This window comes from Streptomyces sp. NPDC033165 (assembly GCF_055577965.1).
Genome location: NZ_JBVIPK010000003.1, coordinates 615,894 through 729,549 on the forward strand (window position 1 = coordinate 615,894; position 113,656 = coordinate 729,549).

General features: G+C 70.4%; 103 protein-coding genes, 3 tRNA genes and 3 pseudogenes (1 of these 109 running past the window's edge). 55 read left to right on the forward strand and 54 right to left on the reverse strand.

The features are described from left to right. Positions 1-141: 141 nt before the first annotated feature. From ACZ5WC_RS10665 to rpmH, 8 genes are all read right to left on the reverse strand, one after another. Positions 142-1,233, reverse strand: coding sequence for a ParB/RepB/Spo0J family partition protein (locus ACZ5WC_RS10665; protein ID WP_468540433.1), 1,092 nt, complete (start codon positions 1,231-1,233; stop codon positions 142-144). After that, entirely contained in the window at positions 1,230-2,306 is a 1,077-nt protein-coding gene (locus tag ACZ5WC_RS10670; protein WP_096630052.1) for a ParA family protein, read from the reverse strand. The genes ACZ5WC_RS10665 and ACZ5WC_RS10670 overlap by 4 nt, the downstream gene beginning before the upstream one ends. A 326-nt stretch (positions 2,307-2,632) precedes the next feature. Then, a complete protein-coding gene (rsmG, locus tag ACZ5WC_RS10675) occupies positions 2,633-3,349 on the reverse strand; it encodes a 16S rRNA (guanine(527)-N(7))-methyltransferase RsmG (RefSeq protein ID WP_468540434.1) in 717 nt (238 codons plus the stop codon). Positions 3,350-3,458: 109 nt separating this feature from the next. Next, on the reverse strand, positions 3,459-3,971 hold the full coding sequence (locus ACZ5WC_RS10680; protein WP_096630055.1) for a Jag family protein: 513 nt from the start codon (positions 3,969-3,971) through the stop codon (positions 3,459-3,461). Positions 3,972-3,985: 14 nt separating this feature from the next. Then, positions 3,986-5,245, reverse strand: a complete 1,260-nt coding sequence (gene yidC / locus ACZ5WC_RS10685; RefSeq protein WP_468540435.1) for a membrane protein insertase YidC — start codon at positions 5,243-5,245, stop codon at positions 3,986-3,988. A 3-nt stretch (positions 5,246-5,248) separates the two neighbouring features. After that, positions 5,249-5,608: a membrane protein insertion efficiency factor YidD gene (yidD, locus tag ACZ5WC_RS10690; RefSeq protein WP_096630058.1), complete on the reverse strand. Its 360-nt coding sequence runs from the start codon at positions 5,606-5,608 to the stop codon at positions 5,249-5,251. Further along, the gene (rnpA, locus tag ACZ5WC_RS10695) at positions 5,605-5,976 is read right to left on the reverse strand and encodes a ribonuclease P protein component (protein ID WP_096630060.1); all 372 of its coding nucleotides are present in this window, start codon (positions 5,974-5,976) and stop codon (positions 5,605-5,607) included. Before rnpA ends, yidD begins: the two co-directional genes overlap by 4 nt. Before the next feature lie 19 nt (positions 5,977-5,995). Then, positions 5,996-6,133, reverse strand: a complete 138-nt coding sequence (rpmH, locus tag ACZ5WC_RS10700; protein ID WP_003967884.1) for a 50S ribosomal protein L34 — start codon at positions 6,131-6,133, stop codon at positions 5,996-5,998. Between the two features lie 381 nt (positions 6,134-6,514). On the opposite strand from rpmH, the gene dnaA reads away from it, so the two are divergent. From dnaA to ACZ5WC_RS10745, 9 genes are all read left to right on the forward strand, one after another. After that, positions 6,515-8,434 carry a chromosomal replication initiator protein DnaA gene (dnaA, locus tag ACZ5WC_RS10705; protein WP_468540436.1) on the forward strand — a complete coding sequence of 640 codons (1,920 nt, stop codon included), beginning with the start codon at positions 6,515-6,517 and terminating at the stop codon, positions 8,432-8,434. Between the two features lie 918 nt (positions 8,435-9,352). Beyond that, a complete protein-coding gene (gene dnaN, locus ACZ5WC_RS10710; protein ID WP_468540437.1) occupies positions 9,353-10,483 on the forward strand; it encodes a DNA polymerase III subunit beta in 1,131 nt (376 codons plus the stop codon). A gap of 131 nt (positions 10,484-10,614) precedes the next feature. After that, positions 10,615-11,499, forward strand: coding sequence for a phosphogluconate dehydrogenase (NAD(+)-dependent, decarboxylating) (gene gnd / locus ACZ5WC_RS10715; protein ID WP_468540438.1), 885 nt, complete (start codon positions 10,615-10,617; stop codon positions 11,497-11,499). 64 nt (positions 11,500-11,563) lie between these two features. Further along, positions 11,564-12,694, forward strand: coding sequence for a DNA replication/repair protein RecF (gene recF, locus ACZ5WC_RS10720; RefSeq protein ID WP_311120494.1), 1,131 nt, complete (start codon positions 11,564-11,566; stop codon positions 12,692-12,694). Positions 12,695-12,813: 119 nt separating this feature from the next. Continuing rightward, on the forward strand, positions 12,814-13,317 hold the full coding sequence (locus ACZ5WC_RS10725) for a DciA family protein (protein WP_096630104.1): 504 nt from the start codon (positions 12,814-12,816) through the stop codon (positions 13,315-13,317). A gap of 398 nt (positions 13,318-13,715) precedes the next feature. Further along, the gene (gyrB, locus tag ACZ5WC_RS10730; protein WP_468540439.1) at positions 13,716-15,788 is read left to right on the forward strand and encodes a DNA topoisomerase (ATP-hydrolyzing) subunit B; all 2,073 of its coding nucleotides are present in this window, start codon (positions 13,716-13,718) and stop codon (positions 15,786-15,788) included. Between the two features lie 47 nt (positions 15,789-15,835). Next, positions 15,836-18,478 (forward strand): DNA gyrase subunit A, encoded by a 2,643-nt coding sequence (gene gyrA, locus ACZ5WC_RS10735; protein ID WP_468540440.1) that lies wholly within the window; start codon positions 15,836-15,838, stop codon positions 18,476-18,478. Between the two features lie 93 nt (positions 18,479-18,571). Further along, positions 18,572-19,150 (forward strand): DUF3566 domain-containing protein, encoded by a 579-nt coding sequence (locus ACZ5WC_RS10740; RefSeq protein ID WP_468540441.1) that lies wholly within the window; start codon positions 18,572-18,574, stop codon positions 19,148-19,150. Between the two features lie 71 nt (positions 19,151-19,221). Continuing rightward, a tRNA-Ile gene (locus ACZ5WC_RS10745) sits at positions 19,222-19,295 on the forward strand. A gap of 53 nt (positions 19,296-19,348) precedes the next feature. Here ACZ5WC_RS10745 and ACZ5WC_RS10750 read toward each other — a convergent pair. Together ACZ5WC_RS10750 and ACZ5WC_RS10755 are read right to left on the reverse strand one after the other, a co-directional pair. Continuing rightward, positions 19,349-20,041, reverse strand: coding sequence for a hypothetical protein (locus ACZ5WC_RS10750; protein WP_468540442.1), 693 nt, complete (start codon positions 20,039-20,041; stop codon positions 19,349-19,351). A gap of 169 nt (positions 20,042-20,210) precedes the next feature. Next, a complete protein-coding gene (locus tag ACZ5WC_RS10755) occupies positions 20,211-20,597 on the reverse strand; it encodes a DUF6344 domain-containing protein (protein ID WP_468540443.1) in 387 nt (128 codons plus the stop codon). A gap of 290 nt (positions 20,598-20,887) precedes the next feature. On the opposite strand from ACZ5WC_RS10755, the gene ACZ5WC_RS10760 reads away from it, so the two are divergent. Then, positions 20,888-21,022, forward strand: coding sequence for a DLW-39 family protein (locus ACZ5WC_RS10760; RefSeq protein WP_003958712.1), 135 nt, complete (start codon positions 20,888-20,890; stop codon positions 21,020-21,022). A gap of 260 nt (positions 21,023-21,282) precedes the next feature. Then, positions 21,283-22,608, forward strand: a complete 1,326-nt coding sequence (locus ACZ5WC_RS10765; RefSeq protein WP_468540444.1) for a hypothetical protein — start codon at positions 21,283-21,285, stop codon at positions 22,606-22,608. Positions 22,609-22,642: 34 nt separating this feature from the next. On the opposite strand, the gene ACZ5WC_RS10770 is transcribed toward ACZ5WC_RS10765, so the two are convergent. Together ACZ5WC_RS10770 and ACZ5WC_RS10775 are read right to left on the reverse strand one after the other, a co-directional pair. Beyond that, entirely contained in the window at positions 22,643-24,094 is a 1,452-nt protein-coding gene (locus ACZ5WC_RS10770) for a serine/threonine protein kinase (RefSeq protein WP_468540445.1), read from the reverse strand. A gap of 125 nt (positions 24,095-24,219) precedes the next feature. After that, positions 24,220-24,768: a helix-turn-helix domain-containing protein gene (locus ACZ5WC_RS10775; protein ID WP_468540446.1), complete on the reverse strand. Its 549-nt coding sequence runs from the start codon at positions 24,766-24,768 to the stop codon at positions 24,220-24,222. Positions 24,769-24,947: 179 nt separating this feature from the next. Here ACZ5WC_RS10775 and ACZ5WC_RS10780 point away from each other — a divergent pair. Then, a tRNA-Ala gene (locus ACZ5WC_RS10780) sits at positions 24,948-25,020 on the forward strand. Here ACZ5WC_RS10780 and ACZ5WC_RS10785 read toward each other — a convergent pair. Both ACZ5WC_RS10785 and ACZ5WC_RS10790 read right to left on the reverse strand, forming a co-directional pair. Then, a complete protein-coding gene (locus ACZ5WC_RS10785; RefSeq protein WP_468540447.1) occupies positions 25,011-25,436 on the reverse strand; it encodes a hypothetical protein in 426 nt (141 codons plus the stop codon). The two genes, ACZ5WC_RS10780 and ACZ5WC_RS10785, sit on opposite strands and share 10 nt — an antisense overlap. Then, a complete protein-coding gene (locus ACZ5WC_RS10790) occupies positions 25,394-25,753 on the reverse strand; it encodes a sucrase ferredoxin (protein ID WP_468540448.1) in 360 nt (119 codons plus the stop codon). Before ACZ5WC_RS10790 ends, ACZ5WC_RS10785 begins: the two co-directional genes overlap by 43 nt. Positions 25,754-27,247: 1,494 nt before the next feature. Between ACZ5WC_RS10790 and ACZ5WC_RS10795 the strand changes: the two genes are divergently transcribed. Then, the gene (locus ACZ5WC_RS10795) at positions 27,248-28,015 is read left to right on the forward strand and encodes a bestrophin-like domain (protein ID WP_468540449.1); all 768 of its coding nucleotides are present in this window, start codon (positions 27,248-27,250) and stop codon (positions 28,013-28,015) included. A 64-nt stretch (positions 28,016-28,079) separates the two neighbouring features. On the opposite strand, the gene ACZ5WC_RS10800 is transcribed toward ACZ5WC_RS10795, so the two are convergent. Together ACZ5WC_RS10800 and ACZ5WC_RS10805 are read right to left on the reverse strand one after the other, a co-directional pair. Further along, positions 28,080-28,346 (reverse strand): hypothetical protein, encoded by a 267-nt coding sequence (locus tag ACZ5WC_RS10800; RefSeq protein ID WP_468540561.1) that lies wholly within the window; start codon positions 28,344-28,346, stop codon positions 28,080-28,082. Between the two features lie 134 nt (positions 28,347-28,480). Then, positions 28,481-28,603 (reverse strand): annotated as a pseudogene (locus ACZ5WC_RS10805) (transposase); the annotation flags it as partial. 161 nt (positions 28,604-28,764) lie between these two features. Here ACZ5WC_RS10805 and ACZ5WC_RS10810 point away from each other — a divergent pair. Beyond that, the gene (locus tag ACZ5WC_RS10810; RefSeq protein WP_468540450.1) at positions 28,765-29,271 is read left to right on the forward strand and encodes an FBP domain-containing protein; all 507 of its coding nucleotides are present in this window, start codon (positions 28,765-28,767) and stop codon (positions 29,269-29,271) included. A 379-nt stretch (positions 29,272-29,650) separates the two neighbouring features. Then, positions 29,651-30,235 (forward strand): TerD family protein, encoded by a 585-nt coding sequence (locus ACZ5WC_RS10815; RefSeq protein WP_468540451.1) that lies wholly within the window; start codon positions 29,651-29,653, stop codon positions 30,233-30,235. A gap of 96 nt (positions 30,236-30,331) precedes the next feature. Here the strand turns inward: ACZ5WC_RS10815 and ACZ5WC_RS10820 are convergent, their stop codons facing one another. Further along, the gene (locus ACZ5WC_RS10820) at positions 30,332-31,051 is read right to left on the reverse strand and encodes a DUF5324 family protein (protein WP_468540452.1); all 720 of its coding nucleotides are present in this window, start codon (positions 31,049-31,051) and stop codon (positions 30,332-30,334) included. 281 nt (positions 31,052-31,332) lie between these two features. On the opposite strand from ACZ5WC_RS10820, the gene ACZ5WC_RS10825 reads away from it, so the two are divergent. Continuing rightward, entirely contained in the window at positions 31,333-31,860 is a 528-nt protein-coding gene (locus ACZ5WC_RS10825; RefSeq protein WP_468540453.1) for a peptidylprolyl isomerase, read from the forward strand. A 146-nt stretch (positions 31,861-32,006) separates the two neighbouring features. Continuing rightward, positions 32,007-32,912 carry a rhomboid family intramembrane serine protease gene (locus tag ACZ5WC_RS10830; protein WP_468540454.1) on the forward strand — a complete coding sequence of 302 codons (906 nt, stop codon included), beginning with the start codon at positions 32,007-32,009 and terminating at the stop codon, positions 32,910-32,912. Positions 32,913-33,326: 414 nt separating this feature from the next. Here ACZ5WC_RS10830 and crgA read toward each other — a convergent pair whose 3' ends face one another. Then, the gene (gene crgA / locus ACZ5WC_RS10835; RefSeq protein ID WP_032776522.1) at positions 33,327-33,581 is read right to left on the reverse strand and encodes a cell division protein CrgA; all 255 of its coding nucleotides are present in this window, start codon (positions 33,579-33,581) and stop codon (positions 33,327-33,329) included. A gap of 141 nt (positions 33,582-33,722) precedes the next feature. On the opposite strand from crgA, the gene ACZ5WC_RS10840 reads away from it, so the two are divergent. The 6 genes from ACZ5WC_RS10840 (at position 33,723) to ACZ5WC_RS10865 (ending at position 38,514) form a co-directional block, all read left to right on the forward strand. Further along, positions 33,723-34,490, forward strand: coding sequence for a DUF881 domain-containing protein (locus ACZ5WC_RS10840; protein WP_468540455.1), 768 nt, complete (start codon positions 33,723-33,725; stop codon positions 34,488-34,490). Positions 34,491-34,533: 43 nt separating this feature from the next. Beyond that, positions 34,534-35,262, forward strand: coding sequence for a class E sortase (locus ACZ5WC_RS10845; protein WP_468540553.1), 729 nt, complete (start codon positions 34,534-34,536; stop codon positions 35,260-35,262). A 141-nt stretch (positions 35,263-35,403) separates the two neighbouring features. Continuing rightward, positions 35,404-35,592 (forward strand): hypothetical protein, encoded by a 189-nt coding sequence (locus ACZ5WC_RS10850; RefSeq protein ID WP_096630101.1) that lies wholly within the window; start codon positions 35,404-35,406, stop codon positions 35,590-35,592. After that, positions 35,589-36,227, forward strand: coding sequence for an aminodeoxychorismate/anthranilate synthase component II (locus ACZ5WC_RS10855; protein WP_096630103.1), 639 nt, complete (start codon positions 35,589-35,591; stop codon positions 36,225-36,227). The genes ACZ5WC_RS10850 and ACZ5WC_RS10855 overlap by 4 nt, the downstream gene beginning before the upstream one ends. Before the next feature lie 161 nt (positions 36,228-36,388). After that, a complete protein-coding gene (locus tag ACZ5WC_RS10860) occupies positions 36,389-37,759 on the forward strand; it encodes a class E sortase (RefSeq protein WP_468540554.1) in 1,371 nt (456 codons plus the stop codon). A 26-nt stretch (positions 37,760-37,785) separates the two neighbouring features. After that, a complete protein-coding gene (locus ACZ5WC_RS10865) occupies positions 37,786-38,514 on the forward strand; it encodes a class E sortase (RefSeq protein WP_468540456.1) in 729 nt (242 codons plus the stop codon). 121 nt (positions 38,515-38,635) lie between these two features. Here the strand turns inward: ACZ5WC_RS10865 and pknB are convergent, their stop codons facing one another. From pknB to ACZ5WC_RS10895, 6 genes are all read right to left on the reverse strand, one after another. After that, the gene (pknB, locus tag ACZ5WC_RS10870; protein WP_468540457.1) at positions 38,636-40,612 is read right to left on the reverse strand and encodes a Stk1 family PASTA domain-containing Ser/Thr kinase; all 1,977 of its coding nucleotides are present in this window, start codon (positions 40,610-40,612) and stop codon (positions 38,636-38,638) included. A 172-nt stretch (positions 40,613-40,784) separates the two neighbouring features. Beyond that, positions 40,785-42,242 (reverse strand): peptidoglycan D,D-transpeptidase FtsI family protein, encoded by a 1,458-nt coding sequence (locus tag ACZ5WC_RS10875; protein ID WP_096633011.1) that lies wholly within the window; start codon positions 42,240-42,242, stop codon positions 40,785-40,787. Then, positions 42,239-43,639: an FtsW/RodA/SpoVE family cell cycle protein gene (locus ACZ5WC_RS10880; RefSeq protein ID WP_468540458.1), complete on the reverse strand. Its 1,401-nt coding sequence runs from the start codon at positions 43,637-43,639 to the stop codon at positions 42,239-42,241. The genes ACZ5WC_RS10875 and ACZ5WC_RS10880 overlap by 4 nt, the downstream gene beginning before the upstream one ends. Positions 43,640-43,661: 22 nt before the next feature. Then, entirely contained in the window at positions 43,662-45,161 is a 1,500-nt protein-coding gene (locus tag ACZ5WC_RS10885) for a Stp1/IreP family PP2C-type Ser/Thr phosphatase (RefSeq protein WP_468540555.1), read from the reverse strand. Between the two features lie 135 nt (positions 45,162-45,296). Continuing rightward, complete coding sequence (locus ACZ5WC_RS10890; protein WP_096633008.1) at positions 45,297-45,815, reverse strand: FHA domain-containing protein FhaB/FipA; 519 nt, start codon at positions 45,813-45,815, stop codon at positions 45,297-45,299. A 10-nt stretch (positions 45,816-45,825) separates the two neighbouring features. Continuing rightward, positions 45,826-46,689 carry an FhaA domain-containing protein gene (locus ACZ5WC_RS10895; protein WP_468540459.1) on the reverse strand — a complete coding sequence of 288 codons (864 nt, stop codon included), beginning with the start codon at positions 46,687-46,689 and terminating at the stop codon, positions 45,826-45,828. Between the two features lie 317 nt (positions 46,690-47,006). Here ACZ5WC_RS10895 and ACZ5WC_RS10900 point away from each other — a divergent pair. Beyond that, a tRNA-Leu gene (locus ACZ5WC_RS10900) sits at positions 47,007-47,089 on the forward strand. Positions 47,090-47,381: 292 nt separating this feature from the next. Further along, the gene (locus tag ACZ5WC_RS10905; protein ID WP_468540460.1) at positions 47,382-48,173 is read left to right on the forward strand and encodes a ScbR family autoregulator-binding transcription factor; all 792 of its coding nucleotides are present in this window, start codon (positions 47,382-47,384) and stop codon (positions 48,171-48,173) included. Between the two features lie 220 nt (positions 48,174-48,393). On the opposite strand, the pseudogene ACZ5WC_RS10910 reads toward ACZ5WC_RS10905, so the two are convergent. After that, positions 48,394-48,994: pseudogene (locus ACZ5WC_RS10910) on the reverse strand (NAD(P)H-dependent oxidoreductase); the annotation flags it as partial. On the opposite strand from ACZ5WC_RS10910, the pseudogene ACZ5WC_RS10915 reads away from it, so the two are divergent. From ACZ5WC_RS10915 to ACZ5WC_RS10935, 5 genes and pseudogenes are all read left to right on the forward strand, one after another. Further along, positions 48,974-49,375 (forward strand): annotated as a pseudogene (locus ACZ5WC_RS10915) (winged helix-turn-helix transcriptional regulator). The pseudogenes ACZ5WC_RS10910 and ACZ5WC_RS10915 overlap by 21 nt on opposite strands. 58 nt (positions 49,376-49,433) lie before the next feature. Further along, positions 49,434-50,540: an ABC-2 transporter permease gene (locus ACZ5WC_RS10920; RefSeq protein ID WP_468540461.1), complete on the forward strand. Its 1,107-nt coding sequence runs from the start codon at positions 49,434-49,436 to the stop codon at positions 50,538-50,540. A 418-nt stretch (positions 50,541-50,958) separates the two neighbouring features. Then, entirely contained in the window at positions 50,959-52,257 is a 1,299-nt protein-coding gene (locus ACZ5WC_RS10925; protein WP_468540556.1) for a DUF2252 domain-containing protein, read from the forward strand. A gap of 135 nt (positions 52,258-52,392) precedes the next feature. Then, positions 52,393-53,325, forward strand: a complete 933-nt coding sequence (locus tag ACZ5WC_RS10930; RefSeq protein WP_468540462.1) for a J domain-containing protein — start codon at positions 52,393-52,395, stop codon at positions 53,323-53,325. Between the two features lie 46 nt (positions 53,326-53,371). Beyond that, the gene (locus ACZ5WC_RS10935; protein WP_468540463.1) at positions 53,372-53,716 is read left to right on the forward strand and encodes a rhodanese-like domain-containing protein; all 345 of its coding nucleotides are present in this window, start codon (positions 53,372-53,374) and stop codon (positions 53,714-53,716) included. 25 nt (positions 53,717-53,741) lie between these two features. Here ACZ5WC_RS10935 and ACZ5WC_RS10940 read toward each other — a convergent pair whose 3' ends face one another. From ACZ5WC_RS10940 to paaA, 6 genes are all read right to left on the reverse strand, one after another. Beyond that, positions 53,742-54,899, reverse strand: a complete 1,158-nt coding sequence (locus ACZ5WC_RS10940) for an acyl-CoA dehydrogenase family protein (protein ID WP_468540464.1) — start codon at positions 54,897-54,899, stop codon at positions 53,742-53,744. Between the two features lie 95 nt (positions 54,900-54,994). Next, positions 54,995-56,053 (reverse strand): 2Fe-2S iron-sulfur cluster-binding protein, encoded by a 1,059-nt coding sequence (locus ACZ5WC_RS10945; RefSeq protein WP_468540465.1) that lies wholly within the window; start codon positions 56,051-56,053, stop codon positions 54,995-54,997. Next, positions 56,054-56,551, reverse strand: coding sequence for a 1,2-phenylacetyl-CoA epoxidase subunit PaaD (gene paaD / locus ACZ5WC_RS10950; protein ID WP_468540466.1), 498 nt, complete (start codon positions 56,549-56,551; stop codon positions 56,054-56,056). It abuts the gene before it with no gap. Beyond that, positions 56,545-57,333, reverse strand: a complete 789-nt coding sequence (paaC, locus tag ACZ5WC_RS10955) for a 1,2-phenylacetyl-CoA epoxidase subunit PaaC (RefSeq protein WP_468540467.1) — start codon at positions 57,331-57,333, stop codon at positions 56,545-56,547. Before paaC ends, paaD begins: the two co-directional genes overlap by 7 nt. Next, positions 57,330-57,620 (reverse strand): 1,2-phenylacetyl-CoA epoxidase subunit PaaB, encoded by a 291-nt coding sequence (gene paaB / locus ACZ5WC_RS10960; RefSeq protein WP_382726010.1) that lies wholly within the window; start codon positions 57,618-57,620, stop codon positions 57,330-57,332. Before paaB ends, paaC begins: the two co-directional genes overlap by 4 nt. Beyond that, on the reverse strand, positions 57,617-58,726 hold the full coding sequence (paaA, locus tag ACZ5WC_RS10965; RefSeq protein ID WP_468540468.1) for a 1,2-phenylacetyl-CoA epoxidase subunit PaaA: 1,110 nt from the start codon (positions 58,724-58,726) through the stop codon (positions 57,617-57,619). Before paaA ends, paaB begins: the two co-directional genes overlap by 4 nt. A 115-nt stretch (positions 58,727-58,841) precedes the next feature. Between paaA and ACZ5WC_RS10970 the strand changes: the two genes are divergently transcribed. From ACZ5WC_RS10970 to ACZ5WC_RS10980, 3 genes are read left to right on the forward strand one after another with little or no spacing between them, the layout of a single operon-like run. Beyond that, positions 58,842-59,546, forward strand: a complete 705-nt coding sequence (locus tag ACZ5WC_RS10970; RefSeq protein WP_468540469.1) for a DUF5819 family protein — start codon at positions 58,842-58,844, stop codon at positions 59,544-59,546. Further along, positions 59,543-60,931, forward strand: a complete 1,389-nt coding sequence (locus ACZ5WC_RS10975; RefSeq protein ID WP_468540470.1) for an HTTM domain-containing protein — start codon at positions 59,543-59,545, stop codon at positions 60,929-60,931. The genes ACZ5WC_RS10970 and ACZ5WC_RS10975 overlap by 4 nt, the downstream gene beginning before the upstream one ends. After that, complete coding sequence (locus tag ACZ5WC_RS10980; RefSeq protein WP_468540471.1) at positions 60,928-61,653, forward strand: TrmH family RNA methyltransferase; 726 nt, start codon at positions 60,928-60,930, stop codon at positions 61,651-61,653. The genes ACZ5WC_RS10975 and ACZ5WC_RS10980 overlap by 4 nt, the downstream gene beginning before the upstream one ends. Here the strand turns inward: ACZ5WC_RS10980 and paaN are convergent, their stop codons facing one another. Next, positions 61,654-63,354: a phenylacetic acid degradation protein PaaN gene (gene paaN, locus ACZ5WC_RS10985; protein WP_468540472.1), complete on the reverse strand. Its 1,701-nt coding sequence runs from the start codon at positions 63,352-63,354 to the stop codon at positions 61,654-61,656. A gap of 123 nt (positions 63,355-63,477) precedes the next feature. Between paaN and ACZ5WC_RS10990 the strand changes: the two genes are divergently transcribed. Next, entirely contained in the window at positions 63,478-64,074 is a 597-nt protein-coding gene (locus ACZ5WC_RS10990) for a TetR/AcrR family transcriptional regulator (RefSeq protein WP_468540473.1), read from the forward strand. Positions 64,075-64,179: 105 nt separating this feature from the next. Here the strand turns inward: ACZ5WC_RS10990 and ACZ5WC_RS10995 are convergent, their stop codons facing one another. Further along, the gene (locus ACZ5WC_RS10995; protein ID WP_468540474.1) at positions 64,180-64,749 is read right to left on the reverse strand and encodes an Lrp/AsnC family transcriptional regulator; all 570 of its coding nucleotides are present in this window, start codon (positions 64,747-64,749) and stop codon (positions 64,180-64,182) included. A 231-nt stretch (positions 64,750-64,980) separates the two neighbouring features. On the opposite strand from ACZ5WC_RS10995, the gene pdhA (ACZ5WC_RS11000) reads away from it, so the two are divergent. The 7 genes from pdhA (ACZ5WC_RS11000) to ACZ5WC_RS11030 all read left to right on the forward strand — a co-directional run bounded on the left by pdhA (ACZ5WC_RS11000) (position 64,981) and on the right by ACZ5WC_RS11030 (position 73,757). After that, complete coding sequence (gene pdhA / locus ACZ5WC_RS11000; protein ID WP_468540475.1) at positions 64,981-66,141, forward strand: pyruvate dehydrogenase (acetyl-transferring) E1 component subunit alpha; 1,161 nt, start codon at positions 64,981-64,983, stop codon at positions 66,139-66,141. After that, on the forward strand, positions 66,138-67,169 hold the full coding sequence (locus ACZ5WC_RS11005) for an alpha-ketoacid dehydrogenase subunit beta (protein WP_468540476.1): 1,032 nt from the start codon (positions 66,138-66,140) through the stop codon (positions 67,167-67,169). Before pdhA (ACZ5WC_RS11000) ends, ACZ5WC_RS11005 begins: the two co-directional genes overlap by 4 nt. Further along, positions 67,169-68,782: a dihydrolipoamide acetyltransferase family protein gene (locus tag ACZ5WC_RS11010; protein ID WP_468540477.1), complete on the forward strand. Its 1,614-nt coding sequence runs from the start codon at positions 67,169-67,171 to the stop codon at positions 68,780-68,782. Before ACZ5WC_RS11005 ends, ACZ5WC_RS11010 begins: the two co-directional genes overlap by 1 nt. 91 nt (positions 68,783-68,873) lie before the next feature. After that, a complete protein-coding gene (locus tag ACZ5WC_RS11015) occupies positions 68,874-69,764 on the forward strand; it encodes an NTP transferase domain-containing protein (RefSeq protein ID WP_468540478.1) in 891 nt (296 codons plus the stop codon). Next, entirely contained in the window at positions 69,761-71,545 is a 1,785-nt protein-coding gene (locus ACZ5WC_RS11020) for a molybdopterin molybdotransferase MoeA (protein WP_468540479.1), read from the forward strand. The genes ACZ5WC_RS11015 and ACZ5WC_RS11020 overlap by 4 nt, the downstream gene beginning before the upstream one ends. After that, positions 71,503-72,645, forward strand: a complete 1,143-nt coding sequence (locus ACZ5WC_RS11025; RefSeq protein WP_468540480.1) for a potassium channel family protein — start codon at positions 71,503-71,505, stop codon at positions 72,643-72,645. The genes ACZ5WC_RS11020 and ACZ5WC_RS11025 overlap by 43 nt, the downstream gene beginning before the upstream one ends. 107 nt (positions 72,646-72,752) lie before the next feature. Further along, positions 72,753-73,757 (forward strand): NAD(P)H-quinone oxidoreductase, encoded by a 1,005-nt coding sequence (locus tag ACZ5WC_RS11030; protein WP_468540481.1) that lies wholly within the window; start codon positions 72,753-72,755, stop codon positions 73,755-73,757. A 192-nt stretch (positions 73,758-73,949) separates the two neighbouring features. On the opposite strand, the gene ACZ5WC_RS11035 is transcribed toward ACZ5WC_RS11030, so the two are convergent. From ACZ5WC_RS11035 to ACZ5WC_RS11055, 5 genes are all read right to left on the reverse strand, one after another. Further along, positions 73,950-74,498 carry a bacterial proteasome activator family protein gene (locus ACZ5WC_RS11035; RefSeq protein ID WP_468540482.1) on the reverse strand — a complete coding sequence of 183 codons (549 nt, stop codon included), beginning with the start codon at positions 74,496-74,498 and terminating at the stop codon, positions 73,950-73,952. 117 nt (positions 74,499-74,615) lie between these two features. Beyond that, on the reverse strand, positions 74,616-77,474 hold the full coding sequence (locus ACZ5WC_RS11040; protein WP_468540483.1) for an FtsX-like permease family protein: 2,859 nt from the start codon (positions 77,472-77,474) through the stop codon (positions 74,616-74,618). Next, positions 77,471-78,253, reverse strand: coding sequence for an ABC transporter ATP-binding protein (locus ACZ5WC_RS11045; RefSeq protein WP_468540484.1), 783 nt, complete (start codon positions 78,251-78,253; stop codon positions 77,471-77,473). Before ACZ5WC_RS11045 ends, ACZ5WC_RS11040 begins: the two co-directional genes overlap by 4 nt. Positions 78,254-78,434: 181 nt before the next feature. Further along, on the reverse strand, positions 78,435-79,058 hold the full coding sequence (locus tag ACZ5WC_RS11050) for a PadR family transcriptional regulator (RefSeq protein ID WP_468540485.1): 624 nt from the start codon (positions 79,056-79,058) through the stop codon (positions 78,435-78,437). A gap of 70 nt (positions 79,059-79,128) precedes the next feature. Next, positions 79,129-79,461: a hypothetical protein gene (locus ACZ5WC_RS11055; protein WP_468540486.1), complete on the reverse strand. Its 333-nt coding sequence runs from the start codon at positions 79,459-79,461 to the stop codon at positions 79,129-79,131. A 302-nt stretch (positions 79,462-79,763) separates the two neighbouring features. Between ACZ5WC_RS11055 and ACZ5WC_RS11060 the strand changes: the two genes are divergently transcribed. Then, complete coding sequence (locus ACZ5WC_RS11060) at positions 79,764-80,027, forward strand: hypothetical protein (RefSeq protein ID WP_468540487.1); 264 nt, start codon at positions 79,764-79,766, stop codon at positions 80,025-80,027. Between the two features lie 173 nt (positions 80,028-80,200). Here ACZ5WC_RS11060 and ACZ5WC_RS11065 read toward each other — a convergent pair whose 3' ends face one another. Next, the gene (locus ACZ5WC_RS11065; protein ID WP_468540488.1) at positions 80,201-81,868 is read right to left on the reverse strand and encodes a protein kinase domain-containing protein; all 1,668 of its coding nucleotides are present in this window, start codon (positions 81,866-81,868) and stop codon (positions 80,201-80,203) included. 314 nt (positions 81,869-82,182) lie between these two features. On the opposite strand from ACZ5WC_RS11065, the gene ACZ5WC_RS11070 reads away from it, so the two are divergent. Continuing rightward, positions 82,183-83,784, forward strand: coding sequence for a protein kinase domain-containing protein (locus ACZ5WC_RS11070; protein ID WP_468540489.1), 1,602 nt, complete (start codon positions 82,183-82,185; stop codon positions 83,782-83,784). 146 nt (positions 83,785-83,930) lie between these two features. Here the strand turns inward: ACZ5WC_RS11070 and ACZ5WC_RS11075 are convergent, their stop codons facing one another. The 3 genes from ACZ5WC_RS11075 to ACZ5WC_RS11085 all read right to left on the reverse strand — a co-directional run bounded on the left by ACZ5WC_RS11075 (position 83,931) and on the right by ACZ5WC_RS11085 (position 86,372). Next, the gene (locus tag ACZ5WC_RS11075; RefSeq protein WP_468540557.1) at positions 83,931-84,962 is read right to left on the reverse strand and encodes a phosphotransferase; all 1,032 of its coding nucleotides are present in this window, start codon (positions 84,960-84,962) and stop codon (positions 83,931-83,933) included. A gap of 147 nt (positions 84,963-85,109) precedes the next feature. Then, positions 85,110-85,562 (reverse strand): pyridoxamine 5'-phosphate oxidase family protein, encoded by a 453-nt coding sequence (locus tag ACZ5WC_RS11080; protein WP_468540490.1) that lies wholly within the window; start codon positions 85,560-85,562, stop codon positions 85,110-85,112. A 150-nt stretch (positions 85,563-85,712) separates the two neighbouring features. Continuing rightward, complete coding sequence (locus tag ACZ5WC_RS11085) at positions 85,713-86,372, reverse strand: response regulator (protein ID WP_468540491.1); 660 nt, start codon at positions 86,370-86,372, stop codon at positions 85,713-85,715. 349 nt (positions 86,373-86,721) lie between these two features. Between ACZ5WC_RS11085 and pdhA (ACZ5WC_RS11090) the strand changes: the two genes are divergently transcribed. From pdhA (ACZ5WC_RS11090) to ACZ5WC_RS11100, 3 genes are read left to right on the forward strand one after another with little or no spacing between them, the layout of a single operon-like run. Continuing rightward, positions 86,722-87,882 carry a pyruvate dehydrogenase (acetyl-transferring) E1 component subunit alpha gene (gene pdhA, locus ACZ5WC_RS11090; RefSeq protein ID WP_468540492.1) on the forward strand — a complete coding sequence of 387 codons (1,161 nt, stop codon included), beginning with the start codon at positions 86,722-86,724 and terminating at the stop codon, positions 87,880-87,882. 2 nt (positions 87,883-87,884) lie between these two features. Beyond that, complete coding sequence (locus tag ACZ5WC_RS11095) at positions 87,885-88,865, forward strand: alpha-ketoacid dehydrogenase subunit beta (RefSeq protein WP_096628834.1); 981 nt, start codon at positions 87,885-87,887, stop codon at positions 88,863-88,865. Between the two features lie 10 nt (positions 88,866-88,875). Further along, positions 88,876-90,315: a dihydrolipoamide acetyltransferase family protein gene (locus tag ACZ5WC_RS11100; RefSeq protein WP_468540493.1), complete on the forward strand. Its 1,440-nt coding sequence runs from the start codon at positions 88,876-88,878 to the stop codon at positions 90,313-90,315. 55 nt (positions 90,316-90,370) lie between these two features. Here the strand turns inward: ACZ5WC_RS11100 and ACZ5WC_RS11105 are convergent, their stop codons facing one another. Continuing rightward, positions 90,371-90,799 (reverse strand): ATP-binding protein, encoded by a 429-nt coding sequence (locus tag ACZ5WC_RS11105; RefSeq protein WP_468540494.1) that lies wholly within the window; start codon positions 90,797-90,799, stop codon positions 90,371-90,373. A 212-nt stretch (positions 90,800-91,011) separates the two neighbouring features. On the opposite strand from ACZ5WC_RS11105, the gene ACZ5WC_RS11110 reads away from it, so the two are divergent. Then, the gene (locus tag ACZ5WC_RS11110; RefSeq protein WP_468540495.1) at positions 91,012-91,890 is read left to right on the forward strand and encodes a helix-turn-helix domain-containing protein; all 879 of its coding nucleotides are present in this window, start codon (positions 91,012-91,014) and stop codon (positions 91,888-91,890) included. 2 nt (positions 91,891-91,892) lie between these two features. Then, the gene (locus ACZ5WC_RS11115; protein ID WP_468540496.1) at positions 91,893-92,078 is read left to right on the forward strand and encodes a DUF397 domain-containing protein; all 186 of its coding nucleotides are present in this window, start codon (positions 91,893-91,895) and stop codon (positions 92,076-92,078) included. Between the two features lie 88 nt (positions 92,079-92,166). On the opposite strand, the gene ACZ5WC_RS11120 is transcribed toward ACZ5WC_RS11115, so the two are convergent. From ACZ5WC_RS11120 to ACZ5WC_RS11130, 3 genes are all read right to left on the reverse strand, one after another. Further along, positions 92,167-93,066, reverse strand: coding sequence for a D-alanyl-D-alanine carboxypeptidase family protein (locus ACZ5WC_RS11120; protein WP_468540497.1), 900 nt, complete (start codon positions 93,064-93,066; stop codon positions 92,167-92,169). 85 nt (positions 93,067-93,151) lie between these two features. Further along, positions 93,152-93,826 carry a cation efflux transmembrane domain-containing protein gene (locus tag ACZ5WC_RS11125; protein WP_468540558.1) on the reverse strand — a complete coding sequence of 225 codons (675 nt, stop codon included), beginning with the start codon at positions 93,824-93,826 and terminating at the stop codon, positions 93,152-93,154. Next, positions 93,826-94,161, reverse strand: a complete 336-nt coding sequence (locus ACZ5WC_RS11130; protein WP_468540498.1) for an ArsR/SmtB family transcription factor — start codon at positions 94,159-94,161, stop codon at positions 93,826-93,828. The genes ACZ5WC_RS11125 and ACZ5WC_RS11130 overlap by 1 nt, the downstream gene beginning before the upstream one ends. A 123-nt stretch (positions 94,162-94,284) precedes the next feature. On the opposite strand from ACZ5WC_RS11130, the gene ACZ5WC_RS11135 reads away from it, so the two are divergent. Both ACZ5WC_RS11135 and ACZ5WC_RS11140 read left to right on the forward strand, forming a co-directional pair. Continuing rightward, a complete protein-coding gene (locus ACZ5WC_RS11135) occupies positions 94,285-94,968 on the forward strand; it encodes a GntR family transcriptional regulator (protein ID WP_468540499.1) in 684 nt (227 codons plus the stop codon). Beyond that, positions 94,965-96,272 carry an MFS transporter gene (locus ACZ5WC_RS11140; RefSeq protein WP_468540500.1) on the forward strand — a complete coding sequence of 436 codons (1,308 nt, stop codon included), beginning with the start codon at positions 94,965-94,967 and terminating at the stop codon, positions 96,270-96,272. The genes ACZ5WC_RS11135 and ACZ5WC_RS11140 overlap by 4 nt, the downstream gene beginning before the upstream one ends. 33 nt (positions 96,273-96,305) lie before the next feature. On the opposite strand, the gene ACZ5WC_RS11145 is transcribed toward ACZ5WC_RS11140, so the two are convergent. Then, the gene (locus ACZ5WC_RS11145; RefSeq protein ID WP_468540501.1) at positions 96,306-97,130 is read right to left on the reverse strand and encodes a maleylpyruvate isomerase family mycothiol-dependent enzyme; all 825 of its coding nucleotides are present in this window, start codon (positions 97,128-97,130) and stop codon (positions 96,306-96,308) included. A 199-nt stretch (positions 97,131-97,329) separates the two neighbouring features. Here ACZ5WC_RS11145 and ACZ5WC_RS11150 point away from each other — a divergent pair, with 199 nt between their 5' ends. Then, a complete protein-coding gene (locus ACZ5WC_RS11150) occupies positions 97,330-98,124 on the forward strand; it encodes a carbon-nitrogen family hydrolase (RefSeq protein ID WP_468540502.1) in 795 nt (264 codons plus the stop codon). Between the two features lie 65 nt (positions 98,125-98,189). Here ACZ5WC_RS11150 and ACZ5WC_RS11155 read toward each other — a convergent pair whose 3' ends face one another. Next, entirely contained in the window at positions 98,190-98,681 is a 492-nt protein-coding gene (locus ACZ5WC_RS11155; RefSeq protein ID WP_468540503.1) for an LURP-one-related/scramblase family protein, read from the reverse strand. A gap of 64 nt (positions 98,682-98,745) precedes the next feature. Between ACZ5WC_RS11155 and ACZ5WC_RS11160 the strand changes: the two genes are divergently transcribed. After that, entirely contained in the window at positions 98,746-100,563 is a 1,818-nt protein-coding gene (locus tag ACZ5WC_RS11160; RefSeq protein WP_468540504.1) for an NHL domain-containing thioredoxin family protein, read from the forward strand. 46 nt (positions 100,564-100,609) lie between these two features. Here ACZ5WC_RS11160 and ACZ5WC_RS11165 read toward each other — a convergent pair whose 3' ends face one another. The 5 genes from ACZ5WC_RS11165 to ACZ5WC_RS11185 all read right to left on the reverse strand — a co-directional run bounded on the left by ACZ5WC_RS11165 (position 100,610) and on the right by ACZ5WC_RS11185 (position 108,595). Next, on the reverse strand, positions 100,610-101,335 hold the full coding sequence (locus tag ACZ5WC_RS11165; RefSeq protein WP_468540505.1) for a DUF4232 domain-containing protein: 726 nt from the start codon (positions 101,333-101,335) through the stop codon (positions 100,610-100,612). Positions 101,336-101,569: 234 nt separating this feature from the next. Continuing rightward, positions 101,570-104,512, reverse strand: a complete 2,943-nt coding sequence (locus ACZ5WC_RS11170; RefSeq protein ID WP_468540506.1) for an AfsR/SARP family transcriptional regulator — start codon at positions 104,510-104,512, stop codon at positions 101,570-101,572. A gap of 132 nt (positions 104,513-104,644) precedes the next feature. Then, positions 104,645-105,943 carry a M18 family aminopeptidase gene (locus ACZ5WC_RS11175; RefSeq protein ID WP_468540507.1) on the reverse strand — a complete coding sequence of 433 codons (1,299 nt, stop codon included), beginning with the start codon at positions 105,941-105,943 and terminating at the stop codon, positions 104,645-104,647. An 87-nt stretch (positions 105,944-106,030) separates the two neighbouring features. After that, positions 106,031-106,657: a Uma2 family endonuclease gene (locus tag ACZ5WC_RS11180; protein ID WP_468540508.1), complete on the reverse strand. Its 627-nt coding sequence runs from the start codon at positions 106,655-106,657 to the stop codon at positions 106,031-106,033. A 111-nt stretch (positions 106,658-106,768) separates the two neighbouring features. Continuing rightward, entirely contained in the window at positions 106,769-108,595 is a 1,827-nt protein-coding gene (locus ACZ5WC_RS11185; protein WP_096628810.1) for an acyl-CoA dehydrogenase, read from the reverse strand. A 184-nt stretch (positions 108,596-108,779) separates the two neighbouring features. Between ACZ5WC_RS11185 and ACZ5WC_RS11190 the strand changes: the two genes are divergently transcribed. From ACZ5WC_RS11190 to ACZ5WC_RS11200, 3 genes are all read left to right on the forward strand, one after another. Next, the gene (locus ACZ5WC_RS11190) at positions 108,780-109,229 is read left to right on the forward strand and encodes an SseB family protein (protein ID WP_468540509.1); all 450 of its coding nucleotides are present in this window, start codon (positions 108,780-108,782) and stop codon (positions 109,227-109,229) included. 208 nt (positions 109,230-109,437) lie between these two features. Beyond that, entirely contained in the window at positions 109,438-110,394 is a 957-nt protein-coding gene (locus tag ACZ5WC_RS11195; RefSeq protein ID WP_468540510.1) for a pirin family protein, read from the forward strand. A gap of 65 nt (positions 110,395-110,459) precedes the next feature. Continuing rightward, positions 110,460-111,569: an AI-2E family transporter gene (locus ACZ5WC_RS11200; RefSeq protein WP_468540511.1), complete on the forward strand. Its 1,110-nt coding sequence runs from the start codon at positions 110,460-110,462 to the stop codon at positions 111,567-111,569. A gap of 10 nt (positions 111,570-111,579) precedes the next feature. Here ACZ5WC_RS11200 and ACZ5WC_RS11205 read toward each other — a convergent pair whose 3' ends face one another. After that, a protein-coding gene (locus ACZ5WC_RS11205) for an ATP-binding SpoIIE family protein phosphatase (RefSeq protein WP_468540512.1) crosses the window boundary here: on the reverse strand, positions 111,580-113,656 show its 3' portion. 44 nt of this gene lie beyond the right edge of the window; the window shows 2,077 of its 2,121 coding nt (coding positions 45-2,121); its start codon lies beyond the right edge, outside the window; its stop codon occupies positions 111,580-111,582.

The window sequence follows — 113,656 nt, forward strand, 5'->3', positions numbered from 1 at the left end:
ACCCCCCCCCCCCCCCCCCCCCCCCCCCCCCACCCTCCTCTCACCCACAACACCCCCCCCCCCCCCCTCCCTCTCTCCCCCCTCTCCCCCCCCCCCCCCCCCCCCCCCCCCCCCCCCCCGCCCTTCGGGGAGCCCGTCGGCTCAGCCCTCGTCGCCCTCCTCGGACGCCTCGGCGAGCCGGTTCTCCAGCACCCGGCCCTCGCCCGGGGCAAGGCTGCCGAGAATCCGGTCCAGATCCTCCATCGAGGCGAACTCGACGACGATCTTGCCCTTCTTCTGGCCCAGATCGACCTTCACCCGGGTCTCGAAACGGTCGGACAGCCGGGTCGCCAGGTCGCTCAGCGCGGGGGACAGCCGCCCACCGGCCCGGGGGCCCTTGGGCTTCGGCGAGCTCGCGGGCCGCGAGCCCATGAGCGTCACGATCTCCTCGACCGCGCGCACCGAGAGACCCTCGGCGACGATGCGGTGCGCAAGGCGGTCCTGCTCCTCGGAGTCGTCCACGGACAGCAGTGCACGGGCATGGCCGGCCGAGAGGACACCTGCGGCGACCCGGCGCTGCACCGGCGGCGAGAGCCGCAGGAGCCGCAGCGTGTTGGAGACCTGGGGGCGGGACCTGCCGATCCGGTCTGCCAGCTGGTCATGCGTGCATTTGAAGTCCTTGAGCAGCTGGTCGTACGCGGCTGCTTCCTCCAGCGGGTTCAGCTGAGCCCGGTGAAGGTTCTCCAGCAGCGCGTCCAGCAGCAGCTTCTCGTCGTCCGTGGCACGGACGATGGTGGGAATCCGCTCCAGCCCCGCTTCGCGGCAGGCCCTCCACCGACGCTCACCCATGATGAGCTCGTAGCGGTCCGGGCCGACCTTGCGTACGACGACCGGCTGGAGCAGGCCGACCTCCTTCACGGAGGTGACCAGCTCGGCGAGCGCGTCCTCGTCGAAGACCTCACGGGGCTGGCGGGGGTTCGGCGTGATCGACCCGATCGGCAGCTCGGCGAAGTAGGCACCGGACGTCGACGCGTCCTGCTCTGAGTGGTCCTCGGGTGCGGAGGCGGGCTCCGGCACCACGGGGGCGGACGGCAGCGCGGTCACCTTTGCGGCGGCCACCCCACGCTCTGACGTCAGAATCGACCCGGCGCCGGACGACGGCGAGCCGCCGGGCGCCGACACCTGCTTCTCCTGGGGTGCGGCCGGGATCAGTGCACCGAGTCCACGCCCCAGCCCTCTACGACGCTCACTCACTGGATGCCCTCCGAAACGTTCTGCTGGCTGTTCTGACTGCCCGGATGGGCGTGCTGGGCCTCGTAGTGCACCCCGACGCCCCGCAGGGCGATCTCCCGGGCGGCTTCGAGGTAGGAGAGCGAGCCGCTGGACCCGGGGTCATAGGTCAGCACGGTCTGCCCGTAGCTCGGGGCCTCCGAGATGCGCACCGACCGCGGGATGCTCGTCCGCAGCACCTCCTTGCCGAAGTGGGTGCGAACCTCTTCGGCGACCTGCGAGGCGAGCCGTGTCCGGCCGTCGTACATCGTCAGCAGGATCGTCGAGACATGCAGCTCGGGGTTGAGATGCCCCCGCACCAGATCGACGTTCCGCAGGAGCTGCCCCAGGCCTTCCAGTGCGTAGTACTCGCACTGGATGGGGATCAGCACTTCGGCCCCGGCCACCAGCGCATTGACCGTCAGCAGGCCGAGCGAGGGCGGGCAGTCGATGAGGATGTAGTCCAGCGGCTGCTCGTAGGCCTGAATGGCCCGCTGAAGCCGACTCTCCCGTGCCACGAGCGACACCAGCTCGATCTCCGCACCGGCGAGATCGATGGTGGCGGGGGCACAGAAGAGGCCTTCGACGTCCGGAACGGGCTGGACCACCTCGGAGAGTGGGCGGCTGTCCACCAGAACGTCGTAGATCGAGGGGACATCGGCATGGTGGTCGATGCCCAGAGCCGTGGAGGCGTTGCCCTGCGGGTCGAGGTCGACCACCAGAACACGCGCACCGTGCAGGGCCAGGGAGGCAGCAAGGTTGACCGTCGTGGTCGTCTTGCCGACCCCGCCCTTCTGGTTGGCCACCACCATGACACGGGTGCGGTCAGGGCGGGGCAGCCCTTCGCCGGCGCGGCCGAGGGCCTCGACCGCCAGCTGAGCGGCACGGCCGATGGGTGTGTCGTCCATCGGCGGCGGTGTTTCACGTGAAACACCCTCCCCCGCGGACTCGGTTCGGGGACCGGGGACCGGGTCGGTCATCGGTCCCGCGATGTTGGCGTCGGACCGCAAGGATTCACTCTCCTCGACTTCAGGCTCGCAATGCACAGAGCCTGCCATGCTTTCGGGGTCGTGAACCAGCGAGGCCCGCTGTTCTGTGGACGAATCCGTGGGTGTGGACAACTTGGCCACTCGTCCGGGCTTGCGGTCGCGCGGTGTGGCAGCCGCACGACCGCGGTCGATGATTCCCTGGAGCAGAGAGCGACGTTTCACGTGAAACACGATGCCCCCGCCGGGCAACTACCTGGCTACGACACTCCGCACGGGGTACATATGGCTGCTATCCCGGCATAGCACTGCCAAACGGCACAAGAAGCGAAAAGATCCGCATACCGGCCGACCATGCGGAGACCATCGACCGGACAGTGACTCCCCCGGGACGTCCGTCAGCGGCGCCTGCGCGTACGTCCCGTCCTGGCCGCCTTGGCCCTCTTTGCGGCGAACCTCACACCACCCGGGCTCTCGCCCACCACCACACGGACCACCGTGGAGAGCGGATCGACCACGCCCTCACCGACCTGGAGCACCTCGGTCTCCACCACACCGAGCTTGCTCAGCGCGGCCCTGGCACCGCTGATCTCCTCCTCGGCCGTGTCGCCCTTGAGCGCGAGCATCTCACCGTACGGCTTCAGCAGAGGCACCCCCCAGCCCGCCAGCCGGTCCAGCGGTGCCACGGCGCGCGCGGTCACGACATGAACCGGCTGAAGCGTCCCGAGGACCTCCTCGGCCCGGCCGCGTACGACCGTGACATGGTCCAGGCCGAGCAGCTCGACGACCTCCTGGAGGAAGTTCGTCCGCCGGAGCAGAGGCTCCAGCAGGGTGATCTTGAGGTCGGGGCGCACCAGCGCCAGCGGGATACCGGGCAGGCCCGCACCCGAGCCCACATCGCAGACGGTGACGCCTTCCGGCACGACCTCGGAGAGCACCGCGCAGTTCAGCAGGTGGCGCTCCCACAGCCGCGGCACCTCGCGCGGGCCGATCAGGCCACGCTGGACTCCGGCGTCCGCGAGAAGCTCCGCGTACCGGACAGCCTCCGGGAAGAGCTCTCCGAATACCGCCTGCGCCTCTTCAGGTGCCTGGGGGAGCTCTGCTGCCTCCGTCACGGGGACCGTCCTTCCATACCGCACTAGCGCACTGTGGGTGGCTGACTATCAGGCTGACAAAGATCGGCCCCGCCTGCGAACAGACGGGGCCGACAGTACAAGGATCCGGTCAGGCCGGGAGAACGACGACGAAGCGCTGCGGCTCCTCGCCCTCCGACTCGCTCCGGAGACCGGCGGCGGCGATCGCGTCGTGCACGACCTTGCGCTCGAACGGGGTCATCGGGTCCAGCTTCACCGGCTTGCCCGAGTTCTTGACCTCGTCCGCGGCCTTGGCACCCAACTCGGCGAGGATCTCGCGCTTCTTCGCACGGAATCCGCCGATGTCCAGCATCAGACGGCTGCGGTCGCCGGTCTCCCGGTGAACGGCCAGTCGCGTCAGCTCCTGGAGCGCCTCAAGGACCTCCCCGTCCCGGCCCACGAGCTTCTGCAGGTCGCGTGCCGAGTCGCTGATGATCGACACCGCGGCCCGGTCCGCCTCGACGTCCATGTCGATGTCGCCGTCGAGGTCGGCGATGTCGAGCAGTCCTTCGAGGTAGTCGGCCGCGATCTCGCCCTCCTGCTCCAGGCGGGTCAGGGTGTCGCTGCCCTCAGCGGCGGCCGTGGAGGTGGTGCCTTCCGTCACGGATGGACTCCTTCTTACTTCTTGGACGGGTGCTTGGGCCGCTGCGGGCCCTTGCGCTGTCCGGACTTGGCTTGGCGTGAGGAGCCGGAGGCGGGCTTGCCCGGGGACTTCGGCTTGTCGTCCTGCGATGCGTCCTGCTTCTGGAGCGAGGTCTTGGAGCCTGCGGTCTCACGCTCGGTGTCCTTGGCTCCGCCCGCCATGGCGGCCGTCTGGCGCTTCGCCTTGGTCTGGCGCTTGGGCTGCTGACGCTTGTGCGCGGTGCCCTCGGCCTCGGCGGCGGCGGTGTCGCTCTTCAGCACGGTGCCGTCCTCCTGGGCCGCGAGACCCAGCTTGGCCAGACCGGTGATGAACTTGCGCTCGATGTCGTTGCGGTCGGGACCCTTGGCGACGATCGCCTTGACCATCTTGCGCCGGGTCCGTCCGCGTACCTGCCCGTGAGAGGTCACGCTCTTCAGCACCCGCTGGAGGTAGGCGTCCTGCGCCTTGCTGCCCGGAGTCGGGTTCTGGTTGATCACGTACATCTGCTGACCCATGGTCCAGACGTTGGTGGTCAGCCAGTAGACGAGGACACCGACAGGGAAGTTGATGCCCATCACGGCGAAGATGACCGGGAAGATGTACATCAGCATCTTCTGCTGCTGCATGTACGGGGTCTTCACCGTCAGGTCGACGTTCTTCGTCATCAGCTGGCGCTGGGTGAAGAACTGCGACGCCGACATCAGCACGATCATCAGCGCGGTGACGACGCGGACGTCCGTCAGGGAGGCGTTGAGCGAGGCGACCTTCTCGGCGCTGTCCGTGAACTTCGCGGCCAGCGGGGCGCCGAAGATGTGGGCCTGACGCGCGCTGTCGAGCAGGTCCTGGTTGATCGCGCCGATCTTCTTGCCCGAGGCGATGGACGACAGCACGTGGTACAGGGCGAAGAAGAACGGGGACTGCGCCAGGATGGGAAGGCACGAGGAGAGCGGGTTGGTGCCCGTCTCCTTGTACAGCTTCATCATCTCTTCGGACTGACGCTGCTTGTCGTTCTTGTAGCGCTCCTGGATCGCCTTCATCTTCGGCTGGAGCACCTGCATATTGCGGGTCGACTTGATCTGCTTCACGAAGAGCGGGATCAGGCAGATCCGGATCAGGACCACCAGGGACACGATCGACAGGCCCCAGGCCCACCCGGAGTCATCGCCGAACAGCGCTCCGTAAACCTTGTGGAACTGGACGATGATCCACGAGACGGGCGTGGTGATAAAGCTGAACAGACTGGCAATCGTGTCCACTAATCAGGCTCCTTGAGCATTGGGCGAGGTCTCTGCGGCCGGGCTCGGAGGTTCGGAGACCGACCCCCCGGACGGCACATCAGCGGCGGGCTCCCCGCCCTTGTCGCCGCGCAGGGCATTGCGCAGCAGCTCGTGCCACCGCGGACGCTTGCGTGGCGGGACATGATCCACACCGCCGGGCGACCACGGATTGCACCGCAGGATGCGCCAAGCGGTCAGCGCTGTTCCCTTGATGGCACCGTGCCTGTCGATCGACGTATATCCATAGTGGGAACACGACGGGTAATAGCGGCAGACAGGCCCGAGGAGTGGACTGATCGTCCACTGGTACAGCTTGATGAGAGCAAGCAGCGGGTACTTCATCGCGCGCCCCCTCCCAGCAGCCGCTGCAGCGCGGCATCCAGGTCTCGGGCCAGCTGTGCATGGTCGGCGTCGCCCGAACCGGGCAGCGCCCGTACGACAACAAGGCTACCGGGGGGCAGCTGCGCCAGCCGGTCGCGGACCAGGTGGCGAAGCTTCCGCTTCACCGCGGTGCGGACGACGGCTCCGCCCACGGCCTTGCTGACAACGAAACCCGCACGTGGTGGGGGAACAGTCTCCCCCGTCACGTGCGGGTCCGTTTCACCGCTGCGTAGATGGACGACGAGCAGCGGACGCCCGGCTCGACGTCCTCGTCGTACCGCGGTCGCGAAGTCCTCGCGCCGCCTCAGCCGATTCTCGGTAGGCAGCACGGCATGGACCTGTAAGCGATCAGGCGGACAGGCTGCTGCGGCCCTTGCCACGGCGGTTCGCGAGAATCGCGCGGCCGGCACGGGTACGCATGCGCAGACGGAAGCCGTGGGTCTTGGCGCGACGACGGTTGTTCGGCTGGAAGGTGCGCTTGCTCACTCGGGGGCTCCAGAAAAGATTCGTGTCTTGGCGGGACATCGCCTGGCTGTCACCGTGCGCCCACGAGGAACTCGCGTAAACGCCTTAGTGCACCGCTTCACAATCACAGATCGTGATCTTTGCCCATCGGAGGCAGGCGGCAGCAGCCATCGACAACTCGACCTGGTCACGGTACGCGCGGCTACGCCATCCGGTCAAACCGGCTCCGCGCGACCCCCCATTGTGCACAGCCTGTGGACAACAACTTGAACCGCGCGGGTCGGCCTGACTACCGTGGCTGAACTCCGGTTCTTTTCCTTCCCGACTGCCGGGCCTCACCCGACCCGACCCATCCCGTCCCGAGAACCACACATTCGTGGGACATGCGAGAGAGCGTGCCTTGTGGCTGACGTACCTGCCGATCTTGCCGCAGTGTGGCCGCGAGTGCTGGAACAACTCCTCGGGGAGGGCCAGCAGGGCATCGAGCCGAAGGACAAGCAGTGGATCGAGCGCTGCCAGCCGCTGGCACTCGTCGCCGACACCGCACTGCTGGCCGTCCCCAATGAATGGGGCAAGCACGTCCTGGAGGGCCGGCTCGCGCCGCTCCTCAGCGAGGCGCTGACCCGCGAGTGCGGCCGCCCCATCCGGATCGCGATCACCGTCGACGACTCCGCGGGTGACCCCCCCGCCCCGTCGGCGCCCCCGATGCACCAGTCGCACGCCCCTCACCAGGGCCAGCAGGGTCACCGCTACCCGGGCCAGCCGCGCGACGACTCCCAGCACAACGACGCGTACGACGGCGGATACGGCCACCGCCCTTCCGACGACGGCATGCCGACGGCCCGCCCGGCCTACCCCGACTACCAGCAGCAGCGCCCCGAGCCCGGCGCCTGGCCGCGCACCCAGGAGGACCTCTCCTGGCAGCAGCCGCGGCACGGCGGGTATCAGGACCGCGAGCAGCCCGCGGCCGAGTCCTACCGCGAAACCGATGCGTACCAGGAGAACGCGGGGTACCAGGAGAACCAGCCGTACCGCGAGAGCGAGCAGTACCGCGACCAGCCCGGCGAGCAGTGGCGCGAGCCCTACGGCACCGGGCGCCCCCAGCAGCCGCAGCACGACTACCGCTCACAGCCGCCCGAGCACCTGGGCTACGAGCAGCAGCGCCCCGACCGGCAGGACCAGCAGCAGCACCGCCAGGGCGGCCCGGGGCCCGGGCCCGGGCGGGCCGGTGGCTCGGTCCCCGGCCCGATGGGCGCGCAGCCGGCCCCCGCGCCGGGCCCCGGCGAGCCGCACGCCCGGCTGAACCCGAAGTACCTCTTCGACACCTTCGTCATCGGCGCGTCGAACCGGTTCGCGCACGCCGCGGCCGTCGCCGTCGCCGAGGCTCCCGCGAAGGCGTACAACCCCCTCTTCATCTACGGGGAGTCGGGGCTCGGCAAGACCCACCTGCTGCACGCCATCGGGCACTACGCGCGGAGCCTCTACCCGGGCACCCGGGTGCGGTACGTGAGCTCGGAGGAGTTCACCAACGAGTTCATCAACTCGATCCGCGACGGGAAGGGCGACACCTTCCGCAAGCGCTACCGCGACGTGGACATCCTGCTGGTCGACGACATCCAGTTCCTGGCGAGCAAGGAGTCGACGCAGGAGGAGTTCTTCCACACCTTCAATACGCTGCACAACGCGAACAAGCAGATCGTGCTCTCCTCCGACCGGCCGCCCAAGCAGCTGGTGACGTTGGAGGACCGGCTGCGCAACCGCTTCGAGTGGGGTCTGACCACCGACGTCCAGCCCCCCGAGCTGGAGACCCGGATCGCGATCCTCCGTAAGAAGGCGGTGCAGGAGCAGCTCAACGCCCCGCCGGAGGTCCTGGAGTTCATCGCCTCGCGGATCTCGCGGAACATCCGTGAGCTGGAGGGCGCCCTGATCCGGGTGACGGCCTTCGCCTCCCTCAACCGGCAGCCGGTGGACCTCGGGCTGACCGAGATCGTGCTCAAGGACCTGATCCCGGGCGGCGAGGAGTCGGCGCCGGAGATCACCGCACCGGCCATCATGGCGGCGACCGCGGACTACTTCGGCCTCACGGTCGACGACCTCTGCGGGTCCTCCCGCAGCCGGGTCCTGGTGACGGCACGCCAGATCGCCATGTACCTGTGCCGGGAGCTGACGGACCTCTCGCTGCCGAAGATCGGCGCGCAGTTCGGCGGCCGCGACCACACGACGGTGATGCACGCGGACCGGAAGATCCGGGCGCTGATGGCGGAGCGACGCTCCATCTACAACCAGGTCACCGAGCTCACCAACCGCATCAAGAACGGCTGACTCCAGCCTCTCAGGTCCCTCGCACAGGCCCCTGTCAAGTCCCTCACAGGGGCTTACGGCGCGCTCGAAGGGCGCCTCGCAACGACTCCCACGGTCCACGCGAGGCGCCCTTCGCCGTTCCCGGGAGTTCACGCAAGACCGGCTCTGTTCGAATCCGGGCTGCTCAGAGGCCCTTCTCCACAGATGTGCCAGGAATCTTCCGTCCACAGCCTGGGGACCAGGAAGTTGTCCATATTGCGTCCACAGGGTGCGCTGCCGATACTCCATCAGGCCAGGTCACATGGTTGGGGATTTGTGGCCAACCGTGATCCACAGCCTGTGGACAGAATCTTCGTCCACAGAGAGCCCTCAAGGTTGTCCACCGGCGGCCCACAGGATGGCTGCTGTTGTCCCCAGCTTCCGCCGGCTTCTCCACACCTCTGTCCACTGTTCGGCAACGCAACACCCGCTCTCACCTCACGGAGTGAAAGGCGTCACACCAAGGGGCTCGGTTGGGCTGTGGGGAACCTGGGTAAAGCTGGGGACAGGTCTGGGGAGAAGTGGCCCCCTCCTGTGCATCGGGTGTGCAGAACTTTCGCCCGTCCACAGAAAGCCCCGGTTGTCCACGGGTGCCACCCACAGGGCCGGTGGACAAAAAACCGTCGCTGACCTGCGCAAACGACGTTATCCACGGTATCCACAAGGCCTACTACTACTACCACCCAGAGTTAGCCAGGAATCCGCTTCGAAGTGGGGCCTGTGTACAACTCGACCGTCGACCGCCTCGAAGCTCTTGGCCCGACTTGACCCCGAGCAGCAACGAGTGTCGGTGCCGTACGTCAGACTGGACCCCGGAGCCTCCCCAGCCCTCGGCAGGGAGCTCCGGTCCAGACGACGAAGGCCAGCAGGGCGAGCGAGCAACAGCAGGAGGCGGTTCCGGTGAAGATCCGGGTGGAGCGCGATGTACTCGCGGAGGCGGTGGCCTGGGTGGCCCGCAGCCTCCCGGCCCGTCCGCCGGCGCCCGTTCTCGCGGGCCTTCTGCTGAAGGCCGAGGACGGATCCCTCTCCTTCTCCAGCTTCGACTACGAGGTCTCCGCCAAGGTCTCCGTGGACGCCGAGATCGACGAGGACGGCACGGTGCTCGTCTCCGGCCGACTGCTCGCCGACATCTGCCGCGCCCTGCCCAACCGCCCGGTGGAGATCTCCACCGACGGTGTGCGGGCCACGGTGGTCTGCGGCTCCTCGCGCTTCACCCTCCACACACTGCCTGTGGAGGAATACCCGGCGCTGCCGCAGATGCCGACCGCCACGGGCACGGTCCCCGGTGAGGTCTTCGCCTCGGCCGCCGCCCAGGTCGCCATCGCCGCGGGCCGCGACGACACGCTGCCGGTGCTGACCGGCGTGCGTATCGAGATCGAGGGCGACACCGTCACCCTCGCCTCCACCGACCGCTACCGCTTCGCGGTCCGTGAGTTCCTGTGGAAGCCGGAGAACCCGGACGCCTCGGCCGTGGCCCTGGTGCCCGCCAAGACGCTCCTGGACACCGCCAAGGCGCTCACCAGCGGTGACACGGTCACCCTGGCGCTCTCCGGCTCCGGTGCCGGCGAGGGCCTGATCGGCTTCGAGGGCGCGGGCCGCCGCACGACCACCCGGCTGCTTGAGGGCGACCTGCCGAAGTACCGCACGCTCTTCCCGACCGAGTTCAACTCGGTCGCGGTGATCGAGACGGCTCCCTTCGTCGAGGCCGTCAAGCGTGTGGCCCTGGTCGCCGAGCGGAACACTCCCGTACGGCTCAGCTTCGAGCAGGGCGTCCTGATCCTGGAGGCCGGTTCCAGCGACGACGCACAGGCTGTGGAGAGGGTCGACGCGGTGCTGGAGGGCGATGACATCTCGATCGCCTTCAACCCGACGTTCCTGCTGGACGGTCTGAGCGCGATCGACTCGCCGGTCGCCCAGCTCTCGTTCACCACGTCCACCAAGCCCGCCCTGCTGAGCGGCCGCCCGGCGGTCGACGCCGAGGCGGACGACGCGTACAAGTACCTGATCATGCCGGTGCGCCTCTCCGGCTGACGCCTCCACGGCGGTTTCGGTGGGCCCGTTCGGCGCGGAGCGGGCCCACCGTGCTGTCCCCGGCCGGGCGTAGGCTCGGTCCTGGGCGGAGAACGCCCGACGCTATCGCCACGACGCTTAAGGAATCTCTGATGGAGCTCGGTCTCGTCGGCCTCGGCAAGATGGGCGGCAACATGCGCGAGCGCATCCGCCGCGCAGGCCACACCGTCATCGGTTACGACCGCAACCCGGATGTCGCCGATGTCCACAGTCTCGAAGAGCTTGTGGGCAAGCTGAAGGGCCCGCGGGTCGTGTGGGTGATGGTTCCGGCCGGTGCCGCGACCCAGTCCACGATCGACGAGCTGGCCGAGCTGCTCTCGCCCGGCGACGTCGTCGTCGACGGCGGGAACTCGCGCTGGACCGACGACGAGAAGCACGCGGTCGAGCTGGGCATCAAGGGCATCGGCTTCGTCGACTGCGGTGTCTCCGGCGGCGTCTGGGGCCTGGAGAACGGCTACGCGCTGATGTACGGCGGCGACGCCGAGAACGTCGCGAAGGTCCAGCCGATCTTCGACGCGCTCAAGCCCGAGGGGGACTTCGGCTCGGTCCACGCGGGCAAGGTCGGTGCGGGCCACTTCGCGAAGATGGTCCACAACGGCATCGAGTACGCCATGATGCAGGCCTACGCCGAGGGCTGGGAGCTGCTGGAGAAGGTCGACTCCGTCACCGATGTGCGCGAGGTCTTCCGGTCCTGGCAGGAGGGCACGGTCATCCGTTCCTGGCTGCTCGACCTCGCGGTCAACGCGCTCGACGACGACGAGCACCTGGACAAGCTCCGGGGCTTCGCCGCCGACTCGGGAGAGGGACGCTGGACGGTGGAGGCCGCGATCGACAACGCGGTGCCGCTGCCCGCGATCACGGCCTCGCTGTTCGCGCGGTTCGCCTCGCGCCAGGACGACTCGCCGCAGATGAAGATGATCGCCGCGCTGCGCAACCAGTTCGGCGGCCACGCGGTCGAGTCCAAGCCCGAGAACTGATCGGAACGCCGGCCGCGCGCCGGCGTCGCACCACTGGGAAGCACGTCGGGAGAGGTCGGCCACCATGCACGTCACGCACCTCTCGCTGGCCGACTTCCGCTCGTACGCCCGGGTCGAGGTCCCTCTCGACCCGGGCGTCACCGCGTTCGTGGGCGCCAACGGGCAGGGCAAGACGAATCTCGTCGAGGCCGTCGGCTATCTGGCGACCCTCGGCAGCCACCGGGTCTCCTCGGACGCGCCGCTGGTGCGCATGGGCGCCGAGCGGGCTGTGATCCGGGCGGCGGTGACCCAGGGCGAGCGCTCGCAGCTGATCGAGCTGGAGCTGAACCCGGGGCGCGCCAACCGGGCCCGCATCAACAGGTCCTCGCAGGTCAGACCGCGTGACGTGCTGGGGATCGTCCGTACGGTGCTGTTCGCGCCGGAGGATCTGGCCCTGGTCAAGGGCGACCCCGGGGAGCGGCGGCGGTTCCTGGACGAGCTGATCACCGCGCGCTCGCCCCGGATGGCCGGGGTCCGCTCCGACTACGAGCGGGTCCTCAAGCAGCGCAACACGCTGCTGAAGTCCGCCGCGATGGCCCGTCGGCACGGCGGCCGGTCCATGGACCTGTCGACGCTCGACGTCTGGGACCAGCACCTGGGCCGGGTCGGCGCCGAGCTGCTGGCGCAGCGTCTGGACCTGATCGCCACGCTCCAGCCCCTGGCCGACAAGGCCTACGGGGACGTCGCGCCGGGCGGTGGCCCCGTAGCGCTGGAGTACCGCAGTTCGGTGGGCGAGGACGTCGGGCCCGAGCGCGGCCGCGATGAGCTGTACGAGCAGCTGATCGCCGCGCTCGCCGGGGTGCGGAAGCAGGAGATCGAGCGCGGGGTGACGCTGGTCGGCCCGCACCGCGACGACCTGGTGCTCGGCCTGCGCTCCATGCCCGCGAAGGGCTATGCGAGCCATGGTGAGTCCTGGAGCTACGCGCTGGCGCTGCGCCTTGCCTCGTACGAGCTGCTGCGCGCCGAGGGCAATGAGCCGGTGCTGGTGCTGGACGACGTGTTCGCCGAGCTGGACGCCCGCCGCCGGGAGCGGCTGGCGGAGCTGGTGGCTCCGGGTGAGCAGGTGCTGGTGACGGCTGCGGTGGCCGAGGATGTGCCGGGTGTGCTGGCCGGGGCGCGGTACGCGGTGTCCGCGGGTGAGGTGGAGCGGGTATGACGGGTCCTCGAAGCGGGGCGGAGCCCTCGGGCCCCGGCGGCGACCGGGCCCGTACGGACGGGGCCGCCGCAGGTGCGTCCCCGGACGCGGCGGCCTCCGGGGGGCCGAAGCCGCCCGAGGTGGCCGGGGTCGATCTGGCCCGGGTCGCGTTGCGCGCGGCGAAGGAGCAGGCGAAGGCGCGGGGTGCGGCGGCGCAGCAGAAGAAGCAGGCCCGGCGGGGCGGCGGGCTGCGGTCGGGGGCCCGGTCGGACGGGCGGGATCCGCAGCCGCTGGGGTCCGCGATCAACCGCCTGATCACCGAGCGGGGCTGGGAGACGCCCGCGGCGGTGGGCGGGGTGATGGGGCGGTGGCCGCAGATCGTCGGTGACGATCTGGCGAAGCACTGCGTTCCGCTGCGGTACGACGAGGCGCCGGAGGCCCGGGTGCTGACCGTGAGCTGTGACTCGACGGCGTGGGCGACGCAGTTGCGGCTGCTGGCTCCGCAGCTGGTGGCGCGGCTGAACGCGGATCTGGGGCAGGGCACCGTACGGATGATCAAGGTGGTCGGGCCCGGGGGGCCGGAGCGCCGGTTCGGGCCGCTGCGGGCGCCCGGCAGCAAGGGGCCCGGCGATACCTACGGGTGATCCGGTCCCCGTGCTCCGGGTTAGGTCATCGCTTGGCGGCCCGGCAACCCTGAGCTGCACTTTTGGCGTAAAATTGTCGTGTACCGGGCGAGCTGGGGGTCGAGAGAGCCATGGTTCGTACGGGGGGAAACCGGACAGGGCTGCATGAGCGTCCCTCACCGTAGTGAGAGGTTGACAGGCCGAAGCGCTCAACGCCCGTCAGAGCCTCTTGGAGCCCCTTCCCGGATATGGGGAGTCGTCAGCCGCTCATTCAGGGCGGCACATGCGGACTCAGGTACCGGCAAACCCCCATTCATGTCAGCGCTACCGGTAGACTGGTGGGTAATCCCGCGCTGAGGCGGGAGTCGTCGATACAAGCCGAACGACGCAGCCGCTCCCGCCTGTCCGGAGAACGGCCTGTGCTGTGCCAGAAAGGGCGCTTCGTGGCCGATTCCGGCAACCCCAACGAGAACATTCCGTCGACAGCCGGTGAGTCGGGCGAGGCAACTGCCGTCGCGTACGACGCCAGCGCGATCACCGTGCTGGAAGGGCTGGACGCGGTCCGCAAGCGACCTGGCATGTACATCGGCTCGACCGGTGAGCGCGGCCTGCACCACCTCGTGCAGGAGGTCGTCGACAACTCGGTCGACGAGGCGATGGCGGGCCACGCGGACACCATCGACGTCACGATCCTCCCCGACGGCGGGGTGCGCGTGATCGACAACGGCCGCGGTATCCCGGTCGACATCGTGCCGTCCGAAGGGAAGCCGGCCGTCGAGGTCGTGCTGACCGTGCTGCACGCGGGCGGCAAGTTCGGCGGCGGCGGCTACGCCGTCTCCGGCGGTCTGCACGGCGTCGGCGTCTCCGTCGTCAACGCCCTGTCCACCCGGGTCTCCGTCGAGGTCAAGCGTGACGGCTACCGCTGGACGCAGGACTACAAGCTCGGCGTTCCGACCGCCCCGCTGGCCAAACACGAGGCCACCGACGAGTCCGGTACGACGGTCACCTTCTGGGCCGACGGGGACATCTTCGAGACCACCGAGTACAGCTTCGAGACCCTCTCGCGCCGCTTCCAGGAGATGGCGTTCCTCAACAAGGGCCTCACCCTCAAGCTGACCGACGAGCGGGAGTCGGCGAAGGCGACGGCGGGCGCGGACAGCGCGGAGGCCGTCGAGGTTCCCGAGGAGGAGACGACCCGTTCGGTCACGTACCACTACGAGAACGGCATCGTCGACTTCGTCAAGTACCTCAACTCCCGCAAGGGCGACGTCATTCACCAGTCGGTGATCGACATCGAGGCCGAGGACAAGGACCGTCTCCTCTCGGCCGAGATCGCCATGCAGTGGAACACGCAGTACACCGAGGGGGTCTACTCCTTCGCCAACGCGATCCACACGCATGAGGGCGGTACGCACGAGGAGGGCTTCCGTGCGGCGCTGACCTCCCTGGTCAACCGGTACGCGCGCGAGAAGAAGCTGTTGCGCGAGAAGGACGACAACCTCACCGGCGAGGACGTGCGCGAGGGTCTCACCGCGATCATCTCGGTGAAGCTGGGCGAGCCGCAGTTCGAGGGCCAGACGAAGACCAAGCTGGGCAACACGGAGGCCAAGACCTTCGTGCAGAAGGTCGTCCACGAGCAGCTGACGGACTGGTTCGACCGGAACCCGAACGAGGCCGCCGACATCATCCGCAAGGGCATCGCCGCCTCGACCGCCCGGGTGGCGGCCCGCAAGGCCCGCGACCTGACGCGGCGCAAGGGGCTCCTGGAGAGCGCCTCGCTGCCCGGCAAGCTGAGCGACTGCCAGTCGAACGACCCCACCAAGTGCGAGATCTTCATCGTCGAGGGTGACTCTGCCGGCGGTTCGGCGAAGTCCGGCCGCAACCCGATGTACCAGGCGATCCTGCCCATCCGAGGCAAGATCCTGAACGTCGAGAAGGCGCGGATCGACAAGATCCTCCAGAACACCGAGGTCCAGGCGCTGATCTCGGCGTTCGGCACCGGGGTCCACGAGGACTTCGACATCGAGAAGCTCCGCTATCACAAGATCATTCTGATGGCGGACGCCGACGTCGACGGCCAGCACATCAACACCCTGCTGCTGACCTTCCTGTTCCGCTTCATGCGGCCGTTGGTGGAGGCGGGGCACGTCTACCTCTCGCGTCCGCCGCTCTACAAGATCAAGTGGGGCCGGGACGACTTCGAGTACGCGTACTCGGACCGTGAGCGCGACGCCCTGGTCGAGCTCGGCAAGCAGAACGGCAAGCGGATCAAGGAAGACTCGATCCAGCGCTTCAAGGGCCTCGGCGAGATGAACGCCGAAGAGCTGCGCGTCACGACCATGGACGTCGACCACCGGGTCCTCGGCCAGGTCACGCTGGACGACGCGGCGCAGGCCGACGACCTGTTCTCGGTGCTCATGGGTGAGGACGTCGAGGCGCGGCGCTCGTTCATCCAGCGCAATGCCAAGGACGTCCGCTTCCTCGACATCTGAGTCGGCCGTACCAGCGACGCCGCAGCTCGAAAGGACTTTGACCAGCAATGGCCGACGAGAACACCCCCGTGACACCTGAACCCGTGATGCCGGAAGAGGAAGCCGCGATCCCCGGTGTGGGCATGCGCGTAGAGCCCGTCGGGCTTGAGACGGAGATGCAGCGCTCCTACCTCGACTACGCGATGTCCGTCATCGTCTCGCGTGCGCTGCCCGACGTACGGGACGGCCTCAAGCCCGTCCACCGCCGGGTGCTGTACGCGATGTACGACGGCGGCTACCGCCCCGAGAAGGGCTTCTACAAGTGCGCCCGTGTCGTCGGTGACGTCATGGGTACGTACCACCCGCACGGCGACTCCTCCATCTACGACGCCCTGGTGCGCCTCGCGCAGCACTGGTCGATGCGCATGCCGCTGGTGGACTCCAACGGCAACTTCGGTTCCCCGGGCAACGACCCGGCCGCGGCCATGCGGTACACCGAGTGCAAGATGATGCCGCTGTCCATGGAGATGGTCCGGGACATCGACGAGGAGACCGTCGACTTCCAGGACAACTACGACGGCCGCAACCAGGAGCCGACGGTCCTGCCGGCGCGGTTCCCGAACCTGCTGGTCAACGGCTCCGCGGGCATCGCGGTCGGCATGGCGACCAACATCCCGCCGCACAACCTGCGCGAGGTCGCCGCCGGCGCCCAGTGGTACCTGGAGCACCCCGAGGCCTCCCACGAGGAGCTGCTCGACGCGCTGATGGAGCGCATCAAGGGCCCCGACTTCCCGACCGGCGCGCTCGTCGTGGGCCGCAAGGGCATCGAGGAGGCCTACCGCACCGGCCGCGGCTCCATCACGATGCGCGCGGTCGTGGCGGTCGAGGAGATCCAGGGCCGCCAGTGCCTGGTCGTCACGGAGCTTCCGTACCAGACCAACCCCGACAACCTCGCGCAGAAGATCGCCGACCTGGTCAAGGACGGCAAGGTCGGCGGGATCGCGGACGTCCGGGACGAGACCTCCTCGCGCACCGGCCAGCGCCTGGTCGTCGTGCTCAAGCGGGACGCGGTCGCCAAGGTCGTCCTGAACAACCTGTACAAGCACACCGACCTCCAGACGAACTTCGGCGCGAACATGCTGGCGCTCGTCGACGGGGTGCCGCGCACGCTGTCGATCGACGCGTTCATCCGCCACTGGGTGACGCACCAGATCGAGGTCATCGTCCGGCGGACGAAGTTCCGGCTGCGCAAGGCCGAGGAGCGGGCGCACATCCTGCGCGGCCTCCTCAAGGCGCTGGACGCCATCGACGAGGTCATCGCCCTCATCCGGCGCAGCAACACGGTGGAGATCGCGCGCGAGGGCCTGATGGGCCTGCTGGAGATCGACGAGCTCCAGGCGAACGCGATCCTGGAGATGCAGCTGCGCCGACTGGCCGCGCTGGAGCACCAGAAGATCACCGCCGAGCACGACGAGCTCCAGGCGAAGATCAACGAGTACAACGAGATCCTCGCCTCGCCCGCCAAGCAGCGCGCGATCGTGAGCGAGGAACTGGCGGCGATCGTCGAGAAGTTCGGCGATGACCGGCGCTCCAAGCTGGTGCCCTTCGACGGTGACATGTCCATCGAGGACCTGATCGCCGAGGAGGACATCGTCGTCACGATCTCCCGCAGCGGTTATGTGAAGCGCACGAAGACGGACGACTACCGCTCGCAGAAGCGCGGCGGCAAGGGCGTGCGCGGGACGAAGCTCAAGGAAGACGACATCGTCGACCACTTCTTCGTCTCCACGACGCACCACTGGCTGCTCTTCTTCACCAACAAGGGCCGGGTCTACCGGGCCAAGGCCTACGAGCTCCCGGACGCCGGCCGGGACGCGCGCGGGCAGCACGTCGCCAACCTGCTGGCCTTCCAGCCGGACGAGAAGATCGCCCAGATCCTGGCGATCCGCGACTACGAGGCCGCGCCGTACCTGATCCTGGCCACGAAGGGCGGCCTGGTGAAGAAGACCGCGCTCAAGGACTACGACTCGCCCCGCTCGGGCGGTGTCATCGCGATCAACCTGCGCGAGACCCCGGACGGCAGCGACGACGAGCTGATCGGCGCCGAGCTGGTGTCGGCCGAGGACGACCTGCTGCTCATCAGCAGGAAGGCCCAGTCGATCCGGTTCACCGCGACGGACGACGCGCTGCGCCCGATGGGCCGAGCGACCTCGGGCGTCAAGGGGATGAGTTTCCGTGAGGGCGACGAGCTTCTCTCGATGAATGTCGTCCGGCCCGGTACGTTCGTGTTCACCGCCACCGACGGCGGGTACGCGAAGCGGACCCCCGTCGACGAGTACCGCGTCCAGGGCCGCGGCGGCCTCGGCATCAAGGCTGCCAAGATCGTGGAGGACCGGGGCTCGCTCGTCGGTGCGCTGGTGGTCGAGGAGACCGACGAGATCCTCGCCATCACGCTCGGCGGTGGTGTGATTCGTACGCGAGTCAATGAAGTCAGGGAGACGGGCCGTGACACCATGGGCGTCCAACTGATCAATCTGGGCAAGCGCGACGCCGTCGTCGGTATCGCGCGCAACGCCGAGGCCGGTCGTGAGGCGGAAGAGGTCGATGGGGCCGATGATGCCGAGGGCGAGACGGCCGAGGTCCACGCCGCGAGCGTGGCAGAGGGCACTGTCGAGGGCACGGAGCCTTCGACCGGGGAGCACGAGGAGTAGAGCGTGAGTGGAGCCACGGGCGCCGGTTCGGCCGCTTCCGGAGCTGGAGCGAACGGTGCCCGTGGCCCTGCCACGGACTCCCAAGGGGGCACTGTGACGGATACACGAGGGCCTCAGCCCCAGTACGAGGGTTACGCGACCGGGCCGCTGCCCGGCGAGCGTGAGCCCGCGCCGGGGCCGTCGGGGCCGTACCACCCGCCGCAGGCGTACCAGTCGCCCGACGGTGGCACCCAAGGTGGCGGCACGCTGGCCGGCGCCCAGGCGACGCGCAAGCCCCGCACGGGCGCGCGGACCACTCCGCGTACCCGCAAGGCCCGTCTGCGGGTGGCCAAGGCCGACCCGTGGTCGGTGATGAAGGTCAGCTTCCTGCTGTCGATCGCGCTGGGCATCTGCACGGTGGTGGCGGCGGCGATCCTGTGGATGGTCATGGACGCGATGGGCGTCTTCTCCACCGTGGGCGGCACGATCAGCGAGGCCACCGGCTCGAACGAGAGCAACGGCTTCGACCTCCAGTCGTTCCTGTCGCTGCCGCGGGTGCTCATCTTCACCTCGGTCATCGCCGTGATCGATGTGGTGCTGGCCACCGCGCTGGCGACGCTGGGCGCCTTCATCTACAACCTGTCGGCGGGCTTCGTGGGCGGTGTCGAGCTCACGCTGGCCGAGGACGAGTAGCGCGCCGGGTATCGATTTTGGGACTGGCCCCGACGTGCGCTAATCTTCAGAAGTCAGCGCAGCAGCGCGGCGGGGCTATAGCTCAGTTGGTTAGAGCGCATCCCTGATAAGGATGAGGCCACAGGTTCAAATCCTGTTAGCCCCACAGAACGAAGGCCCCTCACCGGAGACGGTGGGGGGCCTTTCGCGTGGGCGGGGTCAGCGCTGGTCGGGGGGCTGGAGCTGGATCAGGTAGCCGGGTTCCGGGTCGAAGAGCTTCAGCCATCTGGCGGCCGCGAACCAGAGAGTGGTGGGCTCGTCGGCGGCGGGGATCTGGAAGACGGCGTTCACCGGGCCCTTGCTTGCCGGGTTGAGACCGAACGACGGCCGGGGCTCCCCCTGGTCGTACCAGTATTCTTCGTAGGCACGCGTGAGCTGGGCGTCGCTCCGGGTCTGGCTGTACGCGGTGTCGTCCACGTTGAGGGTGACCGTGTCGTCGGCGGTCCATCTGGCCTCGCCCTTGCCCACGTTGAGCACCTCCATGCCGACCACGCAGAACTGCTTCCCGTCCTCGGGCGTCGGGGGTGCTGTCGGTGCGCTCAGGGAGTCGTGCGCCAGGACCTTCGGGTCCAGCGGTTCGCCGCAGGTGACGTCCTCGACGGTGATCTCGAACTCGTCGGGCCGGGCCTCATTGGCGGAGTCGATGGTCAGCTTGAACGGTTCGCCGATGCGGGACGTGCCGAGGACCTCCGCGCCCGGCGGGGCGCCGCCGTCCGGGCTGCTGGTCGCCGCCGCCGGTACGGCGCTGCCGGGACTCGACCCCGTACCGAGGGAGGCTGCCCCGCAGGCCGGGAGCGCGAGGAGCGCGATGGCGGCGCCGAGGGCCGCGAAGGTACTGCCACGAGAGCTCATCGAACGGTCCTTTCGGCGGTACGCCGGACCTCTCCATGGTCGTCCGGTCCGCCGGGGACCGCTCGTCGGCGGACCGGAGGCGTACGAAAGGGGCCCCGGGGCACGCGAGAAGGCCCCCGGCCGGTGTGAAACCGGACCAGGGGCCCCGGAGTGCGGTGGCGGGCCGGGATCAGGGGGGTGGCACCGGGGACTCGCCTTCCGGGGCTGTGCGGTGGGAGCCGGCCGGGCCGGTCGTGCCGGCGGTGTTCGCGGCGTCGGGCGACAGGTGGCGGGTGGCCGGGGAGGAGCCGTGGGCCTCGGCCCGGATGCGCTGCTTCATCGTGGGCGGCAGGGCCCGGTCACGCGGAAGGGTCCATCGCACCGAGGGAGCGAGTGGAGTTGCCGCGGTGGCACCCGTGTGCTCGTGGGCCGTGGTGCTCGGCTGCGCGGCGGCGTTCGCGGCGTTCGCGGCGTTCGCGGTGCTTGCCGTGGCGGTGGCGAGGCCCAGCGACGCCAGGAGGGCGAAGAAGGCGGTGACGAAGGCGGTCCAGATGTTCTTGGGCTGGAAGGTGCTCATGGCCCCTCGCTTTCGGACGGTCCGGTTGCTGACTTCTCCGATCATGTGGATCCGGGCCGCGTTTCCGGGGAGCGACGCCCGCACTGCGCCGATCTTCGGATTAACACCACTCGTATGGTGCAACCGGGGTGGACAGGTCCTCGTGCGCGGTCGGAAAGGGGTCCGGGAGGTCGTCCGGGGCGCCGGAGACGGGCTGCTTTCGGGTTCCGGGGAGGTCACCGATCGGTATCGGCCGGTGTGTATAGTCGGCGGCAGAAGGCCCCTATTCCAAGGAAAGACGAGGTCGCGCGGTGAAGAAGCTTCTCCTGGTCGCACTGGCCGCCATCGGCGGGCTCCTCGTGTACCGCCAGATCCAGGCGGATCGCGCCGAGCAGGATCTGTGGACGGAGGCGACCGACTCCGTGCCCGCAGGTTCGGGTGTGTGAGACGGCACAGTCTGTTACGGGCCCCGGTCGCTGAAGCGGCCGGGGCTTCGTGCTGTCCGGGGCCGGTCGTGCCGCTGAGGCCCGAGCCCTTGGGTTCGCCGAAGCGAATTGTTGGGTTGCTTGGGCAAAGTGGTCGGGGTGGGTGAGGGACAATCCGGCTGCGGCCGGAGACAGCGGCGGTGCGGACGCGGCAGGATGGACCGGCATCGCGGCCGAGCGGTCGAGGGGTGCCGGTGGGTGCGGACGACGAGGGGAAGCGCGTGAACAGGCAGCGCAGCAGGGGGCGGGTGGCGGCCGCGGCACTCGCGGCGATGTGCGCGGTGGCGGTGCTCCCGGGCCAGGCGCACGCTGCCGGCCCCGGGAAGTACGCGTTCGACCCCGACGCGAAGAACGTGCAGGGCGCGGAGACCAACGTCGAGGCGTCCACGCTGGACGAGGGCGTCTCGTACCGCAGCACGATCGAGCCCGGCCAGAAGCTCTACTACCGGGTCACGCTGGACGACGTCTCCACCGCCTATGTCTCGGCGGTCGCGGTGCCGGGCGACAGCGGCGCGGTCGCCCACGGCGACGGCATCACCATCAGTCTCCGGGACCTCGACGACTCCCGGTGCAGCTCGGAGCGGGCGAACTTCGGCTCGGGCGGGTACGCGCGCCCCATCACCGCGTACGCCTACCGGACGCCCAAGGAGGGCGGCACCACCTGCCAGGAGGGCGGGCAGTACGACGTCCTCGTCGAGCGCGAGAGCAAGGAGACGTCCAGCCCGGCGGCCTGGGACCTGGAGCTGCGCTTCCTTCAGGAGCCGCGCCTCAAGAGCGGTGCCTCCACGCCGACCGAGGCCCCGTCGGGCTTCCCCTCGGCGACGCCCGAACCCCTCGCAGGGCAGCCGCAGGAACGGTCCGGCGGGGCGGGTTACTCCGAGGCCACCGGCCTGGAGACCGGCCGGTGGAAGGACTCCGTCGCCCCGGGGGAGACCCGCTTCTACCGGGTGCCGGTGGACTGGGGCCAGCAGATCCACACCACCGCCCGGCTCGCCAACAGCCCGAACGGCAAGACGGACTTCGTGGGCAACGCGCTCACCCTGTCGCTCGACAACCCGGCCCAGGGCCATGTCGCCGACACCTCCCTCTCCTACTCCGGAAGGCCCGCCTCCACGTCGCTGAAGCCGCTGCCACCGGTGTCCTACCGCAACCGGTTCGCCTCCTCGACGCAGGTCAACACCATGCGCTTCGCGGGCTGGTACTACCTGTCGGTGAGCCTGAGCCCGAAGCTGAAGGAGAGCTACGGCAGCGAGCCGATCCGGCTGGAGCTGGCGGTCCAGGTGAAGAACGAGGCCGAGAAGTCCCCGTACGAGGGGGATGCCGGGGTCTTCGGCGTCACCGAGCGGGACAAGGACACCGCCCGGAAGGGCCAGAACCAGCAGCAGGCAGCGAAGAGCGGCACGATGCAGGTGGTCGCGGCGGCCGGCATCGGTACGGGCGCCGTGCTGGTGCTCGGTCTCGGCGTCTGGACGCTGCTGGCCCGTCGCCGTGCGGCCGGGGCTCCCGTGGCGGCCGGGCACCGACCGCCGCCGCAGCAGGGCTGGTAGCCGCAGCTCGGGCCGATGGCGGCCGGGCAGGGCCTCAGACCTGGGTCAGGGCCCAGATGCCGACCGCGAAGCAGATCAGCGCCACCACCAGCACCGGGACCGCGACCTTCGGGGGTGGTCCCGGACGCGTTGCCCGTACGGGAGCGTGGGGTACGGCGTGCTGCGCCGGGGGGCTCGGGACATGCGGGTTCGGCTGCGGGCCCGGCTGAGGCTGCTGGGGCGTCAGCTGGGCGGTGTAGGCGCGGGTGGCCCCGGGGTCGTGCGGGACGCCGGCGGCCGTCACCTGCGAGGTGTCCTGCGCACCGACGGCGTACGGGGGCGGCGCCGGCACCGGCCCGGACGGCTGCTGCTGGAACGCGGCCTGGGGCTGGGCCTGTTGCCGGGGCGGCGGGGCCAGGTGGAAGCTGCCCGTCTCCGACATCGACACGGGCGGGGCGGTGTGCGGCGGCTGGGGGGAGGGCTGTGCGGCGGGCTGTGAACCGGTCTGGGGTGCGCCGGTCTGCTGCGGGCCGGTCTGCTGTGCCGCCGCGTCAGGCTGTGCGACGGGCGGTTCTGCGGTGGGCGGCCCGGCGGTTGAACCGGCGGGCGGTTCTGCCGTGGGCGCGGTCACCGGGCCGTCGGGGCCGAATCCTGTCGGCAACGGGCCGATCTGGTCGAACACCTCCACCGGCTCGTCGTCCGGGCCCGCCTCGGGCAGCATCTCGACCGCCGCGGTCAGCGCCTTGCGGGCGCCCGTCGCGGTCCGGAAGCGGGCGTGCGGGTCGGGCTGGAGCAGACCGGCGAGCACCTGCCACAGCGGTTCGGGGATGCCCTCGGGGGCGCTCGGGGTGCCGTGGGCGGTGAAGCGCTCGACCAGTGCCTGCGAGTCCGGCTTCTGCCCCTGGAGGAGGTAGAGCGCGACCAGGCCGACCGCGAAGAGATCCGCCGGGAAGTCGGGCTCGGCGCCCGTCATCTGCTCGGGGGCGAAGTAACCCGGCGTCCCGACCACGTAATTGGTCTCGGTCAGCCGGGGCTCGCCCTTGCGCATCGAGATGCCGAAGTCGGAGAGCCGCAGATGCGGGCGGCCCGTTCCGGTCGCCTCCATCAGGATGTTGGCGGGCTTGATGTCGCGGTGGATGACGCCTTCCGCGTGCACCGTGGACAGCCCGGACAGCAGCTGGTCCAGAAGGAGGCAGACGAAGCGGGGCGGCAGCGGGCCGTAGTCGCCGATGACGTGGGCGAGCGAACCGCCGCTCACCAGGTCCATGGTGAACAGGACCTTGTCGTCGTCGGCGGCCCAGCTGGCCGGGGCGAGCACATGGGGGTGCTCGATGCGCAGCGCCTGTTCGCGGACGAAGCGCAGCAGCGTGTGCGCGTCGCTCTGCTGGAGCACCTTGGCCGCCACGTACCTGCGGCGCCGGTGGTCCCAGGCCCGCCAGACGGCACCGACCCCACCACGTCCGATCGGATCGATCAGCTCGTACCGACCGGCGAAGACCTCACCCATTGCGCTGCGCCCGCTCCCCGTCCCTGTTGCGGTACCAGGGCGCTGCGCTGTGCGCGGGCCCTGGCTCCGTCCTCGTTCGTCGCTCCGTCGTCGCTACACCGTCGCTACGTCGTGCTCCGGAGCTGCTAGCTCTGGTGCCCTTCGTAGTGTGCGACAGCCTCCGCGGTGCGCCCCGCGCCGTACACCCTGAGGAACTCTGCCAGCTCCGGATGGGTCGGGGCGAGGGCGTCCGCGGCATCGATGATGTCGCCGGCCGCCGCGACGGACCTCAGCAGGGACTGGATCTCGCGCACCACGCGGCGGACGGTGGGAGCGCCGCCGGTGGAGCTGGTCTGGCCGGTTCCGGTGAGGACCGATCCGCCCTGCGACTTCTTGATCTCCTCCATCCGGTCGGTCGCCTCGCCCGCACTGACGCTGCCGTCGGCCACCTGGCTCGCCAGCTCCTGAAGGGCCTGGACGCGCTGGACCACGGCGGGGTTTCCGATCTTGGCCCGCTGGCCGCTCATCAGCTGGGAGAGCATCGGAGCGGACAGCCCGAGAACCGCGGCCAGCCGGGCCTGATTCAGGCCGAGATCATCGATCAGCCGACGGAAGAGCGCCCCCAACGGCTCTCCGTACCAACTGCGTTGAAGGTCTCTGGCTCTTGCCGTCGCCTCTTGCTGCGCTGCGTCCATGGCGTCTCCCCTTCGCTGCGGCTTCGCTGCTGCGAACCTCGTCGTGCATCTTACGGAGAGTGGTCGTTCATCGGGAGTCCCTATCCTTTTGGAGGAATGCGGGGGGTACCCGGTACTCTGGTCCGCGACGGTAGCCTTGGCGCGGATGTGCTGGGCGTTGCCCTCGTTCGTTGTGGCCCGGGGCCTTAGCTCAGTTGGTAGAGCGCTGCCTTTGCAAGGCAGATGTCAGGAGTTCGAATCTCCTAGGCTCCACTTCTAGAAATCCCCCTTGACCTGCGGAAACGTGGGTCAAGGGGGATTTTTTTGTGCTGACGTGTCAGCACGGGTGGGAGTGGGCCGACGGTGTCGGGGGGGCTGAGGGAAGCGGTGCAGCGCTGGATTTCTCCGGCGGTGCGGTCGCAGCCGATCAGGACCGGCTGCGGGCCCAGGGGGCGGGGTTCGGCGGTGTGGTGGCGGGTGGTGCCGGAGCGGGGGTCGTGGGCCGTGAGGCGGTAGTGGGTGTCGGCGGTCGGGTGGAGGCTCAGGTGGTGGGCGGGCCAGTCCCATCCGTACGTACGGAAGAGCTCGCGTTCGAGGACCTGCTCGCCGGGGTGGGGAAGGCAGGCCCGGCCTCGGTAGAGGTCCATCAGATCGGCGGGGTCGCCGGTGCGGTTGACCCGTTGGTCCATGCGGGCCTGGGTGAGGTTGCCCCAGCCGTGGCCTTCCGGGAAGTCGACCAGGGTGGGGCGAAGCGGTGGCCCCCGAAGCTGCCGATGCGCCGCACCCGTACCGTCCCCGTGCTGCCGTGGGTCCGGCGGAGCTGCCGCAAGAACGGGTAGCCGAGCGTGCCGCAGCAGGCGTCGACCGAGGCGTGGGTGCGGACGACCAGGTCGCGGTGCGGGGGCGGGTGGCGGAACTGGGCGAAGGGAGTGAGGGCGGCAGGTCGAGTGCGGCACGATGGATGACCGACGAGACCCCCGAGCGACGTGATGGAGACGTCAGGCATCTTGAACAACAGCCCGGGGCCTCAGTCGTTGCGCTTCCCGCTCCATCAGCCGATCGATGGCCGACTCGAAGATGCTCGCTCCGCCGCCGGAGGAACGGCCGATGCCGCCCGTGTGGCGAATTCATGATTCGTCCCCTTGATCACACAATGATTGCGTGAGATTCGGTCGCAAGCTATCTGGTGTCACACGGGCGACGGTGTTGTCCGGCGTCGCGGTGTGCCTGCTCGGTTCGGTGCCAATGGGAGGTACGGACAGGGACGCACTCAAAATTGCTGTTTCCACCAACAGTGTCACCACTCCCGGAGTTCAGGTCCGGGAGCGGCAGCAGTTGATTCGCGTATACCAACTACGGAATCTGGCGGAATACGGGCTTCGGAATGTCAAGGTGCGCGATGCCCAGGTAGCCGGTGGGATCGTTCGGTGTCCCCGGGTTTCCCTGAAGCCGCTGGGCACGATGACGTGCCGCGCGACGATTGTCGCCCTGGCGGGCCGTCACATCGGTCAGGTCACGGCAACGGGCGTCGCGGCAAGGAAGGAGTACGGCCGCGCCCAGGCCGCCACCTCTGCGGGGTACAACGCCCACTCCGCCGCGTTGACCCTGCGCCGTTCCGCGTCGCAGAAACGTCTTTTCTACCGTCTGGCGTACAGCGGCCCCGCTGTACTGGAGAACCTGCGACTACGGGACCCACTGTTGCGCGGGGCCGGTCCGCTGAAGTGCTCTTCGGGTGCGGGCCTGCCCAGCCGCTTGCCGACTGGTGGGAGTGTCGAGTGCTGGGCCGCGGCTCCGGACCGTCCTGGCCGTCATGCCTCCGTGGCGCGGGCATCCGGTACCACGGCAGACCGGGCGGTTTCCACGGCGGGCTCGTTGCTGCCCCCTCTCGCGCTCGCTGCGGAGGCGGCGGCAGGCTACTCCGTGCCCAGCCCGCCCGCCGCGACACGTCCGGACGGGCAGCCCCGGCCCGGGGCCTCTCCCCGCGCCACACCCTCGGCGACACGTCCGGACGGGCAGCCGCGGCCCGGGGCCTCTCCCCGCGCCACACCCTCTCTCGTCACACCCCTTCCGGCCGCCCCGCCACTGGCCATGGCGGCCCCCGGGCCTGGGCCTGGCGGTGCCTATCTCCTGAGCGGGGCACTTTCCCCGGGCCCTTGGGCGCCAGCTGCCGTATCCGGAGCGGCTGCTGCCGAGGCAGGGGGGACCGGCGAGTTCCTCGCGCCGCCGTCCCTCATCGAGCCCGGACAGCGACTGCCACCGGGAGTACCCCCTGACGGGCCGGTTCCCGCCGACCGCCCCGTCGCCACGCCGACCGCCTCCCCCGCCACACTCCCGCAGGGCGCAGCCCAGTCCGCTTTGCCATCCCCGCCGACCGGTGGCGGACTCGTGAATTCTGTGGACTGGGCAATCATGGCCTTCATGATGATCATCATTCCCGCAGTCCTGATGGCAATGACTCTCGACTCACGCAGTTCGAAATCCCAGAAGAAAGAGAACTGAAATGCTCGGCGCGGGTCTCTTGTGCGCTTTTCTCGGTGCGGCAACAGCATGCGGACTGACGTGGGCGCTGTCCCGCAGTGAGTCCTCCAGGAGGGCGCATCTGGAGGCTCCCGCACTGAGTTTCGTGGGAAGCGCGACACTGGCTTTGTTCGTCCTGACGGCGGCTTTCCTGGTGGCGAGTTCCTGGCAGCAGCGCAACTCCGCCGGCGACCACACGTATCAGGAGGCCAGGAGTCTGGAGGCGGCCTATGCCGATTCCCGCGGGCTGCCGGTGGAGGTCCGTTCACAGACTCGTGAGCAACTGAGGGTGTACACAAGGGAGGTGGCTGGGCCTGAATGGTCTCTCATGAGGAATCGGGAGATGAGTCAGCGGGCTGCCGGCACGCTCGACGAGGCGCGCCTGCTGGTTGCGCACGCGCAGACAGCGGACGATGAGCAGAGAAAGGCGAAAGAAGTGGTCAGGACCGAGCTGGACAACGTGGCCGTGGCCCGGAACCAGCGGTCCAGTGACATGAGGTGGGAGGTCCCGGAACCGATCTTCTACGCTTTGATCTCCACGGCCGTGCTGGTCGTCCTGTTCCCCGCATTGGTCGGTATCAACGCCGGCCCGCGGCACATGCTGGTGATGGTTCTCCTCGGCACTGTCCTGGGATTCGCCGTGTACTTGGTGGCGGGCCTCCGGCACTCCTTCGCCCCGCCTCTCGGTATCGAGCCGGACGCCTTCCGCCAGGCACTGGCACGGTTCGGCCAGCTCGACGCGGCCGGATAGTTCGTGCGGGTGTGAACGTCGGAAACTCTTGGCCGGCTACCTGGCCTTGGAGCTCGTAACGCGATCATGATCGATGCTTCTTGGGCCGTCGCCGGCAGATGTGGCGGGAGGTCAGGGAGGCTGAGGGGTCGTGTAGTTCGGTGCGACGTTCCCAGCGAACGGCGAGGGGCTGGAACTGATGGAGGAGAGCGAAGATCTGCTCGACGACGTAGCGGAGCTTGCCCATGCCCTGGATGTTCGGGGCACCTCTGCGGGAGATGACCGGCGGGGTCCGGCGCTTACGCAGTTCGCGACGGTTGGAGTTGGAGTCGTAGCCCCTGTCGCCGAACAAAGCCTTGGGACGCCGTCGCGGGCGGCCGGGGCGTCCGGCGACGGACCGGTGTCGGCGCCCCCTTTTTTCGCGCGGTCGCCCGAGCTCCAGAGGCAGCAGTTGCCAGGCGATGTCGTTGTGCAGCACGTACAGGGTCGCAGCATGTGCAGGATGCCCTGGAGGCACGCACGGTCCGGCGCCTGCCGTGGCCCTGGCGACCGCTCGGGCCAGGGCGGCAGAAGAGGCTCGATCAGACTCCACAAGTCGTCGTCCACGATCCACGGCCGGGTAGTCACACCATCCCGAACGGCCGAATCGTCACACCGGTCACGGCCGACCAGTGCTCCTCAGCAAGATCGTGTCACGAGCTCTTCGGGCTCGGCGGTCTCCCTCTAAAATCGTGCGTTCTCCCTCGGCGCCTCCGATATATTTACTGACCATGGACCCATTGAGTGAAAAAGTCATCCGGAATTCCTTTGTGAACTGCACCAAGGGGGAGGCGTCCCGGCTGCGTCTGCCGCTCGGTTTCGGCGAACTCATCTGGGAAGACCTGGACTTCCTCGGCTGGGTCGATCCTGGCGCGCTGCTGCGGTCGCACATCGTCATGCCGGGCCCCGACAGTCCGCGCGCCATCACCCTGCGCGTTTCCAGTGCCGACCGGAAGGGCGTGGTGAAGTCCAGCATGTGTCAGATATGCCTGACGCCGCATTCATCGTCCGGTGTCAACCTCTTTGTCGCGCCGCTGGCCGGCCCATCCGGACGGCAGGGCAATACCGTGGGCATCTATATGTGCGCGGACCTGGCCTGTTCCTTGTACATGCGCGGGAAGCGGCAGCCCAAACTGCGTTTCAGGCAGTACGAGGAATCGCTCACCCTGGACGAGCGCATCGCGCGCGCGATGGACAACCTCAACAAATTCGCGGACAAGGTGGCGGGGATCGCCTGAGAGCCAGGCCGGACCGAATACGTCGAACGCTCCTGCCTCGTGCTGATTCCACGGGGCGGGGCGGGCCACGCCGAAGTCCTGCGTCCACCCGTCGGGCACCCCCGAGTACGTCGAACGGGTCGCGCGCATGCGCGCGGAGGTCCGCACCCTCGTCGGCCAGTTCATCCGACCAGACGATCGCCAAGCGCATGGGCATGTCCGTACGCACCCGCCGCCGCCACGTCGCTGAGATCATGGAGCGCCTCGGTGCCGATAGCCGCTTCCAGGCGGGCTGCCCGCTGCGCACCGGACGGACGTCTTCACCATCCCCGAAGCCCCGCAGGGCGGAGCACCAGGCACACTTCATCCGTAAACAGTCGAGCCACCAAAGGACTCAGGCATGATCACGCTGAAGAAGGAAGACGGCCCGGCGGATCTGGGCGGGGTGACCCATCTGTCCATCGGGGTGTCCTGGGACCCGACCGTCGGGAGCAGCGGCGGGCTGATGGGGAAGATCCGGCAGAAGGCCGGGACGGACCTCGACCTGATCGCCATCGCGATGCAGGGCGAGGACCCCGTACGGCTGGCCGGTCTGGACTCTCTGGACCCGCTGGGCAACGGCTCGCTCGTGCACAGTGGTGACAACCAGACCGGGCACGGGGACGGCGACGACGAGACGGTGACCGTCGAGTTCGCGCGGGTGCCGTCGAACATCACGGCCATCGTGTTCATCGCCGCCGCGTACAAGAAGCGCAGCGCCTTCAAGAACGCGCGCAACATCAGCTTCAAGGTGTACGACGCGACGGGCGGCAGCACGCAGCAGGTCGCCGACATCTGGCCGAGCATGCTCACCCAGGACAACGGCTGCGCGGTGGCCAAGGCGATCCGGGACGGCGCGGGCTGGAAGCTCCAGGTGATCAACGAGACCGGGAAGATCAAGCAGGGGGACGAGCAGGCCCTGATGCGCTTCGCCGTGAGCAAGTAGAGCGCGCGCGAGTAGCCGGGAAGACGGACGAACGCGGCTGCGGAACCGCCGGGGCGGTTCCGCAGCCGCGTTCGTGCTTTCTCGGGGCCTTCGCCGTCAGGGCCGGTCGTCCGGGCCGGGGTTGTCCCCGTTGCCCGCCTCGGCCTCGGCCTGCTTGGCGCGGACCTCGGGGTCGAGGTCCGCCCGGTCGCTGCCGTCGACCGAGCTGAGCGGTGAACGCTCGTCGCCGACCTCGGTGGGGGCGGGCGGCTCGACCAGCCAGTCCGGGTTGGCCTGCTTGTCCCACCAGCGCCAGGCGGCGTAGGCGCCGCCCGCGAGAACGCCCAGCACCAGGAAGCCCTTCGCGGCCCGGCCCGCCTTGGCCCGCCGCTGGTGCTTCCTGGCCAGCTTCTGGATCTCCTTGGCCGTCACCTGCGTACGCAGTGCCGCCAGGGCCGCCGCGCTGCGGGCGGAGGCCTGCTCGGCCACGGGCTGGGCCACGGCGCGGGCGTGCTCGACGCGCGGCACCGTGTAATCGGCGGCGCTCCGTGCGGCCTTCCTGGTCGAGGCCGCCGCACGCTGCGCGGCCTCGTCGACCCGGGGCGGCACATGGCTCCGGGCCTGTTCGATGCGCGGTGCGAGATGGGAGTCGTACTGGACACGGGCCTGCTCGGCCGCCTTGGTCACCTTGGGTGCGAGTCGCACGCGGGTCTCGTGCGCGTAGTGGGTCGCCTGCTCCTTGGCCGTGCCGGCGTAGGGCGCCACCACTTCCGCGGCGTGCCGCGCGCTGCACTTCGCCGAGTCGGTTGCGGCGCGCACGCTGTCGATGCGGGTCACGGGATCCTCCTCCTTGGTGGCGGGTAGGTACTCCGCCTGTCCGCCCAGTTCGAAATCATGCCTGCCACGGCCATGACCGGCATGCGGGACGGGCATCCGGGTCATGATCGCCATTTGGGGTCATAACGGTGTATCCGAAGTGTGCCGACGACAATGCCACGGTTCGCTCCTGAACGCGCCGTTTCGCCCGGCATCCGGCCGTACATTTCCCGGTCCGTGGGAGGATCGGCGGACGTCGGCGGAGGATGCGGACGTCAGTGAAGGATGAGGGAAGGCGGATCGTGGCCGAGCAGCTTTACGCCACTCTGAAGACCAATCAGGGCGATATCGAGATCCGGCTCCTGCCGAACCACGCCCCCAAGACCGTCAGGAACTTCGTCGAGCTGGCCACCGGGCAGCGCGAGTGGGTCAACCCCGAGACCGGCGAGACGACCACGGACCGGCTGTACGACGGTACGGTCTTCCACCGCGTCATCAGCGGGTTCATGATCCAGGGCGGAGACCCCCTGGGCAACGGCACGGGCGGTCCGGGCTACAAGTTCGCCGACGAGTTCCACCCCGAGCTGGGCTTCACCCAGCCGTATCTGCTGGCCATGGCCAACGCGGGGCCGGGGACGAACGGCTCGCAGTTCTTCCTGACGGTGTCGCCCACCGCCTGGCTGACCGGCAAGCACACCATCTTCGGCGAGGTGGCCGACGACGCGAGCCGCCGGGTCGTCGACGCCATCGCGGCCACCCCGACCAACCCGCGCACCGACCGCCCCCTGAAGGACGTGGTGATCGAGTCGGTGGTCGTCGAGACCCGCTGACGCCCGTCGGCCGCCCCGCAGCCCGCCGCTGACAGCGGCCGGGAACCAACCGCCCCGCCCGTCCGTAGATGTTCATAGCGGGCCGACGGGGCGGTCGTGTCCGCGCCGCCGGAAGACACGAGGACCTGAGAGGCAGGCCAGGAGCGATGGACCAGCAGCCGCCGCCAGACCGTGACGCCTCGGCGGGCGGCGTGCCGACGCCGACCTGCTATCGGCACCCGGGCCGCGAGACGGGGATCAGCTGCACGCGCTGTGAGCGGCCGATCTGTACCGAGTGCATGGTCAGCGCCTCGGTCGGCTTCCAGTGTCCCGACTGCGTACGCCAGGGTTCCGGCACCGGCCACCACCCGGCGGCGAGCCGTCCGCGCACCCTGGCGGGCGGGACCGTGGCCGCCGATCCGCGGCTGGTCACCAAGATCCTGCTCGGCATCAATGTGGCTGTCTTCGTCCTGGTCGCCGCAGCCGGTCCCACCCTGCTCAACGATCTGACGCTGCTCGGGCGGGCCTGGGACCCCACTCCGCCGCCGGGGTCCATCGAGGGCGTCGCCGAGGGCCAGTGGTATCGGCTGGTGACCTCGATGTTCCTGCACCAGGAGGTGTGGCACATCGGCTTCAACATGCTGGGGCTGTGGTGGCTCGGCGGACAGCTGGAGGCCGCGCTCGGCCGGTCCCGCTATCTCGCGCTCTATCTGCTGTCCGGCCTCGCGGGCAGCGCGCTGACCTATCTGATCGCCGCGCCGAACCAGGGGTCGCTCGGCGCCTCCGGCGCGGTCTACGGCCTGTTCGGCGCCACCGCGGTCCTGATGCGCCGGATGAACTACGACATGCGCCCGGTGCTGGTGCTGCTCGCGCTGAACCTGGTCTTCACCTTCACCTGGGGCGGTATCGCCTGGGAGGCGCACGTGGGCGGTCTGGTGGCGGGCGTCGCCATCGCTCTCGGCATGGTGCACGCCCCGCGCGAGCACCGCACGCTGGTGCAGGCCGGCACCTGTGCGCTGGTCCTGTTCGTCACCCTCGGGATCGTCGCGGCCAGGACGATCGCGCTCACCTGAGCGGAATGGGGCTCTTCACCCCCAGGGTGACCGAAGTTGTCCACAGTGTGCGCGAAATCTTGCGTGGGGCAAGAGGAACATCTGTGCCCCTTGTCGCTGACCTGGGTTTTCTCTCCTGATCCATGGACTGCAGCCTCCCTCGATGAGGGAGGCTGCAGTCACACCGGCGTCAACTTGAGTGGAGGTTATCCACAGATCGTCTGACCTTTTCCCCCGGCTGTGGATAACTCTGTGGGTAACTCAGGGCAAGGCTTGCGCGGACGAGTGCCGCACGGGTATCGGCGGAGCCGCGCAGGTACCAGCGGTGCCTGCGCAGGAAGGAGCCATGCTGGTACTGGCGGCGCCGTGCAGGGAGAACGGTGCAGGCACCAGCGGCTCCGCGCGGGAATCAGCGGAGCTGACCGGGGGGCCGCTCTACTTCCACTGCGTCGACACGGCGAAGCCACCGGCGATGAAGCCGAAGCCGACCACGATGTTCCAGTTGCCCAGGGCGTCGATCGGCAGATCGCCTTCGGTCACGTAGAACACCACGATCCAGGCCAGTCCGATGAGGAACAGGGCCAGCATCACCGGAGCCACCCAGCTGCGGTTGGTCAGCTTTATGGCCGTTGCCTGCTTCGCCGGGGGCGGCGTGAAGTCGGCCTTCTTGCGGATACGTGACTTCGGCACGAGGGACTCTCCTGTCGATGCGCTGCGTGACCGCGCAGGGATCTGTGGCGGGCGCCGGGGGCGGGTGCCAGGGGGAATGCTGCCTCCCCCGAGCGTCCGTTAGCGTAGTGCTTCCCTGGCGCCTGATGAGATAAGGGTACGTTGAGCAATTCTGCCGACTCCCCCGAAGGCCCGGCCCGGCACACCTCCGCGTGGGCGGCCCGGGGACTCACCGCTGCGGTTTTCGCCCTGGCCGGACTCATCTTCGTCACCAGCGCCAACGCCGCCAAGGGCACCGATCTGCGCAGCGACTCCTCCCTGCTCAAGCTCTCCGACCTGATCAGGGAGCGCAGTGAGAAGAACGCCGAGCTGAACGAGTCGACGGCGGCCGTGCGCTCGGACATCGAGGCCCTCGCCCAGCGTGACGACGGCTCCACCAAGGCCGAGGACGCCAAGCTGAAGGCCCTGGAGGAGGCGGCGGGCACCACCGAGATCACCGGCGACTCCGTCAGCGTGACCCTCGACGACGCGCCCCCCGACGCCACCGCCAACCCGGGCTACCCCGAGCCGCAGCCCAATGACCTGGTCATCCACCAGCAGGACCTGCAAGCCGTGGTGAACGCGCTGTGGCAGGGCGGGGCCCGGGGAATCCAGGTGATGGACCAGCGGCTCATCTCCACCAGCGCGGTGCGCTGCGTCGGCAACACCCTGATTCTCCAGGGCCGCGTCTACTCCCCGCCGTACAAGGTCACCGCGATCGGTGACCCGGGCAGGCTCAAGCGGGCGCTCAACGACTCCACCGCGATCCAGAACTACCAGCTGTATGTGAAGGCGTACGGGCTGGGCTGGAAAGTCGACGAGAACGAGGCGGTGACTCTTCCCGGCTACTCGGGCACAGTGGATCTCCACTACGCGAAGCCTGCGGAGTGAACCCGAGCTGATCCCCCGGGGAGGCCGTCCGGTGTCGTTACGACTGTCGGTGCGACTCGTCGTCAGAACCTTCAGCGAACTGTGCATCACCGTGGGCTCGCTGATCGTGCTCTTCGTCGCCTACATCCTGTTCTGGACCGGGGTGAAGGCGGCCGACGCCGCCGAGGGCGAGATCGACAGCCTGCACAGCCAGTGGGCCCGGCAGCCGGTGACGCCCGCCCCGCCGCCCGCCTTCACCGGCCCCGCCCCCTCCGCCTCCGACTCCGCCGAGCCCTCCCCCTCGGCCGCCCCGGCCCCGTACCGCGCCGGAAAGCCCTTCGCGACCATGCACATCCCCCGCTTCGGCTCCGGCTGGGAGTGGCCTGTGCTGGAGAACACGGAGGCCAGGACCTTGCAGAAGGGGCTCGGGCACTACAGCGGAACCGCCCGCCCCGGCGATACGGGCAACTTCGCGGTGGCCGGGCACCGGCGGACGTACGGCGACCCCTTCAAGGACTTCCCGAAGCTGCGCCCCGGGGACGCGGTGATCGTCAACGACGGCGCGACCTGGTTCACGTACCGCATCGCGAAGGAGCCGTACCGGACCGTGCCCACCGACACGGCGGTCGTCGACCCCGTGCCGCGCGGCTCCGGCTTCGAGGAGCCCGGCCGCTATCTGACACTCACCACCTGTGAGCCCGAGTGGGGCAGCAGCCACCGGCTGATCGCCTGGGCCCATCTGGACGCGACCCGGCCGGTGGGAGAGGGGAAGCCGCCGGGCCTCACCGGCTGACCCGCGTCCGACCCGTGCCCGCCTCGCGCCCGACCTGTGTCCGACCCGCGCCCGACCACGTCCGACTCGTGGTTTTCCACAGCTGCCCCCCGCTCCGGCCGCGGCACTCTAGTCTGGTGCGGTACCGAATGGAGGGGTCGAATGTACGGCTGGATCTGGCGGCATCTGCCGGGCAACGCATGGGTGCGGAGCATCATCTCGCTCGTGCTGGTTCTGGCGGTCGTCTACGCCCTGTTCCAGTACGTCTTCCCGTGGGCGGAACCGCTGCTTCCGTTCGGTGATGTGACCGTCGACGGCGAGAGCGCCGGTGGAGCAGGAGCCGGCCAGTGAGCGCACGCATCCTCGTCGTGGACAACTACGACAGCTTCGTCTTCAACCTCGTCCAGTACCTCTACCAGCTCGGCGCCGAGTGCGAGGTCCTGCGCAACGACGAAGTGACCACCGCCCATGCCCAGGACGGTTTCGACGGGGTCCTGCTCTCGCCGGGCCCCGGCACGCCCGAGCAGGCCGGCGTCTGCGTCGAGATGGTCCGGCACTGTGCGGACACCGGCGTTCCGGTCTTCGGCGTCTGTCTGGGGATGCAGTCGATGGCGGTCGCGTACGGCGGTGTCGTCGACCGGGCCCCCGAGCTGCTGCACGGCAAGACCTCCCCGGTGACCCACGAGGGCAAGGGCGTCTTCGCCGGGCTTCCCTCCCCCTTCACCGCGACCCGCTACCACTCGCTCGCCGCCGAACCGGCCGCGCTGCCACCGGAGCTGGAGGTCACGGCCCGCACGGCGGACGGCATCATCATGGGGCTGCGCCACCGCGACCGGGCCGTGGAGGGTGTGCAGTTCCACCCCGAGTCGGTGCTCACCGAGCACGGCCATCTGATGCTCGCCAACTGGCTGGAGCAGTGCGGCGACCAGGGGGCCGTCGCGCGGTCGGCGGGGCTCGCGCCGGTGGTGGGCAAGGCCGCCGCGTGACCCCGGGCCGCCCCGAGGACGCCGGCCAGGAGGGCGGCCCGTACGCGCAGGGGGCGTACGAGGCCGACGGCGGGTTCGTGGCGGCGGTGGGCGGCCTCACGGATCCGCTGAACGACCCCCTCCCGGGGCGGCACGCCTCGCCGTGGTTCCGGGCGGACAACATCCCGGGCGCCCAGGCCGGACCGGACGAGCCTGTTCCCGGCTCCCCGGCACCCGAGGCCCAGCAGAGGGCCTACCAGGACCTCCAGCAGCCCCAGGGAGCGCCGGACGAGTGGTACGACCCCGAGGGCTACCAACGGGACTGGTACGGCCCCCAGCGGCCGCCTGAGCCCGAAGCGGGTTCCGTGCCGGGCGCGGGTTCTGCGGCGGGTGCGGGCGCTGTGCCGGGAGCGGCTTTCGCGCCGGACCCGGTCCCCGTGCTCGACGCGACCTCCGTGCTCGCCCCGGTCCCCGACGCGGCTCACCCGGCCTCCGTGCCCGCCCCCGGACCGGTGTCGCGCCCCGACGAGACGATGGAGTTCCGGACGGCGGCTTCCCGGCGAATAGCGTCGCCCGAGGAGCAGGGAGGGCGGGCCCTCGCCCCGGGCCCGGACAGGGACTTGGGCCCGGACCCGGCCGCCGAGCCCCGTACAGATTCCCGTACAGAGCCCCGTACCGAGGTCCTCAGCCGCATCTCGGACGGGCCCGCCTCTGCGCCTGCCCCCACCCCCGTCCCCGGCGGGCGGGCCGAGCGGCGCAGGGCGGCCAAGGGGCGCGGCCGCCGGCGCCCGGGACCGGCCGCTCCACCGGCCACGGCGTCCGCCGTGCCCACCGCGCCGATGTCGCGGGTGGAGGCGCGGCGTGCGGCGCGGGCGGCGAAGGACAGCCCGGCGGTGGTCGCCAGCCGGGTGGTCGGCGAGCTGTTCATCTCCCTCGGCGTGCTGATGCTGCTCTTCGTCACCTATCAGCTCTGGTGGACCAACATCCGGGCCGAGCAGATCGCGGGCCGTGAGACGGACAAGATCCAGGACGAGTGGGCCAACGGCGAGCGCAAGCCGGGGGTGTTCGCCCCCGGACAGGGTTTCGCGATCATGCACATCCCGAAGCTGGACGTCGTCGTCCCGATCGCCGAGGGCATCGACAAGGAGAAGGTCCTCGACCGGGGGATGGTCGGCCACTACGGCGAGGGCAAGCTGAAGACGGCGATGCCCGAGGACAAGCTGGGCAACTTCGCAGTGGCCGGGCACCGCAACACCCACGGTGAACCGTTCCGCTACATCAACAAGCTCAGCCCCGGCGACCCGATCGTGGTCGAGACGCGCGACGCGTACTACACGTACGAGATGTCCAGCATCCTGCCGCAGACCTCGCCGTCCAACATCTCGGTGATCGAACCGGTGCCGGTGGGTTCCGGGTTCACCGAGCCGGACCGGTACATCACGCTGACGACCTGCACACCGGAGTTCACGAGTACCTACCGGCTGATCGTCTGGGGCAAGATGGTCGACGAACGGCCGCGCAGCGAAGGGAAGCCCAACGCGCTCGTGGGCTGAACCATCATCACGACAGGGGCGGTGCGGTGGCAGCGAGGACCGAGCACGACGAGCGGACGGACGCGTCCGCGCGCCCGGCGCGCAAGCCCTCCCGGCACCCCGTCGCGACGGCCGTCAGCCTCTTCGGCGAGCTGCTGATCACCGCGGGCCTGGTGCTCGCGCTCTTCGTCGCGTACTCCCTGTGGTGGACCAACGTCCTCGCCGACCGCGAGGCCGACCGGCAGGGCGACACGGTCCGCAGCCGCTGGGCGGACGGCCCGGGTGACCTGGACACCAAGGACGGGATCGGCTTCCTGCACGTACCCGCCATGAAGAACGGCGAGGTGCTGGTCAAGAAGGGCACCGACCCCAAGACCCTGAACAACGGCATCGCGGGCTACTACACCGACCCGGTCGAATCCGCGCTCCCCTGGGACGACGAGGGCAACTTCACGCTGGCCGCGCACCGCGACGGGCACGGCGCCAAGTTCCACAACATCCACAAACTGAAGAACGGTGATCCGGTCGTCTTCGAGACCAAGGACACCTGGTACATCTACAAGGTCTACAAGACGCTCCCCGAGACCTCGAAGTTCAACGTCGACGTCATCCAGCCGGTCCCGGAGGAGTCGGGCGTCAAGGAGCCGGGCCGCTACATCACGCTGACGACCTGCACACCGGTCTACACCTCGAAGTACCGGTACATCGTGTGGGGCGAGCTGGAGCGTACAGAGAAGGTCGACAAGGAACGCACAAAGCCGGTGGAGCTGCTCTAGTCTCCGCAGCCCCTGCGTAAGCCTCTACGTAACCGCCTGTACGTACGGGGAAGGCCCCGGTCACCGCAATGGTGACCGGGGCCTTCCCCGTACGTATGCCGGGATGGGCGTCGGGGGTGGGTCAGTCGCCCCGGCCTCCGAAGAGACCGCCCCCGCGGCCCTCGACGGTGACGAGGGTGACGGTGCTGCCCTTCTCCGCCTGGCTGTTGGGTGCCGGCTGGCTGGTGATCACCCGGGCGTCCGGCTTGTCGACCGAGCCCGGGGAGAGCTGGACCACGAAGCCGAGCCCTTCGAGCTGGCCCTTGACGTCCTGGTACGACTTGTTGCCGATGTCACCGGGGATCTGGACCTGCTCCGGCTCCGCCGGGCCCTTGGAGACCTTCAGGACGATCTGCACGTCCTTGGCCTGCTTGCTCGGGCCCGCGGGCGTCTGCTCGACCACCTCGCCGGCCGGCTTCTCCGAGTCCACGTCGGCCCGTGAGACGTTGGTGAACCCGAGCTGGTTGAGCTGGGCGACTGCGGCGTCGTACTGCCGGGTGCGCACGTCGGGCATCGGATCGGTCGTCTGCTTGGCCACAGTGATGGTGATCTCGGCCCCGTCCTCGGCCTTCTCGCCGCCCTTGGGGTCCTGCCTGATCACGGTTCCCTCGGTCTCTTCGGACTCCTCCGTGGTGACGTTGACCGTGAAGCCCTTCTCCTCCAGGACGTCGCGGGCTCCGTCCTCGGACTTCTCCAGGACGTTGGGGACCTCGATCTTCGGTGCGCCGGTGGACACGACGACGGTGACGGTGCCGTCCTTGTCCATCATCACGCCGCTCGTGGGGTCCTGCGAGCAGATCTCGCCCTTCTCCTGTTCCTCGCAGGGCTCCTCCGCGCCGACGGTGATCTTGACGCCGGCGTTGTCCGCGAGTCTCTCCGCCTCCTCGACCGTGGAGCCCACCAGGTTCGGCGCTTTGAGCTGGCCGTCGTCGCTGGTGGGGGAGAAGACGACCCGACCGATCAGGATCGCGCCGATCAGCACCAGGATGCCCGCGACGACCAGCAGGATCGTCGAGGTGTTGCTCTTCTTCTGCTGGCGCCGGCGTCCGGACCGGTCGTCGTAGCCGTAACCGCCGTCGTCCGGGTTGACCGGCGGCAGCATCGAGGTCTGCCCGCTGTTCGGGTCGGCCGGGCGCAGGGCGGTGGTGGGCTGGTCGGCGCTGTAGCCGTCGTAGCTCCCGTATCCCGCAGCGCCCATCGCCGCCGTGGCCGCGACCGGCTGGCCGTCGAGGCAGGCCTCGATGTCGGCCCGCATCTCGTCGGCGGACTGGTAGCGGTAGTCCGGGTCCTTGGTCAGCGCCTTGAGGACGATCGCGTCCATCTCGGGCGTGATCTCGGGGTCGAAGTTGCTCGGCGGCTGCGGCTCCTCCCGCACGTGCTGGTAGGCCACCGCGACGGGAGAGTCCCCGACGAACGGGGGCCGCACCGCGAGGAGCTCGTACAGCAGGCAGCCGGTGGAATACAGGTCGGAGCGGGCGTCGACCTGCTCGCCCTTGGCCTGCTCCGGGGAGAGGTACTGGGCGGTGCCGATGACGGCGGCGGTCTGCGTCATCGTCATCCCGGAGTCGCCCATGGCACGGGCGATGCCGAAGTCCATGACCTTGACCTGGCCGGTGCGCGTCAGCATGACGTTCGCGGGCTTGATGTCGCGGTGGACGATCTGGGCCCGGTGCGAGTATTCGAGGGCCTGGAGGATGCCGACCGTCATCTCCAGCGTGCGCTCGGGGAGCAGCCTGCGACCGGAGTGCAGCAGCTCTCTCAGCGTCGACCCGTCGACGTACTCCATCACGATGTACGGGATGGAGACCCCGTCGACGTAGTCCTCGCCGGTGTCGTACACGGCGACGATCGCGGGGTGGTTGAGCGAGGCGGCCGACTGGGCCTCACGGCGGAACCGGGCCTGGAAGGACGGGTCACGGGCCAGATCGGCCCGGAGCGTCTTCACCGCTACGGTGCGGCCGAGCCGGGTGTCGTGCGCGAGGTAGACCTCGGCCATGCCACCACGGCCGAGCACCGAGCCCAGCTCGTACCGGCCGCCGAGGCGACGCGGCTCTTCCATAACTGTTCCAGCCCTCTCCGTCAGTCCCGACCGCACCCGTGTGTGGTCCGCGGCGGTGCGCTGTTCGCGCATACGCTACCGGGCACCGGTGATGTGATCAGCCCGCACCCGTCAGCCGATATCCGACCGGTATGCGATGTCCGGTATGGATGGACGGCCGCCGTGACGGGTCTCACTTCTTGCTGTCGATGACCGCCTTCATCACGTCCTTCGCGATCGGGGCGGCCAGCCCGCCACCGGAGATGTCGTCCCGGTTGGCGTTGCCGTCCTCGACCACGACGGCGACGGCGACCGGGGAGCCGTTGTCGGTCTTCGCGTACGAGATGAACCAGGCGTACGGCTTCTCGCTGTTGTTCAGACCGTGCTGTGCGGTACCGGTCTTGCCGCCCACTGTGACGCCGGGGATCTGCGCGTTGGTTCCCGTGCCGTCGTTGACGACGGTCTCCATCATCTGCTGGACCTTCTGGGCGTTCTCACCGGAGAGCGCGCGGCTGAGCTCTTCGGGCTCGTGGGTGTAGACCGGGTCCAGGTTGGGCGCCTGACGCTCGGCGACCATGTACGGATCCATCAGCTTGCCGTCGTTGGCGATGGCCGCGGCCACCATGGCCATCTGGAGCGGGGTGGTGCGGTTGGACGCCTGGCCGATGCCCGCCATGGCGTTCTGCGGCCTGTTGTCCTCGGGGTAGATGCTCGCGTCGGCGCGGACGGGCGTGAAGACTTCCTTGTTGAAACCGAACTTGTCCGTCTGCTCGATCATCTTCTGGTTGCCGAGGTCGTCGCTGATCTTCCCGAAGACGGTGTTGCAGGACCAGCGCAGGGCCTCCCGCAGCGAGGCGTCCTTGCAGGGGATGCTGCCCTCGTTCTTCAGCTGGACGGTGGACTGCGGCAGGGTCCAGGGCAGCGGCGAGTCGGTCTTGGCGTCGATGTCGTCGTAGAGCCCGTTCTCCAGGGCGGCGGCGGCGGTGACGACCTTGAAGGTGGAGCCCGGGGGGTAGGTCTCGCGCAATGCCCGGTTGAGCATCGGCTTGTCCTTGTCCTTCAGGAGCTGCTGCCGGTCGTCCGAGTCCTTGAACGAGTTCCCGGCGAAGACCGAGGGGTCGTAGGAGGGGGTGCTGGCGAGAGCGAGGATGGCGCCCGTCTTCGGATCAAGGGCGACGACCGCGCCCTTCTTCTTTCCGAGCCCCTCGAAGGCGGCCTTCTGAGCGTCGCCGTTGAGGGTGGTGACGACGTTGCCGCCGCGCTTCTTGTCTCCCGTGAACATCGACAGCGTCCGGTCGAAGAACAGCTGGTCGCTGTTGCCGGTCAGGATGCCGTCCTCAAGGTTCTCCAGCTGCGAGGAGCCGAAGGCCTGCGAGGAGTAGCCGGTCACGGGGGCCCACAGGGGGCCGTCCTTCCAGACCCGCTTGTACGTGAAGTCGCTGTCCTCGGTCTCGACGGAGCCGGTGATCGCCTTGCCGTCGACGATGATGTCGCCGCGCTCGTGGGCGTACCGCTCGATCTCGACGCGGCGGTTGTACTTGTGGCTGTTCAGCTCATCGGCACGGACGTACTGGAGCCAGTTGTCCCGGATGAGAAGGGCGAGGATGAGGATGCCGCAGAAGATCGCGATCCGGCGCAGGGGCTTGTTCACGGTCGGACCACCTGGGTCATCTCGGCGTCCGTGGACGGGGCGGGGGCGGGCGCCGGCCGTCGGGCGGTGTCGCTGATCCGGATCAGGATGGCGATCAGAGCCCAGTTGGCGAGCACGGACGAACCGCCGGCGGCGAGGAAGGGCATCGTCATACCGGTGAGCGGGATGAGGCCCATGACCCCACCGGCGACGACGAAGACCTGGATCGCGAAGGCACCGGAGAGCCCGATGGCCAGCAGCTTGCCGAACGGGTCGCGGGCGGCCAGCGCGGTGCGTACACCGCGCTCGATGATCAGGCCGTACAGCAGGAGGAAGGCCATCACGCCGGCGAGGCCGAGCTCCTCGCCCACGGTGGCGAGGATGAAGTCCGTGTTGGCCGCGAACAGGATCAGGTCGGAGTGGCCCTGGCCGAGCCCGGTGCCGAGCGTCCCGCCGGAACCGAAGGACATCAGCACCTGAGCCATCTGCTCACTGGCGGCATGCGTGCCCCAGCCGGCGAACGGGTCGAGCCAGGCGGTGACGCGGTCCTGCACGTGCGGCTCGAAGGAGGCCACACTGACGGCGCCCACGGCCGACATGGTCAGGCCGAAGACGATCCAGCTGGTGCGCTCGGTCGCCACGTAGAGCATGACGACGAACATGCCGAAGAAGAGGAGCGAGGTGCCGAGGTCCGTCTCGAAGACGAGGATCAGGATCGACATCGCCCAGATGGCCAGGATCGGTCCGAGGTCACGCCCGCGGGGCAGGTAAAGCCCCATGAAGCGGCGGCTGGCCAGAGCCAGGGCGTCGCGCTTCACCATCAGATAGCCGGAGAAGAAGATCGCGATGACGATCTTCGCGAACTCGCCGGGCTGGAGGGAGCCGATCCCCGGGATGGTGATCCAGATCCGCGCGCCGAACTGCGGCGGGAAGAACATCGGCAGGATCAGCAGGATGAGCGCCACCACCATGGAGATGTAGGTGTAGCGCTGGAGGATGCGGTGGTCCTTGAGCAGGATCAGCACCCCGACGAAGAGGGCGACCCCCATCGCCGAGAAAAGCAGCTGTTTGGATGCGGCGGGCGCGAAGTTGGGGTGGTTGAGCAGCCGTTCCGACTGGTCCAGGCGCCAGATGAGCGCCAGCCCCAGCCCGTTCAGCAGTGTTGCCAGCGGCAGCAGCAACGGATCGGCGTACTTGGCGAACCTCCGTACCACGAGGTGGGCCACCCCGCCGAGCAGCGCGAGCCCCGCCCCGTAGCCGAGCATCCCCGAGGGCAGTTCGCCGTTGAGGGCGAGCCCCACGTTGGCGTAGGCGAACACCGAGATGGCGACGGCGAAGATGACGAGCGCCAGCTCGGTGTTGCGGCGGCTCGGTGCGTCGATCGCGCCGATGGTGGTCGTATTGGTGACAACGCTCATGGTGCTGAAGGCCCCCTACGGCTTACTGCTTACCGCACTGCGGTACCAGCTTCTTCTCTTCCTCCGAGAGGCTGGGGCCGGGAGTGGGAGCTGTGGTCGACTTGGTCCCCTTGGCGGAGAACGTGGCGGAAGTCCTGGTGGCGGGAGCACCGGCGGTGCCGCCGGCCTCGCCCTCGCCGGTACGGGCCCGGTTCTCGGCCTCGGCCGCGCGGCGCTGCGCGTCCTTCTTGCAGGCGGAGGCCTGGGTGGCGAGCTCGGCGACCTTCTCGCGGGCGTCCTTGAGGCTGCCCTCGGCGATGGTCGCCTCGACCTGCTTGCGCTGGTAGGGCGGCAGGTACTTGAGCTCGATCTCGGGGTGGTCCTTCTCGACCTTCGAGAGCGAGACCCAGGCGAGGTCCTGGCTGATGCCCCGGAACAGCGCCACGTTCTCGTTCTGTGTGCCGACGTAGTACTGGGTCTGCGTCCAGCGGAAGCCGCCGTACAGTCCGCCGCCGATCACGGCCAGCGCGAGCACGATGTAGACGGACCGCTTGAACCATTTGCGGCCGCCGCCCCGCTTGACGTAGTCGTCGTCCGTGTAGGCGTCGTAGGGGCCGTCCGGCATGCCGTCGTAGCCGGCGTCGCCGCTGCCGGGCGGGCCGAAGCCGCCGGCGGGCGGGGGGGTGGGGCGGCCGAGGCCGGCCGCGCGTCCGGCGGGCGTCTGCATGGCCCCGCCGTCGCCCAGCTGGGCCTGGTTCTCGGCGACCGCGCCGACGACGACCGGGGTGTCGTTGAGCTGGCCGGCCAGGGTGTCGTTGCTGTCGACGTCCAGGACGTCGGCCACGATGCAGGTGATGTTGTCGGGGCCGCCGCCGCGCAGAGCGAGCTGGATCAGCTCCTGGATGGTCTCCTGCGGGCCCTGGTAGCTGGCCAGGGTCTCTTCCATCGTCTGGTGGGAGACGACGCCGGAGAGGCCGTCGGAACAGATCAGGTAGCGGTCGCCGGCGCGGACTTCGCGGATGGAGAGGTCCGGCTCGACATGGTCGCCGCTGCCCAGCGCCCGCATCAGCAGGGAGCGCTGGGGGTGGGTGGTGGCCTCTTCCTCGGTGATCCGGCCCTCGTCGACGAGACGCTGTACCCAGGTGTGGTCCTGGGTGATCTGTGTCAGGACGCCGTCGCGCAGCAGATAGGCGCGGGAGTCGCCGACGTGGACCAGCCCGAGTCGCTGGCCGGTCCAGAGCAGGGCGGTGAGCGTGGTGCCCATGCCCTCCAGCTGGGGGTCCTCCTCGACCATGACACGCAGCTGGTCGTTGGCCTGCTGGACCGCGGTGCCCAGCGAGGTCAGGAGGTCGGAACCTGGTACGTCGTCGTCGAGCTGGACGAGCGTGGAGATCACCTCGGAACTGGCGACCTCCCCGGCCGCCTGACCGCCCATGCCGTCGGCGATGGCGAGGAGCCGGGGTCCGGCATAGCCGGAGTCCTCGTTGCCCTCGCGGATCATGCCTTTGTGCGACCCGGCGGCGAAGCGCAGCGACAGACTCATGCGCACCTGCCCCGTCGACTCCGCCTCGGGGTACAGCCTGTCTCGAGCCACACTGCCCACCCTCCGGTCGGGAACCGGCCGGCGTCCGTCGTCCAGGCCGCCGCGGCTCGCTCGCTCCGCTCGCTCATTGTCGTACTACTTCCGCAGCTCGATGACGGTCTTGCCGATACGGATCGGCGCGCCCAGCGGAACTGGTGTCGGGGTGGTGAGCCGGGTCCGGTCCAGATACGTGCCGTTGGTGGACCCGAGATCCTCGACGATCCACTGGCCGTCACGGTCCGGGTAGATCCTGGCATGCCTGCTGGACGCGTAGTCGTCGTCCAGCACGATGGTCGAATCGTGGGCCCGGCCCAGGGTGATGGTCTGGCCCTGGAGCGCGACCGTCGTGCCCGTGAGCGTGCCTTCGGACACGACCAGCTTCGTGGGTGCCCCGCGGCGCTGCCGACCGGGCTGCTGGCGCTGCTGGGGCGGCGCCGCCTGTTGTTGTGTGCGGCCCTGCTGAGGGCGAGCGTCGGCGGCAGTGCGGCGTGAGCCGCGCTGCGTGACGCGCGTTCCGAACAGGTCGCTGCGGATGACCTGGACGGCCACGATGACGAACAGCCACAGAACAGCCAGGAAACCTAGCCGCATGACCGTCAGGGTCAGCTCTGACATTGCCCCCGCTTCACCCTTCGGCTTGCCGGTAAACGATGGTGGTGCTGCCCACGACGATCCGCGAGCCGTCGCGGAGCGTAGCGCGGGTGGTGTGCTGCCCGTCTACCACGATGCCGTTGGTAGACCCGAGATCCTGGATCGTCGAGGGCGTTCCGGTCCGGATCTCACAGTGCCGGCGCGATACGCCGGGGTCGTCGATCCGCACGTCGGCGTCGGTGCTGCGTCCCAGCACCAGCGTCGGGCGGGAGATCTGATGGCGGGTGCCGTTGATCTCGATCCAGCGCCGCGTCTGCGTGTCCGGCAGGGGGCCGGGCGTGGTGGGCGGGCGCCGGTCGGTCGTGGGACCCGAGGGCCGTCCGGCACCGGGCGGCGGGGCCGCGGGCATCGGCGGAGCGGCGGTCGGGGGGTAGCCGTAGCCGCCAGGAGCCTGCGGCGCGGCGGGCCGCCCGGGGGCGGGGCGCTGGGGCTGGCCGTGGCCGGGCTGGTCCAGCTGTGACGAGCTCGACGCCAGGGTGCGGCTGCGCACCCGGTAGAGGCCGGTGTCGAGGTCGTCGGCCTTCTCCAGGTGGACCTTGATCGGTCCCATGAAGGTGTAGCGCTGCTGCTTGGCGTAGTCACGCACCAGGCCGGACAGTTCGTCGCCCAGCTGGCCCGAGTACGGGCTGAGCCGCTCGTAGTCGGGTGTGCTGAGCTCGACGATGAAGTCATTGGGGACGACAGTCCGCTCGCGGTTCCAGATCGTCGCGTTGTTGTCGCACTCCCGCTGGAGGGCGCCCGCGATCTCGACCGGCTGTACCTCGGACTTGAAGACCTTGGCGAAGGTGCCGTTGACCAGCCCTTCGAGGCGCTGCTCGAAACGCTTCATGACCCCCATGGGGCACCTCCTCCGGTGTCATCGTCCCTGTACTGCTTACTGATCGTATCCACGCGTCGGGAAATCGGCTGGTTCCCCTTGTCTGGCCTGTGGATGAGTGTCACCCCTCACACGGATCGTAGAGGTGGCCTCCTCACAGTGTCCCGCACCCGGGACACACTCTGGAGGAGTGGGGGCGGCGGCTCGGGGTTCCCGCTTCGCGTCCGGAGGCCGGGGTGAAACAACGGATGTGAATCCACCCTGTCCAGCGTGCTAATCTTCCGGATGTCGCCAGGCGCTCGCACCACACGGTGAGAGAGTCTGAAAACACCACTCATGCGCGAGTGGCGGAACGGCAGACGCGCTGGCTTCAGGTGCCAGTGTCCTTAGGGACGTGGGGGTTCAAATCCCCCCTCGCGCACAACAGCAGTCACTCGTGACTGCGAAGTTGATTCGATAGGCCCCCGCTTCGGAGAGATCCGGAGCGGGGGTTCTTCGTTGTTCCGGGGCGTCTGTGTTTTTGACGGGCGGGCGGGGTACGGACAGCCCGATAGGGGAGGGGTGCGGTCGGTGGCCCGCCCGTGGGGGCGCGGTTTCCGGACAGACCGATGGCCGGTGCAACGGCGCGCTTGCTTACGCTGAATGCAGAGGTTGGATCGACGGCGGCTCGGCGGTGCAGGGCTGAGCCGCACAGAACGTCCCGGAGGCAGGAAATGGCGAAGCAGGCTCGCGCGGTCCAGACGTGGCGGTCGATCGTGGACGCCGCGGCGAGTGTCTTCGACGACTACGGCTACGAGCGTGCCGCCATCTCGGAGATTCTCCGCCGTGCCAAGGTGACCAAGGGGGCGCTGTACTTCCACTTCGCCTCCAAGGAAGCGATCGCGCAGGCGATCATGGACGAGCAGACCTCGACGGTGGAGTTCTCGCAGGAGGGCTCCCCCCTCCAGTCCCTGGTGGACGGCGGTCAGCAGTTCGCCTTCGCTCTGCGCCACAACGCGATGGCCCGCGCCGGTACGAGGCTGTCCATCGAGGGCGTCTTCCTCGGCGGCCCGCACCCGTGGGGTGACTGGATCGACGCGACGGCCCGGATGCTGGAGCTGGGGCAGGAGCGCGGCGAGGTGTTCCCCCAGATCGACCCGATGGTGTCGGCCAAGATCATCGTCGCCTCGTTCACCGGCATTCAGCTGGTCTCGGAGGCCGACACCGGTCGCGCTGACCTGCGCGAGCAGGTGGCGGAGATGTGGCGCCACATCCTGCCGTCGATCGCCCACCCCGGTGTCATCGCCCACATCAAGCCGGAGGGCCGGGTGGACCTGGCGGCCCAGGCGCGCGAACAGGCGGAGCGCGAGGCTCGGGAGGCGGAGGAGGCCCGGACGGCGCAAGAGGTGCGGGAGCGGGAGGCGCGGGAGCTACGGGAGCAGGAGGCCGGTCGTACGGCCGCCGCTGCCGTTGCCGCTGCTGACAACGCGAAGGGCGCGGGTGTGGCGGCCGGAGGGCTCGCCTGATCAGCCCGTAGGGCGTGCCGCGTTTCACGTTCGTGAGGCGTGCTGTGTTTCACGTGAAACACCCGATTCGTCATGATCATCGTGCGGCAGGGCCGCGGAGCTCGTAGGAGCTTCGCGGTCCTGTTCGCGTTGGGCTCCGCATCGGCCCTCGTATTGGGCTTCGCATCGGCCCCCGTGTTGGGCTTCGCGTTGGGTTCTCAGGCGGCGAGGCGGCGAGGCCGAGGGCCTTGGCCTGCTCCCGGGCGTCGGTGAACGCCTTGGCGCGGGAGGCCTCGGCGAGCGGAATCAGCTCGGCCATCGACGGCTGTGAGTGGGCGAGGGTCAGCTCCGGAACGATGAAGTCCACCTGGACGAGAACATTGCCGTGAGCAGTTCTCCAGGTAATCGTGAGCAGCTTCTCCAGGTAATTCTGGACAAATTCGAAGCTCTCGCGTGGGGTGCCCGGAGCGTACAAGCCACCGCGACTGGCGACGACGGTCACCGGGGTGCCGGTGATGGCAGAGCCAGGCCCCGTTGTGGCCCACCTTGATCACCTGGTCCAGCCGGGCCATGAGGGTGGACGGGATCGTGAAGTTGTACATCGGTGCACTTGATCAGGGCGGCGTCCGCCGCGGCGAGCTCGTCGGCGAGTTCCCGGTGGAGCGGGCCATCGGCACCCGCGGCCGCGGCGTAGGCGTTCAGGCGGGGCAGCGGAATCGGCGGCGAAGTCCGCGATGGATGGCGGTGCCGTCCGGGTGCTGTTCGAGTCAGGCCTCCACGAACACCGCGGTGACATCGCGGGAGGCGGAGCCCCTGGGGGCATGACGGATCACGGCGAGCAGGACTGTCGGCGGGTCGATGTGGCGATCAGCCGCCTCTTCGAGCTGTTCGGCAAGCGCTGGACCAGCCCGATCGTCTCCGTGCTGTTGCGGTGGCCCGGTGTACTTCGCCGAGCTGCGGCGCGCGATTCCCGAGATCAGCGAGCTCATGCTCTCGGATCGGCTGACCGAACCCGGTGCGGCTGCTCTGGTGATCCGCGGGTTGACGAAGATCTGTCGTTGCGCGTCGCGTACCGCCTCACCAAGGCCGCCGCCGCGATGGAGCCCGCACTGAAGAAGCTCGGGCGGTGGGCGGACGCCTACCTGGCGCCGGAGGCCGACACCGGCTGCTCACGACGCCCGATCCGTTGTCTGCGTGACCGACGGAGGTCCCCTCCGCAATAAAGATGTATGCTACAACTAATAAATAGTTGTAGAAGCCAACCATTGGGAGATCGTTCAGATGCCCGCAGGCTCTCGTACCGCTCCGGGCGCCCCCGCAGGGACGCTGCGCCATGTGCTGGGTCACCTCCTCACCCCCCTACTGATGTGTGTCGGCATGGGGCTCGCCTACCTGGGGGCTTTCCACGCCCCACAGCCGCACGATCTGCGCGTGGACGTCGTCGGCTCCGGTCCGAGCGCGCGGGTGCTGGCCCAGTCCCTCCAGGACAAGGCGGACGGCGCTCTGAACGTGCGGACCGTGGCGGACCGCTCCACGGCGGTGGAGCACCTCAGGACCCAGGCGAGCTACGGGGCGTACCTACCGGGCGCCGCCCCCGAACTGCTGGTGGCCACCGCGTCGTCGGACACCAGCGCCACCGTCGTGGAGAAGGTCTTCACCGGGGTCGCGGCCGATCAGGGCGCGCCCCTGAAGGTGGTGAATGTGGCGCCCACCGCGGACGGTGATCCGACCGGGCAGGGCATCTTCTTCCTGCTGGTCGCGATCAGCATCGGCTCGTACGCCTCGGTCGCCGTGATCGGCGGTGCGGGCGGTGCCCTGCCGCTGCGGACCAGGGCCGCGCTGGTGGCGGGTGCCTCGCTGGTGGTGAGCCTGATCGGCGCGGTGTTCGCGGGGCCGCTGTTCGGGCTGGTCGATCACGGCCTCGCCGTGCTGTGGGCGCTGGCCTGGCTCTACTCCGCGGGCATCCTGTTGATCGGGGTGGGGCTGCACACCTTCCTCAAGCGGTGGACGACGCTCGGCGTGATGGTCCTGTTCGTCATGCTCAACTTCACCAGCTCCGGCGGCATCTTCCGCCCCGAGCTCCAGCCCGGCTTCTTCGGTTCGCTGCACGCCTTCTGGAACGGTGCGGGCTTCCTCGAAGGAGTTCGCAGCCACGTCTACTTCGACGGGTACGCGTTCGGCGGCCATGTGCTTGTCCTGGTGCTCTGGTTCCTCGTGGGCCTGGCGGTGCTGGGCCTCGCAGGACTGGACGAGGCGCGCAGGCGGGCGGAGCCGTCCGGGGGCGGGGGCGTTGCTGTACGGGAGACGGCGGCGCGGCCCTCCGACGGGAAGTCCCGGCCCTCCGACGGGGAGCTGGAGGAAGAGCTGGAGGAGGCGGTCGGCGTCTGATCTGTGCCGGATCAGGGCCGGACCCGCGCCGGATCAGGGCCGAACCCGCGCCGGATCAGGGCCGGACCCGCGCTCGCTCGGCATCGGGATCGGCTTCGGGCCGGCTTCGGACCGGCTTCGGATAGGCGGCCGACCGGACCGGGGTGGTCCGTAGTTATCCACAGGCCCGGGCGGGTGTGCGGGAACGGCGGTACCGTCGTGCTCGGTCGCTGGTGGACAGGGCCGCTGACCGGCGGGGAGCCGGGCAGCCGGAGTGCGTACGAGGTGGGGGAGGCGACGCTCCATGAGCGGAACCGAGGCGACGATGCCGGAACAGCGAACTGCGAGGGCGGATCTACGCATTCCGGTCGTGCCCGGGTTCGCCCGGCGCGGGGCATCGCTGTCGCAGAAGGCGGCGGGCAAGTCTCTCCGCGGCCGGGTGCCGCGTTCCGCGCACGCCTCGCTTGCCCTGCCACCGGGGCGGCCGGACGCGGTGCGGGCGGTCGAGGAGTCGAACCGAGGCCGGGTGCCGGGGCTGACGCCGATACGGGTCGGGCGGATGGCGGCCACCCCGTTCGCCTTCCTGCGGGGTGCGGCCGGGCTGATGGCCCACGACCTGACGGGCAGCCCGGTCACCGGCGTGGGCGCCCAGCTCTGCGGCGACGCGCACGCGGCCAACTTCGGCCTCTACGGCGACGCTCGTGGCAGCCTGGTCATCGATCTGAACGACTTCGACGAGACCGTGTTCGGGCCCTGGGAGTGGGACCTCAAGCGGCTCGCCACCTCCCTGGTGCTCGCGGGCCGCGCGGCCGGGGCCGACGAGGACACCTGCCGCCGGGGAGCCTACGACGCCGTCGGCGCCTACCGGCGCACCATGCGGCTGCTGGCCCGGCTGCCCGCACTCGACGCCTGGAACGCCATCGCGGACGAGGAGCTCGTCTCGCACACCGACGCGCGTGATCTGGCGGGCACCCTGGAGCGGGTCTCGGAGAAGGCCCGCAACAACACCAGCGCCCGGTTCGCGGCCCGGTCCACGGAGGAGTGCCCAGACGGCGGCCGCCGCTTCGTCGACGCCCCGCCCGTGCTGCGCCGGGTACCGGACGCCGAGGCCTCAGCAGTGGCGGCCGGGCTCGGCGGCTATCTCTCCACCGTCTCCGAGGACCGGGCGCCGCTGCTGGCCCGGTACGCGATCCACGACGTGGCCTTCCGCGTGGTCGGCACCGGCAGCGTGGGCACCCGGTCGTATGTGGTGCTGCTGCTCGACCACCGCAGCGAGCCGCTGGTACTCCAGGTGAAGGAGGCGCGTCCGTCGGTGCTCGCCCCCCACCTTCCGGCGGTCGGCTTCGACGCTCCGCAGGTGGACCACGAGGGCCGCCGGGTGGTGCTCGGGCAGAAGAGGATGCAGGTCGTCAGCGACATACTGCTCGGCTGGGCGGACGTCGACGGCAGGCCGTACCAGGTGCGTCAGTTCAGGAACCGCAAGGGCAGCGTGGACCCCGCCGCGCTCGCCGCCGACCAGGTCGACGACTACGGGCGGATGACCGGTGCCCTGCTCGCGCGGGCGCACGCGCACAGCGCCGACCCCCGTCTGCTGGCGGGCTACTGCGGCAAGAACGACGAGCTCGACGAGGCGGTGGCGGCCTTCGCGGTCACCTACGCCGACCGTACGGAGGCGGATCACGCCGAGCTGGTGCGGGCGATCAAGGCGGGCCGGCTGGCCGCGGAGTTCGGTATATGACGGGTCCCTGAGGCGGTCCTGGCCGGTCCTTGACGGGCCCCTGACGGGCTCCTGGTGGCTTCCTGAGGCGGTGGGCTCCGGGCCGGGGCCCACCGCGTGTGCCGGACCGCCGGGGCGTGGCCATACGCTGGACGGGTGACCCACGAAGCCGCCGGGGTGCCGCCCACCCGGAACGATGATGACCGGCAGGACAACGACCGGCCGGACGCGCCGCAGCCCACGCCGGAAGCGCAGGGTGCGCCGGGCCGCGCGGATGCTGCCGCCGGGCAGTCCGCCGAGCCGCAGGACGCCGCTGCGCGCCCCGAGGCGCGCCTAGCCAAGGCGGTGCAGGCCGCCGAGCAGGCGTTGATCGAGTTCGAGATCGCGGTGGAGACCTTCCGGGTGGAGGTCGAGAACTTCTCCCGGCTGCACCATCAGAAGCTCGGCCCGATGTACGCCCGCCTCGACGAGCTGGACGCCTTGATCGCCGAGGCGCGGGCCGCACGCACCGGTGACCCCGAGGACCAGCGCAAGGCCCGCGAGGCGCGGGCGGTCGTCATGCCGATGCCCGGCGTCGACGAGCTGTTCCACGACTGGATGGACACCGACGGGCTGTCCCCCGAGGCCGCGGCCATGCTCACCGAGCAGCCGGTCCGGCCGCCGAAGCGGGTCAGGCCGAGCGAGGAGGCCCGCAAGCTCTACCGGGATCTGGCTCGCAAGGCGCACCCGGACCTCGCCCAGGACGAGCAGGAGCGGGCGCGCCGTGACGAGTTCATCGCCCGGGTGAACGCCGCCTACGGCCGCGGCGATGTCGAGCTGCTCAAAGAGCTCGTGGCGGAGTGGGAGGCGGGTCCCGTGCAGCCGCCGGCCCCGCTGAGCGAGAGCGAGGAACTCTACGCCCGGCTGGAGTGGCTCAGCAGGCGCAAGGAGCTGCTGACGGTGCTGGCCAAGGAGCTGGAGGAGAGCGCCATCGGCTCGATGCTCCGGATGGCCCCGGACGATCCGGACCAGCTGCTGGAGGACATCGGTGAGCAGTTGCTGGGCGAGGTGTCCCGGCGTGAGGCCGAGCTCGCGGAGATGGTGCAGTAGCGTTCCGGGTGACTCTGCCGCGTACGTACGAGAGAAGGCATGACCTATGAATTTCGCCCCGCTGCCCTCGGTGAACGCCGCGGAGGTGCCGTCGGACGGCTTCGTCCTGGACGTCCGCGAGAACGACGAGTGGGCGGCCGGTCACGTCGAGGGGGCGCTGCACATCCCGATGAGCGACTTCGTGGGCCGGTTCGGCGAGCTGACCGAGGCCGTCGAGGACGGCCGGCGCGTGCATGTGATGTGCCGGGTCGGCGGGCGGTCGGCCCAGGTCACCCAGTACCTGACGCAGCAGGGCATCGACGCGGTGAACATCGACGGCGGCATGCAGGCGTGGGACGGCGCCGGCCGCCCCATGGTCACGGACAACGGGACGTCGGCCTTCGTCCTCTGAGCGCTGCGGGACCCGGGGTGAGCGGTCAGCCGAGCGGGTGGGCTGCCAACAGGTTCCCCAGGGCCTCTTCGTGGGCCGCGGCGGGGCCGAGGGAGAGCTCGATCTGCTTCGCCCAGGCGTGGAAGCGGTGCAGGGGGTAGTCGGTGTCCGCACCGAAGCCGCCGTGCAGATGCTGCGCGGTCTGCACGACGCGACGGACTCCGTCGGAGGCCCAGATCTTCGCCACCGCGATGTCTCCCGCGGCGGGCAACGGACCTCCGGCGTCGGTGGAGATCCGCCAGGCGGCCTGCCAGAGCGTCGCCTCCATCGCCCGCAGATCGATGTACCGGTCGGCGGCCTGCACCGCCACCGCCTGGAATGTGGCGACCGGGAACCCGAACTGCTCCCGCTTGCCGGTGTATTCGGCGGTCATCTCCAGCACCCGCTCGCCCAGCCCGAGGGCCAGCGCGCAGGTGCCCGTGGTGAGCAGTGACCGTAGCCAGTCCCAGCATCCCGGGGCGTCGATCAGCTCACGGGCCTCGATGCGCACGGCGTCGAGCCGGACTTCGGCCAGCCGTTCGCCGCTGGTGGAGACCTGTTCCGCCAGGGTGACGCCGCCACGGGTGCGGGGCACGAGGGCCAGGACCGCGCCGCCCTCGGCAGTGTGGGCGGGCACGGCGATCCAGTCGGCCACCTGGGCCCAGGGCACCGCGGACTGCATCCCGTCGAGCACCCAGCCGGAGTCTCCTGGCGACGCCTCGTTCTCGCCGTACGGCCGTGCGACAACGGCGAGTTCGGCAGGGTCGTGGCCGCTGCGCCCGTTGGCCCCGGCGGTCAGGATCAGCTCGCCCCTGGCGGCCCGGGGCAGCAGCTCCGCCGCGAGGGCGCTCTCCCCGTACCGCTGGACCGTCATCGCGACCGCGCAGGTCTCCAGCAGCGGCACCCGGGCCAACACCTTGGCCGACTCCCGCAGGACCAGGCAGAGCGCGATCGGGCCGAGTCCCGCGCCGCCGTGGTCCGGCGACAGTGTGAGCCCGATCAGGTCCGTACGCGCCAGCTCCTGCCACAGCTGCCGGTCGATGTCCTCCGCCACGGCGCCCGGTGTCAGGGCGGGGCTGGGCACACGGTCGGGTGCGACGCCCGAGAAGACGGCCCTGGCCGCCTGGACGGCTGCCTGCTGTTCCTCGGTGAAGGTGAAGTCCACTGTCCCGGCCTCCCGCTAACCGTTGACGCCTTGACGGGTCGTCAAGATAGAACAGGTTCTATGGGAAGGGAACAGCGCGGCGGTGCGCGGGGGCGTCAGCGGTCGAAGTCCAGCTCCACCTCCGGGGTGAGCGGATGCGACTGGCAGGCCAGCACGAAGCCCGCCTCGGTCTCCTCCGGTTCCAGCGCGAAGTTGCGGTCCATCCGGACCTCGCCCGCGACCAGGAACGCCCGGCACGTCCCGCACACCCCGCCCTTGCAGGCGTACGGAGCGTCCGAGCGGCTCCGCAGTACCGTCTCCAGCAGGGATTCGGAATCCTCTACAGGCCAGCTGCCCGAGCGGCCGTGGAGCGTCGCCGTCAGTGTGGAGTCGGACGGGGCGGCGACCTTGACCACCGTGGCGTCGGAGGGGCTGTCGTCGACGTGGAAGATCTCCTGGTGGATCCGGGACCGGTCGACGCCGAGCGCGCGCAGCGCCTTCTCCGCGCCCTGCACGAGGCCGAGCGGACCGCACAGGAACCAGCCGTCCACCTCCTCCACCGGAAGCATCGCGGGCAGCAGACCGGTGAGCCGTTCGGTGTCCAGCCGCCCGGAGGGGAGGCCGGCCGACTGCTCCTCCCGGGAGAGCGCGGTGACCAGCTGGAAGCGGTCCGGATAGCGGTCCTTGAGGTCGGCCACCTCGTCCAGGAACATCGTCGAAGCCGCCGTGCGGTCGCTGCGGATCAGGCAGAACCGCGCGGACGGCTCCCGGTCCAGCAGGGTGGCCGCCATCGACAGCACCGGGGTGATGCCGCTTCCCCCGACCACCGCCGCGAACAGGCCGGGACGCGGCTCCAGGACGAAGCGGCCCATCGGGGGCATGGCCTCCACCCGGTCGCCGACGGCCAGCTCCTTCAGGGCGTACGTGGAGAACGCCCCGCCCTCGACCATGCGGATGCCCACCCGCAGCACCGGTTCGCCGGGCTGCTCGGTGGCCGGTGCGCAGATCGAGTACGAGCGGCGGATCTCCTCGCCGTCCACGGTGTAGCGCACGTTCAGATGCTGGCCGGGGGTGTGGCGGAAGGTCTCGCGCAGCTCGGCCGGCACGGCGAGGGTCACAGCCACCGCATCGTCAGTGATCCGTTCGATTGCGCTGACCCGGAGCGGATGGAACATCTACAACTCCTTGAAATGGTCGAACGGTTCACGACAGGCGACGCAGCGGCGCAGGGCCTTGCACGCCGTGGAGGAGAACCGGCTGAGCAACTCCGTGTCCGTGGAGCCGCAGTTCGGGCAGCGCACAGAGAGCGTCAGCGGCACGGGGCCGCCATCGGCGCTGTGGGCGCGCGGCGGCGCGATACCGAACTCGGCGAGCTTGCGGCGGCCTTCGGCGCTGATGTCGTCCGTCGACCAGGCCGGAGCCAGGACCGTGACCACGGAGACCTCCGGCACGCCGTGGTCGTGCAGCACCCGCTCGATATCGGCCGACATCGCCTCGATCGCCGGGCAGCCGGTGTAGGTCGGGGTGAGCCGCACGGTCACCTTGCCCGGTCCGTCCACTGTGACGTCCCGCAGGACGCCGAGCTCCGCGAGGGTCAGCACCGGGAGCTCCGGGTCGGGCACGGAACCCGCGAGACCACGCAGCTCCGCCTCCAGCAGGGTGTCGGTCACCATGACGCCCCCGGGTGGCTGCGGTGCAGATGCTGCATTTCGGCGAGCATGCGGCCGAACGGCTCGGTGTGCAGACCCTGCCGCCCCGCGCCTGCCGCCCAGCCTCCGGACTGCGGTCCCGTCGGGAGCGTCAGCGTGGCCCGCTCGACGACGTCGGTGACGGCGCGGAGCCAACTTCCTTGCAGCGCCTGCCAGTCGATACCTGTGTTGCCGGAGCTGCCGGAGCTGCCGGAGCTGCCGGGGCCGTCTGAGCTGTCAGCGGCGTTGGTGCCGTCGGTGGCGGCGGAGTCGAGGCCTTCGATCGGCTGGAACAGCTCGCCGGTGAACCGCCACAGCGCGTCCAGACCGCTCTGCATCCGGCCGTGGCTCTCCTCGGTACCGTCGCCGAGCCGCAGGACCCACTGCTCGGCGTGGTCGCGGTGGTAGGCCACCTCCTTCACGGCCTTGGCCGCGAGGCCGGCGAACTCGCCGCCCCCGGCCGCGAGCCGCTCGTACAGCAGGTGCTGGTACACGGAGAAGTAGAGCTGCCGGGCGATGGTGTGGGCGAAGTCCCCGTTCGGCTGCTCCACCAGCTGGAGGTTGCGGAAGGCCCGCTCCTCGCGGAGGTAGGCCAGCTCGTCCTCGTCACCGGCGAGCGAGAGCAGCACCCGGGCCTGTCCCAGCAGGTCCAGGGCGATGTTGGCGAGAGCCACCTCCTCCTCCAGGACGGGGGCGTGACCCGCCCACTCCCCCAGCCGGTGCGAGAGCACCAGCGCGTCGTCGCCGAGGGCGAGAGCCGCGCTCACAGGTGCTTCACCCCTTCCGGGATCTCGTAGAACGTCGGGTGGCGGTAGGGCTTGTCCCCGGCCGGCTCGAAGAAGGAGTCCTTCTCGTCGGGGGAGGAAGCGGTGATCGCGGTGGAGGGGACCACCCAGATCGAGACGCCTTCCGAGCGGCGGGTGTAGAGGTCACGGGCGTTGCGCAGAGCCATCTCGGCGTCGGGCGCGTGCAGGCTGCCCGCGTGGGTGTGGGACAGCCCGCGCCGGGAGCGCACGAACACCTCCCACAGGGGCCAGTCGGTCGAGCTGCTCATGCCGTCTCCTCCACCTGCTGTGCGGGCTGTGCGGGCTGTGCGGGCGCTTCGGCGGCCGGGGTGGCCGGGGTGGCCGGGGTGGCCGGGGTGTGCTTGGCGGCGTACGCGGCCGCCGCGTCCCGGACCCAGGCACCCTCCTCGTGGGCTCTGCGACGCTGGGTGATCCGCTGTTCGTTGCAGGGGCCGTTGCCCTTGAGGACCTCGTGGAACTCCGCCCAGTCGATCGCACCGAAGTCGTGCTGGCCGCGCTCTTCGTTCCACCGGATATCGGAGTCCGGGAGCTCCAGGCCCAGCGCCTCGGCCTGCGGTACGCAGATGTCCACGAAGCGCTGACGCAGCTCGTCGTTGGAGTGCCGCTTGATCTTCCAGGCCATGGACTGCTCGGAGTGGGACGAGGCGTCGTCGGGGGGGCCGAACATCATCAGGGACGGCCACCACCAGCGGTTCACCGCGTCCTGGGCCATGGCGTGCTGGGCCTCGGTGCCACGGCTGAGGGCGAGCAGCAGCTCGTAACCCTGGCGCTGGTGGAAGGACTCCTCCTTGCAGATGCGGACCATGGCGCGGGCGTAGGGGCCGTAGGAGCAGCGGCACAGCGGCACCTGGTTGGTGATCGCCGCCCCGTCCACCAGCCAGCCGATCGCGCCAACGTCGGCCCAGGTCAGCGTGGGGTAGTTGAAGATCGACGAATAGCGCTGGCGGCCTGCGTGGAGCTTGTCGAGCAGCTCCTCACGGCTGGTGCCCAGGGTCTCGGCCGCGCTGTACAGATAGAGCCCGTGGCCCGCTTCGTCCTGCACCTTGGCCATCAGGATCGCCTTCCGCCGCAGCGAGGGCGCGCGGGTGATCCAGTTGGCCTCGGGCTGCATGCCGATGATTTCCGAGTGGGCGTGCTGGGCCATCTGGCGGACCAGCGTCGCTCGGTAGGCATCGGGCATCCAGTCGCGCGGCTCGATCCGCTCGTCGGCCGCCACGGCCGCGTCGAACGTCGCGATGCGCTCCGCGTCCGCCGCGGCCACGGTGTCGGCCGCATTCCCCGCAGCCCCCGCAGGTGCCGCATTCGCCGTGCCGGACGTCCTCTGCGTCGTCTGGTCCGCAGTCACTGCTGCCATCCCGGGCTCCCTACCGACCGATCGTTCGGTTCCTTGACTTCAATGGTGAGTCGGAGGCCCGTAGGGTGTCAACCCTGTGGATAACTGAGCTGTGATCGACGGTGAGCGGGGCGGGATGGATTCGGATCACGACGGGAGCTCTGCCGACGGCAGGCAGGGCGTCGACGGCATAGCCGGGCTCTCCTTCCCCTACCAGGTGGTCGCGGCCGTGGCGCTCTCCCTGATCGGGCTCCTCGCCTGCGCCCACGTGGCCATGGTCTTTCTGCACGTCAGCCCGTCCAACACGGTGACCAAGCAGCACGGGAAAACGATCGACGACTGGGTCTACCCGGAGTTCGAACAGAACTGGAAGCTCTTCGCGCCGAACCCGCTCCAGCAGAACGTCGCCATCCATGTGCGGGCCGACGTGGTGGGGGCCGACGGCCGCCGTACCACCCGTTGGATGAGCCTGACCCACGAGGACGCCAAGGCGATACGAGGCAATCTCCTGCCCAGCCACGTGCATCAGAACGAGCTCCGCCGGGGCTGGGACTTCTTCGTCAACTCCCACGACAGCGAGAACCGTCCCAACGGCATGCGCGGTGATCTCTCCGAGCGGTACATCCGGCGCATCGCGATGCTGCGGCTGAGCGAGCGCGACTACGGTGGCACGATCGAGCGCATCCAGCTCCGCTCCGCCACCACCTCCGTCGCCCCGCCCCCGTGGAGCACCGAGAAGATCAGCACCAAGCCCGTCTACCGCGTACTCCCCTGGTGGACCGTGACCCCGGACGACCTCCCGGCCGACGGCGCGGCGCACGACGTGGAGGGCAACCAGTGACCGTCCCGCAGCCCTCCGTCCCGCAGCAGCCCGTCCACTCGCAGCAGGCTGCCTACCCGCAGCAGCCCGCTCACCCGAAGCGGCCTGGAGGCCCCGCCCGTCCCGGCGGCGGCCTCGCGCGGGCGCTCCAGCGCCTCACCGCCTCGGCCCTCGGCCCGTATCAGAGCGCCGTCGTCCGGATCGGGTTCGCCGCCACCTATCTCTTCTTCCTGCTGCGCGAGTTGCCGCACCGACATGAGCTGTACGGGCCCGACAGCCCGTGGCGCTGGGATCTGGCCCGGCAGCTCACGGACGGCAACGGCGCGTTCTCCGTCCTCATGTGGACCGACAGCGCGCTCTGGTTCGAGGCCGTGTACGTCCTGACCCTGCTGTCCGCCGTGGGACTGCTTCTCGGGTGGCGCACCCGGACCATGTCCGTCCTCTTCATGGTCGGCGTGCTCTCCGTGCAGAACCGCAGCATCTTCATGGGCGACGGCGGCGACAACGTCGTCCACCTCATGGCGATCTACCTGGTGCTGACGCGCTGCGCCCGGGTCTGGTCGCTGGACGCCCGGCGCGCGGCGCGGAACGTGGAGCGTGCGGCGGCGGGACTGCCGCCCGTGCGGGACATCGCGGGGCCGGTCCTGTGGGCAGTCCTCGGCCCCGTCCTGGTGATCGCCACCCTGATGGGCGGGTTCGGCGGCACCTGGTGGCTTCCCACCCTGCTGTGGACGGTCTGGCTCTCCGCCGCCGCCTGGTGGGCTGTGAACCGCTACGCGCCGCACGGTGAGCCCCGCGCCCTGCTCGATGTGCTGGCCAACCTCGCGCACAACGCCACGCTCGCCGTGATCATGGCCGAGGTCTGCCTGATCTACGCGACCGCCGGCTGGTACAAGATCCAGGGCTCGCGCTGGCAGGACGGCACCGCGCTCTACTACCCGCTCAAGCTCGACTACTTCACTCCGTGGCCCGCCCTTTCGGACATCCTGGCCTCCAGCGGGCTGATGGTGATGGTGCTGACGTACGGCACGGTCATCGTCCAGGTCGCCTTTCCGTTCACGCTGTTCAACCGGCGGGTCAAGAACGTCCTGCTGGTCGTGATGATCTGTGAGCACGCGGGGATCGCCCTGCTGCTCGGGCTGCCGTTCTTCTCCATGGCGATGATCGCTGCCGACGCGGTGTTCCTGCCGACAGCCTTCCTCGTGTGGCTGGGAGGACGGGCCGCCCTCGGCAGACAGCGGCTGTTCTCCCGGCTGCCGGGCCGGGCAGGTGCAACGCCCCGGGCGCCCGGCGCCGCGGACGGGCCGCCGGACGCCGAGGGGGCCGGGCCGGGCAAGGGCGGCCCCGGCGGTACGGAGGAGCCCCGGCTCCACGGTGGCGGTGGGGGCCATACGCTCGTCGGGTGAGCAGTGAGACCGGCAGAACCCCAAGGCCCGCGGCAGAACCCGTGGAGCCCGCCCAGCACGCAGAACCCGCGGAGCCTCTCCAGTACGACGACGGGTACGGACAGGAGATCGGCGTCGGGCCGCATCCGCTGCCGTGGCCCGAGGACGAGCGTTACGACCCCGAGCTGCTGGCCCACGGAGACCGGCGCAACGTCGGCGACGCGTACCGCTACTGGACGCGCGAGGCGATCGTCGCCGACCTCGATGTGCGTCGGCACGACTTCCATGTGGCCGTGGAGAACTGGGGCCACGACTTCAACATCGGTTCCGTCGTCCGGACCGCCAACGCCTTCCTGGCGAAGGAGATCCACATCGTGGGTCGTCGGCGCTGGAACCGGCGTGGCGCCATGGTCACCGACCGCTACCAGCATGTGCGCCACCACCCCGACACGGCGGACCTCACCGCGTGGGCGGCGGCCGAGGGGCTGCCGATCATCGGGATCGACAACCTCCCCGGCGCCGTACCGCTGGAGCGCACCGAGCTGCCCCGCAGGTGCGTTCTGCTGTTCGGGCAGGAGGGGCCCGGTCTGACCGAGGAGGCACGCAAGCACGCCACGATGGTGTGCTCGATCGCCCAGTTCGGCTCGACCCGGTCCATCAACGCGGGGGCCGCGGCGGCGATCGCGATGCACGCGTGGGTGCAGCGCTACGCCGATGTCCCCGACCCCCGGGACGCCCGCTAGCTACGCCTGGCGGCGCACCTCCACCACGCGGAAGCGGTTGGCGACGAAAGCTCCGTCGCACAGGGCCGCGTTCGCGGCGGGGTTGCCGCCGGAGCCGTGGAAGTCGGAGAAGGCAGCGGTCTGGTTGACATAGACCCCTCCGGTGAGGTTCAGCGAGAGCTGGGCGGACTCGTCCAGGCAGACGTCCTCGATGCCGCGCTCCACCTCGGGGGACGTGGTGTAAGCGCCGACCGTCATGGCGCCCTTGTCACGGATCGTGCGGCGGAGCAGGTCCAGGGCGGCGGACGTCGACTCGACCGCTACCGCGAAGGACACCGGGCCGAAGCATTCCGAGAGGTAGGCCGCCCCGTCGTCGGTCTTGGTCCCGTCGAGCTTGACGATGACCGGCGTACGCACGACCGCGTCGGGGAACTCGGCGTTCGCGACCGTACGTGAGGCCAGAGCCACCTCGCCCAGCTCACCGGCCGCCTCCACCCGGGCCTTCACGTCCGGGTTGACCAGCGCGCCGAGCAGGGCGGCGGCACGGGCGTCGTCGCCGAGCAGGCCGGTGACAGCGGCCGCGATGTCGGTGACCACGTCGTCGTAGGACCTGCTGCCGTCGTCCGTGGCGATGCCGTCCCGGGGGATCAGGAGATTCTGCGGTGTGGTGCACATCTGGCCGCTGTACAGGGAGAGCGAGAACGCCAGATTGGCGAGCATGCCCGGGTAGTCGTCGGTGGAATCGACGACGATCGTGTTGACGCCGGCCTTCTCCGTGTAGACCTGGGCTTGGCGGGCGTTGTCCTCCAGCCAGTCGCCGAAGGCGGTGGAGCCGGTGTAGTCGATGATCCGGATCTCGGGGCGGACCGCCAGGGTCTTGGCGATGCCCTCACCGGGCCGCTCGGCGGCCAGCGCGACCAGATTCGGGTCGAAGCCCGCCTCGACCAGCACCTCGCGGGCGATCGACACCGTGAGCGCCAGCGGGAGCACGGCGCGCGGGTGCGGCTTGACCAGCACCGGGTTGCCCGTGGCGAGGGAGGCGAAGAGGCCGGGATAGCCGTTCCACGTGGGAAACGTGTTGCAGCCGATGAGCAGCGAGATGCCGCGGCCGGACGTGATGAACGACTTGTGCAGCTTCAGCGGATCGCGCTTGCCCTGCGGCTTGGCCCAGTCGGCGGTTTCAGGGGTGCGGACCTGCTCCCGGTAGGCGTACGCCACGGCCTCCAGACCGCGGTCCTGGGCGTGCGGCCCGCCCGCCTGGAACGCCATCATGAAGGCCTGGCCGCTGGTGTGCATCACCGCGTGGGCCAGCTCGTGGGTGCGGGCGCTGATCCGCGACAGGATCTCCAGACAGACCAGGGCCCGGACCTCCGGACCGGCGGCCCGCCAGGCGGCCATGCCGACCTTCATCGCGGGAAGCAGGACATCCAGGTCTGCGTGCGGATACTCGACGCCGAGCTCCGGCCCGTACGGCGAGTTCTCGCCGCCCGCCCAGCCGTCGGTGCCGGGCTGCGCGAGGTCGAGCCGGGTGTTCAGTACCGCGTCGAACGCTGCCTTGCCCTCGGCTGCCCCGAGACTGCCCGGTGCGCCGCCCTCGCCGTACGCCTTCGGGTGCTCGGGGTGCGGCGACCAGTACGCGCGGGTACTGATCGCGTCGAGGGCCTGGTCGAGCGTGGGCCGGTGGGTCTCGGACAGCTGCTGGGGGGTGAGCACGGCGGCCATGGCGGACCAACTCCTCATCGAGCCGGGCAGGAACGTACGGACGGAGTTAGAGTAACCGAACGATCGGTCGGGACAAGGGGCCCCAGGAAACCTGTGGACAACTCATGGGGGAGGATCGCGGACATGACCACGGCCAAGCGGGACACGTACACCCCGGAGACCCTGCTCACCGTCGCCGTCCGTGTCTTCAACGAGCGCGGCTACGACGGCACGTCCATGGAGCATCTATCCCGGGCTGCGGGCATCTCGAAATCCTCCATCTACCACCATGTGGCGGGCAAGGAGGAGCTGCTGCGGCGAGCTGTCAGCCGGGCACTCGACGGGCTCTTCGGGATCCTCGACGAGCCGGGGGCGCTGCGCGGGCGCGCGATCGAGCGGGTCGAGTACGTCACGCGCCGCACGGTTGAGGTGCTGATGGCGGAGGTGCCCTACGTGACGCTGCTGCTGAGGGTGCGCGGCAACACGAAGACCGAGCGCTGGGCGCTGGAGCGGCGGCGCGAGTTCGACCAGCGGGTCTCCGAGCTGCTCCAGGCCGCGGTGGCCGACGGGGACCTTCGGGCGGACGTGGACATACGACTGGCGACCCGGTTGCTGTTCGGCATGGTGAACTCGCTGGTCGAGTGGTATCGCCCGCAGCCCGGCGGCTTTCCGGGCGAGGACCAGCTTGCCGACACGGTGGTCCAGCTGGCCTTCGAGGGGATGCGGGCCAACGGCGGCTGAGCGCCCCGGTGTGCGCGGGGTGCTCGGTGCGGTCGGCCTCAGCTTCAGCTCGGCCCGGCTCAGCTCTAGTGCACCTCAGCTCACCTAACCTCAGCTCACCTCACCTCAGCTCAGCTCTGTCGGGCGGTCCGGGAGGGGGTCGAGGTCCGTCTCCTCGAACACCAGCAGCGTGCGCGTCGAGAGCACCTCGGGGATGGACTGGATGCGGGTGAGGACCAGCTCGCGCAGCGCCCGGTTGTCCGGTGTGTGCACCAGTAGCAGGACGTCGAAGTCGCCGCTGACCAGAGCGATATGGGTGGCTCCGGGCAGCGCCTGGAGCTGCTCGCGCACAGTGCGCCAGGAGTTCTGCACGATCTTGAGCGTGATGTACGCGGACGCGCCCTGACCCGCCCGCTCATGGTCGACCCGGGCGCCGAAGCCGCGGATCACGCCGTCCTCGACGAGCCGGTTGATACGGGCGTAGGCGTTGGCACGCGAGACGTGGACCCGTTCGGCGACCGACCGTATCGAGGCGCGGCCGTCCGTCTGGAGGATGCGCAGGATGTCGCGGTCGATGGTGTCCAGCGGCCGCGCGGGCGGAACCGGGGCCGGGGCCGGGGACGGAACCGACGGCGGCACCCCGGGGGCGACCTGGCCGGGGTCCTCACCTCTGTCGGCCATTTGTTCAGCGGCCATCTGCCCGCGCCTCCCTGTTGTGGACGACTTGCCTCTATCCCAGGCTGTGGAGAACCGTTTGTCCACAGGCTGGCGGTGCCTGTAGCCAAAATGCGTTCGCGACCGAACAATCGGTAGGTGAGGCACACCACACTCGTGCCTCGCCCATTCCTCGATATCTCGCCATCCCGCTCCCTCTCGACACTCCCGATCGACACCCCTCGATCCCCTCGATGCCAGGAGGTGCTTCTCATGACGGTCCAAGAGCTGCCCGGCGCGGCCGCCTACCGGCCCACGCCGCCCCCGGCCTGGAAGCCGATCACCGACCCCGCCCCGCTGCTCCCGGACCCGGAGCCCTACCGCGTGCTCGGTACGGACGCGGTGGCCGACGTCGATCCCGAGCTGCTGCTCCGGCTCCACGCCGAGCTGGTCCGCGGCCGCCGGTACAACGCCCAGGCCACCGCGCTGACCAAGCAGGGCCGCCTGGCCGTCTATCCGTCGAGCACCGGCCAGGAGGCGTGCGAGGTCGCCGCCGCCCTGGTCCTGGAGGACCGCGACTGGCTCTTTCCCAGCTACCGCGACACCCTGGCGGCCGTCGCCCGCGGCCTCGACCCGGTCGAGGCCCTGACCCTGCTGCGCGGCGACCGGCACACCGGCTACGACCCGCGCGAGCACCGCATCGCCCCGCTGTGCACCCCGCTCGCCACCCAGCTTCCGCACGCCGTGGGTCTGGCGCACGCGGCCCGGCTCAAGGGCGACGACGTGGTGGCCCTCGCCATGGTCGGCGACGGCGGCACCAGCGAGGGCGACTTCCACGAGGCGCTGAACTTCGCGGCGGTCTGGAAGGCCCCGGTCGTCTTCCTCGTACAGAACAACGGCTTCGCGATCTCCGTGCCGCTGGCCAAGCAGACCGCCGCCCCCTCCCTCGCCCACAAGGCCGTCGGATACGGGATACCGGGCCGTCTCGTCGACGGCAACGACGCCGCCGCCGTGCACCAGGTGCTCGGCGAGGCGGTGGCCCGGGCCCGACGCGGTGAGGGCCCGACCTTGGTCGAGGCCCTCACCTACCGCATGGAGGCCCACACCAACGCCGACGACGCCACGCGCTACCGGGCCGACAGCGAGGTAGAGGCCTGGCGGGCACATGACCCGGTGCAGCTGCTGGAGCGGGAGCTGACCGATCGAGGACTGCTCGACGACGCGGGCATCGAACAGACGCGGGAGGCGGCAGAGCGCATGGCGGCCGCGCTGCGCGACCGGATGAACGCCGACCCGGTGCTGGAGCCGATGGATCTCTTCACCCACGTGTACGCCGAGCAGACCAGCCAGCTCCGGGAGCAGTCCGCCGCCCTGCGCGCCGAGCTGGACGCCGAGCACGACCACCACGAGCAGAGCGCGGAGGCGGGACGATGACCACCGCGGCAGCGACCGCCGACGGACGTACGGCGAAGGCCAAACCGGCCAGCATGGCGCAGGCCCTCGGGCGCGCGCTGCGGGACTCCATGGCCGAGGACCCCACCGTCCATGTGCTCGGTGAGGACGTGGGCACGCTCGGCGGGGTCTTCCGGATCACCGACGGGCTGGCGAAGGAGTTCGGCGACGAGCGGTGCACCGACACCCCGCTCGCCGAGGCGGGCATCCTGGGCGCGGCCGTGGGCATGGCGATGTACGGGCTGCGTCCCGTGGTGGAGATGCAGTTCGACGCCTTCGCCTACCCGGCTTTCGAGCAGCTGATGAGCCATGTCGCCAAGATGCGCAACCGCACCGGGGGAGCCATGCCGCTCCCCATCACCGTGCGGGTGCCTTACGGCGGCGGGATCGGCGGGGTCGAGCACCACAGCGACTCCTCCGAGGCGTACTACATGGCCACGCCAGGCCTGCACGTCGTCACACCGGCCACGGTCGAGGACGCGTACGGGCTGCTGCGTGCGTCGATCGCCTCGGACGACCCGGTGGTCTTCCTGGAGCCGAAGCGGCTCTACTGGTCCAAGTCCGACTGGTCGCCCGAGGCCCCCGCAGCGGTCGAGCCGATCGGCAGGGCCGTCGTCCGCCGCCCCGGGCGCAGCGCCACGCTGATCACGTACGGGCCCTCCCTGCCGGTCTGCATGGAGGCGGCCGAAGCAGCGGTCGCCGAGGGCTGGGACCTCGAAGTGGTGGACCTGCGCTCGCTGGTGCCGTTCGACGACGAGACGGTGGCCGCGTCGGTGCGGCGCACCGGGCGCGCGGTCGTCGTCCATGAGTCGCCCGGCTTCGGCGGGCCCGGCGGGGAGATCGCGGCCCGGATCACCGAGCGCTGCTTCCACCACCTGGAGGCTCCGGTGCTGAGGGTGGCCGGGTTCGACATCCCCTACCCGCCGCCCATGCTGGAGCGGCACCACCTGCCGGGAGTCGACCGGGTGCTCGACGCGGTGGCCCGGTTGCAGTGGGAGGCGGACAGCTGATGGCCCAGGTGCTCGAATTCAAGCTGCCGGACCTCGGCGAGGGACTGACCGAGGCGGAGATCGTGCGTTGGCTGGTGGAGGTCGGCGATGTCGTCGCGATCGACCAGCCAGTCGTGGAGGTCGAGACGGCCAAGGCCATGGTGGAGGTGCCGTGCCCCTACGGAGGCGTGGTGACCGCCCGCTTCGGTGAGGAAGGGACCGAACTTCCGGTCGGGGCACCCTTGCTGACGGTCGCGGTCGGAGCGCCGGAGGGGTCGGAGACCTCGGGCCCCGCCTCCCCCGGAGCGGCCTCCTCCGGGCCTGCGGGCACCGGGGGCGGGGCAGCCGCCAACGGTTCGTCCCCGTCCTCCGGTTCCGCTGCCCCGGAGCCCTCGGACGGGTCGGGGAACGTGCTCGTGGGATACGGCACGGGCGCACCCGCCGCCCGGCGCCGACGCATCCGGCCGGGCGGGCTGACGTCTGCCCGGGGCTCTGCCGCCGGTGGCATGTCGGCTCATGGCTCCGCCCATGGTTCTGCTCCTGGCCCTGCTCATGGTTCTGCCAGCTCCGTACCGGCTCCAGCTCCGGCTCCGGCTTTGGCCTCGATTCCGGCCCCGGTTCCGGCCGTGACCGCGCCCGTCGTCGACGGAGTCGAGCGGGGCAAGCCGGACGCGGCGGACCGGCAGGGCCCTGTGGCGGTGGTCTCCCCACTCGTACGCCGACTGGCCCGGCAGCACGACATCGATCTGCGACGCCTGGCGGGCTCCGGCCCCGACGGGCTGATCCTGCGGGCCGACGTGGACGCCGCGATCAGCCGGGCGGAGGAGACCGCGCGAGCCGCGACCCGTACGGCGGCGGGGACGGCTGTCGCGAGCGCGGCCGCGCCCCACGCTTCCCCGGTCCTCGCGGGTGCGGAGGCAACGACCGCCCCGGCCGCCGAGCGGATCCCGCTGCGAGGGGTGCGGGGAGCGGTCGCCGACAAGCTGACGCGGAGCCGGAGCGAGATCCCGGACGCCACCTGCTGGGTGGACGCGGACGCCACCGAACTGATGGCGGTCAGGGCCGCGATGAACGCGGCGACGGGCCCGTCCGCCGGGCCGAAGGTGTCGGTCCTGGCCCTGCTGGCGAGAATCTGCACGGCCGCGCTGGCCCGGTTCCCGGAGCTGAACTCCACCGTGGACACGGAGGCCCGGGAGATCGTCCGGCTCCCCGGGGTGCACCTCGGGTTCGCGGCCCAGACCGAACGGGGCCTCGTCGTTCCGGTCGTCCGGGACGCGCACACCCGTAACGCCGAGTCGATCGGGGCGGAGATCGCCCGGCTGGCCGAACTGGCGCGTACCGGCAAGCTCAGCCCGTCGCAGCTGACGGGCGGTACGTTCACGCTGAACAACTACGGGGTGTTCGGGGTCGACGGTTCCACGCCGATCATCAACCACCCGGAAGCGGCGATGCTCGGGGTAGGCCGGATCATGGCCAAGCCCTGGGTGCACAACGGCGAGCTGGCCGTGCGTCAGGTCGTTCAGCTGTCGCTCACCTTCGACCACCGGGTGTGCGACGGCGGAACGGCGGGTGGCTTCCTCCGGTACGTGGCGGACTGCGTGGAGCAGCCTGCGGTGCTGCTGCGCACTCTGTAGAGCCGGTCGTCGTGCGGACGTCCCCTCCGGGCCCGGCCTTGTCGCCACCCCGGAGGGGGTGTCGGCCACTGGCGCCGCCCATACTCGACGCATGACCGCCTATGACGTGATCGTCCTCGCCGGCGGAGCCGCGAAGCGGCTCGGCGGCGCCGACAAGCCGGCAGTCCGGGTGGGGGGCCGGGCGTTGCTCGACCGGGTCCTCGCGGCCTGCGCCGGGGCGGGTGTCACGGTCGTGGTCGGCGCTCGGCGGCCCACCGCCCGGCCGGTCGCCTGGACGCGGGAAGTGCCCCAGGGCGGCGGCCCGTTGGCGGCGCTCGGTGCGGGATTGCGGCTGACGACGGCCGAGCGCGTCCTCGTCCTCTCCGCCGACCTGCCGTTCCTGGACCCGGGCACGGTCGAGGCGCTGCTCGCCGAGGCCGGAGAGGGGGGCCGGGAAGGCGCCCTGTGCACCGACCCCGACGGGCGCGACCAGCCGCTCGTGGCCGCCTATCGCGCCGAGCCGCTCCGCCGGGAGCTGGCACTCATCGCCACCGAGCACGGCAGCCTCGCCGGGCTCCCGCTGCGGCTGCTGACCGCGGAGCTGGATCTGGCCCGGGTCGATGCCGGGCCACACGCCGCGTTCGACTGCGACACTTGGGACGACATCGCTGCCGCCCGGGCCCGGATCAGGGAGCATGGGGCCGTGCTGGACGAATGGATCACCTCGGTCAAGAACGAACTCGGAATCGAACTCGACGTCGACACCGGTGTCCTGCTCGACCTCGCCCGTGACGCCGCGCACGGAGTCGCCCGCCCCGCCGCCCCGCTGACGACCTTCCTGGTCGGATACGCGGCAGCCAGGGCGAGCGCCGCAGCGGGGCCGGAAGCGGCCGCCGCTGCGGTCGCGGACGCCGCTCGCAAGGTCACCGCCCTTGCGCTGCGCTGGGAAGCGGAAGCGGAAGCGGAAGCGGAAGCGGGCGGCGAAGGGGCCGGGACACCATGACCGCTCCCCACTCGCCCGGCCCCGAGTCCGGCCACGACTACTCCGCCGCCGGATCCGGGAGCGACCTCGCACGTGCTGCGGAGGAGCAGGCCGTCGAGCAGGCACTCGCCCTGGTCGGCGGGGGCAGTTGGGACCCGGGCAGGGATCAGGCCAGGGACGCGGGCAGGGACCCAAATAGGGATCTGGGCACGGACCTGGGCACGGACCTGGGTAGCGACCTCGGCAGGGACCTAGGCAGGGACCCGAGCAGAGGATTGAGCAGCAACGGTCCTGGCAGCGGTTCCAGAGGTGGCCAGGGCAGTGGCCCCAGCGGCAGCATCAGCGAAAGCACGGGGGGCAGCACCGCCGACAAGCCCCTCACCAACTCCAACGGCAGCCCCGGCGAAGGCACCCACGGCCCTGTATCCCGCGCCCCCGCGCCCCACGCCCCGCCCCTCCCCTGGGAGCGGGCGCGGGCGGTTGCCGCGCGGGCGGGGCGGGGAGGACCGGGTGCCGTCATCCGGCTGCCGCTCGACCGCGCGCTCGGGCATGTGCTCGCCGAGGCGCTCGGCGCGCTCACCGACCTGCCGCCCTTCGACACCTCGGCGATGGACGGCTGGGCGGTCGCCGGACCGGGGCCGTGGACGTACGAGTCCGGGGCGGGGCTCCTCGCCGGGCGCCGCGAGCCCTCCGCACTGCCCGACGGAACCGCCGTACGGATCGCCACCGGCGCCCGTGTCCCGCCCGACACCACGGCGGTCATCCGGACCGAGCACGCCCACGCCGACGAGGCCAAGGGACTGCTGCATGCCCGGCGGCCCGTCGTCACCGGCCAGGACATCCGGCCCCGGGGCCAGGAGTGCCGTTCCGGCGAGCAACTCGTCCCGGCCGGGACCGTGGTGACCCCGGCCGTGCTCGGGCTCGCCGCCGCCGCCGGGTACGACGCCCTGCCCGTCGTCCCCCGGCCACGCGTCGACATCCTCGTCCTCGGCGACGAGCTGCTCGCCGCCGGGCTGCCGCACGACGGGCTGATCCGCGACGCCCTCGGGCCGATGCTCGGCCCCTGGCTGCGGGCCCTGGGCGCCGAGGTCTCCGGGCCAGTCCGGCTCGGGGACGACGCCGGGGCGCTGCGGGAGGCGATCGTCACCTCCGACGCCGACGTGATCGTCACCACCGGTGGCACCGCTGCCGGCCCGGTCGACCATGTGCACGTCGTCCTCGACAGCCTCGGGGCCGAGCTGCTGGTCGACGGGGTGGCCGTCCGCCCCGGCCACCCCATGCTGCTGGCGCGAATGCCTGTCTCCGGACAGCAGCACGGGCCGTACACGCGGCAGGACGGGCCGTACACGCGGGAGGACGGGACAAATACACGGCAGGACGGGACGTGTTCACAGCAGGACGGCCCGCATCCGTATCCACGGCCGGACGGGCCCTATCTGGTTGGGCTGCCCGGCAATCCGCTCGCGGCGGTATCGGGGCTGCTGACGCTCGCCGAGCCGCTGCTCGCGGGGATCGCGGGCCGACCGGGCCAGGACGCGTACAGGGCTCTCGTACACGCCGAGGTGCCCGGACATCCGCAGGACACCCGCCTCGTCCCCGTGGTGCATCGCGCGGGCCGGGCGGGCGGTCGGGACCATGTCGCCCCCCTCCGCTACAACGGTCCCGCGATGCTGCGGGGGATCGCCGCGGCGGACGGGTTGGCCGTCGTACCCCCGGGCGGGGTACGGTCCGGCACCGAGGTGGAGATTCTGGATCTCCCATGGGCCCCGGCGACGCCGTGGACGGAAGGGTGTTTCACGTGAAACTTCCCGGCCATGACGCAATGGCCAGGAGAGCTGACGAACTGGTCGCGCCGACCAGGGTGATGCTCCCCCGCCGGGTCGTCTCCGGACCGGCCCGGCAGGTCGCCAAGCGCCTGTTGATGGCGCTGCTCGTGCTGGCCGTGACCGTGCTGATCGTCTGGCTCGACCGCGACGGCTACAACGACAGCGCCGACGGCAGTGTCGACCTGCTGGATGCGGTCTACTACGCGACGGTCACCCTCTCCACCACCGGGTACGGCGACATCACACCGCAGAGCGACGGGGCTCGGCTGATCAATGTGGTGCTCGTGACGCCGCTGCGCGTGATATTCCTGATCATCCTGGTCGGCACCACTCTCGAAGTCCTCACGGAACGGACCCGCGAGGACTTCCGGCTGAAGCGTTGGAGAGCCAACTTGCGTGACCATACCGTCGTCATCGGATTCGGTACGAAGGGCCGGTCGGCGATTCTGACTCTCCGCGCCACCGGCCTGACGAAGGAGCAGATCGTCATCGTCGATCCGGCTTCCAAGGTGATCGAGGCCGCCAACGCGGAGGGCTTCACCGGGGTGCTCGGTGACGCCACTCGCAGCGATGTCCTGCTGCGCGCCGAGCTTCAGAAGGCACGTCAGATCATCATCGCCACTCAGCGCGACGACACCGCCGTTCTGGTGGCTCTGACGGCACGCCAGCTGAACCGTCGGGCGAAGATCGTGGCGGCCGTCCGCGAGGAGGAGAACGCGCCGCTGCTCCGGCAGTCCGGTGCCGACGCCGTGATCACCAGTGCCAGCGCCGCCGGACGGCTGCTGGGTCTCTCCGTCCTCAGCCCGAGCGCGGGCACCGTGATGGAGGACCTGATCCAGCAGGGCAGTGGCCTCGACCTGATCGAACGGCCGGTCATAAAGGCAGAGGTGGGCAAGAGCGTGAGGGAGGTCGACGACCTGGTCGTCAGCGTGCTGCGCGGGCACCGGCTGATCGGTTACGACGATCCGGCGGCCAGCCCGTTGCAGTTGACGGACCGGGTCATCACCATCGTGCGGGTGAGCCCCAGCTCGGCTTCGGTGCCGTACGACCCGATGCCCCCGCATCAGCACCCCTGAGCAACCTGCCTGCCCGGCCGGCCCGCGGCGGGGCAAGGCGCCGCTGGAGCGAGCGCGGCGGGGCAAGGTGCCGCTGGAGCGAGCGCGGCGGGAGTAGCCTCGCGGCCATGCATGCGATCACGATCCCCGAACCCGGTGGCCCCGAGGCGCTCGTGTGGGCCGAGGTGCCCGATCCCGTACCCGGCGAGGGCGAGGTCCTCGTCGAGGTGGTCTCCAGCGCCGTGAACCGCGCCGACGTGCTCCAGCGGCAGGGCTTCTACAACCCGCCGCCCGGTGCCTCGCCCTACCCCGGTCTGGAATGCGCGGGCCGTATCGTCGCGCTCGGTCCGGGGGTGAACGGATGGGCGGTCGGCGACGAGGTGTGCGCGCTGCTGGCGGGCGGCGGCTACGCGGAGAAGGTCGCCGTACCGGCGGGCCAGCTCCTCCCCGTACCGGAGGGCGTCGGTCTCGTGGAGGCCGCGGCGCTGCCCGAAGTGACGGCGACGGTCTGGTCGAACGTGTTCATGGTTTCTCATCTCCGGCCCGGCGAGACGGTGTTGATCCACGGCGGTTCCAGCGGGATCGGCACGATGGCCATCCAGCTGGCGAAGGCGGTCGGCGCGCGGGTCGTCGTCACGGCGGGCAGCCCGGACAAGCTCGCCCGCTGCGCGGAGCTCGGGGCGGACATCCTCATCAACTACCGCGAGCAGGACTTCGTCGAGGAGCTGCGCGAGAACACCGCCGGGGCGGGGGCCGATGTCATCCTGGACATTGTCGGCGCCAAGTACCTGGACAGGAACGTGCAGGCGCTCGCCGTGAACGGCCGCCTCGCGATCATCGGCCTCCAGGGCGGGGTCAAGGGGGAGCTCAACCTCGGCGCACTGCTGACCAAGCGGGCCGCCGTCACCGCCACCTCGCTGCGGGGCCGCCCGCTCGGCGAGAAGGCCGCCATCGTGGCCGCCGTGCGCGAGCACGTGTGGCCGCTGATCGGCGGCGGGGTGGTCCGGCCCGTCGTGGACCGTACGGTGCCGATGGAGGACGCCGCCGAGGCGCACCGCGTGCTCGAATCCAGCACGCACATCGGCAAGGTGCTGCTCGCCGCGCCGAAGGCCTGGGAAACGTCTCGTCCCTGAGCGGGCCGACCGCATGGAGCGGGGCCCGGTACACACCTCACGGCGTGTGCCGGGCCCCGCTCGGTCGCTACGGCTGATACGGATCGCTGTACCGATCCGGTGATTCGGACCCCTGCGGACCGCTGATACGGACCGCTACGGATCGCGGATGAGGGGTTCCGGGGCTGATAGGGGCTACAGAGCGGATACGGGTTACAGATACGGGCCCGAGCGGATCGGGCCGTGCGGGTCCCCGCCGCCCTCCTCGTCCTCGTGGCTCATCCCGGGCGGCAGCGCGCGGCGCATCTGCTCCAGCTGGGCGCGGGCCGCCATCTGCTGGGCGAACAGCGCCGTCTGGATGCCGTGGAAGAGGCCTTCCAGCCAGCCCACGAGCTGAGCCTGCGCGATCCGCAACTCGGCCTCCGAGGGCACCGACTCATCGGTGAACGGCAGGGAGAGCCGCTCCAACTCCTCGACCAGCTCAGGGGCCAGACCGTCCTCCAGCTCCTTCACGGAACTGGCGTGGATCTCCTTGAGCCTGACCCGGCTCGCCTCGTCGAGAGGAGCCGCCCTGACCTCTTCCAGAAGCTGCTTGATCATGCTGCCGATGCGCATGACCTTCGCGGGCTGTTCCACCATTTCTGTCACCGGGACCTCGCGCGACTCGTCGTCACTGGCACCGCCGCCGATAGCCATTCCGTCCTGGCCCACGACAAGGACCTGCGGATGCTCCTGCGACCGGTCATTCCTCGGCATTTCCATGCCGCCATTGTCTCGCACACGTGCCGTACACCACGGTGGTGCCCCCGGAAGCGGATGATCCACCGTCTCCAGGGGCACCGAAACGCGTCCCGTGTCCGCCCGGCGTCCCGGGCCGGTTCAGCCCGCGCGCCGGGCCAGCGTCAGCCGGGAGCTGGTGAGGGCGGCGGCGAGCAGCCCCGCCAGCACCGGGACGACCAGGGCGAGCAGCCCGATCGTCTCCCACGGCATCACGATCGGGGTGTACGCCGATTCCATCGGGTTCTCCCGCATGTCTGCCAGCGCTTCGCGCAGATCGGTCAGCCGCAGGGCGACCGCGGGCACGATGCCCGCCACCGTACCGAGCAGCACCCCGGTCAGAGCGACGACCAGACACTGGAAGCCGGACAGGGAGCGCCGTACGCCCGGGGGCGCTCCCACCGCGCTGAGCGTGGTGAGGTCGGCCTCCGCGTCGGCCTTGGACAGCCCGGTCGTGATGGCCGCGGCGCCCAGCGTCACCACTCCGGCGAAGAGGGCGAGGATCAGCAGGATCGTGTCGTCCTCCGACCGGGACATCTCGTCGGCGGTCATCACGTACGCGCTGTGCCCCGCCTGTTCGATCGCCGCAGCGACCGTCTGCCGCTCGGCGTCCGTCGGGTTGCGGTTGAGCTTGTAGAGGCTGCCGTAGTCCTCGGTGTGCAGGCCGAGCCTGTCCGCGGTCTTCTGCGGCATGATCATCCGGATGCCCGGGGTCGCCGCGTAACGGTCCGGCGCGACGTACACCTTGAGCCGGTCCGTGGTGGTGCGGGCCTCGCCGGGGTGCTGGGCGCGGTTCTTCTTGTCGCGGTCGTTGTAGGTGTGGACGGCCTTGAGGGTGATCTCGCCGTTCTTCGCGTACGCCGAGTTGAGCAGGACGGGTGTGCCCGCGGCCAGGGCCTTGGCCGCCGCCGGGTCGTCGAGCTTCACGTAGGAATCGAGCAGCGCGGCGTCCCCGACGACGATCTTGTTGTCGTCGGTGCCGAACGAGACGATGGTGTAGCTGGCGTCCATGCAGGCGGGGGAGTTCATCAGCCGCTTGTGCTCGTCGGCCGAGAGCCGCAGGGCGAGTTCCTTGGCGTCCTCGCCCTGGAGCGGGCAGGAGTGGCCCTTTCCGGTGGGCTTGACGATTTCGAGGGTGCCGCAGCCGTCCTCCTCCTCGTAGTACACCGAGCAGTCGCTCCCGGCCCAGACCCGCGCGATGTCGGCCTTCCCGCCGCCGACCGGGTAGTTCTGCTCCACGGTGGCCCGCATTCGGGGCAGGTCGGCCTTCTCCTCGAAGCCCATGGACATCAGCGCGGCGGTGCCGGGGGTGAGGTTGGGTATGTGGTCGTACGCCTGCTCCGCCGCATGACTGCTGGTGTACGTGGCGATGGCGATGCTGCCCGCGACGGCTGCCATGACCGCGGCGACGGCGGGGGCGGTACGGCCCCGGTTGCGGGCGGCGTCGCGCAGGGCGATCCGGGGTGTCAACGGCAGTCGGCGGCCGAGTCGGCCGAGGAAGCCGACGATCACCGGGATGCAGCCGAGGACGCCCAGTTCCGCGAGGACGGATCCCCCGGCGACCAGGTTGACCTCACCGCTGACGCCGCCGACGACCGCCAGGGCGACACCGACGCCGAGCGCGATGACGCCGATGACGGGCAGCACACGGGAGCTGCGGCGGGTGCCGCGCCGCCCGGTGAGCGACTCCAGGACGGGCTGTCGGCCCGCCACGATCGCCGGGGCGAGCGCAGCGAGGACGCCGGTGACCAGGCCGAGGACGGCGATGCCGAGGATCTCCCAGGGCCGTACGGTCAGTTCGCCGAAGCGGTTGCCGGTGTAGTCCTCGATCATCGGGCGGAACAGGGCGGTGAGGCCGAACCCGGCGCCCACGCCGACCACGGCGCCGACCCCGCCGAGTACCGCGCCGCCCGCGAGCACCACGGCCCGGACCTGGCTCCGGCTCCCGCCGCACGAACCGACCAGGCCCAGCTGCCTGCGCGAACGGCGGGCGCCCACGGCGAACGCCGGACCGGCCAGCAGCACGATCTCCAGCATGGCCATGGCCGCCACGGTGACGGCCGCCGCGGTCATCGCCGCATCCCCGTCGTCCCAGCCGGACATGTCCGCGGCCATGGGGACCTCGGAGTCCGGCGGCGGGTTCAGGGCGACCTGGCGGGACATCACCACGACGCCCCTCTCGTTGGCGGCAAGCACGTCCTGCCAGGTGACGCCCGCACCGGCCGGGCCCTGGACCAGCCACTTCCTGCCGTTCGCCTGGGGCGGCAGGATCTCCTTGTCGCGGCCGGCGGCCTTCCGCCACGGGGCGATGACCGCGCCCGGGGCGGCGAACAGGGACTCATCGCGCAGGTCCGCGGGCAGTTCCACCGCACCGGTGATGGTGTAGCCCAGCTCGGGACCGCGCACGGTGACCCGGTCGCCGATGGAGAGACCGGACGCCTCGATGAAGGCGTCGGTCGCCGCGATCTCGTCCTTGGCCTGCGGGAACGCGCCGTCGGTCAGTTCGACCCGGCCACGCAGCATCGGGTCGGCGACGCGCAGTTCGGTGATCCGGGTGTCGGTGACGCCATGACGGGTCGTCACGGAGGCGGGCGCGGACTGCTCGGTGAGGAACCGTGAGCCCTTGGGGAAGCTCGCCGGTACGTCTACGGGCTTGCGCTCGTCCTCGGGAAGCGGGTCCGGGGCGTTCTCGGGCGTCTGCCACATGACACCGTCGGGCATCTGTTGCAGCCGGACCGGGCCCATCCCCGGATCGATGAAGCGGGCGTCGGCCGAGCCGAGGTCCGCTGTCAGCCCCTCCGCCTTGGTGAGCAGAGCGCTGCGGTAGGTCAGGTCGGCGGCGGTCACACCGAGGACCGGCAGGGCGATCATCGTGACGACCAGGGCGCTGCGTCCCTTGGACCGCAGGGCGTCGCGCCTGGCTATGCGGAAGGCGACGCGCCATCCGGAGAAGACGCTCACTTGGCGCCCTCGGCGGTGTGGGCGGCGAGCAGCGAGTCGGGCCCGGTGGCCAGCGTCTGGTCGACGATCGAACCGTCGCGGAGGAACACGACCCGGTCGGCCCAGGCCGCGTACCGGGGCTCGTGGGTCACCATGACTCCGGCCGCGCCCTGGTCGCAGCGGGTGCGCAGCAGGGCGAGGACGGCCTCGCCGGTCTCGGAGTCGAGTGCTCCGGTGGGCTCGTCGGCGAGCACCAGGCGCCGGTCACCGACGAGGGCGCGGGCGATGGCGACGCGCTGCTGCTGGCCCCCGGACATCTCGTCGGGGAAGCGGTCGGCGATCGACTCCAGCTTCATCTCGGACAGTGCGGCGAGGGCCTCCTTGCGGGCCTTGCGCACGGAGAGCCCGTCGAGTTCGCGGGGCAGCGCGATGTTCTCGGCGGCGGTCAGGGCGGGGATCAGGTTGTAGTCCTGGAAGACGTAGCCGACGCTGCGGCGGCGCAGGGCGGCCATCCCCTTGGGGCCGAGGGAGGCGATGTCCTGGCCCTCGATGACGACCTGGCCGCTCGTGGCGGTGTCGAGCCCGCCGGCCAGGGTCAGCAGGGTGGACTTGCCGGAACCGGAGGGCCCCATCACGGCGACCAGCTCACCCGGGTGCACGGCGAGGTTGATCCCGCGCAGGGCGTGCACCTCGGCGATGCCGGATCCGTGGGTACGGGTCAGCGCCCGCAGTTCGAGTACGGGGTCACCGTCGGGCGTCCCGGAAGACGACTGTGCCGGTGTGGTGACGGGCGAGGACATGGTGGGTGGTTCCCCCTAGGAACGCGTGAACGGCAGGTGCGGCTGAACCGCACGGCCAGGTGTGGGTGGCGGCAACCGGGACCGGTGCGCCGGGCGGTGGCGGCGGCAACCCGACCGGTACCGCGGGGCGGTGGAGAGGCGGCGACGGTGGTGGCGGTGGTGGCGGTGCCGGCGGCGGGCCTCAGCGCCGGGTCCGGACCCGCTCGGCCAGTGCGCGGGCCGGGCCGCGGGTCGCCGCGTTGCCGGGCTCGGGCGAGGGGTCGGTGGCGGCGGCCTCGGCGAGCCGGACGAGCCGGGACTCGCAGTGGTCGAGCCAGCGGGCCTCGGCCTCCGCCTGGAAGATCAGCTGCTCGACGACGAGGAGCCAGGCGACCTCGTCCCGGTTGGCCGGGACGTCGGCCAGGGCCTGGGCCTTGAGCCGGGTGTAGTCCTGCATCGCCTTGAGGGTGTGGTGGCGCTGCGACTGGATGACCTCACGGATGTCGACACCCGGCGCTCCCACGGCCATGGCGAGCTTGATGGCCAGTTCGTCGCGGGGCGGGTTGGTGCGGTCCACCGGGGTCTCGAACCAGCTGCGCAGCTCGGTCCGGCCATCGTCGGTGATCGCGTAGAGGTCGTGTCCGGCGTCGTCCGCACCGTCCTGGACGACCATGCCGTCACGCTCCAGGCGGCTGAGCGTCGTGTAGACCTGGCCGACGTTCAGGGGCCAGGTGGAGCCGGTGCGCGACTCGAACTCGGTGCGGAGCTGTGAGCCGTAACGGGGGCCCCGTTCCAGCAGGGCCAGCAGCCCGTGGCGGATAGACATACTGAGTATGTATACCGAGTATGTCGGTGCTGGCAAGTGGCTCCGGCCTCAGCCCCGGGAGTGGTGACGCTCAGGTCGCGCGGCGCATACGGAATGCGAGGAAACCGAGCCCCAGACCGATCAGGGCGATGCCCGCCCCCAGCGAGAGCTGCTGCACCTGCCGTACGGCCGCGGCGTCCAGCGCCCGGCCGGCCCGCTGTCCCGGGTCGGTGAACGCGTCGGGCGGCGGAGTGAATACGGGCAGCTCAGCGCCGTCGTCGGCGATCTGCTCGGCCTCGTCGTGCTCTTCCGCCCCGACCGGGCTCTCGACCCGTGCGAGCTCCAGCGGCGTCAGCGAACGCCCGGGACGCGCCTTCCCCGCCCCGGCCTCGCGTCCGGCCAGGGGGGCGGACGAGCCGGTCACCTCGGGAGAAGCGGAAGCGGATGCGCCAGCGGAGGGGGGAGCGGAAGCGGAAGTGGAGGGGGAGTCGGACGCGGAGGGGGCGACGGCATCGGACGGCCCGGCCTCGGGTCCCGCTGGGTCTCCGGAACCCCGAGGGCCGGACGAGGGCGGGGGCGTGGTCGAAGGGAGCGCGGGAGGGGCCGCCGACCCCGTCGGGAGGGGCGCTGCGGAAGAGGCGGAAGCGGACGGGGTGACGGACGCGCCCGCGGCGGGGACCGACGCCCGGAGGGAGGGGGCGGCCAACGACGGACCGTCGGCTGCCGGTGCCGGTGCCGGTGCCGGTGCTGCCGGTGCTGCCGGTGCTTCCAGTGCCGGTGCGGCCGGCGCTGCTGGTGCTGCTGCCCGTGCTGGTGCCGCCGCTGCCGCTGCCCGTGCTGGTGCTGCCGCTGCCGCTGCCGTCACCGACGCCGCTGCCGCCGACGACCCGTGGGCGGGCCCGCCCAGCGGCCCCAGAGCCGCACCGGCCGCCGCCATCAGACAGACCGCGCACCTCGACGCCCACGCGGCCGGAAGTCCTGGAGCCATGAGATCAGCGTCACATGGGCCCTTCCATCCGGCATCCCGGATGCGGTATCCGGAATTCCGAGGCCGTCGCCGGTCCATGAAGAGCTACGCGAAGGGCAGACAAGGCCCCACAACGATCAGAACAGCGATCAGAAACGCGCAATGCCGCCGGGCCGCGACACCCGACCGACCGAGGTCAGGAGGCCCTGCCCGTGGAGACCTTCAGCTCGAAGTGGGCGCCGCGCTCGTCGACGGCCGCACCCGGGGACGGGAACTGGCCGACGACCTGGTCCTCGGCGTAGGTGTTGCCCGGCTCCTCGATCACCTTGATCGTCCAGCCCGCGGCGAGCGCGCACGACTTCGCGGACAGGATGTCCTTGTAGACGAACCTCGGCGCGCGGACCTTCTTCGGGTCGTTGGAGTCCTCGGAGGCGTTCGAGCACTCCGTCTCCTTCATTGTCCGGTTGCGCTCCGGCGGGCGGTAGCCCTCGTCCGTCGACTCGCTGGTGCCCGGGTCGCCGTCCTTGCCCGCCTGGTCGTCCTTGCCGCCCTGGAGGGCGATCGCGGTGATCAGGCCGCCGACGGCGAGCAACGCGACGACGATCGAGCCGACGATGACCGGCATGTTCCGCTTGGAACCGCCGCCGCCGGGGCCGCCGACGGACGTCGTGTGCTGCGGGTTGATCGTGTACGGCGGCGGGGTCTGGTGGGCCAGCGGGCCCGGGGTCGGGTAGCCCTGGGCCTGGGCCTGGGCCGCCTGCGGGTAGCCGTAGCTCGGCGTGGGCGCCGGGGTCGGCTGGTTGTACGGGCCGGACTGGTGGGGCTGCTGGGGCTGCTGGTGCGGGTGGGGCTGATACGGCGTCTGGACGCTCTGGGGGGCCGGGGTGGCCTGGTCGACCGGCGGGAACACCGCCGAGCCGACGCCCGAGCCGCTGCTGGCGGGTCCACCGCCCGCCACGATCATCGGGGCGCCGGTCTGCCCGCCGGAAGCGTTCAGCACGCGGGCGACCTCGTCGCGCATCGCCGCGGCGCTGGGGAAGCGCTCGTTCGGGTTCTTCTTGAGCGCGCGGGCGACGAGGGCGTCCATCGCCGGGGTGACCGACCGATTGATGCTGGACGGCGCGACCGGCTCCTCCTGCACATGCGCGTACGCGATGGCGAGCGGCGAGTCCGCGTCGAACGGAATCCGGCCGGTGAGCAGCTGGAAGAGCATGATACCCACCGAATACAGGTCGGACCGGGCGTCGACGCCGCGGCCGAGGGCCTGCTCGGGGGAGAGGTACTGCGGGGTGCCCACGACCATGCCGGTCTGCGTCATCGAGGTGACGCCGGACTGCATGGCCCGGGCGATGCCGAAGTCCATGACCTTCACGACGCCGCGCTTGGTCATCATCACGTTGCCGGGCTTGATGTCCCGGTGGACCAGGCCCATCTCGTGGCTGGTCTCCAGCGCGGCGAGGACGTCCGCCGTCACCTTCAGCGCCTTGTCGGCGGGCATCGCGCCGTGGCTCTGGATGTCGGAGGCCAGGACCGAGCCGAGCGGCTGGCCTTCGACGTACTCCATGACGATGTACGGCATCAGCGCACCGCCGAGCTCGTCCTCGCCGGTGTCGAAGACGGAGACGATGTTGGTGTGCTGGAGCTTGGCGACGGCCTGCGCCTCGCGCCGGAAGCGCTCGCGGAAGGACTGCTCGCGGCCGAGCTCGGTGTGCAGGGTCTTGATCGCGACCTGGCGGTCGAGGGCGGAGTCGTAGGCCAGGTAGACGGACGCCATCCCGCCTTCGCCGAGCAGGTCGCGCAGCTGGTAGCGGCCACCCGCGACCGCCCCGCCCGCGTAGCGGCCCTGTGCGCCGTCCTGGCTCATGACTTGCATCCCCCTCGGCGGCGCGCAGGCACGCGATGTTGCGGTGCACGCGATGTTCCCTGATTACGCGCCAAGTCTGCCCGAGGGGTCCGACACGTCAAGCCAGGTGCCCGTTCCGTGACCCTACGCACAAGAAGCGTCTCGGAAGCGTTACAGGAAACGCATCAAATTCAGGTGTAGGGCGCGCCGGGCGGTCGGATGATCGGACCGGGACGGAACCGGGGTGTCCGGCGGAGGCTGTAGCGTGACGTGTCAAGGCAGCAAGGCACCGTGAGAACCCGCGGACGCGCGGACAGAAACGACGGCGAGGACTGATGGCACCCGATTCCGAAGCAAACGGCGGCGGAGTCTCGGATGGCACCGACTCCTGGGGTGTCGGCGGCGTCGTCGGCGACGGACGGTACCGGATGACCCACCGGCTCGGCCGGGGCGGCATGGCAGAGGTCTACGCGGCGGAGGACGTCCGGCTCGGACGCACGGTCGCGGTGAAGCTGCTCCGCTCCGACCTGGCCGAGGACCCGGTCTCCAAGGCCCGTTTCACCCGTGAGGCACAGTCCGTAGCGGGCCTCAACCACCACGCGATCGTCGCCGTGTACGACTCCGGCGAGGACGTCGTGGGCGGCCAGACCGTCCCGTACATCGTGATGGAGCTGGTCGAGGGCCGCACCATCCGCGATCTGCTCCTGACCGCCGAGGCCCCGCCGCCCGAGCAGGCGCTGATCATCGTCTCCGGTGTGCTGGAAGCCCTCGCCTACTCGCACCAGCACGGCATCGTGCACCGCGATATCAAGCCCGCGAACGTGATCATCACGGACTCCGGCGCGGTCAAGGTGATGGACTTCGGCATCGCCCGCGCGCTGCACGGCGCGCAGTCGACGATGACCCAGACCGGCATGGTCATGGGCACCCCGCAGTACCTCTCCCCCGAGCAGGCGCTCGGTAAGGCCGTCGACCACCGCTCCGACCTGTACGCCACCGGCTGCCTGCTCTACGAGCTGCTCGCGCTGCGGCCCCCGTTCACCGGCGAGACCCCGCTCTCCGTGGTCTACCAGCACGTTCAGGACATCCCGGTGCCGCCGTCCGAGGTTTCGGACGTGGTACCGCCGGAGCTGGACGGGATGGCGATGCGGGCGCTGGCGAAGGACCCGGACGACCGGTTCCAGAGCGCCGAGGAGATGCGCGGCCTCGTCCAGTACAGCCTTCAGATGCTCCAGGTGCAGGGCGGCCACACGGGGACCTGGAACACCGGTCCCGTCGCGCTCCACGAGAGCGGCCACACCCCGTCGCACGGCATGACCGGGTCCACCCGGGCGATGGGTCACCCGATGCACGGGGACACCTCGCAGGGCCCGATTCTGCCGCCGTTCAACCCGGACGACGGGGGCTACGACGGGGGCTACGACGGTGGCCAGCGGCGTTCCGGCGGCGGGCGCGGCAAGACGTGGCTGTTCGTGGTCCTCGCGCTGATCGCGATCGGCGCCGGAGTCGCCTTCGCCCTCAACGCGGCGCAGGACAGCGGTGGCAAGGAGACGCCGACCACGCCGTCCACCTCGGTCAGCCAGTCCGAGGAGGAGCCTTCGGAGGAGCCTTCGGAGGAGCCGTCCGACGAGCCCGAGGAGCCGGACACCTCCGGCGGCGGGCAGACGCAGCCGAACCCGCCGCCGTGGACGCCGGACCCGACCCCGAGCCAGCCGTCCTTCAGCCCGTCCCCGGACCCCTCGGAGCCGGACCCCGGTACGTCGGACGGCAACACCAACGAGGGCACCAGCGGGGAGCCCAGCGGTGACCCCACCGGCCCGACCGCCGATCCCGGAACCCCGGGCGGCAACGGCGGCGAGCCCGGCGGAGCCGGTGGCGGCGACGACGGCGGTACGGGGAACACGCCCGACGACCCGTCGGCGGGCAGCACCACCTAGTAACGCACCACCGCACCACCCCGTATGCACCACCGCGCCACCCTGTGAGCCCGGCGTGCGCCCCCGATGGCGCGCGCCGGGCTCACAGCCGTCCGCGCACGCGCCACCACGGACCTCTCACCACGCACCGCACCCACGCAGACCGCCTACTCCGTGAAGGCCGCGCAGACCTCCTCGTACGCGCGCGTCCACCAGACCGCCAGGGCCGACACCGCGGGGAACTGCGGGTCGGCCCTGCGGTCGTCCAGGCGGTAGCGCCAGCGCAGTATCCAGAAGTCGTTGAGCCGCTCCCACCACACCCGGTGCACCGCAGCGGCCAGCTCGGCGGTCCCCGCCCCCGCCGCGCGCCGGTACGCGCGGGCGTACGCCCGTACTTTGGCGAGGTCCAGCTCCCCGGCCGGCCGGACGAAGAAGATCGCGGCGGCCCGTACGGCCTCCTCGGCGCGCGGCTGGACGTCCAGCCGGTCCCAGTCCACGATCGCGACGGGATCGGCGCCCCGGTAGAGCAGGTTCAGCGGGTGGAAGTCCCCGTGCACCCACCCGGTGGCGGGGCCGTCCGGGGCGGGCGGGCGGCGGTGGGCGTGCTGTTCGAGCAGGGCTCGGCGCTCCACCAGCCGGTGAACGGCGAGTTCGTCGAAGGCGTCGCGGGGGGCGCCCCGGCCGCCCTGCCCGCGCGCGGCGGCCAGCAGGTCGTCGATCAGTGCGAAGGTGTCGGTGGGGTCCGGGCTGCGGTGGGCCGGCCGGGCGGGGCCGCTCGCGGACCGGGGACCGTCGCGCGGCGCCATCACCTGCTCCAGGCCGGTGTGGACGGTACCCAGCAGCGTCCCGAGCCGTCGGGACTGGGCGAGGGTCAGCTCGGCGCCGACCCGGTGCAGCCCGTCGACCCAGGGGTGCAGGGCGTAGCAGCGCTCGCCGACCACGGCGACGGTGTCGCCCCGGGTGTCCGTCAGGGGCGGGACGACGGGCACGCCGAGCGACTGGAGGCGTTGGGTGGCGCGGTGCTGGCGGACGATCGCGGCGCGCTCGCCGGTGGCGTCGTCCAAGTGCTTCTTGTCGAGATGGTGCTTGAGGAAGTACGCACCGCGCGTGGTGGAGACCCGGTACCCGTGGTTCAGCAGGCCCTTGGTGATCGGCTCGCAGGCGAGCGGTTCGCCCACCTCCGGGTAACGGCGCAGCACCTCGCCGACCGGAGGAACAGGCGGGCGGGTGACATATGAGCGCAGCACTTACCAGATGTTAGATCACTCTGCGTGGCCGATCGGCGGACTTGCGGTCACGGGTGCGGGTGCGCTAAGGCCTGGGCGGGCCCCAGGGACGTCCGGCGATCACGGGTGGGCGAAGTCCAGCGTGTGCTCGCTGACGAAGTGCGGGTCCACGCGGAGGTAGGCCGGTGCGAAGGGCTCCCCGTTCACGGTGACGGGTGCGGCCCCGAACAGTGCCCGCTGCTCGGGGCAGGGGTGCACGATCTCGGCGGGGCCGGTGAACTGCACCGACCACAGGTCGCCGCCGTCGCCGGAGGACGGGTGGTTGTAGTTGTCCGCGCCGTACGCCACGACGCTCCCGTTGCACGCCTCGTGGTAGCCGAAGCCGCTGTGCATCCGCAGCAGGATGCGGCCGTCGCTCACGATGTGCCGGGCCACGGCCAGGAAGGGCAGGGCCCGCATGCTGGTCGCGAGCCGGCCGTACGGGACCCGGCCGAGCAGCTCGATCGGCTCGACCCGCTCGATCGTCCCGGTCGAGCGGGGTCCGTCGGGGGAGCCGTGTGAGTCGAAGGGCATGGGCTCCACTGTCCCCCGCCCGTAGGGACCGCGTAAGAGTCGCCTGCCCCGGGCGGCCCGGGACCAAAGTCCCCCGCGATCGAAGTCCGCCGAGATCAAGGCCCCCCCCCGCGATCAAAGTCCGGCGGGACCCGTCTCCCCCGGGGAACCTCAGCGGCGCTCGGCCTGGAGTCGCGCGACGTACGCGGCCGCCTGCGAGCGGCGCTCCATGCCCAGCTTGGACAGCAGGCTGGAGACGTAGTTCTTGATCGTCTTCTCGGCCAGGTGCAGCCGCTCCCCGATGACCCGGTTGGTCAGCCCCTCGCCGATCAGGTCCAGGATCTTGCGTTCCTGTTCGGTGAGGCCCGCCAGCTTGTCGTCGCCCTTGCCGTTGTTGCCGTCGCGCAGCCGCTCCAGCACCCGGGCGGTGGCCACCGGGTCCAGCAGGGATTTTCCGGCCGCCACGTCCCGTACGGCATTCAGCAGTTCGTTGCCGCGGATCGCCTTCAGCACATAGCCCGAGGCCCCGGCCATGATCGCGTCGAAAAGCGCCTCGTCATCGGCGTACGAGGTGAGCATCAGGCATTTGATGTTCTCGTCCTGGGAACGGACCTCCCGGCACACCTCCACCCCGCTGCCGTCGGGCAGTCGCACGTCGAGCACCGCCACATCGGGACGCGTCGCGGGGATGCGCACCAGCGCGTCCGCGGCCGTGCCCGCCTCGCCGACCACCTCGATGTCCTCCTCGACGGAGAGGAGCTCGTGGACGCCACGCCGGACGACCTCATGATCGTCGAGCAGAAATACCGTGATTTTTCCATCTTCGCGCACGATCGCAGTCTCACACACTCGCTTCTCCTCCGCTCTTCCCTGGCGCTGATCCGCGGGATAACGTGCCGTTGTTCCGGCGGCCTGCAAGGCTGTTTCCAGTGCTGTGACCAGCAGAGCTTCGCGATTTCTTCGATTTACTTGGAAATCCAAGCAAAATCGCAGGTCAGATAGGGTTTCGCAGTTATGCGATGCACTGGGTAACGTGCCTATGACAGGGCGCTCGCCGGGGCACCTGTCACGCCTGATCCCCGGCCGAGCGGCACCCACCCCGTGCACGGGCCCGGATTTCAGGCGAGCCGCACTGGTTCCCGGCAGACCCCGGGGGCCGGACCGACGGAGGAGCACGCACGTGACCGTGGAGAGCACTGCCGCCGCGCGTAAACCGCGACGCGCCAGTAAGCGGACCAGCGCCGCCAAGAAGCCGCAGAGTTCCGAGCCGCAGCTCGTACAGCTGCTGACGCCCGAGGGCGAGCGCGTCGAGCACCCGGACTACAGCATCGACCTGAGCGCCGACGAGCTGCGCGGTCTGTACCGGGACATGGTGCTCACCCGTCGCTTCGACGCCGAGGCCACCACCCTCCAGCGCCAGGGCGAGCTGGGCCTGTGGGCCTCGCTGCTCGGCCAGGAGGCCGCGCAGATCGGCAGCGGCCGGGCCCTGCGCGACGACGACTATGTCTTCCCGACCTACCGCGAGCACGGCGTGGCCTGGTGCCGCGACGTCGACCCGACCAAGCTCCTCGGTATGTTCCGCGGGGTGAACCACGGCGGCTGGGACCCGACGACCAACAACTTCCACCTGTACACGATCGTCATCGGCTCCCAGACGCTGCACGCCACCGGCTACGCCATGGGCGTCGCCAAGGACGGCGCGGACTCCGCCGTGATCGCGTATTTCGGCGACGGGGCCTCCAGCCAGGGCGACGTCGCCGAGTCGTTCACCTTCGCCACGGTCTACAACGCGCCCGTCGTCTTCTTCTGCCAGAACAACCAGTGGGCCATCTCCGAGCCCACCGAGCGCCAGACCCGCGTGCCGCTCTACCAGCGCGCGCAGGGTTACGGCTTCCCCGGCGTCCGGGTCGACGGCAACGACGTCCTGGCCTGTCTGGCCGTCACCCGATCCGCGCTGGAGCGGGCCCGCCGCGGCGAGGGCCCGACCCTCGTCGAGGCGTTCACGTACCGCATGGGCGCGCACACCACCAACGACGACCCGACGAAGTACCGGGCCGACGAGGAGCGGGCCGCCTGGGAGGCGAAGGACCCGATCCTGCGGCTGCGCACCTACCTGGAGAAGGAGAAGCTCGCCGACGAGGCCTTCTTCACCGCGCTGGACGAGGAGAGCGAGGCTCTCGGCAGGCGGGTACGGGAAGAGGTACGCGGGATGCCCGACCCCGGGTCGATGGCCCTGTTCGACCATGTCTACGCCGACGGCCACCCCCTCGTCGACGAGGAGCGGGCCCAGTTCGCCGCCTACCAGGCATCGTTCGCCGACTCTGCCGAGGAGGGCAAGTAGCCATGGCCGTGGAAAAGATGTCCATCGCGAAAGCGCTCAACGAGTCGCTCCGCCTCGCCCTCGACACCGACCCCAAGGTCCTCATCATGGGCGAGGACGTCGGCAAGCTCGGCGGCGTCTTCCGTATCACCGACGGCCTCCAGAAGGACTTCGGCGAGGACCGGGTGATCGACACCCCGCTCGCCGAGTCCGGCATCGTCGGCACGGCGATCGGCATGGCCCTGCGCGGCTACCGCCCCATCGTCGAGATCCAGTTCGACGGCTTCGTCTTCCCCGCGTACGACCAGATCGTCACGCAGCTCGCGAAGATGCACGCCCGCGCGCTCGGCACGATCAAGCTGCCGGTCGTCATCCGTATCCCGTACGGCGGTGGCATCGGCGCGGTCGAGCACCACAGCGAGTCCCCGGAGGCGCTCTTCGCGCACGTAGCCGGGTTGAAGGTGGTCTCGCCCTCCAACGCGAACGACGCCTACTGGATGATGCAGCAGGCCGTCCAGAGCGACGACCCGGTCATCTTCTTCGAGCCCAAGCGGCGCTACTGGGACAAGAGCGAGGTCGACACCGACTCCATCCCGGGCCCGCTGCACAAGGCCGTCACCGTCCGCGAGGGCAGCGACCTGACGCTCGTCGCGTACGGGCCGATGGTGAAGGTCTGCCTGGAGGCCGCCGCGGCCGCGCAGGAGGAGGGCAAGTCGATCGAGGTCCTGGACCTGCGGTCGATGTCCCCGATCGACTTCGACGCCATCCAGACGTCGGTCGAGAAGACCGGCCGGCTCGTGGTCGTCCACGAGGCGCCCGTCTTCTACGGCTCCGGGGCGGAGATCGCCGCCCGCATCACCGAGCGCAGCTTCTACCACCTCGAAGCGCCGGTGCTCAGGGTCGGCGGCTACCACGCGCCCTACCCGCCGGCCAGGCTGGAGGAGGAGTACCTGCCAGGCCTGGACCGGGTGCTCGACGCCGTCGACCGCTCGCTGGCGTTCTGAGGAGAGGTTCGTGACGACGATGACCGAAACGTCTGCTCGTTTCCGTGAGTTCAAGATGCCCGACGTGGGCGAGGGACTGACCGAGGCCGAGATCCTCAAGTGGTTCGTCCAGCCCGGTGACACCGTCACCGACGGGCAGGTCGTGTGCGAGGTCGAGACGGCGAAGGCGGCCGTCGAGCTGCCGATCCCGTTCGACGGCGTGGTGCACGAGCTGCGCTTCCCCGAAGGTACGACGGTCGATGTCGGCCAGGTGATCATCTCGGTGGATGTGGCTCCGGGCAGCGAGGACGCGGCCCCGCTGCCCGCCCCCGCGCAGGAACCGGTGGCGGCCGCCACCGAGCCCGCCCCGGCCGAGGAACCCAAGGGCCGCACCCCGGTCCTGGTCGGCTACGGGGTTGCCGAGACCTCCACCAAGCGCCGCCCGCGCAAGGGGGCTTCGGCCGCTCCGGAGGCGGCCGCGGTCGCCGCGGCGGTACAGGCCGAGCTGAACGGGCACGGGACTCCGGCGCCCGCTCCGGAGGCGGTGACCGCCCGCCCGCTGGCGAAGCCGCCGGTACGGAAGCTTGCCAAGGACCTGGGAATCGACCTGGCGACGGTGACCCCGACCGGCAAGGACGGGATCATCACCCGCGAGGACGTGCACGCGGCGGCGGCCCCGGCTGCCGCGGCTTCTCCGGCCGCGGCACCGACGGCCCCGGTCTCCGAGCCAGTGACGGCGGCGGTCGAGGCCCCGGTGGCCTCGGCCTCCGCCCGCGAGACCCGTATCCCGGTCAAGGGCGTCCGCAAGGCGGTCGCCCAGGCGATGGTGGGCAGCGCGTTCACCGCTCCGCACGTCACCGAGTTCGTCACGGTCGACGTGACGCGCACGATGAAGCTCGTGGCGGAGCTCAAGGAGGACAAGGACATGGCGGGGGTGCGGGTCAACCCGCTCCTCATCATCGCCAAGGCCCTCCTCGTCGCGATCAAGCGGAACCCCGAGGTCAACGCCGCCTGGGACGAGGCCAACCAGGAGATCGTGCAGAAGCACTACGTCAACCTGGGCATCGCGGCCGCCACCCCGCGCGGCCTGATCGTGCCGAACATCAAGGACGCGCACGACAAGACGCTGCCGCAGCTCGCGGCGGCCCTGGGCGAGCTGGTCAGCACGGCCCGGGACGGCAAGACCTCCCCGGCCGCGATGGCGGGCGGCACGGTGACGATCACCAACGTCGGTGTCTTCGGCGTGGACACGGGCACCCCGATCCTGAACCCGGGCGAGTCCGCGATCCTGGCGGTCGGCGCGATCAAGCTCCAGCCGTGGGTCCACAAGGGCAAGGTCAAGCCGCGCCAGGTCACCACCCTGGCCCTGTCGTTCGACCACCGCCTGGTCGACGGCGAGCTGGGCTCCAAGGTGCTGGCCGATGTGGCGGCGATCCTGGAGCAGCCGAAGCGCCTGATCACCTGGGCGTAGGTGCCTTTTCCGGTGGGCCCGTCCCTGTGGGCGGGCCCACCGGCATGTCCAGGCTTCACCGTACGGAGAGTTCGGCAAACACGCTCTTGCCGACCGTGCGAGGCTCGACGCCCCAGTCGTCGGCGAGCTGAGCGACGATCAGGAGCCCGCGCCCGTAACAGTCGTCAGCACCGGGCTGCCGGAGGCAGGGCAGCCGCTCGCCGCGCGGATCACTGACGGCGGCCCGGAGGGCGACCTCGGTGAGGGTGAGGTGGACCCGGAAGAGCCGACCCCGGATGGCCCCGTGCAGCAGTGCGTTGGTGGCCAACTCGCTGACCAGGAGCGCCGCGTCACCGGCGAGCGTCGGGTACCCCCACTGGAGGACGAGCCGAGCGGTGCGGTGCCGGCTGAGGACGACGCTGTGCGCGGTGGGCGTGTAGTCGACGCGGTCTTCGCGGAGGACGGGCCGGGGGGCCGGGGCGGGGAGTTCCTGGGCTGCGGTCATGGGCGCGTGCCTCCGGGGTGGGGTGGGCGGTGGCTCTGTCGCCGGCTGCGGTGGGCAGGGCGGTGCGCTTCCGCCGAGTCGGCTCCGCTGTGCGAGCGGCGGAGTACTGAAAGTAGCCATCGTCAGTGGTGGGGGCAAGTGAAACGGGGACACTTGTCCCCATCGAGTGACGGCGGTCGACGCGCTGTCCCGGAAGGCGGGACACTGAGGTGGTGAATCGAGCGACTCCGCAAGGCAACCGGTCGTCAACTGTCCTGGGCCGCAGGCTCGGTAGCGAGCTGCTGCGTCTGCGCGATGCGTCCGGCAAGACGCAGCAGCAGGCTGCCCAGGTCATCAGCGCGACCAACTCGAAGATCGTGAAGATGGAGCGCGGGTGGGTTCCGATGAGGGACCCGGACATCCGAACGCTCTGCGAGTTCTACGGTCTGGAGGACGCGAAGTCCGTCGGGCGGCTACTGGAAGTTGCCCGACTGGACCGGGAGCGCCGTAAGGCGAAGGGCTGGTGGAACCAGTACCCGGAGCTGCGTTCCCTCGTCGAGTACGTCGCGCTCGAAGACATCGCAACAGGCGTCCGGACCTGGCAGGGGGCTTTCGTGCCGGGGCTGCTCCAGACCCCGGACTACGCCAGGGCGCTCGCAGTGGGGAACGCGGACTGGGGCGACCCGGACGAGATCGAGCGCTTCGTCGAAGCGAAGATCGCGCGGCAGGCGCGCCTCACTGACAGCAACCCCCTCGCGCTGTGGGCGATCGTCGGCGAGGGAGCCCTGCGGCAACTGGTCGGCGGCCGCGAGGTGATGCGGGCTCAGCTGGTCCGTCTGGCAGAGGCCGCTGCCGAGCCAAATGTCACCGTGCAGGTTGTCCCCTTCCTCGCGGGCTCGCACCCTGGCATGACCAGCGCTTTCAGCATTGTCTCGTTCGCTGAACCCGGTGCGATGGACGTGGTCTACATGGACACGACGTCGTCTACCCTGTGGCTGGAGAGCGAGACGGATGCCGACCGCCACAACGTCACATTCGGACGCATCGCCAGAAGCGGGCTCGCTCCCCGCGATTCCATCGCTCTCATAGGGCGTATTCGCAAGGAGTTGTAGCTGTGTCCCACTTCGAGTTCGTCAAGTCCAGCTACAGCAGCGGCAATGGCGAGTGCGTCGAGGTGGCCCGCAACATCCCCCCGACCGTCGCCGTCCGCGACTCCAAGCGCCCCGACGGCCCCGTCCTCACCCTCGGGCCCACTGCCTGGGACGCCTTCACGGCCGACCTGCGCCTTCGGCAGCCGTAGACCGTAGGCCGGTACGTACGGCGAAGGGGCCCGGCCCGCACACACCGTGCGGGCCGGGCCCCTCGCTCGTACGCGCGGGTGAGGCGGGTTACTTCTTGAACCCGTAGTCCATGAGCTTCTTCGCGTCGGCCGTGCGGTTCGCCTCGGAGGACGACGTGAGCACCGTGCCGATGACCGTCTTGCCCTTGCGCGTCGCCGCGAAGACCAGGCAGTACTTGGAGGTCGGGCCGGAGCCGGTCTTGACGCCGGTCGCGCCGCTGTAGCTGCTGAGCATCTTGTTGGTGTTGCTCCACGACATGTAGCGGTAGCCGCCGTTCTTCGTGGTCACCTTCTGCTTCGTCGACTTCGTCTTGACGATGGTGCGGAAGGTGGAGTTCTTCATCGCCTTGCTGGCGATCTTCGTCAGGTCGCGGGGGGTCGAGTAGTTCTTGCCACCCCCTATGCCGTCGAACGAGTCGAAATGGGTGTTCTTCAGCTTGAGGCTCTTCGCCGTGGCGTTCATCTTGCCGATGAAGGACTTCACGCGGGCCGCACGGGTCTTGCCGGTGCCGAACTTGTCGGCCAGGGCATACGCGGCGTCGCAGCCGGAGGGCAGCATCAGGCCGTAGAGGAGCTGGCCCACGGTGACCTTGTCGCCGACGATCAGCCGCGCGGAGGAGGCGTTCTTGGAGACGATGTAGTCGCTGTAGGCCTTCTGGACCGTGACCTTCGACTTCAGGTTCACCTTCTTCTGCTGGAGCACCACCAGGGCAGTCATGATCTTGGTGGTGGAGCCAGTGGCCCGGCGGGTGTCCGCGGACTTGGTGAAGAGGGTCTTGCCGCTGCCGTCGTTCATCACGAAGCCGCCCTTGGCGACGATCTTCGGAGTCGGCGGTGTGGCGGCGTGCGCCGTGGAGGCGAAGGCGCTGCCCGCGAGCACCGCCCCGGCGGTGAGCGTCACGGTGGCCGTGACGGTGACGCGATTGATTCGCTTGATGCCGAATTTCAACTGAACGCTCCAAATGCCCCTGATGCGCGGCCACATAAGGGTGCCGCTCGGTGGGTGAGACTCCCGGGGCGGGGCAATGGATGTGTTACCGAACGGGTGAATCCGCGCAGGCTTGACCGTGAGGCGTCGGTGCGCAGCAGCCCTTGCCCCGCCAGGCGTCGCGGCCCTCCTTGAGAGCGATGGCGGCGATGGCGAGAGCGGCGACCGGGTCGGCCCATGACCAGCCGAGCGCGGCGTTGAGGACCAGTCCGACCAGCAGGACGGCGGAGAGGTAGGTGCACAGCAGGGTCTGCTTCGAGTCCGCGACGGCGGAGGCGGACCCGAGTTCACGTCCCGCCCGTCGTTGGGCGGCCGACAGGAACGGCATGACTGCCAGCGAGAGCGCCGCGATGCCGATGCCGATGAGAGAGCGCTCGGCCTCGCCGGTCCCGGCCAGCGCCCGGACCGCGTCTACGGCGACGTACGCGGCGAGTGCGAAGAACGACACGGAGATGATCCGCAGTGCGGTTCTCTCCCGGGACTCGCGCACCGCGTGATCGCGGGCGGAGAACTGCCAGGCGACGGCGGCGGCGGAGGAGACCTCGACGACGGAGTCCAGGCCGAAGCCGATCAGCGCACTGGAGGAGGCGATCGCTCCGGCGGTGAGGGCGGTCACCGCCTCGATGACGTTGTAGGCGATGGTGACCGCGACCAGCAGCCGTATCCGGCGGGCGAGTGCGTCCCGGCGGGCCGGAGAGGGGCCGAGGGGGAGCGCGGTCATCAGCAGCAGCCCTTCGTCTTCGCGTCCGGGCACGTGCGGTCGGTCTCCACGGCGACCACTGCGGAACGCAGGTCGTCCAGTGCGCTGCCCAGACGTTCGTCGGCCAGTTCGTAGCGCGTCCGGCGGCCGTCGGGCACGGTGACGACCAGGCCGCAGTCGCGCAGGCAGGCCAGGTGGTTGGAGAGCCGGGTGCGGGAGATGCCCAGGGCCTCTGCGAGGTCGGAGGGGTACGCCGGGGCCTCGCGGAGCGCGAGCAGCAGGCGGCAGCGGATCGGGTCGGCGAGCGCACGGCCGAACCGCGCGAGCACCTCGATGTCGGAAGTGACGGTCAGCATGGGGTGACTGTACAGCGATTGCTGAATTCAGGAAAGCGTGAACTGTGAGCCCTTCGACCGCTCCGGAGTTCCAGAATCCGGACGCTGATCCACATGCGTGCATGTTGTATCTATGCTGTGTGCATGCTCGCCGCGCCCTCCGCCTCCGCACAGCCGACGTCCTCCTCCCTCAAGCGCCCGCCCGCCGCCGAACGCGTCTACACGCACATCAAGGAAGCGGTCCTGGACCGTCGCTACGAGGGCGGGACGCTGCTCACCGAGGGGGATCTCGCGGACGCGGTCGGGGTGTCCCGGACGCCCGTGCGGGAGGCACTGCTGCGGCTGGAGGTCGAAGGGCTGATCAAGCTCTACCCGAAGAAGGGCGCCCTCGTGCTGGCCGTCTCCGCGCAGGAGATCAAGGACGTGGTGGAGACCCGGCTGCTGGTCGAGGAGTTCGCGGCGCGCAAGGCCGTGCCCGCGTCGCCGCAGTTGATCGCCCGGCTCGAACAGCTCCTGGAGGAGCAGCGGCAGTTGGCGGAGGACGGCGATCTGGCGGCCGTGGCCGTCAAGGACCGGTGCTTCCACGCCGAGATCGTGAGCCACGCGGGCAACGAGATCCTCTCGCGCCTCTACGACCAGCTGCGCGACCGTCAGCTGCGGATGGGCGTCGCGGTGATGGAGGCCCACCCCGGCCGGATCGAGGCCAACATCACCGAGCACGGCGAGCTGCTGTCGGCGATCCGGGCCGGGGACGCCGAGGGGGCCGCGCAGGTCGTGCGGCGCCACGTCGGCCGGGTGCGGGTGCTGGTCCGGGGTGAGGACCGGTGAGTTCGGCCGCGCCCACGCTCTCCCTGCCCGGTGATCCACCCGGGGGGCGGCGCGCCGCCTGGGTCTGGGGTATCGGCGTGGCCGTCTACTTCGTCGCCATCATCTTCCGTACGAGCCTGGGCGTCGCCGGACTCGACGCCGCCGACCGGTTCGACGTCAACGCCTCCGCGCTCTCCACCTTCTCCATCCTCCAGCTCCTCGTCTACGCGGGCATGCAGATACCCGTCGGGCTGATGGTCGACAGGCTCGGAACCAAGAAGGTCCTCACCATCGGGGCCGTCCTGTTCACCGTCGGCCAGCTGGGCTTCGCGCTCGCCCCTTCGTACGGGATGGCGCTGGCCGCCCGCGCCCTGCTCGGCTGCGGTGACGCGATGACGTTCATCAGCGTGCTGAGGCTCGGCAGCCGCTGGTTCCCGGCCCGGCGCGGGCCGCTGATCGGCCAGGTCGCCGCGCTGTTCGGGATGGCGGGCAACCTCGTCTCGACGCTGTTCATCGCGCGGGCCCTGCACAGCTACGGGTGGACCACGACCTTCGTCGGGAGCTCGCTGGCAGGCGTCGTGGTGCTGGTGCTGCTCCTGCTGTTCCTCAAGGACCACCCCGAGGGCCACGAGCCGCCGCCCGCCGAGCACGCGGGCGTCTCGTACGTGCGCCGGCAGATCGCCGCCGCCTGGCGGGAGCCCGGCACGCGGCTCGGGATGTGGGTGCACTTCACCACCCAGTTCCCGGCGATGGTGTTCCTGCTGCTGTGGGGGATGCCGTTCCTCGTCGAGGCGCAGGAGCTGAGCCGGGGAACGGCGGGCACGCTGCTCACGCTGGTCGTGCTGTCCAACATGGTGGTGGGGCTCGTCTACGGGCAGATCGTCGCCCGGCACCACGAGGCCCGGGCCCCGATCGCGCTGGGCACGGTGGCGACGACGGCCCTGCTCTGGGCCTCAGTGATCTTCTACCCGGCCGAGCACACGCCGATGTGGCTGCTGGTCGTACTGTGCCTGGTCCTCGGCGCCTGCGGGCCCGCCTCGATGATCGGCTTCGACTTCGCCCGGCCGGCCAATCCGCCCGAGCGCCAGGGAACGGCCTCGGGGATCGTCAACATGGGTGGCTTCATCGCCTCGATGACCACGCTGTTCGCCGTCGGGGTGCTGCTGGACGCGACGGGCGCCAACTACCGCGTCGCGTTCGCCTCGGTCTTCGTCCTGGAGGCGCTCGGCGTCACCCAGATCCTGCGGCTGCGCCGACGCACGGCGCTGCGGGAACGCGACCACCATGTGATCAGCCGTGTCGAGGCCGTGCACGTGCCCGCGTAGCCCCTCCCGATACGCGGGCACGTCCCCGGGCGGCTACGGAGTGACGGCGAAGTTGTCCAGGATCGCGGCGGCCAGCTCCTGGTCGCCCTCGACCTTGATCCGGTCGGCGACGGCCGCGGGGCGGACCCGGCCGCAGGCGAGGCGGACGTACGTCTCCCAGTCGAGCGACAGCGTCGCGGCGGGGCCGAGCGACGGCGCACCGTCTATCGAACCGCGGCCCTCGGCGTCGACGCGTACCGTCCGCAGGAACTCCACCGGACCGTGTACATCGAAGACGACCGCCGAATTGGCGGGGGCGCCCGCGTTCTTGGCGACCACCTTCGGCAGCCCGAGGAGCAGGGTGTCCCGGGCGATCAGCGCGCCGGGAGAGTCGAGGTTGCCCGGCTGCCCGAGCGTCGTGCGCAGGTCCTGCTCGTGCACCCAGACGTCGAAGGCCCGCATGTGCAGCGCCACTTCGAGGGTCTGCTCAGCGCCGAGCGGGGCGCGGACCATGGTCTCGGGTGTGCGCGACTCGTTGCGGAGCTGCCGGGCCCGGCGGATGAGGACGTACTCCAGCTCGGAGGTCATCTCGGGGGCGGTGTGGTGACGCCGGACGTCGACCTGCATCTCCATGTAGCGGGCGAAGTCGCTCTGCACGTGGTAGAGGTCGCGCGGCAGGGTGTGGATCGGGCGGGGGTCGCCGAGCATCTCGCACTCCATGCCGATGACGTGCGACACGATGTCGCGCACCGACCATCCCGGGCAGGGCGTACGGCGGTTCCACTCGCTCTCGGCGAGGGGCGTCACCAGCTCGGCTATCGCCTCGATGGAGTGGGTCGCGGCGTCTGCGTAGTTCTGGAGGCTGGGATGGACGGTCACGGGACCCCTCGTGCGGTTCTGCGGTGCATGGGCTGGAGAGCAGGGAGTGCTGGCGGGCGGGCGGGCACTGACGGCGCTGTCGGCGGGCTGCGTGGGAGGTTCGGTGGCTAAGTTACGCTGCGAGCAGGCACCCCGGCAGTGCTTTCGTGTGACGATCGTAGGCCTGTGTTGACGGCTCGAATGCCAGGACGGTGGTAGTGTGCGCGCCTCCCTCATCCAGATCGCAGTAGACCCGGAGGAATCGGTCAATTCCCGCAGGGAGCGGGTGGCCTCGCTGGTCGCCGCCCAGCGGGGAGCCGATCTGGTGGTCCTCCCCGAGCTGTGGCCGGTCGGCGCCTTCGCCTACCAGGCCTTCGCCGAGGAGGCCGAACCCCTTCAGGGCCCCACCCACGACGTGATGGCGAAAGCGGCCGCCGAGGCGGGCGTCTGGCTGCACGCCGGTTCGTTCGTCGAGCGCGCCGAGGACGGCACGCTCTACAACACCAGCCTCGTCTTCTCCCCCCAGGGAGAGCGCTCGGCGGTGTACCGCAAGATCCACCGCTTCGGCTTCGACCAGGGCGAGGCGGTCATGATGGGCGCGGGCGAGGAACTGGTGACCGTCACCCTGCCGCAGACGACCCTGGGCCTCGCCACCTGCTACGACCTCCGCTTCCCGGAACAGTTCCGCGGGCTCGTCGACGCGGGCGCCGAGACGCTCGTCGTGGCGGCGGGCTGGCCCGAGCGCCGCCGCGCCCACTGGACGCTCCTGGCCCAGGCCCGCGCAGTGGAGAACCAGGCGTACGTCCTCGCCCTCGGCACGGCGGGCACCCACGCGGGCGTCCCGCAGGCCGGGCACAGCATCGTCGTCGACCCCTGGGGCGAGGTGCTGGCCGAGGCCGGGCCGGACGAGGAGATCCTCACCGTCGAGTTCGACCCGTCGAAGGTCCACACGACCCGGGAACAGTTCCCGGCCCTGAAGGACCGCCGCCTGGGGCTGACGCCGCCGCGCCTCTGAGCTTCTCGCTGTGTCACGAGGGTCGTTGTTTCACGTGAAACAACGACCCCCGTGCGGGCGCGGTGTCAGCCCTCGGTCTCCTTGTCCGCCAGCACGATCACGCACATCGCCACCCCGATCAGCAGCGCGGTGTCGGCGTCGTCGCGGACGACGTCGATGCCGTACGTGTCCCGGATCGTCAGCCAGCGGCGCGAGATCTGGGCCAGCAGCTCGCCGTCGTACTCGATGGCGAACTCGCGGTCCAGGATCTTGCCGCTGACGTCCAGCTCCGTGCCGTCCGCCAGCGTCACGCGGTAGTGGTTGCGGAGCAGGGACAGCCGCTTGCGCTTGACCTTGGCCAGCTCCTCACCGCCGCGCTCGATGAGCATCGTGTCGCGCAGGCTGATCAGCTTCTGGCGCAGCTCGATCAGGACCCGGCCGTCGGCGTCCTTGAGCTCGAAGGTGTCGCGCAGCCGCATCGCCTTGCCGTCGACCAGGAACACCTTGCGGCCCTCGGTGTCCTCGATCCAGTAGTCGTCACCGATGGCGAACAGCCGCTCACGCACAACAAGTCTCATGCGACACAGGTTCCCCCGGGGCCCGGCGGAATGCGCGCAGGCGGCCACGGTGTTGACTGGTGGCATGGCAACTCGTGCACGCGTCCGCGCCCCCGAACTCATCGGCAAGGGCGGCTGGCTGAATACAGGCGACCGGCAGTACACCCTCGCTGACCTGCGAGGGCGCATCGTGATTCTCGACTTCTGGACGTTCTGCTGTGTGAACTGTCTGCACGTCCTGGACGAGCTGCGCGAGCTGGAGGAGAAGCACCGCGACACCGTGGTGGTCATCGGCGTCCACTCGCCGAAGTTCGTCCATGAGGCCGAGCACCAGGCCGTCGTGGACGCCGTCGAGCGCTACGAGGTCCACCATCCCGTCCTCGACGATCCCGAGCTGGCCACCTGGAAGCAGTACGCCGTACGGGCCTGGCCGACGCTGGTCGTCATCGACCCCGAGGGCTATGTCGTCGCCCAGCACGCGGGCGAGGGGCACGCCCACGCCATCGAGACGCTCGTTGCTGAGCTGGAGGCCGAGCACGCCGCCAAGGGCACGCTCCGCCGCGGCGACGGCCCCTACGTCGCCCCCGAGGCCGTCGCCACGCATCTGCGCTTCCCGGGCAAGGCGCTGCTCCTGCCCGGCGGGGGCTTCCTCGTCTCAGACACCACCCGGCACCGTCTGGTCGAGCTGGACGCGGACGGCGAGACCGTACGGCGGTACTTCGGGACGGGCGAGCGCGGTCTCGGCGACGGCGGCCCGGACGAGGCCCGGTTCAGCGAACCGCAGGGGCTCGCCGCCCTCCCCGACGGGCGCATCGCGGTCGCGGACACCGTCAACCACGCGATCCGGGCCCTCGATCTCACGACCGGGGTGACCACCACCCTCGCCGGGACCGGCCGCCAGTGGTGGCAGGGGAATCCGACCAGCGGTCCGGCGCGCGAGGTGGACCTCTCCTCGCCGTGGGACATCGCCTGGTTCGGTGACCGGCTGTGGATCGCCATGGCGGGCGTGCACCAACTGTGGACGTACGACCCCGAGGGGCAGACCGTGCGTGTCGCCGCCGGGACCACCAACGAAGGGCTGGTCGACGGACCGGCCGCCGAGGCCTGGTTCGCCCAGCCGTCCGGGCTGGCCGTCTCCGCCGACGGGGAGCGGCTCTGGGTCGCCGACTCGGAGACCTCCGCGCTGCGGTACGTCGACCGCGACGGGCACGTCCACACGGCCGTCGGCACCGGGCTCTTCGACTTCGGCCACCGCGACGGGGCCGCCGGCCAGGCGCTCCTGCAACATCCGCTCGGCGTGACCGCGCTGCCCGACGGGTCCGTCGCGATCAGCGACACGTACAACCACGCGCTGCGCCGCTACGACCCGGCCTCAGGCGAGGTCACCACCCTCGCCACCGATGTCCGCGAGCCCAGCGACGCGTTGCTGGTCGACGGCGATCTGGTCGTCGTCGAGTCCGCCCGCCACCGGCTGACCCGGCTCCGCCTGCCGGAGGAGGCGGTCCGGGTCGCCGACCAGGCGCACCGCACCCAGCGGGCGGCCACCGAGATCGCCCCGGGAACCCTCCGTCTCGACGTGGTCTTCCAGGCGCCCGCCGGACAGAAGCTGGACACCCGCTACGGGCCCTCGACCCGGCTGCTGGTCTCCGCGACCCCGCCCGAGCTGCTGGCGGACGGGGACGGAGCGGGCACCGACCTCGGGCGCGACCTGGTCCTCGCGGACGGGGTCACCGAGGGCGTCCTGCATGTCTCCGCGATGGCGGCGTCCTGCGACGACGACCCGGCCAACGAGTACCCGGCCTGCCATGTCCACCAGCAGGACTGGGGCGTTCCGGTCCGCGTCACCGCCGACGGCACCGCCCGGCTGGCGCTGGTCCTGGCCGGGATGGACAGCCCTGCCTGACGGCGGATCGCTTGACGGCTCCGACGGTTCTGACCGTTCTGACGGCTCAGAACTCGTCGGCGCCGTTGCGCAGCTCGGTGGTCCAGTAACCGGTGGCCCACTTCTGCGGGTTGACGGCGAGGCCTTCGGGGGCGGGAGACTTCACGACCGCCATCCCGCCGCCGTTGGCCTTAAGCGTCACCGTGAACTCCTTCACCGTCTCGGTGCTCTCCTTCCGGCCGCCCTCGGACATGCGCACCGCGGCGTAGGCGGACTGACCCGGCTCCAGGATCACCGGCGCCTCCGGCCTGCTCTTGGCGACGGGCGGGACGATGCCCCGAGCGTTGTCCAGGAAGTGGATGTGCGGGTACTCCTTCATCTCGCAGCCTGCGCCGGAGGTGTTCTTCGCGGTCAGCGTGAGGTGGGTGTAGGGCGGGCCGTCCTGCCGCTCGGCGGTGATCTTCAGGCCCCGCGCGGTGCAGAGGGGGGCGGAGGCCTGGGAAGTGCCGACGGTGGAGCCGGTGGTGCCTGCCGTGCCGGAGCCCTTGGCCTTGCTGGCGGCCTGCTCGGTGCCGGTGCCCGCTTCCACGGAACCCGTCGTGCCGGTGTCCTTGGCGTCGTCCGCGGCCTTCCCGGACTCGGGGGCCTGTGCGGCGACGGTCACGGAGCCGCTGCCGGCCGGACCGGCGGACTTGGTGCCGGTGCCGTCCCCGCCACAGGCGGTGAGGGCGAGGGCCAGGACGGCGGTGGACGCGGCGGCCAGAACGGTGCTGCGGTTGCGGTAGTTACGCACGGAGACTCCCCCGGAAGTGATGGTGAGGCGACGCCTGGTCAAGACGGCTGCCCCGGGTTGCTGACGGGAACGACTCTGCCCGCCGCCGCTCACGTATCGCTGTCGCGCCGCTGACGTCCGGCTGACGTGCGGGCTGAGCGCTGTGCGGTCCGCTTCACGTCCCTGTGCGATGAGCCCCGTACTTCGGCTGACCTACGTGTCCGTGCGCCGTGCGGTCCGGGTACGGGGGCCCGCTCACCCCTCGTCGGAGAGCCGCCTGAGCGCCTGTTCGTGCCGTTGCCGGTAGTCCGTCCGCGCCGTCACGCGCAGCAGCGCCGCCAGTGCCCGTACGGCCCCCTCGTCGTAGCCGGCGCGTTCCGCCTCCTCCGCCGCCAGGTCCAGCAGCCGTACCCCCTCGTCCTCCTCGCCGAGCGCGAGGCGCGCCTCGCCGCTGATGGCCAGCAGCAGGGTCCGGCGGGCCGCCTCCTCGTGCTCGGGGCCCAGGTCGAGAGCCGTCCGGGCGGACACGAGGGCCTCCTCGGGGCGGCCTGCGGTGAGCCGCATCCGGGCGAGGTGCTGGAGGCCGAGCATCTCGGTGTGCCGGTCCGCCTCCGTACGGGCCAGCTCGACGGCCCGTAGGCAACCCTCCTGCGCCGTGTCCAGATCGCCCAGTTCGGCCTGGACGACTGCCAGGTTGATCAGCGCGGTCGCCTCGCCCAGCAGGTCGCCGGCCTCGCGGGCGAGCAGCGGCGAGCGCTCCAGCAGGGCTGCGGCCTCGGCGGTCCGGCCCTCCTCCGTCAGCACCCAGCCGAGCAGGGTGAGCACCCGGGATTCGGCGTACGTGTCCTTGCCCGCGCGCGCCGAGTCCAGCGCCAGCTCCAGCAGCGGGGCCCAGCTGTCCCGTACCCGCCACACCACCTGCGGCCACTGGAGCAGGATGATCCGCCAGGCCCGGTCGTGGAGAGAGGCGTCCCGGGCGGCGGCCGCGGCCAGTGCCAGGTCGTCGCGCTCGGCGGCCAGCCAGCGCATCGCCGCCGTACGGTCGGCGAAGTCCCGTACGGAGGTGGGGCGGCGGTAGTCGTCCGGCAGGACGAAGCAGGGCTCACCGCCGGGTTCCGCGGTGTCGGCGGCGGCCAGGGCGGTGGCGATGTAGTGGTCGAGGACGCCTGCCAGGGCCTCGGGCCCGGCGGCCGGGTCGAGGCCGCGCGCGTACAGGCGCACCAGGTCGTGCAGTACCCAGCGCCCGGGGGCGGTCTCGGTGACGAGGTGGGCCGCGGCCAGCCGCTCCAGCGCGGCGGCGGCGGTGACCGGGTCCGTCCCCGCCAGTGCGGCGGCCGCGTACGGGTCGAAGCGGGAGCCGGGATGGTGACCGAGCCGGGCGAACTGGTGGACCGCGTCGGGCGGCAGGTGCTGGACGGTCAGCCGCAGGGCGGCCGCGACCCCGGTGTCGTCCACGTCGAGGCAGGCCAGTCGGCCGTGCTCGTCGGCCAGTTCGTCGGCCATCGCGGCGAGCGTCCAGCGCGGGCGTCCGGCCAGCCGGGCGGCGGTGACGCGCAGGGCGAGCGGCAGTCCGCCGCAGAGCTCGGCGAGCCGGCGGGCCGCCACCGGTTCGGCGCGGACCCGTTCCTCGCCGAGCACACCGGCGAGCAGGGCCGTCCCGTCGTGGGGTTCGAGAGTGTCGACCGGGACCGGCCGGGCGGCGTCCGACGCGATCAGCCCCTCCAGCCGGTGGCGGCTGGTGACCAGCGTGACGCAGCCGCTGCCGCCCGGGAGCAGCGGCCTAACGGTGGCGGAGTCGCGGGCGTTGTCGAGGATCACCAGCAGTCTGCGCCGGTTCGTCAGCGACCGGAAGAGCGCGGCGGCCGCCGGGACGGACTCCGGAACGCGGCGGGGTGCGACACCGAGCGCGAGGAGGAACTCCCGCAGTACGTCGATGTGCGCGACCTCGCCGGTCTCCCCGGCCTCGCTGAACCCGCGCAGATCGGCGAAGAGCCGCCCGTCCGGGAAGAGATCGGGGCCGCGGTGCGCCCATTGGAGGGCCAGCGTGGTCTTGCCCACCCCGGCGGGCCCGGTGACCAGGCACACGGGCCCCTCGCCCGCTGCCGCCCGGGTGAGCGCGGCCAGTTCGGGCCCGCGCCCGTGGAAGCCGCGGGGGGCACGGGGCAGGAGGTCGGCGGGGGCGGCGGCCTCGGGTCCGGGGCCGCCCATGGGCACCGGCACGGTCGCCGGCACGAGCCGGGGTCCGGGGCCGTCCCCGCCTCTGGGCGCGGGTGCGGGACCGCTCGGGTGCTCGGGCGGGAGCCGGGGCGTGGATTCGTCCCCGAGCACGGGCGTGGGCCGGGGTGCGGGGACGCTTCCGCGCCTGAGCACACGGTCCGCCCCGGCCGCACCGTTCGCCTCCAGCACATCGTCCGTTCCGGCCCCACCGTCCACCTCGGGCCCGGCGTCCGTCGCCGCGCGCTCGGGCGTCCCGCGCAGGATCAGCGCGTACGCGTCGGCGAGTTCCTGGCCCGGGTCGATGCCCAGCTCGTCCGCGAGCAGCCGTCGCGTGTGGTGGAAGCGGTCCAGCGCCTCCGACTGGCGCCCGGACCGGTACAGAGCCAGCATCAGCGCCGCGGCCAGCGACTCCCGCAGCGGGTGGGCCGTCGTCTCCGCCGCCAGCAGGGCCGCCGCGTGGTGGTGCTCGCCCAAGGCCCCGTACGCACGGGCCAGATGCTCCAGTGCCGTCAGCCGGGACTCCTCCAGCGAGTGCGCGGCCGCTCTCAGCAGCGGCCCGGCGAGAGCTCCGCCGAGCGCCGGGCCCTGCCACAGGGAGAGGGCCTCCTTGAGCATCAGGACCGTGTCGGTGGGGGAACGCTGCTCCCGCGCCAGGAGCAGCAGCTCCTCGAACCGCTGGGAGTCCAGCAGGGTTTCCGGCATCCGCAGGACGTACGCGTCGTCGAGGGTGACGAGCTCGACCCCGTACGCCTCCGCGCCCGCCAGCAGCGCGCGAAGCCGGGAGACGTGCCCCTGGATGACGCTGCGGGCGTGCCGCGGTGGCTCGTCGTCCCAGAGGGAGTCCGTCAGCCTGCCGATGGATACAGGGGTGTTGGCCGACATCAGAAGCGCGGCCAGCAGGCTGCGCCTTTTGGCGGGCCCGAGCGGCAGCGGCCCGGCGTGCGTTTCGACAGAGACCGTGCCGAGCAGCCGGAACTCCACGGGCGGCTTTCCTTCCGGGGGTGCGCCCGCGCCGGGGGCGCGGGGATCCGCCCCAGAATATCGGGGCCGCGCGCGGCCCGGCGCCGGTCATGCCTGGTCGACGCCGGTTTTCGGCCGTCGGACGGCGGCGAGTCAGCCCGCCAGGAACGCCGTGAGCGCGTTCGCCAGCAGATACGGGTCGTCCGCGCCGCACAGCTCACGCGCGCTGTGCATGGAGAGGATCGCGACGCCGATGTCCACGGTCTGGATGCCGTGCCGGGCCGCGGTGATCGGGCCGATCGTCGTGCCGCAGGGCATCGCGTTGTTGGAGACGAAGCTCTGCCAGGGCACGCCCGCCTTCTCGCAGGCCGCGGCGAACACCGCGCGGCCGCTGCCGTCGGTGGCGTACCGCATGTTGACGTTGACCTTGAGGATCGGACCGCCGTTGGCGACCGGGTGGTGCGTCGGGTCGTGCCGCTCCGCGTAGTTGGGGTGCACGGCGTGGCCGGTGTCGGAGGAGAGGCAGACCGTCCCGGCGAAGGCGCGGGCGCGGTCCTCGTACGTACCGCCGCGCGCGAACACCGAGCGCTCCAGCACCGATCCGAGCAGCGGCCCCTCGGCCCCGGTGTCGGACTGGGAGCCGTTCTCCTCGTGGTCGAACGCCGCCAGCACCGGGATGTACGGGATCTCGGCGTCGGGCTGCCCGGCGACGGCGGCCAGGGCGGCGGTCGCGGCGTGCACCGAGAGGAGGTTGTCCATCCGGGGCCCGGCCACCAGCTCCCGGTCCCGTCCCAGGTAGGACGGCGGCTCGATGGCGTGCGGCATCAGGTCCCAGCCGGTGACCTCCTCGGCGTCGACGCCCGCCTCCTCGGCGACGAAGCGGATGAGGTCGCCCTCCTCCACATCGCCGAGCCCCCAGATCGGCTGCATGTGCTTCTGCCGGTCGAGCTTGAGCCCCTCGGTGTTGGCCGACCGGTCCAGGTGGACGGCGAGTTGCGGCACCCGCAGCAGCGCCCGGTCGATGTTGACCAGCCGGTGGGTGCCGTCCCGCAGCGAGATCCGCCCGGCCAGGCCCAGGTCCCGGTCGAGCCAGGTGTTCAGCAGCGTGCCGCCGTAGACCTCGACGGCGATCTGGCGCCAGCCGTGCGTCCCGGTGTCGGGCAGCGGCTTCACCCGCAGGTTCGGGGAGTCGGTGTGCGCCCCCGCGATCCGGAACGGGGTGTGCGCCTTCGCGCCCTCCGGCACGTACCAGGCGACGATCGCCCCGCCGCGCAGCACGTACTTCCCGCCCGCCGACGCGTCCCAGGCAGCGGTCTCCTCGACCTGCCGGAACCCGGCCTCCTCCAGACGGGCGGCGGAGTTGGCGACGGCGTGGTACGGGGACGGGCTGGCTGCCAGGAAGGTCATCAGATCATCGGTGTGCGCACGGTCGAACCGGAGGGGAGAACTCATGTTCCTCACTGTAGCGAGGACAGGGGGTCCGGTATCCGGTGACCGGGGAGATCCGTGGGTCTCCAGGGCCGTGGCCCGACCCGTGGCCTACAGCTCGTCGATCGCGGTCAGGTCGATGTCGATGTCGTACGGGGCGGAGAGCTTGAGCCGGTCGTGGTGGACGCCGGTGGAGACGTAGCTCTTGTTGACCGGGTCGAGCTCGTAGGTGATGACCATGGGGCGATCGTTCTCGCCGGTCATCTCGACCAGCCAGAAGTGCTGGATGCCCGCAGCCGCGTACTTGTGCGGCTTGGTGTCCCGGTCGCGGTCCTCGGAGTCGGGGGAGACGACCTCGACGGCGAGGAGGACGTCGGCGGCTTCGTGGTGGGTCTGGCGGCGGCCCTTGATCGCTTCCGCCTGGACCACGACCAGGTCGGGTTCAGGAGCGTTTCTCTTGCCCAGCACGATCGCCATCTCGCGACGTACGCGAAGGTCGTTCGGGACGTGCTGCCGCAACCCCTGCTCCAGCAGGTACATCGCCAGCGTGTGAAAGTCGCGCTGCGGACTCACGAAGACCAGGCTCCCGTCAATCAGCTCTGTGTGCGGCGGGAGGTCGTCAAGCGTGAAGAAATCGTCCACGGTGTAGCCGTCCGCTGGCGGGACCGGCCACCCGGGGTTGGCGCGCCGCAGCTGCGACGCTTCGGACTGTGCCTCGGCGGTCATGGTTCCTCCCATGGAAGGGATTCTGGGCCGTGCACTCAGCGTACCCAGTCGATACGACAGTGCCGCCACCCGAACGAATTCCGGATGGCGGCACTGGTTGACGTACTGATCAAGTGCGAGGTCCTAGAAAGCGGCCTCGTCCAGCTCCATCAGGGAGTTGTCGACGGACTCGGCGAGCGCGCGCTCGGTCGAGACGCCCGGCAGGACGTTCGCGGCGAAGAACTTCGCGGCGGCGATCTTGCCCTGGTAGAAGGCGACGTCCTTGGCGGCGGCGGTCGGCAGCTTCTCCGCCGCCACGGCCGCGCCCTTGAGCAGCAGGTAGCCGACGACGACATCGCCGGAGGCCATCAGCAGGCGGGTCGTGTTGAGCCCGACCTTGTAGATGTTCTTGACGTCCTCGCCGGTCGCGGTGAGGTCGGTGATCATCGTGCCGACGATCGCCTCCAGGTCCACGGCCGCCTTGGCGAGCGAGTCCAGCGCGGGGGCCAGCTCCTCGTTGCCGTGGTTGCTCGCGAGGAACTTCTTGATCTCCTCGGAGAGCGTGTTGAGCGAGGCGCCCTGGTCGCGGACGATCTTCCGGAAGAAGAAGTCCTGGCCCTGGATGGCCGTGGTGCCCTCGTAGAGGGTGTCGATCTTGGCGTCCCGGATGTACTGCTCGACCGGGTACTCCTGGAGGTAGCCGGAGCCGCCGAAGGTCTGGAGCGACTGGGCGAGCTGCTCGTAGGACTTCTCGGAGCCGTAGCCCTTCACGATCGGCAGGAGCAGGTCGTTGAGGCCGTTCAGCGCCTTGGCGTCCTCGCCCGCGGCCTCCTTCTCCTGGATCGCGTCCTGGACCGAGGCCGTGTAGAGCACGAGGGAGCGCATGCCCTCGGCGTACGCCTTCTGCGTCATGAGGGAGCGGCGCACGTCCGGGTGGTGCGTGATGGTGACCTTGGGCGCGGTCTTGTCCATGAAGTTCGCCAGGTCCGGACCCTGGACGCGCTCCTTGGCGTACTCCAGCGCGTTCAGGTAGCCCGTGGAGAGCGTGGCGATGGCCTTCGTGCCGACCATCATGCGGGCGAACTCGATGATGCGGAACATCTGGCGGATGCCGTCGTGCTTGTCACCGATCAGCCAGCCCTTGGCGGGGTGCTGGTCGCCGAACGTCATCTCGCAGGTGTTGGAGGCCTTGAGGCCCATCTTGTGCTCGACGTTCGTCGCGTACACACCGTTGCGCTCGCCCAGCTCGCCGGTGGTCCAGTCGAAGTGGAACTTCGGGACCATGAAGAGCGAGAGGCCCTTGGTGCCCGGTCCCGCGCCCTCGGGGCGGGCCAGCACGTAGTGGATGATGTTCTCGGACATGTCGTGCTCGCCCGAGGTGATGAAGCGCTTCACACCCTCGATGTGCCAGGAGCCGTCCTCCTGCTGCACGGCCTTCGTCCGGCCGGCGCCGACGTCCGAACCGGCGTCCGGCTCGGTCAGCACCATCGTCGAGCCCCACTGCTTCTCGACGGCGATCTCCGCGATCTTCTTCTGCTCCTCGTTGCCCTCCTCGAAGAGGATGCCGGCGAACGCCGGGCCGGAGGAGTACATCCACACGGCCGGGTTCGAGCCGAGCAGCAGCTCCGCGTAGCCCCAGATCAGGGAGCGCGGGGAGGTGGTGCCGCCGATCTCCTCGGGCAGGCCCAGGCGCCAGTACTCGGAGTCCATGAAGGCCTGGTACGACTTCTGGAAGCTCGCCGGGACCGGTGCCGTCTTGGTCTCCGGGTCGAAGACCGGCGGATTGCGGTCGGCGTCGGCGAAGGAGTCGGCGAGCTCGTTCTCCGCGAGGCGGGCGATCTCCTCCAGGATGCTCTTCGCGGTGTCGACGTCCATCTCCGCGAACGGACCGGTGCCGTACAGCTTGTCGCGCCCGAGGACCTCGAAGAGGTTGAACTCGATGTCGCGGAGATTCGACTTGTAGTGCCCCATGGGAAGGCTCCGTAATCAATAGCAGTGGCGCACAGCGCCCCGGGGAGTGATGCGGGTCGGGCGACGGGCAGGCGTTCGGTACAGAGAGACGTGGGTGTGTCAGCTGACCTCTACGATGATGCTACCCGTCAGTAATAAGGCGCAACCCCTCAAGCCGTAGATGTGTCCGATTACTCTTTGCAGCATGTACGGCTACGACCAGAACCCTGGTGCTCAGCAGCAGATGGGTCAGATGGGCGGCGGCTACGCGGAGCAGCCGCTGTATCCCGAACCCTCACCGCCCTCACTGGCCGACGCGGTACGGGCCTTCACTACCGGCTCCCTCTCCGCGGAGGACTTCCAGCAGATCTTCGCCTCGTCGAAGGTCTACTGCCCGCGCGGTGACAACCCCGGCTTCCTCGCCCTGCACAACACCCAGCAGCCGGTGATCCCGATGTTCACCACGCTCAAGGAGCTGCGGCTGTACGCGGGCAAGGACTCCAAGTACTTCGTGATCACCGGGGCGGAGGTGATCGACCTGCTGCCGACGGGCTACGGCTTCGTCCTGGACATGGAGGGTGACCACCGGATGGTCTTCGACGCCAAGGCCGTGGAGCAGATGGTCGACTTCGCGATGCGTCGTATGTACGGGTAGGCGGCCGCTGTACGGGTAGGCGGCTGCTTCTGCATGAGCGGGGTGTCCCCGCCCGTCAGGTCGCTGACCTGCGGTTTCGATGTTCGGGCAAGGGTCCGTGCCAGGGGTGGCGCGGACCCTTTTCGCTGCCCGGGAATGCATGGGGCCTTGCGAGATGTTCACCATTCAACTAAATTGGTTCCAGAACACTCGCCCGGAGGTGGCTTCCATGCCCGCAGTGACCGTCGACAACCCGCTGACCCTGCCCAAGGTGGCGGCTTCGGGTGACGCCGCGGCCCGTCCCGTGCTCGCCGTCACGACCGCGCCCAGCGGCTTCGAGGGCGAGGGCTTCCCGGTGCGCCGCGCGTTCGCCGGGATCAACTACCGGCACCTCGACCCGTTCATCATGATGGACCAGATGGGTGAGGTGGAGTACGCCGCGGGCGAGCCGAAGGGCACGCCCTGGCACCCGCACCGGGGCTTCGAGACCGTCACGTACCTGATCGACGGGACCTTCGTCCACCAGGATTCCAACGGTGGCGGCGGCACCATCGAGAACGGCGACACCCAGTGGATGACCGCGGGCTCGGGCCTGTTGCACATCGAGGCGCCGCCGGAGTCGCTCGTCATGTCCGGCGGGCTCTTCCACGGCCTGCAGCTCTGGGTGAACCTCCCCAGGGCCGACAAGATGATGAACCCCCGCTACCAGGACATCCGCGGCGGTGAGGTCCAGCTCCTCGCCTCCCCGGACGGCGGCGCGCTGCTCCGGGTCATCGCCGGTGAGCTCAACGGCCACCAGGGGCCCGGCATCACCCACACCCCGATCACGATGATCCACGCCACCGTCCGGCCCGGCGCCGAGGTGACCCTGCCCTGGCGCGAGGACTTCAACGGCCTCGCGTACGTCCTGGCCGGGCGCGGCACGGTGGGCGCGGAGCGCCGGCCCGTCGCGATGGGCCAGACCGCGGTGTTCGGCGCCGGCGGCTCGCTGACCGTCCGCGCGGAGGAGCGGCAGGACGGCCACACCCCGGACCTGGAGGTCGTCCTCCTCGGCGGCCGCCCGATCCGGGAGCCGATGGCGCACTACGGTCCCTTCGTGATGAACAGTCAGGCCGAGCTGAAGCAGGCCTTCGAGGACTTCCAGGCAGGCCGCCTGGGAACGGTCCCGGCCGTCCACGGCATGTGACGGGACGTCACCCGTACGGTGTGCGTCGGCGAGCCCGCCCGCGCACACCGTGATCGGGTGGGAAGGTGCCCGCATCCAGTCCCCTCCTTCCTGACAACGCCCGTCGCACGGCAGCCTGGTGCGGAGTGGTCCTGCTCGTCGTGGCCGTCGCCGCCGTCGCTGTCTGGCTGGTCGTCGCCCTCAAGACCGCGGTCACCCCGGTACTCCTCGCCCTTCTCGGGACCGCGCTGCTCGGTCCCGTCCACCGATGGCTCACCGCCCGCAGACTCAACCGGTCCCTGGCCGCGGGTCTGACCTGCGCGGCCCTCGTGGCGGTGGTCGGCGGGGTCGGATACATCGTCGTCACCGCCCTTGTCGACTCCGGCGCCCAGATCGTCGCCTCGCTGAAGGACGCTGGTCAGTGGGTCGTCGACCACCTGGACATCGCGGGCGCCACGGACGTCGACAACCTCGCCGACAACGCGCAGAACCTGGTCGAGAAGTTCGGGGCGAGCGCGGCGGGCGGTCTGCTCAGCGGTCTCAGCCTGGTCGGGACCCTGGTGGCGACCAGCGTGCTGGCCCTGCTGCTGACCTTCTTCTTCCTGCGCGACTCGGACCGGGCCGTGAACCTCGCCCACTCGGTGGCCCCGCGCGGCACCGGCGACCTGGTGGAGGCCATGGGGCGCCGGGCCTTCGAGGCCGTCGAGGGCTTCATGCGCGGTACGACGTTCATCGCCCTCATCGACGCCGTGTGCATCACGGTGGGGCTGCTGGTCCTGGACGTACCGGGGGCGGTGGGGCTCGGTGCGCTGGTCTTCGTCGGCGCGTACATCCCGTACCTCGGGGCCTTCATCTCCGGCGCGGTCGCCGTGCTCGTCGCACTGGCCGACCGGGGGTTCGTGATCGCCCTGTGGGCCCTGGGGGTGGTGCTCGCGGTCCAGGTGCTGGAGGGGCATGTGCTCCAGCCGATGATCCAGAGCCGTACGGTCCAGATGCACCCCGCCATGATCATGGTCGCGCTGACGGCGGGCGCGAGCGTGGCGGGCCTGCTCGGCATGCTGCTGGCCGTGCCCCTGTGCGCGGCGGCCTTCGGCGTGCTGGGGGAGCTGCGGAAGGGGTACGGGGTGCCTTCGGGGCCGCCTCCCGGCCCGCCGGGCGGCGAACCCGGCCCGTCCGGCGGCCCCGCCGCCCCGTAGGCCTCCGGAATCAGGCCTCCGCCGACTCCCCCGGCTGGTCCGACTCGTACAGCTCGAACCAGATCGACTTCCCCTCCCCCCGCGGGTCCACCCCCCACGCGTCCGCCAGCATCTCCATCAGCACCAGCCCCCGCCCGCTGGACGCCATCTCGCCGGGCCGCCGTTTGTGCGGCAGCTCGTCGCTGGCGTCGGCCACCTCGACGCGCAGCCGCCGCTGCCCCCGCTCCCCGGCGACCTCCGCCGCCATCAGCGCGTCCCCGTCCGTGTGGACGAGCACGTTGGTGGCCATCTCGGAGACCATCAGGACCGCTGAGTCGACCTGCTCCGGGTCGCTCCAGTCGTGCAGCAGCTCCCGTACGAGCTGCCGCCCCACCGAGACCCGCTCGGGTTCGGCCTGCGCGATGGTCAGGACGCTGCGGCGCGGCGGGGCCTCCCGGGCCGGGGCGATCTCGCGCCGCAGCACCAGGACCGCGATGTCGTCCTCGCGCCGGTCCGCGAGCGGTCCCGTCGTGTAGTGAGAGGTCGGCCCGTGCACGGCCTGGACCAGCGCGTCGGCCATCCCCTCCAGATCCTCGGTGGGCTCCTCCAGGACCGGGCGCAGCCGGGTCCAGCCGGTGGCCATGTCGTGTCCGCCGGTCTCGATCAGGCCATCCGTGCACAGCATGATCGTCTCGCCGGGTTCCAGCACCACCCGGGTGGTGGGGTAGTCGGAGTCCGTCTCGATGCCGAGCGGCAGCCCGCCCGCCGTCTGCCGGATCACCGCGGTGCCGTCGGCGCTGATCACCACCGGGTCCGGATGGCCCGCACGGGCGATGTCCAGGGTCCCGGCCTCGGGGTTCACCTCCGCGTACAGGCAGGTCGCGAAGCGCGGCGCCGGGGGCTCCTGGTCGCCCTCCACGCTCTCGTACGCGTCGGTGAGCCCGGACAGGAAGCGTGAGGCCCGGGAGAGCACCGCGTCCGGGCGGTGCCCCTCGGAGGCATAGGCGCGCAGGGCGATGCGGAGCTGGCCCATCAGTCCGGCGGCCCGGACGTCATGGCCCTGGACGTCCCCGATGACCAGGGCGATGCGTCCGTTGGGCAGCGGGATCATGTCGTACCAGTCGCCGCCGACCTGGAGCCCGCCGCCGGTCGGCACGTACCGTGCGGCCACCGTCATACCAGGGATGTCCGGTCCCAGGGTCGGCATCATCGAGCGCTGGAGCCCGAGTGACAGCTCACGCTCCGTCTCGGCGACCCCGGCGCGGGCCAGGGCCTGGGCGAGCATCCGCGCGACCGTGGAGAGCACCGCGCGCTCGTCGGGCGAGAACCCCACCGGATGCCGGAACCCGGCCATCCAGGCGCCCATCGTGCGGCCGGAGGACACCAGCGGCAGGAAGGCCCAGGACTGCCGGCCGAAGCGCCGGGCGAGCGGCCAGGTGGCGGGGTAGCGGCGGCGGTACTCCTCCGGCGACGGGAGGTAGATCGCCCGGCCGGTGCGGACGACCTCGGCGGCCGGGTAGTCGGTCTCCAGCGGCATGTCGGTGAAGGGATCCTCGTCCCCCACGTTGTGCCCGTGGTGCCCGATGATGGTCAGCCGCTCCCCGGCGGCCCCGAAGACCGCGAGCCCGTCGGGGGAGAAGCCGGGCATGGACAGCGATCCGGCGACCCGCAGCACCTCCTCGGTGGACCGGGCCTCGGCCAGCGCCCGCCCGGCGTCCAGCAGGAACGCCTCCCGGGAGCGGCGCCAGTCCCCGGTGATCGGCGGGTGCGAGACGTCGGAGGAGCCGGGCTGAGGTTCGGCGACCTCCTGGAGGGTGCCGATGAGGACGTAGTGCTCGGTGTCCCGGCCGTCGGGGATGACCGGCTTGGAGCGGCTGCGCACGGTACGGAGCACCCGTCCACGCTCGTCGACGATCCGCAGCCGCGCCTCGGCCAGGGTGCCTTCGGTGACGGCGAGGTTCACGACCCCGTAGATCTCGTTCCAGTCGACCGGATGGAAACGGGAGCGCACCGCCGACTCCCGGTAGCTGCCGGGCTCGGGCGGCAGGCCGAGCAGCCGGGCCGCCTCCGCGTCGAGCGTGACCGTGCCGGCTGCGTTGTCCCAGCGC

Bases quoted from the DNA above. Each gene is read 5' to 3' on its own strand.
- ACZ5WC_RS10790 (WP_468540448.1), bottom strand. From the start codon at position 25,753: ATGCCTGACGTCTCCATCACGTCGCTCGGGGGTCTCGTCGGTCATCCA.
- ACZ5WC_RS10935 (WP_468540463.1), top strand. From the start codon at position 53,372: ATGAATTTCGCCCCGCTGCCCTCGGTGAACGCCGCGGAGGTGCCGTCG.
- ACZ5WC_RS10945 (WP_468540465.1), bottom strand. From the start codon at position 56,053: ATGTTCCATCCGCTCCGGGTCAGCGCAATCGAACGGATCACTGACGAT.
- ACZ5WC_RS10850 (WP_096630101.1), top strand. From the start codon at position 35,404: ATGTACGGCTGGATCTGGCGGCATCTGCCGGGCAACGCATGGGTGCGG.
- ACZ5WC_RS11125 (WP_468540558.1), bottom strand. From the start codon at position 93,826: ATGACCGCGCTCCCCCTCGGCCCCTCTCCGGCCCGCCGGGACGCACTC.
- ACZ5WC_RS10785 (WP_468540447.1), bottom strand. From the start codon at position 25,436: ATGGACCAACGGGTCAACCGCACCGGCGACCCCGCCGATCTGATGGAC.
- ACZ5WC_RS11020 (WP_468540479.1), top strand. From the start codon at position 69,761: ATGACCGCTCCCCACTCGCCCGGCCCCGAGTCCGGCCACGACTACTCC.
- recF (WP_311120494.1), top strand. From the start codon at position 11,564: ATGCACGTCACGCACCTCTCGCTGGCCGACTTCCGCTCGTACGCCCGG.
- ACZ5WC_RS10795 (WP_468540449.1), top strand. From the start codon at position 27,248: ATGCTCGGCGCGGGTCTCTTGTGCGCTTTTCTCGGTGCGGCAACAGCA.
- pdhA (WP_468540475.1), top strand. From the start codon at position 64,981: ATGACGGTCCAAGAGCTGCCCGGCGCGGCCGCCTACCGGCCCACGCCG.
- ACZ5WC_RS10970 (WP_468540469.1), top strand. From the start codon at position 58,842: ATGGATTCGGATCACGACGGGAGCTCTGCCGACGGCAGGCAGGGCGTC.
- ACZ5WC_RS11070 (WP_468540489.1), top strand. From the start codon at position 82,183: ATGGCACCCGATTCCGAAGCAAACGGCGGCGGAGTCTCGGATGGCACC.
- ACZ5WC_RS10775 (WP_468540446.1), bottom strand. From the start codon at position 24,768: ATGGACGCAGCGCAGCAAGAGGCGACGGCAAGAGCCAGAGACCTTCAA.
- ACZ5WC_RS11130 (WP_468540498.1), bottom strand. From the start codon at position 94,161: ATGCTGACCGTCACTTCCGACATCGAGGTGCTCGCGCGGTTCGGCCGT.
- ACZ5WC_RS11155 (WP_468540503.1), bottom strand. From the start codon at position 98,681: ATGAGACTTGTTGTGCGTGAGCGGCTGTTCGCCATCGGTGACGACTAC.
- ACZ5WC_RS10830 (WP_468540454.1), top strand. From the start codon at position 32,007: ATGGACCAGCAGCCGCCGCCAGACCGTGACGCCTCGGCGGGCGGCGTG.
- ACZ5WC_RS11030 (WP_468540481.1), top strand. From the start codon at position 72,753: ATGCATGCGATCACGATCCCCGAACCCGGTGGCCCCGAGGCGCTCGTG.
- pknB (WP_468540457.1), bottom strand. From the start codon at position 40,612: ATGGAAGAGCCGCGTCGCCTCGGCGGCCGGTACGAGCTGGGCTCGGTG.
- ACZ5WC_RS10990 (WP_468540473.1), top strand. From the start codon at position 63,478: ATGACCACGGCCAAGCGGGACACGTACACCCCGGAGACCCTGCTCACC.
- ACZ5WC_RS11105 (WP_468540494.1), bottom strand. From the start codon at position 90,799: ATGACCGCAGCCCAGGAACTCCCCGCCCCGGCCCCCCGGCCCGTCCTC.
- ACZ5WC_RS11050 (WP_468540485.1), bottom strand. From the start codon at position 79,058: ATGTCTATCCGCCACGGGCTGCTGGCCCTGCTGGAACGGGGCCCCCGT.
- ACZ5WC_RS10885 (WP_468540555.1), bottom strand. From the start codon at position 45,161: ATGAGTCTGTCGCTGCGCTTCGCCGCCGGGTCGCACAAAGGCATGATC.
- ACZ5WC_RS10880 (WP_468540458.1), bottom strand. From the start codon at position 43,639: ATGAGCGTTGTCACCAATACGACCACCATCGGCGCGATCGACGCACCG.
- gyrA (WP_468540440.1), top strand. From the start codon at position 15,836: ATGGCCGACGAGAACACCCCCGTGACACCTGAACCCGTGATGCCGGAA.
- paaB (WP_382726010.1), bottom strand. From the start codon at position 57,620: ATGAGCAGCTCGACCGACTGGCCCCTGTGGGAGGTGTTCGTGCGCTCC.
- ACZ5WC_RS10905 (WP_468540460.1), top strand. From the start codon at position 47,382: ATGGCGAAGCAGGCTCGCGCGGTCCAGACGTGGCGGTCGATCGTGGAC.
- ACZ5WC_RS11175 (WP_468540507.1), bottom strand. From the start codon at position 105,943: ATGAGTTCTCCCCTCCGGTTCGACCGTGCGCACACCGATGATCTGATG.
- ACZ5WC_RS11010 (WP_468540477.1), top strand. From the start codon at position 67,169: ATGGCCCAGGTGCTCGAATTCAAGCTGCCGGACCTCGGCGAGGGACTG.
- ACZ5WC_RS10920 (WP_468540461.1), top strand. From the start codon at position 49,434: ATGCCCGCAGGCTCTCGTACCGCTCCGGGCGCCCCCGCAGGGACGCTG.
- ACZ5WC_RS10750 (WP_468540442.1), bottom strand. From the start codon at position 20,041: ATGAGCTCTCGTGGCAGTACCTTCGCGGCCCTCGGCGCCGCCATCGCG.
- ACZ5WC_RS11015 (WP_468540478.1), top strand. From the start codon at position 68,874: ATGACCGCCTATGACGTGATCGTCCTCGCCGGCGGAGCCGCGAAGCGG.
- paaA (WP_468540468.1), bottom strand. From the start codon at position 58,726: ATGGCAGCAGTGACTGCGGACCAGACGACGCAGAGGACGTCCGGCACG.
- ACZ5WC_RS11135 (WP_468540499.1), top strand. From the start codon at position 94,285: ATGCTCGCCGCGCCCTCCGCCTCCGCACAGCCGACGTCCTCCTCCCTC.
- ACZ5WC_RS11045 (WP_468540484.1), bottom strand. From the start codon at position 78,253: ATGTCCTCGCCCGTCACCACACCGGCACAGTCGTCTTCCGGGACGCCC.
- ACZ5WC_RS11095 (WP_096628834.1), top strand. From the start codon at position 87,885: ATGGCCGTGGAAAAGATGTCCATCGCGAAAGCGCTCAACGAGTCGCTC.
- ACZ5WC_RS10810 (WP_468540450.1), top strand. From the start codon at position 28,765: ATGGACCCATTGAGTGAAAAAGTCATCCGGAATTCCTTTGTGAACTGC.
- paaN (WP_468540472.1), bottom strand. From the start codon at position 63,354: ATGGCCGCCGTGCTCACCCCCCAGCAGCTGTCCGAGACCCACCGGCCC.
- ACZ5WC_RS11195 (WP_468540510.1), top strand. From the start codon at position 109,438: ATGCCCGCAGTGACCGTCGACAACCCGCTGACCCTGCCCAAGGTGGCG.
- ACZ5WC_RS10995 (WP_468540474.1), bottom strand. From the start codon at position 64,749: ATGGCCGCTGAACAAATGGCCGACAGAGGTGAGGACCCCGGCCAGGTC.
- gnd (WP_468540438.1), top strand. From the start codon at position 10,615: ATGGAGCTCGGTCTCGTCGGCCTCGGCAAGATGGGCGGCAACATGCGC.
- ACZ5WC_RS11025 (WP_468540480.1), top strand. From the start codon at position 71,503: ATGGGCCCCGGCGACGCCGTGGACGGAAGGGTGTTTCACGTGAAACTT.
- ACZ5WC_RS11180 (WP_468540508.1), bottom strand. From the start codon at position 106,657: ATGGGAGGAACCATGACCGCCGAGGCACAGTCCGAAGCGTCGCAGCTG.
- ACZ5WC_RS10770 (WP_468540445.1), bottom strand. From the start codon at position 24,094: ATGGGTGAGGTCTTCGCCGGTCGGTACGAGCTGATCGATCCGATCGGA.
- ACZ5WC_RS11190 (WP_468540509.1), top strand. From the start codon at position 108,780: ATGTACGGCTACGACCAGAACCCTGGTGCTCAGCAGCAGATGGGTCAG.
- ACZ5WC_RS10755 (WP_468540443.1), bottom strand. From the start codon at position 20,597: ATGAGCACCTTCCAGCCCAAGAACATCTGGACCGCCTTCGTCACCGCC.
- ACZ5WC_RS11035 (WP_468540482.1), bottom strand. From the start codon at position 74,498: ATGGAAATGCCGAGGAATGACCGGTCGCAGGAGCATCCGCAGGTCCTT.
- ACZ5WC_RS10815 (WP_468540451.1), top strand. From the start codon at position 29,651: ATGATCACGCTGAAGAAGGAAGACGGCCCGGCGGATCTGGGCGGGGTG.
- ACZ5WC_RS10670 (WP_096630052.1), bottom strand. From the start codon at position 2,306: ATGGCAGGCTCTGTGCATTGCGAGCCTGAAGTCGAGGAGAGTGAATCC.
- ACZ5WC_RS11160 (WP_468540504.1), top strand. From the start codon at position 98,746: ATGGCAACTCGTGCACGCGTCCGCGCCCCCGAACTCATCGGCAAGGGC.
- paaD (WP_468540466.1), bottom strand. From the start codon at position 56,551: ATGGTGACCGACACCCTGCTGGAGGCGGAGCTGCGTGGTCTCGCGGGT.
- yidD (WP_096630058.1), bottom strand. From the start codon at position 5,608: ATGAAGTACCCGCTGCTTGCTCTCATCAAGCTGTACCAGTGGACGATC.
- ACZ5WC_RS11005 (WP_468540476.1), top strand. From the start codon at position 66,138: ATGACCACCGCGGCAGCGACCGCCGACGGACGTACGGCGAAGGCCAAA.
- ACZ5WC_RS10895 (WP_468540459.1), bottom strand. From the start codon at position 46,689: ATGGGGGTCATGAAGCGTTTCGAGCAGCGCCTCGAAGGGCTGGTCAAC.
- ACZ5WC_RS11185 (WP_096628810.1), bottom strand. From the start codon at position 108,595: ATGGGGCACTACAAGTCGAATCTCCGCGACATCGAGTTCAACCTCTTC.
- ACZ5WC_RS11065 (WP_468540488.1), bottom strand. From the start codon at position 81,868: ATGAGCCAGGACGGCGCACAGGGCCGCTACGCGGGCGGGGCGGTCGCG.
- ACZ5WC_RS10890 (WP_096633008.1), bottom strand. From the start codon at position 45,815: ATGTCAGAGCTGACCCTGACGGTCATGCGGCTAGGTTTCCTGGCTGTT.
- ACZ5WC_RS11080 (WP_468540490.1), bottom strand. From the start codon at position 85,562: ATGCCCTTCGACTCACACGGCTCCCCCGACGGACCCCGCTCGACCGGG.